The sequence below is a fragment of the Skermanella sp. TT6 genome, assembly GCF_016653635.2.
Classification (GTDB): domain Bacteria; phylum Pseudomonadota; class Alphaproteobacteria; order Azospirillales; family Azospirillaceae; genus Skermanella; species Skermanella cutis.
The window spans coordinates 801,961-913,891 of record NZ_CP067420.1 but is presented as its reverse complement, the minus strand read 5'-3'; the positions used below and the strand labels follow the sequence as shown (position 1 = coordinate 913,891).

The window sequence follows — 111,931 nt, the reverse complement described above, 5'->3', positions numbered from 1 at the left end:
GGCAACGCCCTGTCGGCCAAGGTCGCCGAAATGGCGAAGGCGCAGGGTGCGGCCAGCGTCGTCGTCTCCGCGGCGATCGAGTCGGAGGTCGCCCAGCTCGCCGACGCGGCGGAGAAAGCGGAATTCCTGGAGACCCTGGGACTGGAAGAGCCGGGGCTGAACAGGGTGATTCGCGCCGGGTACGCCCTGCTCGACCTGATCACCTTCTTCACGGTGGGTCCCAAGGAGGCGCGGGCCTGGACGGTGCGGCGGAATTCGAAGGCACCCGAAGCCGCCGGCGCGATCCATAGCGACTTCGAACGCGGATTCATCCGGGCGGAGACGATCGATTATAACAGCTTTGTCACACTGGGCGGCGAGCAGGCCGCAAAAGAAGCGGGAAAGATGCGGCAAGAAGGCAAGGAGTATGTCGTCCAGGACGGCGATATCTTCCATTTCCGCTTCAACGTGTAAGACTGAAAAGCCATTATCACCTTACTCCGAACGATGGAGGCAAAGTTTTTTTACTAAAAATGGGGCAATGATCCGGCCTACTGTGTTACTTGTGACAGGAGCTAGTGCGGCACGAGCCGGATCGATGGGCCGGACCAATGGGTTTAAGTACAGGCATGTATGATGTGATGGCCGCTGGTCTGGAAACGCTGATCGCGCGTCCGCGCAACCCGGCGTCCGAAGGAACCGGTCACGCGATCCTGAAGAGGCCGGCGGCGCCTCCGGCGGAGCCCGAGGTCGTCGCGGTGAACAGCCGCTTCATGCACCTGCTGGGTGCGACCGCGGACGAGATCGTCGGACGCCCGCTGGGCGAGCTGGCCGCCCGGTCGGCCCGCGCGGAGGATGTCGCCCGCCTGGCCGAGGTGCTGGCCGCCGACGAGGTCGCGACGGTCATCCTCAACCTGACGGCCGGCCCGGTCGCGCTGATCGTCCAGCCGATCAGCGCGACCGGGCCGGCCTCGCACATCCTGGTCACCGAGGATACCGGCCCGAGCGACGGCCAGATCAGCCTGGTCATCGACCACCTGCTGGCCGCCGTCTTCATCGTGGACGTCCTGCCGGACGGCCGTTTCCGCTATGCGATGCTGAACCGACGGCACGAGGAGCAGACCGGCCTGGTCGCGGCCGACGTGATCGGCCGCAGCCCGGAGGAGGTCCTGCCGCCCGACGACGCCGCGAGCGTCCTCGCCCATTACCGGACTTGCGTCAAGCGCCGGCTGCCGACCACCTTCCAGGAAGTGCTCCACCTGCCGACCGGCCGCCGCCACTGGGAAACCCGGCTGGTGCCGATCACCGGCGGGATTTCGGGGTCGCAGGTCACCCGCCTGTTCGGGTCGAGCATCGACATCTCGGAACGGGTGGTGGCCGAGCAGGCGCTGCGCGACAGCGAGCAGCGCTTCCGTTCGATCTTCGAGCATGCCGGGGTCGGCATCGGCTACGCGGCCGTGGACGGCAGGATCATCGACGTGAACCGCACCCTGGAGACCATGCTGGGCTACGGGCGCGACGAGTTGATCGACAAGTCCTTCAAGCAGTTCGTCCATATCGACGAGATCTCCCACGTCACCGGCCGTTTCCAGGAACTGCTGAGCGGCCGCCGGGCCACGTTCCAGACCGAGCGCCGGTTCCAGCGCCGCGATGGGACCGCCCTGTGGGCGCGCACCACGGCGTCGCTGGTGCGCGACCCGCTGGGCCGGCCCAAATACATCATCGGCCTGTTCGAGGACGTGACGGAAACCCGCCGCGCCCGCGAGCGCATCCATTACCTCGCCTCCTTCGACCAGGTCACCGGGCTGCCCAACCTGTCGCTGTTCAGCGAGCGGGTCGCCGCGGCACTGGAGCAGTCGGAAGCCGCCGGCCGGGTGGCCGCCCTGCTGGCGATCAGCTTCGACCGGCTCGACCCGATCCGGTTCGCCCACAGCCGCAGCGCCGCGGAACACCTGATGCGGCGCCTGGTGGACCGGCTGCGCCGGGCGCTCGGTCCGGGCGACCTGGTCGGCCGGATCGGCGACGACCTGTTCGCCGTGCTGCTGCCGGACCTGGCCGACCATGACGAGGCGCTGGCGACGGTGAAGAGCATCATCGCCACCTTCGGCACGCCGATCGAGGCCGACGGGCAGGATTTCCTGCTGCCGCCGATGATCGGGGTCAGCCTGTTCCCGGCCGACGCCACCGGACCGGACGAGCTGGTCCGGATGGCGGGGGCCGCCCTGCAGCGCGCCCGCGATCTCGGCACCTCGCGGTACGAGCTGTACTCTCCCGACATGGAGACCCACGCGGCCCGCCAGCTTTCGCTGGAGAGCCGCCTGCGCCGGGCGATCGACGCAGACCAGTTCGAACTGCTGTACCAGCCCAAGATCGAGGTCGAGACGCTGAAGCTGACCGGCTTCGAGGCGCTGGTCCGCTGGCGGGGCGAGGACGGAGCCCTGATCTCCCCCGGGGAGTTCATTCCGGCTGCGGAAGAGACCGGCCTCATCATTCCCCTGGGCGAGCTGGTTCTGCGCGACGCCTGCCGCCAGATGGCGGAGTGGCGGCGCGACGGCGTGGTGGACGTGCCGGTTTCCGTCAACCTGTCGGGCCGCCAGGTCAGCGACCCGCACCTGAGCCGGAAGGCGCTGGCGATCCTGAAGGACTCAGGATTGCCGGCATCGCACCTGAAGCTGGAATTGACGGAAACGGCGCTGTTCCGCAGCACGCCGGGGATCCGGGACGCGCTGCTCGAACTCCACGCATCCGGCGTCCGTTTCATGCTGGATGATTTCGGAACCGGATATTCCTCGCTCAGCTATCTGAAGCGCTTCCCGATCGAGGCGATCAAGATCGACAAGAGCTTCGTCCAGAGCATGGTCGAGGATCCCGACGCCGCCTCCATCGTGAACGCGATCATCAACATGGCCCATGCCCTGAAGATGCGCGTCGTCGCCGAGGGGGTCGAGACCCAGGAGCAGCTGATCTTCCTCCGGGCCTACCGATGCGACCGCATGCAGGGCTTCCTGTTCGCGCCGCCGACACCGGTCGCCGACATCCCGGCGCTGGTGCGCCGGCTGGCGGTCTAGGACTCAGGACAGGGCGAACTCCAGGATGACGCCGTTGGCATGCTCCGGCGGCACGACGATCCGGGCGCCCGGGACCTCCAGCGTGGATATCCCCTGTCCTTGCAGGAAAGCGCCGGTCCCGGCCAGGTCGCGGCAAAGAACCGTCATGACCGGAGCGGGCTCCAGGCCGGGATAGCGGCGGGCGAGGCGGTCCGGGGCGACGAAGCGCAGGTCATGGGCCCCCGCGCGGACGTCGAGGCGGCCCTTGCCTGCCTGGAGCGCCGCCGGGCCGAACAGGGCCTCGTAGGCGGGTGCCAGCACGGCGGGATCCTCCGCCGGAACGGTGACTCCTTCCAGGCCGATGGCGCCGTTGGCGTGGTCGAGCCACTCCGGACGGCGCAGCAGGCCGGGCGTCAGGTGCGTGCAGCAGAAGGCAGACAGGCCGGGCGTCGCCTCCGGCTTGAAATGGACCAGCGAGAAGCGCGGCGTGACGGTGCCCTCGGGCAACTCCAGCAACCGGCCGAGGTCCTTCGGCGGTTCGGTCAGGTCGGGGTGGGCCAAGTGGACGGCATCCGGGTCCGGGGCCGCGAAGGCGAGTCCGAGGAACCCCTCGCCCCGCGTCTCCAGCATTGTGTCCAGGCGGTTGAGGAACTGGCCTGGGTCGACGATGCCGAGCAACTCGACATAATCGCCCGGGAACATGATGCAGTAGTTGCCGGTCCCCCAGCCGATGTGGCGGCCGCGGGGAGTCACGGTGAAGCCGAGGCGGCCCCACGTCGCGCGCGCGGCCTCCAGGTCCCCGACGCCCACCAGGGTATGGTCGATGCCCGAGATCGGGCCGATCACCGGGGCGGCCATCAGAACGACGATCCCGGCTGCTTCAGGAAATCCTCTTCCTCCTCCGTCGACACCCGGCCGAGGATCCGGTTGCGGTGGGGAAAGCGGCCGAACCGCTCGATGATCCGCAGGTGCCGCTCGGCATAGTCGAGATAGCCGGGATCGCCCACCCGGTCGCGGAACAGTTCGACCGAGAGGCGCTGGTCCGCCAGATCCTCGCTGTGCTCCAGCGGGAGGTAGAGGAAGGTACGCTCGTCCCGGTCGAAGCCGCCGTCGTAGCCGCGCTCGACCGCGAGCCTGGTCAGGTCGCGGGCGGCGGCGTCGGTCGCGAAGGCGCGGGCGCTGCCGCGGAACACGTTGCGGGGCACCTGGTCGAGCAGGATCACCAGCGCGAGGCAGCCGCGCGGATCGTCTCGCCACTCGGCCAGGCGGTTCGCCGCGGCCTGTTCGTGGGCGGGCAGCAGGAGCCGCCGGACCTCGGCGTCGAAGGCGTCGCTCCTCTCGAACCAGTTCGGCCGGGCCGCCGGACCGAACCAGAAGCCGTTGATGTCATGGAACGTCATCATTCGTCGATTCCTCCCCTTGGCCTCGCGGGGCCTGAAAACAGAAAAGGGCGCCCGAGGCGCCCTTTTCCAGGTGTCCGATGGATACCGGCGGCACTCAGGGGTGCGCGTCGGCCCAGACCTTGCGCTTCACGGCGTACATCATACCCGTGAAGACCAGGAGGAACAGGATGACCTTCACGCCGGTCTGCTTGCGCGCTTCCAGGTGAGGTTCCGCGGCCCAGGTCAGGAAAGCCGCGACATCGTGCGCCAACTGGGCCTGGGTGGCCGGGGTCTCGTCGGCGTAGGTGACGCTGTCGTCCTGCAGGATCGGCGGCATCCCGATCAGGTGGCCGGGGAAGTACTTGTTGTAGTACTGGCCGTCCGGCACGTTGAAGCCTTCCGGCGGATCCTCGTAGCCGACCAGCAGGGCGTAGAGATAGTCCTCGCCATGCGGACGGGCCTTGGCCATCAGCGACAGGTCGGGCGGATAGGCGCCGCCGTTGGCCGCGCGGGCGGCCTGCTCGTTCGGGAACGGGTTCTTGAAATGGTCCGCCGGGATGGCGGGCCGCTCGAACATCTCGCCGTTGTCGTTCGGCCCCGCGGTGACCTCGTACTGCGCCGCGATCGCCTTGACCTCGTCCTCGCTGAAACCCAGCGCCTCGAGGTTGCGGTACGCGACGAAGTTCATCGCGTGGCAGGTCGAGCAGACCTCCTTGTAGACCTGGAAGCCGCGCTGGAGCGCCGCCCGGTCGAAGGTGCCGAAGATGCCGCTGTGGGACCATTCCTGCTTGGGCGGAACCGGAGCCTCGCCCGCGGCAAGGGCGGTGCCCGTAAGGCCGAGGCCGAAGGCCGCGGCCAGGATGACCGTCTTCAACGCGCGCATGTTAGGCCTTCTCCATCGGCTTGGCGGCTGCCGCGGTCGCGATGCGACCACCGCCCAGTACGGGTTCGCTGATGCTGCTGGGAAGCGGCCTGGGGCGCTCCAGCTTGCCGAGCAGGGGCAGGATGATCAGGAAGTGGGCGAAGTAGTAGATCGACGCGACGCGGGCGAGGGTCAGCCAGATGCCTTCGGCCGGCATCGCGCCGGCATAGCCCAGCACCAGGCAGGCGACGACCAGCACCCAGAAGAACTGGCGGTAGATCGGCCGGTAGTTGGAGCTGCGGACCTTGGAGGTGTCGAGCCAGGGCAGGAAGAACAGGACCGCGATGGCGCCGAACATGGCGAGCACGCCGCCCAGCTTGTCGGGAACCGCGCGCAGGATCGCGTAGAACGGCAGGAAGTACCATTCCGGGACGATGTGCGCCGGGGTGACCAGCGGGTTGGCCGGGATGTAGTTGTCCGGATGGCCCATGAAGTTGGGCGCGAAGAACACGAAGCCCGCGAAGACCAGCAGGAAGATGCTGAGGCCGAAGGTGTCCTTGATCGTGAAGTAGGGGTGGAACGGCAGGCTGTCCTGCGGGCCCTTGATGTCGATGCCGACCGGGTTGTTGGACCCGTGGACATGGACCGCGGCGACGTGCAGGAAGACCACGCCCAGCAGCACGAACGGCAGCAGGTAGTGCAGCGCGAAGAACCGGTTCAGGGTCGGGTTGTCGACCGAGAAGCCGCCCCACAGCCAGGTCACGATGTGGTCGCCGATGATCGGGAAGGCCGAGAACAGGTTGGTGATGACGGTGGCACCCCAGAAGCTCATCTGGCCCCAGGGAAGGACGTAGCCCATGAAGGCGGTGGCCATCATCAGGAGCAGGATGACGACGCCCAGCATCCACAGGATCTCGCGCGGGGCCTTGTAGGACCCGAAATACAGGCCGCGGAAGATGTGGATGAACACGGCGATGAAGAACATCGACGCGCCGTTCATGTGGATGTAGCGGATCAGCCAGCCCGAGTTGACGTCGCGCATGATGCGCTCGACCGACTGGAAGGCGTAGGCCGTGTGCGGCGTGTAGCTCATCGCCAGGGTGATGCCGGAAACGATCATGATGATCAGCGTGACCATCGCGATCGCTCCGAAGGACCACAAATAATTGCAGTTCTTCGGCATCGGGTATTCGTTGTACTCGTGGTGCAGCCCGGTGAAGATCGGCAGGCGGTAATCGATCCACCGGACTATGGGGTTCTTGAACTGCGGGGCAGCCATGTTCAGCTCCAGTTGACCAACTAGCCGAGGCGAATCGAGGTGTCCGTCAGGAAGGCGTATTCCGGAACGGCGAGGTTCAGCGGTGCCGGACCCCGGCGGATGCGGCCCGAGGTGTCGTAGTGCGAACCGTGGCAGGGGCAGAACCACCCGCCGAAATCACCCTTGGGATCGGTCGGTTTCTGGCCGAGCGGGACGCAGCCCAGGTGGGTGCAGACGCCGACCATGACCAGCCATTGCGGCTGCTGGACGCGGGCGCTGTCGGGCGCGGGGTCGGGCAGTTCGGCAAGGTTGACCGCCTGGGCGGCCGCGATCTCCTCCTCCGTGCGGCGGCGGATGAAGACCGGCTTGCCCCGCCACGTGACCGTGATCGCCTGGCCGACCTGGACCGGCGACAGGTCGACGTCGATCTGGGCGAGCGCCAGCGTATCGGCCGCCGGGTTCATGCTGTTGATGAACGGCCAGGCGACCGACGCGACGCCGACCGCGCCGACTGCCGCGGTAGCGAGATAGAGGAAATCGCGACGGGTCGCTCCCTCGCCTTCATGGCCTCCCTGACCGCCAGCACCGGCCGGATGGATGGTATCCGACATTAGCTTTTCTCTCCTTGGCCCTGGCAAGCGCACTGGCGTGCGCTTGCAAACCGGACGGACATTAACAATAGTTTTCGGCCGTGTCTGCTTCGGACCTTGCCCAAAACCTCGAGCCCAAAACCTCGGGACTAGGGGCCGGTTCGCGCCGGCCGCAGTTTCGACAGGGATATACCTCCGGTTCCCGGTCAAGGAAAGTCGGAGTTCCGGGGACATAGTGTCGCGCTTGCCCGACTGGGTCGTTTCGCAGAAAGAATGACTCTTGATTTTTCCGCCGACTGACACTAGCCGCATCAGGCTCGCGCTCTACCAGCCCGACATTCCCCAGAATACCGGCGCGGTGATGCGCCTTGCCGCCTGCCTGGGCGTGCCGCTGGACATCATAGAGCCCTGCGGCTTCATCCTGGACGACCGCAGGCTGCGCCGCGCCGGTATGGATTATATTGATCATCTCGATCTCGCCCGCCATGCCTCCTGGGAAAAATACGTCGCCGCAACGAATCGCGGCCGACTGGTCCTGCTGACGACGCGCGGCTCGGTCCCCTATCTCGACTTCGGTTTCCGGCCCGGCGACACGCTGCTGCTGGGCAGCGAGAGCGCCGGCGTGCCGGACGCGGTGGCGGAAGCCGCGGACGCCCGGGTCAGGATCCCCCTGCGGCCGGGCCTGCGCTCGCTGAACGTGGCCCTCGCCGCGGCCATGGTGCTGGGCGAGGCGTTGCGGCAGACTGCCCCCGGCGGTATGGGAACCGACGGTATCGGAATGGAAACGGGAAGGGACTGAGGGGATGGACGACACGAAGGACCGCACGGTGCCGACCGAGGATCACAAGGCCCGCGCGGCCGCCTGGTTCGCCGAGCTGCGCGACCGGATCTGCGCCGCGTTCGAGACGCTGGAGGACGAGCTGGCCGGCACCCATTCGGACATGCCGGCCGGCCGGTTCGAGCGCAAGGCCTGGGACCGCCCGGACGCCGAGGGCTCGCACGGCGGGGGCGGCGTGATGTCGATCATGCGCGGCCGGGTGTTCGAGAAGGTCGGCGTCAACATCTCGACCGTCCACGGCACCTTCAGCCCCGAGTTCCGCAAGAACATGCCGGGCGCGGCCGAGGACGGACGGTTCTGGGCCGCGGGAATCAGCCTGGTCGCCCACATGCGCTCGCCGCTGGTCCCGGCGGTCCACATGAACACGCGCCATATCGTCACGAGCCTCGGCTGGTTCGGCGGCGGCGCCGACCTGACGCCGATGTTCCCGGCGGAACAGGACGCGGCCGATTTCCACGCCGCGCTGAAGCGGGCCTGCGACGCGCATGGAACGGACTATTACGAGCGCTTCAAGGAATGGTGCGACCGCTACTTCTTCCTGCCGCACCGCAACGAGCCGCGCGGCATCGGCGGCATCTTCTACGACAACCTGGACTCCGGGAACTGGGAGGCCGATTTCGCCTTCACCCGCGACGTCGGGCTCGCCTTCCTGGACGTCTATCCCCGGATCGTGCGTCGCCACATGGACGCCCCCTGGACGCCCGAGCAGCGCGACCACCAGCTTATCCGGCGTGGCCGCTACGTGGAGTTCAACCTGCTCTACGACCGCGGCACGACCTTCGGCCTGAAGACCGGCGGGAACGTGGAAGCGATCCTGATGTCGATGCCGCCGGAGGTGAAGTGGCCGTGAAGTCTTAGGCGCTGGTTTTTATTGTCCGCAGATGAACACAGATGGACACAGATGGGCTTAGATATCTGTGTCCATCTGCGTTCATCTGTGGAAAAGTTAAATTCTCTTGAACGAAACCACTCACAGGATAGCGCTACCGACTTCGGTTTCGCAGCCAGCCGAACAGGATGGGGGCGACCAGTTCCAGCAGCAGGATGAAGGGCCAGGGTTCGCCGCGCCAGAAGGCGTAGTTGGCGAGCAGGTTGGGCCAGCTCACGCCCATCACGGCGCGGGCGATCGTCAGTTCCAGGGCGACCGAGGCGGCGAGCCAGAGCACGCCGGCCAGGACGGCGCGGGGCAGCCAGCCCGGGCCGGCGGTGAGGCGCGCGTGCAGCCAGGCCACCGCCAGGATCAGGACGGCGGTCGAGACGATCCGGTAGGTGAAGGCGTTGACCCCGCCGATGCGGTCGGCCAGCACGGCGATGGAAAAGGCCGCGTTGCCGAAGACCAGGGCTATCAGGACGGCGGCCAAGGCGGCGGTGACGATCAGGGCGCGCATCGCTGGTGTCCTTCTCCCGGACCTCACTGCCGGGCGCGGAGTTCGGCCAGGCATTCCTCGCGGCCGGGGCGATAGTCCCGATCCTCCCACCAGCGCTCCAGGTCGCGCAAGAGCTGTCCGACCAGCTTGCCCCGGGGAATGCCCAGGTCGAGCAGGTCGCGGCCCTGGAGCGGGAAGCGGGGGTCTTCCCAGGCTTCGATGGCCGCCTCCACCTCGGCCATGCGGCCGGGAGCATGCAGCAGGGCGATGTCGCGCAGCTTGTCCGGTCCCAGCCTGTAGAGCGCGGGGCGGAGACCGGCGGAACCCGGGTCGAGCGGGGGTGCGGCCAGCAGCACCAGCCGGTCGGTGTCGGCGTTGGAAAACCGCAGCCGCTCGGCGACCCGGAGGGCGCCCGCGCGGTCCACGTCCAGCAGGGCGGCCAGGCGCAGCAGGGGATCGGACCGGTCCGGCGCCATGCCGAGCAGCCGTCCGAGCCGGTCGAGCGCGGTCGCCTCCGGCAACAGGTGCGCCATGATCCCCAGGTCGGCCATGAGGCGCAGCACGGCCAGCGGGTCGGCGGCCCCCAGCAGCCGGAACAGCTCGCCCTGGACCCGCTCGCCCGACAGGCGGGGCAGCAGCGGCGCCAGGTCGGCGCAGGCGTCCAGCGCCGCCGGTTCCGGCGGGGTGCGGCCGTAATGGGCCTGGAAGCGGAAGAAGCGCAGCAGGCGCAGGACGTCCTCGGTGATGCGGGCGCGCGGATCGCCGACGAAGCGGACATGGCCGGCCAGCGCGTCGCCGACGCCGCCGAACGGGTCGTACAGGGTGCCGTCGATCGCGCAGAACAGCGCGTTCATGGTGAAGTCCCGGCGCGACGCGTCGATCATCCAGTCGTCGGTGAAGGCCACCCGGGCGTGCCGGCCGAACGTTTCGACATCGTGACGAAGTGTCGTGATCTCGTAGTGGGAACCGTCGGCCACCGCGGTGACGGTGCCGTGGGCGAGCCCCGTGGGGATCGCCCGCAGGCCCGCGGATTCCAGCAGCCGCATGACCCGTTCCGGCTCCGCATCGGTCGCGATGTCGATGTCCTTGACCGGGCGGCGGAGCAGGCCGTCGCGGACGCAGCCGCCGACGAAGCGGGCCTCGGCCCCGTCCGCCGCGATGGCTTCGAACACCCGCGCCGTCCCGGGCGCCGCCATCGCGGGAGGCAGATCGATCCTGCCGGCCGGTTGCATGGCTCAGCGGCCCGGGGCGGCCGGCGGGGTCGTATCGCCTTCCACCACCCGGCCGTCGATCAGCCGGGCGGGATGGTAGGTGGCCGTCGTATCGGAACCGCCGGTCAGCGCCACCGTCACCAGCGTCAGTCCGGCCAGCGCTACGCCGCCGACGATCAGCGGGGTCCAGGGCGCGCCCACCCACCAGGGCTGGACCGTGCCGCCCGACGCGCCGGCCCGGCGGCGTTCGACCAGCATGTAGGCCATGTAGACCAGGGTCGGCAGCATCAGCGGCAGCACGACCAGGAGAAGTTTCCTCAGCATCGCCCGTGCAGCACGTCGACCAGGTTCACAAGCATCCCGGCCGTCGCTCCCCAGATGTATCGGTGCTCGTAGGGAAACACGTAGAAGTACCGTTCGGTGCCCTGGAACTGGCGGGTCTCCTTGCGGGCGGCCCCCGGCTTCAGGAAGAAATCCAGCGGCACCTCGAACACCTCCGCCACCTCGAACGGGTCCGGGTTCAGGATGAAGGGCGGGCGGACGAAGCCCACGACCGGCGTGATCTCGAAACCGGTGCGGGTCACGTAGGTGTCCAGACGCCCGGCCACCTCCACCCGCTCGGGCGCCAGCCCGATCTCCTCCGAGGTCTCGCGCAGCGCGCAGGCCAGCGCGTCCTGGTCTGTCGGCTCCATCCCTCCGCCGGGAAAGCTGATCTGCCCGGCATGCGCCGCCAGATGGGCGGTGCGCTGGGTGAAGATGACCGTCATCCCGCCCTGCCGTTCGACCAGCGGGACCAACACCGCCGCGTGGCGAAGCTGCGCCGGGGCGCCGGTGCCGGGGTTGAGGTCGTGATCGCCCCTGATGCCGAGGGTGCGGCCGGGTGCGGCCGCGAAACGCGGGATCAGGCTCCTGATCCGCTCCTTGGTGATGTCGCCGACGGTCAGATCCCCGTTGCCCTGTTCATCGGACGCCCCAGAGGAAAGAATGTGCCCATGCTCCATATTCCGACCTGAACTTCCTCTCCGTCCTCGCGCGTCTCGGCACGCTCCACCAGATCGTAGAAGACCGATCGCGTAATCCTGGCTTCCAGATTGTCACGCACCAGGATATAGGGTCTCGGCTCGCCGGTTCCATCATCCTCCTCAACCCTGATCGGATGATCCGGCCCGGCGGTCACCTCGGCGTCCAGGTTGGTGCGGAAGATCAACCGCTGGTTTGGGCCATCGCCGCTGACCGTCAACCCTACCGCGGTGAACGGTACCTCGTCGACCTGTATCCTGCCCCGTTCCGCCGGAGTAACCAACCAGTAATCGCCGGCCTCGTCGCGCCGGAGAACGGTCGAGAAGAGCTTGGACAGCTCCAGCCGGCGGATCGGCGACCCATGATAGTGCCATGTGCCGTCGCGATCGATGCGAATCGGATAGCCCTCGTCCGGCCTCAGGTCGTCGGGGCGGAACAGGCCGGACGGCAGGCCCGGCGTCGGGATCGAACTGGTCATAGGCTTGCTTTCCCCCTTGTGAAGCCGAATTTCCTGTTAATATCGGTACCCGGGTACGCAATTTCGCCATACTGCTAATCTAGGTCCGATACCCTGATTGAGAACGGGCGTCGCAACGCCTGGTTTCCGGCGGGGGTTCCGGAGCCGGTTGTCTTGAGAGCACAGGAGATCCCTGATTTGACCGCTACCGATGCAATGCGCCACGGGTCTGCCGGGATCGAGAATCCGGCCCAGCTTCTGGCCGAGGTGGAAACCCTGGGCGGCCGCCTGTCCATGGTGCGGGACCGGATCGGCCGCATCATCTTCGGCCAGCAGGACGTGGTGGACCTGACCCTGATCACCCTGCTCGCGGGCGGGCACGTGCTGCTGATCGGCGTTCCCGGCCTTGCCAAGACCCGGCTGGTCGAAACGCTGGGCATCGTCCTGGGGCTCGACGACAAGCGCGTCCAGTGCACCCCCGACCTGATGCCGGCCGATATCCTGGGTTCGGAAGTGCTGGAGGAGGACGAGACCGGCCGCCGGTCGTTCCGCTTCATCCCCGGCCCGGTGTTCTGCCAGCTCCTGATGGCGGACGAGATCAACCGCGCCAGCCCGCGGACCCAGTCGGCCCTGCTCCAGGCGATGCAGGAGCGCCGGGTCTCGGTCGCCGGCCATTACCATCCCCTGCCCCAGCCGTTCCACGTCCTGGCGACCCAGAACCCGCTGGAGCAGGAAGGCACGTATCCCCTGCCGGAAGCGCAGCTCGACCGCTTCCTGATGCAGGTCGACGTGACATATCCCGACTACGACGCCGAGCGGCGCATGCTGATCGCCACCACCGGGACCGAGGACGAGGCCGCGGTCGCCGTGCTGAACCCGGCCGACCTGATGGCGGCCCAAAGGCTGGTCCGCCGCATCCCCGTCGGGGAGAGCGTGGTCGAGGGCATCCTGGGCCTGGTCCGGTCGGGCCGGCCGGAGACCAGCGAGCTGGAGGAGATCCGCAGCCACGTGGCCTGGGGCCCCGGTCCCCGCGCCAGCCAGGCGCTGATGCTGGCGGCCCGCGCCCGGGCGGTGCTCGACGGCAGGCTGTCGCCCTCGCTCGACGACGTGCTGGCCCTGGCCAAGCCGGTGCTGAAGCATCGCATGGCGCTCAATTTCGCGGCCCGCGCCGACGGCATCACGCTCGACGACGTGATCGACCGCCTCTGCGCCCCGCTGCGGTAGCCGGGCATGGCGCGCGACAGGATGGGAAAGCCCGACCTCGCGGCGACCTCGCTGCGGGCGCAGCACCGGTCGGAAGCGCTGGCGTCGCGGCTGCCGCCCCTGCTGGTGGCGGCGGAGCGGGTCGCCTCCACCGTCGCCCAGGGCGTCCACGGCCGCCGCCGCGTCGGGACCGGCGAGACCTTCTGGCAGTACCGACGCTACGAGGTCGGCGACAGCGCCCTGATGATCGACTGGCGCCAGTCGGGCAAATCGCAGCCCGTCTTCGTGCGCGAGAACGAGTGGGAGGCGGCGCAGAGCGTCTGGCTCTGGACCGACGCCTCGTCGTCCATGGACTACCGCTCGTCCCCCGGCCTGCCGACCAAGAAGGAACGCGCCGAGCTGCTGCTGCTGGCGCTCGCCGTCCTGCTGGTGCGCGGCGGCGAACGGGTCGCCCTGCTGGGATCGGGCGTGCCTCCGTCGGGCAACAAGGTGACGCTGAACCGGCTCGCCATGACCCTGGTGGAGGGCCAATTGCCCAGGGACGGGCTGCCCGCGGTGCCGCTCCTGCCGCGCCACGCCCAGGCGGTGCTGATCGGCGACCTGCTGTCGCCCCTGGAGGAGATCCAGCGGACCGTGGCGGCGTTCAGCGGCCGCGGCGTGCACGGCCACCTGGTCCAGGTGCTCGACCCCGCGGAAGAGACCCTGCCCTTCGCCGGGCGGATCGAGTTCGAGGGCCTGGAGGGCGAGGAGGAACTGCTGATCCCGCGGGTCGAGGCGGTCCGCCAGACCTATCTGGAACGGCTGGAAGCCCACCGCGACGGCTTGGCGGCCCTTGCCCGCGCCGCCGGCTGGAGCTTCGCGACGCACCGGACCGACCGGCCGCCGCAGACGGCGCTCCTGGCACTTCACGGGGCGATTGCCCAAGCACCGAAGAGCTGAACATATGCTGGGACTGGGACCGATAGCCTTCGCCGCACCCTGGATCCTCGGTGCCCTGATCGTCCTTCCGGTGCTGTGGTGGCTTCTGCGCCTGACGCCGCCCAGCCCCCGGATCGTCCAGTTCCCGGCGATCCGGCTGCTGCGCGACCTGGTGGCGCGGGAGGAGACCCCGGCCCGGACGCCGCTCTGGCTGCTGATCATGCGGATGTTGCTGGCGGCGCTGGTGATCCTGGCGCTGGCCCAGCCGCTGCTGAACCCGCGCGCCGGGCTGCCGGGCAGCGGCCCGATCATCCTGGTGGTGGACAACGGCTGGGGCGCCGCCCGCGACTGGCAGGCGCGCCAGCGCACCATGGGCGACCTGGTGGACCAGGCGGAGCGGAACGGCCGCGACCTGATCGTGGTGGCGACCGCGCCGTCCGCCTCCGGCGAGAAGCCGCAGCCCAGCACCCTGCTCCGGCCGGCGGACGCCAGGCGGCTGACCCAGTCGCTCGCCCCGCGCCCGTGGCCGACCGACCGGGCCTCCGTGCTGGAGGCGTTGCGCGGCCTCCGGGTCGAAGGCTCCGCCCATACCGTCTGGCTGTCCGACGGGCTGGCCGACGCGGCGGCGATCCCGCTGGCCCAGCGGCTCCAGCAGCTGGGCGGCGCCGAGGTGCTGATGAACGGCGCCGACCGCCTGCCCAACCTGCTGCTGCCGCCCAGCGTCGAGGGCAACGACCTGGTGGCCCGGGTGCGGCGGGCCGACACGACCCTGCCGACCCCCGTCACGGTCCGCGCGACCGCCGCCGACGGCCGGCTGCTGGCGCGCCAGGAAACCGCCTTCGCGCCCGGCTCGGACAGGCTGGAGGTCCCGCTGTCGCTCCCCGTGGAGCTGCGCAACGAGGTCACCCGCCTGTCGATCGAGGGCGAGGCGACCGCCGGGGCCACCGTCCTGCTGGACGAGCGCTGGCGGCGCCGCCCGGTCGGCCTGGTGTCCGGACGGCCCGAGGGCGAGAACCAGCCGCTGCTGAGCGATCTCTACTACCTGGAACGGGCGCTCGCCCCGTTCAGCGAGATCCGGCGGGGCAGCGTGCTGGACCTGATGGGCCGCGACCTGTCGGTGCTGATCCTGGCCGACATCGGCGCCCTGACCGAGACCGAGGCGCAGGCCGTGGAGTCCTGGGTGGAGAGCGGCGGCGTGCTGGTCCGCTTCGCCGGGCCGCGGCTGGCCCAGCATACCGACCAGCTGGTGCCGGTGCGACTGCGCCTGGGCGACAGGACGCTGGGCGGCGCGCTGTCCTGGTCGGAGCCGGCGCGGCTGGCGCCCTTCCCGCCCGACAGCCCCTTCGCCGGCCTGCCCGTTCCGCCCGACGTGGTGGTCGACCGCCAGGTCCTGGCCGAGCCGTCGATCGACCTCGCCGAGAAGACCTGGGCCCGGCTGGCCGACGGCACCCCGCTGGTCACGGCGGAGCAGCGCGAGGAAGGCCGGATCGTGCTGGTCCACACCACGGCCAATTCGGACTGGTCGAACCTGGCGCTGTCCGGCCTGTTCGTGGACATGCTGCGGCGGGTGACCGCGCTCAGCGAGGGCGTGTCCGGCGACGTCCAGGCGGCGACCTTCGCTCCGATAGAGGTGCTCGACGGGCTGGGCCAGCTGGTCCCGCCGCCCGCCACCGTCTTCCCGATCGCCGGCAACGCGTTCCGGCCCGAATCGCTCGGCCCCCGGCATCCGCCCGGCTTCTACGGGACGGAGGAGGCGCGCCGGGCGCTCAACCTGACCTCGCTGGTGACCACGGTCGAGCCCCTGCGCCGGCTGCCCGCCGGCGTCGCCCAGGGGACCTACGCGGCGCGCGGCGAGATCGACCTGAAACCCTGGCTGCTGGGAGCCGCCATGGCGCTGGCGATCATCGACCTGTTCGTGGCGCTGGTGCTGCGCGGGCTGCTCGGCAACATCCGCTTCGGCCGCCGGCGCCGCGCCGCCGCGGCGGCATCCGCGGTCCTGCTCGCGGCGGGGCTGGTCGCCGCCGGGGCCGGCCCTGCGCGGGCCTTGGACGAGTTCGCGATCAAGGCCAGCGGCGAGACCTACCTGGCCTATGTGGTGACCGGCGACCGGACGGTGGACGAAACCACCCGCGCCGGGCTGGAGGGGCTGAGCGAGATCCTGAACCGCCGCACCGCGGTCGAAACCGCCGGCGCCATGGCGGTCGACCTGGAGCAGGACGAGCTGGCCTTCTTCCCGCTGATCTACTGGGCGATCTCGCCGTCGCAGGCCGACCTCAGCGATTCGGCACGGCTCCGGCTGAACGAGTTCCTGCGCAACGGCGGGACGATCCTGTTCGACACCCGCGACCGGCAGTACGGCCCCGGCTCCGCGCTGACCGGCGGCGGGCCGGGCGCCCAGCGGCTGCGCCGGCTGGTGGACGGGCTCGACGTGCCCGCCCTGGCGCCGGTCCCGCCCGAGCACGTGCTGACCAAGGCGTTCTACCTGCTCCAGGATTTCCCCGGCCGGTTCGGCGGCGGCGACGTCTGGGTCGAGGCCGAGGAGGGCCGGCACAATGACGGCGTGTCGTCGGTGATCATCGGCTCCGCCGACTGGGCCGGCGCCTGGGCGGTCGACGAGGCCGGCCGGCCGCTCAACGCCGTCGTCCCGGGCGGCGAGCGCCAGCGCGAGATGGCCTATCGTTTCGGCGTCAACCTGATGATGTACGCCCTGACCGGCAACTACAAGGCCGATCAGGTCCATGTGCCCGCCATACTGGAAAGGCTCGGCCAATGATGGGTGGCGGCACCGCCGTTGACTTCTCCCCGCTGCTGCCCTGGGCGGCGCTGATCCCGCTGTTCGCCCTGGCGGCGGCCGGCATCCTCGTGGCGCTGGTGCGGCGCGCCCGCGGGACCGCGTGGCGGGCCCTGGGACTGGCGGCGCTGGCGCTGGCGCTGCTGAACCCGGCGCTGGTCCAGGAGGACCGCGAACCGATCCGGGACGTCGCCGTCCTGGTGGTGGACGAGTCCCCCAGCCAGAACATCGGCGAGCGCCGCGCCCGCACCGAGCGGGCGCTGGCCGACCTCCAGGAACGGCTGTCGCGCTTCCCCGACCTGGAGGTGCGGATCGTGCGCACCGGCGGCGCCGAGGGCGGCGTCGGCGGCGCGATCGAGGAGACGAGGCTGTTCGAGGTGCTCGACAACGCCATGGCCGACCTGCCCCGCCGGCGCATGGCCGGCGCCGTCTTCATCACCGACGGCCAGGTCCACGACGTTCCGGGCGGCGGCAAGGGGCTGGAGGACCTGGGGCCGATCCATACCCTGCTGACGGGGGAGCACGACGAGGCGGACCGCCGGCTGGCCGTGGTCCGGGCGCCCAGCTTCGGCTTGGTCGGCAGGCCGGTCACCGTGACCGTGCGGGTCGAGGACATGCCGGGCAGCCAGTCGCCCGACGCCGTCGTCAATATTCGCCAGGACGGCGGCGCCCCGCGCCCCTTCCGGGTGCCGGTCGGCCGCGACGTGCCGCTGGAGTTCAACCTGGAGCATGGCGGCCAGAACGTCCTGGAGATGGAGGTGGCCGCCGCCCCCCAGGAACTGACCCTGGCCAACAACCGGGCCGCCGTGGTGATCAGCGGCGTGCGCGACCGGCTGCGGGTGCTGCTGGTGTCGGGCGAGCCCCACGCGGGCGAGCGGACCTGGCGCAACCTGCTGAAGGCCGATCCCGGCGTCGACCTAGTCCATTTCACGATCCTGCGCCCGCCGGAGAAGCAGGACGGAACGCCGATCCGCGAGCTGTCGCTGATCGCCTTCCCGATCCGGGAGCTGTTCGAGATCAAGCTCGACGAGTTCGACCTGATCATCTTCGACCGCTACCGGCGGCGCGGGGTGCTGCCCCAGCTCTATCTCAGCAACATCGCGAGCTACGTGGAAAACGGCGGCGCCCTGCTGGAAGCGGGGGGACCGACCTTCTCGACCGCCATGAGCCTGTTCCGCACGCCGCTGGGCGCCGTGCTGCCCGGCGAGCCCACCGGAGAGGTGATCGAGCGGCCGTTCAAGCCGTCGGTGACCGAGCTGGGCCGCCGCCATCCCGTCACCGCCGGCCTGCCCGGCGACGTGCCGGCCGGCGCTCCCCAGGGGCAGGAGCCGAGCTGGGGTCGCTGGTTCCGCCAGACCGACGTGACGCCGCTCCAGGGCAGCGTCGTGATGGAAGGCGCCGACCAGCGGCCGCTGATGATCCTGAACCGGGTCGGCGAAGGCCGGGTCGCCCAGATCGCCAGCGACCAGATCTGGCTGTGGTCCCGCGGCTACGAGGGCGGCGGCCCGCAGGCCGAGCTGCTCCGGCGGCTCGCCCACTGGCTGATGAAGGAGCCGGAGCTGGAGGAGAACGACCTGCGCGCCAAGGTCGAGGGCAACCGCATCACGATCGAGCGCCGCAGCCTGGAACCCGACCCGCGCTCCGTCGAGCTGACCAGCCCGTCGGACGAGGTGCGCGGGGTCGATCTGGTCGAGGACGGCAACGGCCTCGCGACCGCCGCGGTGCTGGCGACCGAGCCCGGCATCTACCGCGTCAGCGACGGGGAGCGCACGGCCCTGGCCGTGGTCGGCGCGGTCAACCCGCCGGAACTGGCCGACGTGCGCACGACCGGGGAGCCGATGGCGCCCGCGGCGCGGGCCAGCGGCGGCGGCGTCCACTGGCTGGCCGACGGCGACGTGGACGTGCGGCGAACCCGGCCTGACCGCGACCAGACCGGCAGCAACTGGATCGGGCTGCGGGCCAACGGCGACTACGTGGTGACCGGCGTCAGCGAGGCGTCACTGCTTCCCGCCGGGCTGGTCGTCCTGCTGGTCGTCGGCGCCCTGCTGGCCGCCTGGCGGCGCGAGGGGCGATAGGCTGACCTCGATCCCGGACGGCCGGCCGGCAGGGCCTTCGGCGGGGAGCCGGGGCAGGTCCGGTCGGAGGCGATCGGGCCGGTCCGCCTCGTCCCACTCCCGCTGGCCCTCGTCCCGCCAGGCGCCGGCGTACCAGTCGTCGATGGTGATCCCGGCCGGCGTGGGAACCGGACCGGACCGGTCTTCGATCGGCCCGGAAAGGACGACGCAGAGCATGGCTGCCGCCCAGATGGCGAGGCCTGCCAGCCATGCGCCGATGATGTCTTCCGGCTTCATGGTGGTGGTCCAGGTTGCGATAGCGGAGATAGGACCCAGACATTTGCCGCCGGGTTCCCCGCCGCAAGGATCCCTTGGGGGGAACGCCGGAATAGAAGACCCTTGACCGGCGCCGGTCCGCGCCCGATGTCACGCAGCATGATGACCCAGTCCACCATCGCCGCCCCCGGCCGGGCGGGCAGCCGCGGCCGGTCCCTGATCGGGCTCGCGGCCTTCGTGATCCTCGTCGACGTCGCCTCGGCGACGGCATCCTCCGTGACCTTGCCGCAGATCGACGGCTGGTACGCCGGCCTGGAGAAGCCCTGGTTCAATCCGCCGGACTGGCTGTTCGGGCCGGTCTGGACGGTGCTCTACGGCATGATGGCGGTCGCCGGCTGGCTGGTCTGGCGGGACCGCGGCCTGGCCGGCGCGCGCGGCCCGCTGCTGCTGTTCGGGCTCCAGCTCGGGTTGAACATCCTGTGGTCGCTGATCTTCTTCGGCATGCAGCAGCCCGGGCTGGCCTTCGCGGAGATATCGGCACTCTGGATCGCCGTGGCCGCCACGATGGTGGCGTTCTGGCGCGTCCGGCCGCTCGCGGGATGGCTGTTCGTGCCGTACCTGCTCTGGGTCAGCTACGCGGCGGTGCTGAACGCCTCGGTGTGGCTGCTGAACGCCTAGACCTGTACCCGACAGGTCGATCCGCCCCAGGGCAGCCGAACCGATGCGTTGCGCCATGGGCGCAACCTACGATCGTCAGCCCGCATCATCTCCGCCCTGCATCGAGCCGTGCGTTGCGCCCATGGGCGCAATTTACGATCGTCGGACCGCATCATCTCCGCCCTGCATCGAGCCGTAGGTTGCGCCCATGGCGCAACACAGTGCGTCGAGTGGAACGGCCGGCGTCGAGAACCGGTGCGGTTCAACCTGATCGGGGACCGCTCCCGGGGAAAGCCATCGCACCCCGCAGGTCGGCCAAAGCGAAGCGGCAGCCGACCTACGGTTCACGAATCCGCAGCAGGGCATTCGGCGCTTCGGCCGGCAGGGACGAGATCTTGTACATCAGCTGGTCGGCGAGGTCGCGCGGGATGCCGGCGCGGCGCAGGCGGCCGCCGAGCTCGCGGCGGATGTCCTCCGCCGGGACGTGGGCGGGCGCCAGGTCGCGGGCGCTGCGCAGGCGGGAGAAGATGCGGGACAGGCTGCCGAACAGGAAGACGCCCTTCTGGCGCCCCAGCTCGGTCTCCGCGAGGTCCAGCAGGAAACCGATCTGGGCGCCGGGTCCCTTGAGGCTGCCGCAGAGCTGCTGGACCGCCGTTTCGAACGGCAGGTCGGCTTCCCCGAAGCGCAGCGCCGTCTTGGCCCGGCGGAGGAGCGCCTGGCTCATCTCGGGACCGCCGCGGAAGCCGCTGAAGCAGGCGAGGCCGGCGACGATCCGGCGCAGCGCGGCGGCATCGGCGATCGGCCCCTCCTTGGTCAGAGGCTGGCTGCCGTTCAGCCCGGTCGCGACGCGGCGCAGCAGGGCCGCCTCGACCTCCGGCAGGTGCCAGCGCGCCAGGGCGTTGCTCAAGTCCATCAGCACCGGCGTGAAAGGGTGGCGGTCGTCGAGCCGGCCGTTCAGCGTGGCCAGCAGGCTGCCCAGCGCGGAACCGAGGTCGGGCGAATAGCCGATCAGGACCTTGATCGGGTCGCGGCCGTCGATCGTCTCCGCCAGGACCTGATCGACCCAGGCGATGCCGGTGGCGTCGCCGTCGTCCTCCTCCAGCACCCGGATCAGCGCGCGGGTCTTGGTGCCCCAGTCGCGGTGGCCCTCCAGCAGGCGGGCGAAGGCGTAGCTGACGACCCGGTCGCATTCGGCCGGCGCGCAGGTCGAGGCCACCTGTTCCTGCAAGGCGCCCAGCCCCTTCTGGATCAGCAGCTTGCCATAGCCGGCCAGGCTGTCGGAGGTCTGGGCGAGCTGCTTCAGGCGGAGCCACAGGGCGCCGAGTTCCCGTTCGCGCTCGGCGGCGACCGTCGCGTTCTCCCTGGACTGCACCCGGGCGAGCCGCGCGATGCCCGAATTGAGCAGCATGCCCTCCCGCTCGATCAGGCGGAGCGCCAGGTAATCGTGCAGAGTCTCGCACGGGATCGCGATCTGGCGGTCGGCATGGCGGCGGGTCAGGCGCAGCAGGGTCATGCGGCTGGGATGGCCGTAGACGTCCAGCACGTCGGTGCAGAAATGGGCGTCCTCGATCGCCGTGATGCCGACGACCCCGGCCCCGCCGGCCTGGGATGCCCGCTCGAATACGACGGCCTGGGTGTGCTTGGCGACCTGGACGACCTGCACCCGGGTGAATTTGGCGAGGCTGAGCAGGTAGGTCGCGCGCTCGACCGCCTCGCGTTCCGTTTCGAAGATGCCGTCGATGCTCGCATGGCCGGCCTGCTCGGCGACCACCTCGTACCGGGCATGCTTCTTCCAGTGGAACATCGCTGCGAGGGGTCCTTTCCGCTCCCGGTACCTACCCCTTTATCGCATCATATGGCAGGGCGGACAAATATCAAATTGTCTCACATTTTATTCAGAATCTTCGCGGCGGCGGCGGCGGCACCGAAGCCATTGTCGATGTTGACGGCCAGGACGCCCGGGGCACAGGACGCGAGCGCCGTGTGCAAGGCCGCGGTCCCGCCGGCCGCGACGCCGTAGCCGACCGATGTCGGGACGGCGATGACCGGCGCGTCGACCAGCCCGGCCAGCACGCTGAACAGCGCGCCTTCCATGCCGGCCGTCGCGATCACGACGCGCCAAGCGCGGATCTCCTCCAGCCGGCGCATCAGGCGCCACAGGCCGGCGACCCCGACATCGGCGACGACCGGCGCCGAGAACCCCAGGAACTCGAGGGTCCGGGCGGCTTCGCGGGCGACCGGCAAGTCGGAGGTTCCCGCGGCGACGATGCCGATGCCGTCCCGCGCGGCCCCCGCCGGCGGCAGGGACCCGCACCATGCCGTGCGGGAGAGGGAGTCGTAATCGAGCATGGCGCGGCATTCCGGCGCCAGGGCCTCGAAGGCGGCCGGCTCCAGCCGGGTGAACAGCAGCCGGCGGCCGGCCATGGCCGCCTCCTTCAGGATGGCCTCGACCTGCGCCACCGATTTCGACGCGCACAGCACCGCTTCCGGCACGCCGGTGCGCCCTTCCCGCTCCCAGTCCATCACGAAGTCGCTCATGGCGCATCCCGCAGGAAGGCGGAGCCCCGGCGGTAGAGGCGCACGCCGCCGAAGGCGCGGCCGGTGCGGGCGCACAGCTCCGAGACCAGGCGCCCGGCCGTCTCGCCGGCGGCCTCGGGGTCGTCCAGTTCCAGGGCGACGCCGGCATGGGTGATCCGGCACCGCACGCTGGACCCGGCCGGGACCAGGGCCTGGACGGCGGTCTCGACCTGATCGATGAAGCCCAGGTCGTCGGCATCGATCGCGATCCCGGTCTCCACCCGGCTGGACAGGCAGGGCTGGGCCGGCAGCTCCGCGAGATCGTCCAGGCCATGGAGCCGGGCGAGCGCCCGCACCGTCGCCTTGTCGATGCCGGCTTCCACGAAGGGATGCACGACGCCCCGCTGGGACGCCGCCTTCAGCCCGGGCCGGAAATCGCCCAGGTCGTCCAGATTGGTGCCGGAGGCGACGGTCGCCTGCGTGACCGAGCGGATGCGGTCGTACAGGTTGGACTTGCAGAAGAAGCAGCGGTCAACCGGGTTGGCGCGGTAGCGCGGGTCGGCGAACTCCCCCGCGTCGGCGACGGCGAGGTCCCAGCCCTCCCGCCCGGCATGGGCGCGGACGCGCGCCGTGGCGTGGGGCGGAACGGCCGGGGAGACCGCGTGCAGCATGGAGACCCGGCCGCCGGAGAAACGGTGCGCCACGAAGGCCAGCGTCATGCTGTCCACCCCGCCGGACACGGCGATCACCAGGTCGGCATGGCGGTCGAGCGCCGCGACGAGGCGGGCCTGGGCTTCCCGCGCGCTCATGGCCCGCTCTCCGCCTCGATCTCCGCCCGGGCCTTGCGCGCCCGCCGGGCGGCGAGGCCGTCGAGACCCGCGAGGTCGTCGCTCTCCGCCTTGGCGGTGGTCCCGCCGCCGGGCCGCTCCACCCGCTTGACCCGGACCGTCTCGCCGGAGGACACGCGGGGCAGGACCGTCCGCCGCTCCGTCCGCCAGCGCAGGCCGATGGTGGAAGTCTCCAGCAGGCAGCGTTCCTGCACGAAACCCAGCGCGCCGGGACGCACCAGCAGGCGGAACCCGGTGAGCGGGCGGCCCTTCTTGCCGGCCAAGGGGGCCAGCGCCAAGTCGAGCACGCCGTCCAGCGCGCGGAGCCGGTCGGCCGCGACGCCGATCTCCTCCCCCGTCATGTCGTCCACGTCGAAGCTGAGCACCGCCACCTTCTGCCCGGCGTCACGGACCTCCGCGGCGGCCGTGTCGAACACCAGGGCCCGCAGGATGTTGGGCATGCCGGGCAGCTCCCGCGTTCCGGCACCGCTCCCGGTCGCCTCCAGCCTGCCGCCGGGACGGCCGGGGCCCTTTGCGAGATGGCGCAGGATGGCGGCGCCGGTCGGGGTCACCCGCTCGCCCGACACGCCGTCGTCGCGCCAGTCGAACCCTTGCAGGAGGCGGGCCGTCGCCGGGGCGGGCACCGGCAGCATCCCGTGGGCGGTCCGCACCCGCCCGCCGCCCAAAGGCAGGTCGGAAACGCTCCAGGCGGCGTCGAGCGCCGCGGCGACCGAGCCGGCCGCGACCACGTCCATCAGGCTGTCCCAGTCGCCGATCTCGTGGAAATGGACCTGCTCGACCGGAACGCCGTGGATCGCCGCTTCCGCTTCCGCCAGCAGGGTCAGGATCGCGACCGCGTGGCCGGCGGTTCCCTCGGACAGGGGGGCTTCCCGGATCAGGCCGACCATGTGCCGGTAGCTGCCGACACCGTCGTGGTGATGGTCCGAGCCCCCGCCCCGCCCGCCTTCCAGGCCGAAGCGCAGAACGGAAATCCCGGCGCTGGCGCCGGCGGAGAACACGGGCGTTCCGGCGCCCGACGGCAGCACGGCGGCGGCGTCGCCGAGCACCCGGTCCCGGAGCGCCGGCACCGCATCGACCAGGGCCGCCACAAACATGTCGCCGGCGATGCCGCCGACGGCGTCCAGGTGGATGTGGCGGAGGGTCATGCCGCCTCGACGACGGGGACGACGTAGGGGCCTTCCGGGATCACCGCGACGCGGCTGTCGCCGTGGCGCCGGATGCTGTCGGCGACGGCGGCGTCCAGGTCGGCGATCACCTCGACCGCGGTGATCCGCCGCTCCTCCTCGTCGAGGCCGGAGGTGTAGAGCTGGACCCGGCCGATCCGCATCGGCTTCAGCTGCATCTCGGTCTGCCACTCGTCCACCTCGGCCAGCGACTTGGCGGTCAGGGTGGCGAGGAAACGCTCCGGCCCGAGCTCGACCAGCCGCGCCTGGGCGTCGCGGAACTCCTTCGACCCCATGCCTTCGGAGCATTCCGACGCGATGATCAGGGTGCCGCCCGGCTCCAGGATGTCCAGCGGGGTCACCATGCCCTTGACCGTCTGGTAATAGGTCTTGTCCAACGGGTAGCCGGCCGACGAGGTGATGACGGTCTTGAAGCGTTGGGGCAGCCTGATGCGGGTCACGTCCTGGATGAAGCCCACCGCGGCCAGGTGGCTGGCGATGATCTCGCCGAAGGTGACGTGGACGAGGTCGCGGTCCTCGTCGATCACGGTGTTGAGCGCGTAGATCTCGCCGATCATGCGGACGATCTCCAGCTGCTCCTCGTGCAGGGGGTTGCCGACCAAGTTGCACTGGACCGCCAGCGGATCCTCCATGAACCGGGCGGAATGGAACGTCCGGATCGTCTCGTGCCCGGCGACGCCCGGCGCCACCACCTTGCGGCCGCCCGACCAGCCGGCCATGAAGTGCGGCTCGACCAGCCCGGTCGCGATCCGCAGGTCGGCGTCCAGGAAGCGGCGGTCGATGCGGACCGGCGTGTTCCGGGTGGCCGTGCGGCCCAGGTCCGCATGGTCCTCGTCGCGCATGGCGAAATGGTTCTCGACCCGGACATTCTCCAGCACCCAGGGATCGCCGACCAGCTCGGCCAGCTCGGCGCCCTCGTTGGGGCGGTGCAGGCCGGTCGCGACCAGCACGGTGATCCGGTCCTTCGGGATGCCGGCCTCGGCCAGGGTCTGGATCATCGGCCGCAGGAACAGGCGATTGGGCACCGGCCGGGTGATGTCGCAGATCAGGATGCAGGCGCTGCCCCGGCCCTTCGCCAGTTCCGCGAGCGGGGCCGAGTCCACGGGGTTCGCGAAGGCGGCCCGGACCGCGCCGTCCTGGTCGGCCAGCTTCGGCAGGGAGGCCTTCCGGATCACCGTCACCTCGGCCTCTTCGGGCAGCCCCACGGTCAGGTGACCCCGGCCGAAGGCGATATCGACGGTCTTGAACGGCTGCATGGCCATCTCCTCAGCGGAACGTTGGTCGCGGCATTCTGAAGGAGATAACAGGTTCGGGAAACAATCAGTTATGCCGACCACCCCTGCGCCGCGCCGTCACCTCCCCTCGAAGACCGGCTTGACCTTCCGCAGGAACGCCCGGTAGCCGATCCGGTAGTCCTCGGTATCGGCGAAATCGTAGGACTGCGCGCGCTCCTCCGCGGTGACCGGCGAGGCATCGCGCAGCAGGCGGAGGAACTGGGCCTTGGTGCTGCGGTGCGCGTTGGGCGATCCGGCGGCGACCCGGCGGGCGGTCGCCAGCGCCTCCTCCTCCAGCCGCTCCGCCGGGACGACCCGCTCGACCAGCCCCTTGGACAGGGCCTCCTGCGCGTCGTAGATCCGCCCCTCCAGCAGGAGTTCGGCCGCGATGCCCCGGCCGAAGAGCCTGAACAGCAGTTCGGTCTCGCCGAACGCCAGGGGAAAGCCCATGCGGCTGATCGGGATGCCGAGCTTCGCGTCGTCGGCGGCGATCCGGATGTCGCAGCAGGACGCGATCTCCAGCCCGCCGCCCATGCAGGTGCCCCGGATCATGGCGACCGTGGGGATGCCGCACTCCAGCAGGGACGCCAGCCCCGGGCCGACATAGCGCTCGTGGTAACGGGCTACCTGCTCGCGGTCGGACCGCTCGCGCTCGAACTCGCTGATGTCGGCCCCCGAGGCGAAAGCCTCCTCCCCGGCGCCGCGCAGGACCAGGCAGCGGTGCCCACCCTCCCGGTCGATCCCGCGGACCAGCTCGCCCAAGGCCTCCCACATGCCGACGGTCAGCGCGTTGCGGCGCGGCGGGTTGTCGATGACGACGAACCCCACCTCGTCCCGGCTCTCGAAACGGACGCTCCCGCCCATCACGGCCCGAACATCTGGTTGGGCAGCCACAGGGCGATGCCGGGGAAGAAGCAGAGCAGCACCATGAACCCCATCATGATCAGGACGAAGGGGACCGATCCCCACAGCACCGTCATCAGCGGCACCTGGGGCGCCACGTTCCGCAGGATATACAGGTTGAGCCCGACCGGCGGCGTGATCAGGCCGATCTCCAGGTTGATCGTCATCAGCACGCCGAACCAGATCATGTCGAAATCGTTGGCCTCCAGCACCGGCTGGAGGATCGGCATGGTCATCAGGATCAGCGCCACCGGCGGCAGGAAGCAGCCGGCCACCAGCAGGAAGACGTTGACCACCAGCAGCATGACCCAGCGGTTCAGGTTCCAGCCGACCAGCAGGTCGGCCATGGTCTGGGTCACGTAGAGCAGCGACATCATGTAGGAAAAGAGGCCCGACGCCGCGATGATCAGCAGGATCATGCAGCTCTCGCGCACCGCGTTGCCGAAGATCGGCCACAGGTTATCCCGGTTCACGATGCGGTAGACCAGCGCCACGTAGAGGAAGGCCAGCATGGCCGCCAGCGCCGCGATCTCCGACGGGGTCGCATAGCCGCCGTAGAGCGCCAGGATGATCAGCGCGATGATGGCGAACAGGGGCATCACGGTGCCCGACGCGCGTATCTTCTCCTTAAGCGTGTAATGGTCGCGCGGCTGGGTGACGTTCCGCTCGGCGAAGGCGGTGGCGGCCCAAGCATAGGCGCAGAAGATCGCCACCAGCAGGACACCCGGCACGACGCCGGCGACGAACAGCCGTCCGATGGAGGTCTCTGTCGCCACGCCGTACAGGATCATGGTGACCGACGGCGGGATCAGGATGCCCAGCGTCCCGCCCGCCGCGATGGCGCCGGTCGCGAGGCCCGCCGGGCAGCCCCGCTTCAGCATCTCCGGCACCCCGACCTTGCCGATCGCGGCGGCCGTCGCCGGGCTGGAGCCGGACAGGGCGGAGAACAGGCCGCAGGCGCCGATGTTGGCGATCACCAGCCCGCCGGGCACGCGGGCGAGCCATCGGTGAAGCGCCTCGTAGATGTCGGCGCCCGCCCGGGACGATCCGATCAGGGAGCCGAGCAGGACGAACATCGGCACCGCGAGCAATGCGAAGCCGCTGATCTCGTCCAGGAAGGTGCGCGGCACGGCCGACAGGCTGCCGGGCCCGTCGAAGACGTAGAGGAACGCGATAGAGACGACGGTCAGCCCGAACGCGATCGGGACGCCGGAAAACAGCACGAGCGTCGTGCAGACGAGGATGAGGGAGCCGATCTGGAGTTCGGTCATCGCGCGGGCATCCTCCGTTCGGTTTCGCTCCGGCCGGGAGGGTTGCGTCCGGGGACAGGTTCCGGGATCGCCTCCATCCGTGGCAGGGGTGCCTTCGCCGGCGCCTCGTCCGAAGCGCTCCGGAAGATCTCCGCCAGATACTGGAGGGCGGTCAGGCCGAGGCCGATCGGCATCATGACGTACAGCGGCCATTTGACCGGGCGCCACATGCTGGTGCTGCGCTCGTCGCTGGCGATCGCCTCGAGGGTGAGGTGCCAGCCGAGCCAGGCCATGTAGAGGCAGATCACGATCCCGACCGCCGCGATCACCGCCTGGATCGCGCGGGCGCCGCGCCGGCCCATCATCCAGGGGAGGAAATCGACCGACACATGCCCCCTGGTCATCAGCGTATAGGGCGACGCCAGGAAGGTGGCGGCGACGACCATGTAGATCGACGCCTCGATCTCCCAGTAACTTGAGTACCCCAACGTCCTGATCACGACCATGTAACAGACGATCACGACCGCCGATGCCAAGAGCACCGACGCCACGACGGCACATGATATCGACAGGCGGTCGATCAGCGCGATCACTGCACGCATCGACTGTCCTCCCCCGTTTGGCATGCGCGGGCGCCGGCTCGGCGGCACCCGCATCTTTCTTTTCTTGGTTCTTGTCTTACTGGGCGTTCTGGAGCGAGGTCTCGACCAGCCCGATCAGCTCCTTGCCGTTGGGGACTTCGGTTTCGAACTTCTTCCAGGCGGTCTCGCGCGCCAGGTCGACCCAGGCCTCGAATTCCGCGTCGGTCAGCGGCCTCACGTCGGCCCCAGCCTCCTCGAAGGCCTTCCTCATCTCCGCGTCGGCTTCAAGCTGGAGGCCGTTGAAGAACTTCTCGCTGACCGTGGCCGCCTCCTCGAACGCCTTCTGCTGGTCAGGGGTCAAGTTGTCCCAGGCCTGCTTGGACATGATCAGCGGCTGGAGCAGCATGAACAGGATGTTGTCGCCGCCGACCGTCGCGTTGCTGGTCTGCTCGTAGATCCGCATGCTGACGAAGCTTTCCGCCGAGGTCATGACGCCGTCGAGCACCCCGGTTTGAAGGGCGGAGTAGATCTCGGTGGAGGGCATCGACTGGACGGAGGCGCCGGCCGCCTGGAGCACCGTTTCGAAATAGGGGTCGGCCGCGCGCATCTTGAGGCCGCTGACCGTATCGGGTCCCTGGATCTCCCGGTTCTTCGACGCGAAGCCGCCGGGCGTCCACCACCAGGTGACGATATGGACGCCGTTGGCGTGGGCGATCTCCTGAAGCCGCTGGTGATAGGGGGAGTTCTTGAGCTTGACCGCTTCGTCCAGGTTGCTGATCAGGCCGGGCATGATGGTGATGGAGAACTCCGGCACCTTGCCGACGGCGTAGACCAGCGGATAGATCGCCATCTCCAGCGAATTGTTCTGGAGCGAGTCGAACTGGGCGACCGGGTTCTGGATCAGCGAGCGTCCGGGGAAGATGCGGAACTTCAGGTCCGGCGCCTGCTTGCCGACCTCCTCCACGAACACCCGGACGGCGCGGTCGCGGGCATCGGTCTGCGCCTTCCACTGGTGGGAAATCTTGAGGGTCTGGGCACCGGCCGCCGCGGCGGAAAGGGTCAGCGCCGCACCGAGCGCCAGCCCCGTCAGGAGCCTGCCCGTCTTCCACATGCCTGTATGTCCCATGAACGTCTCCTCCTCTTTTGATTGCATTCTCGATCCGGGGATTTTCTCCCTCTTTTCATCCATTTAAGACCATCCGGACAGCGGGAGCCACCCCGGATCGTCATCTTCCGGATTATTTGCCTCCCAGATCATCGGCCAAGCGGCGCAGAATCCGATGGTAGACCGGCTCCAGCGGCCCGTCGAACAGGGCCGGGTCGGACTCCTCGATCAGTTCGGCGGCCCGGCGGGACAGCAGCGCCTGGGCATGGTGCCGGGCGCGCGCGAGGCGGACCGCACCGGCATCGCGGCGTTCCGCCGCCCAGGCGCGATGCCGCTCCACCGCCTCGTCCAGCTCCGTCAGGCCGGCGTCGTCCCCCTGGGCGCACAGGACCACGGGCGGCGTCCAGGCCCCGCCGTCCCCGACGCGCCGCGTCACGGCGCGGATCTCGGCGGCGGTCTTCCGGGCGCCGGGCAGGTCGGCCTTGTTGACCACGTAGATGTCGGCGATCTCCAGGATGCCGGCCTTCATGGCCTGGACGCTGTCCCCCGATTCGGGATGGAGCACCAGCACGACCGAATCGACCAGGGTGCGCACCGCGTGCTCGGCCTGCCCCACGCCCACGGTCTCGACCAGCGCCTCGTCGAAGCCGTACCGATCGAGAGCCAGCAGCAGGTCCGGCAGGTTGTCGGCCAAGCCGTCATGGCTGCCCCGGCTCGGAAGGGAGCGGATATAGAGGCGCGGATCGCCGGCGATGGCGTCCATCCGGACGCGGTCGCCGAGGATCGATCCCTGGGTGATCGGGCTGGTCGGATCGATCGCCAGCACGGCGACCTCGCCCGCGGTCCGTTGCAGCCGCCGCGCGGCGAGGCGGGCGATCAGCGTGCTCTTGCCGGCCCCCGGCGCGCCGGTGATGCCGATGCGATAGGCCGGCCGGGCCGGCGGCGCGGCATCGCCGTGCCCGGCCAGCGTCTGCCGCACGCCGGCCCGGGCGATCCGGCTGAGCGCCCGGCCGAGTTCCCGGCGGCGGGACGGGCTTCCCGTCATGGTCGTTCCCCCGCCGCCAGAAGCGCCGACGTGTGCTCGCCGAGCAGCGGCGGCGGCTCGTACCGGGTCGGTTCGCCGGGAAAGCGGATCGGATTGCCCACGACGGCCAGGTCGCCGTCGCCGGTCGGGATCGACACCACCATGTCGTGGCTGCGCGCAAGGTCGCCGGACAGCGCGTCCTCCAGCCGCTCGACGCCGGCGACGACGATGCCCAGGGGCGCCAGCCGTCCGACCCACTCCGCCGTTCCGCCGGTCCGCAGCAGAGACTCGACCGCCCGGATCACCAGGTCGCGGTTCGCGGTGCGCCCCGACATGGTGCTGAAGCGCTCGTCCGACAGCCATTCCGGCCGGCCGGCCTCGCGGGCGAAGCGCCGCCAGAAGTCGTCGTGGGTGATGAACAGGGCGAGGTGGCCGTCGGCGGTCTCGAAGATCTGGGCCGGGACGATGTAGGGATGCCCGCCGCTCTCGTACCGGCTCGGGGGCTCGCCGGCGTTGAGCCAGGCGCCGGCCACATAGTTCAGCTGCGAGAGCATGGTGTCGAACAGCGAGACGTCGACCTGCCCGCCCCTGCCCTCCAGGATCTTCGCGACCAGCCCGAGCGCCCCCATGATGCCGGCGGAATTGTCCACCGCCGAGTAGCCGCATTTCACCGGCGGCGCGCCGGGATCGCCGGTCAGCGCCATGATGCCGACCAGCGCCTGGATCACGTAGTCGTAGGCGGGCCGGTCGGCGTAGGGACCGTCCAGGCCGTAGCCGGTCAGCGCCAGGCAGGCGATCCGGGGATTGTATGCGGACAGGCGGTCGTAGGTCAGGCCGAGCTTGCGGATCACCGCCGGCCGCATGTTGGTCAGGAGCCCCTGGCTGGTCGCGGCCAGCCGGCCCAGGGCGGCCTGCCCCTCCGCCGAGCCGAGATCCAGGACGACGCTCCGCTTGTTGCGGTTGAGGGAGGCGAAATAGGCGTTGTGCGGACCGACGCGGTGGGGGCTGAGCCTTCGGGCGATGTCGCCTTCGGGCGATTCGATCTTGATCACGTCGGCGCCCAGGTCGGCGAGCAGCATGCCGCAATAGGGGCCCGCCAGCATGTGGCCGGCTTCGAGGATGCGGATGCCGGAGAGCGGCCCGCTCATGCGGCCAGTTCCCGGTCTATGGCCGCCACCACGTCCTCCAGCTTCTGGTCCGAGGTGAACACGCCCCGGACGCCGATCCGCAGCAGTTCCGGCTGGTCCTCGGCCGGGATGGTGCCGCCGACGAAGATCTTGATGTCCCCGCCGTCGAGGTCGCGCAGGCAGCGCAGGGTCTCGGCCACCAGCTCGTTGTGGCTGCCCGACAGCAGGCTGAGGCCGACCGCGTCCACGTCCTCCTCGACCGCGACGCGGGCGATGTAGTCGGGGCTCTTGCGCAGGCCGGTATAGATCACGTCGGCCCCCGCGTCGCGCAGCGCCAGGGCGATCACCTTCGCGCCGACGTCGTGCCCGTCCAGGCCGGGCTTGGCGATCAGGATGCGTTTGCCCTTCAGGCTCATCGTCGTTTCCTCCCCCTGTCGTTTCTTGGCCCGTCGTTTCCTTGCCGCGTTGCGCGGGAAATCACAGCCGGATCGGCTCCTGGAACTCGCCCCAGTGCTTCTTCAGCGTGGCCACCATCTCGCCGACGGTGGCGTAGGCGTGGCAGCACTCGATCAGGTGCGGCATGACGTTCTCGCCGTCGTCGGCCGCGGCAAGGCCCAGCGCCTCCAAGCTCCTGGCCACGCGGGATTCGTCGCGGCGCCCCATGACGCCGTCGTACTTCTCGCGCACCCGGCGGGCCGCCTGGGGGTCCAGGCGGAAGACCTCGCCGAAATCGTCGGTCTGGTCGTCGCGCCGGAAATGGTTCTGGCCGACGACGACGGTCTCGCCGCTGTCGATGCCCTGCTTGCGGAGCTTGGCCCGCTCCGCGATCCGCATCTGCAGATAGCCGTCCTCGACGGCCTTGATCACGCCGCCGTAGTCGTCGATCTCCGCGATGACGGCCCGGGTCTCCTGCTCCATGCGCTCGGTCAGCCACTCCACGAAGTAGCTGCCGCCGAGCGGGTCCACCGTCTTCGAGATGCCGCTCTCGTGGGCCACGATCTGCTGGGTCCGCATGGCGATCTCGGCGCTGAACTCCGTCGGGATCTGGAACACCTCGTCATAGGCGCAGGTGAAGATCGACTGGGCGCCGCCCATCACGGCCGCCATGGTCTCGATGCCGACCCGCACGATGTTGTTGTAGGGCTGGGCCGAGGTCAGCGAGGATCCGCCGCACACCACGCCGAACCGGAACCGCTGCGCCTTGGGATCGGTGATGCCGAACCGCTCCTCCAGCAAGCTGGCCCACAGGCGCCGGGCCGCCCGGAACTTGCAGACCTCCTCGAAGAAATCCATGTGGACATAGAAGAAGAAACTGAGCCGCTGGGCGAACTTGGTGGCATCCCCGCCCCGCCGCAGCAGTTCCTCGACATAGGCGAGTCCGTTGGCGAGGGTGTAGCCCAGTTCCTCCACCGCCGTGGCCCCGGCGTCGCGCACATGGGCGCCGGCGATGCTGATCGGGTTGAAGCGCGGCGTCTCCTCGTTGGAGAACAGGATGGTGTCGGCGATCAGGCGCATGCTCGGGCGCACCGGGAAGATCCAGGTGCCGCGCGCCACGTATTCCTTCAGGATATCGTTCTGGATCGTGCCGGTCAGCTTGGAGCGCGGCACGCCCTGCTTGTCGGCGACCGCGCAGTACATGGCGTAGATGATCGCCGCCGTGCCGTTGATGGTGAAGGAGGTGGAGATCTTCGACAGGTCGATGCCGTCGAACAGGATCTCTGCCTCGGCGAGGTTGGACAGCGACACGCCGACCTTGCCGACCTCGGGCTTCGCGATAGGATCGGTCGGGTCGAGCCCGCACTGGGTCGGCAGGTCCAGCGCCACGGAAAGCCCGGTCTGGCCGCCGTCGAGCAGGAAACGGTAGCGCTGGTTCGACTCTTCCGCCGTGCCGAAGCCGGAATACTGGCGGATCGTCCAGAGCCGCCCGCGATAGCCGTCGGCGAAGATCCCGCGCGTGAACGGCGCCTCCCCCGGCATTCCGGGGTCCGGCCGCGTCAGCATGTCGGGCGTGACCACCGCCGGTATCTCGATCCCCGAGGGGGTCACCGGCTTCGGCGCGCCGGGACCCGGCCTCGCGGCTTCCAGTTCGGCCGCGACGGCCGTCCTGGTGCTTTCTGCCTTGGTGGATTGCGCGGCGGTCATTCTACCTCCGTCCCAGGTTGAGCCGTTCGACGGCGGACCAGTGGTCGTCATGGACCCAGGTTCCGGCGAACAGCCTCGTTTCCAGTCGTTCCATGTCGGAGCGGGATGCTCCCGTGCGATGCGCCACCGCCAGCGCCTTGAAGGCCCTGAGCACCTGCGGAGCCTGGCGCAGCATCGGCTGAACGAAAGAGGCGACCGCATCGTCCAGCGGCTGGTCGGCTTCGGCCACCGCGTCGACCAGCCCGACGGCTCGCGCCGACTCCATGTCCAGGAGATCCGATCGGGCGAGAAGCCGCAGACCCGCGGCGGGCCCGAGCAGGTCGAGAAGGTCGATGCCGCCGCCCCAGGCGGTGGCGATGTTCAGCCTGCCCTGGACGAAGCCGATCCGGGCATGTCTTGCGCCGACGCGGAAGTCGCAGGCGACGGCCAGTTCCGCCCCGCCGCCCAGCGCGTCGCCGTTGAGGGCGGCGACCACGGGGACGGGGAACCGGCGGACCGCGTCCAGCGCGGCCTTGGCATGGTCCGCCATCTCGCCGGCCTCCTCGGCCGATCGGAGCTGGCCCAGATCCTTCAGGTCGCCGCCGGCCGCGAAGCTCTTCTCGCCCGCCCCGCGCAACACGGCGACGCGCAGGGTTGGATCGTCCGCGTGCGCCTCGAAGCATCGGCGGAGCGCCTCCAGCAGGGTGCGGCTCAGGGGATTGCGTTTCTCCGGCCGGTTCAGGGTGACGTGAAGGATGTCGTCGCGGCGTTCGGCCAGCAGCTCGTCGCTCATGGATGTTCCTCGCCGGCCTCGACGGCCGATTTCATCGCCAGCAGTCTTTCCGTGTGTGCGGCGAGGCCGGTCTTCATACGCTCCAGCGGTCCCGCGACGGCGACGCCGAGCGGTTCGCCGTTGAGGTGGATGGCGGTCGCCACGGCCATGACGTCGGCAACGTTCTCGCCCCGCGTGATGTGGTAGCCGCGCTCCCGCCCGGCCGCGAGATCGCCGCCGAGGCTTTCCGGCGTCACCAGCGTGTTTTCGGTGACGGCATCCAGGGGGTGCCCGGCCAACCATGCCGCGAGGTCGGCCGGCGGAATCTCCCCCAGCATAGCCTTGCCGATCGCGCTGGAATGCAGCGGCTTCAGCTCGCCCGGCTTGGCGGAATAGCGGATCGTCCGCAGCCCCTCGACCACGTGCAGGTAAATCACCGCATCGTCCTGGCGCTTGCCCAGGATCACGGTTTCCCCCGTGTCGTCGCGCAGCCGCTCCAGGAAACCGGCCAGCCGCTCCAGCATCGGATCCTTGGCGACGATGCGGCGCGCCATCTCCAGGATCCGGCGCGTCGGATAGAGGGTGCGCCGGTTGACGGCGTACAGGTAACCCCGGGCCTTGAGCGTGCCGACCAGCCCGTGGCAACTGCTGACCGGCATCTCCAGCCGGCGCGCCAGGTCGGACAGGGTCAGGGGCTTGCCGACATCCTCGAAGGCTTCGAACACGTCGAGGGTTCGTCCGGCAGTTTTCACGTTGCCATTCACATTCATGAAAGCATCTTCACCTGCTTGAAATGTCGAGTCAAGCAGAAGCCGACTTTCTCGAGAATGGGCGGCAATGGGGAGGAGAGGTGAGACCGGACGCGGGACGGGCCGGCGGCTATTCCGCGGGCGGGTCTTGGCGCTTCGGGCCGGCCTGGAGGCCGGACCCGTCGGCCCCCTGCCGATCCGCCCCATCCTTCGCCTCGATGCGTTCGAGGATGCGCTCGAGGATGCGGAGCGCTATCTCCCGCTCGCCCATGACCGCCAAGCTGGCGCCCAGGTCGGTCAGGTGCGAAACCGCCGCGTCGGTGTGGGCGCGGGCGACGATCTCCAGGCCGGGGTTGGCAGCCCTGGCCTGCTCGACCACCTGGCCCGCCTCGAAGGCTTCGGGAACGGTGACGATCAGCCGGCGGGCGGCCGACAGGTTGGCGGTCGCCAGGATCTCGGGATCGGCGGCGTTGCCGATCACCACCTCGGCGCCGTCGCGGCGCGCCGCCTCGATCTCGTCAGCCCGCTCCTCGACCACGAGGACCGGGCGGCCGGCGGCGCGCAGGCCGGAACCGACCAGGGAGCCGACCCTGCCATAGCCGATCAGGACGTCGTGGCCGGTCAGGCTGGTCGGCGTCAGGTCGGGTATCGCGTCGGGCACGGCCGTCCCGCCGGACGGGACCGCGACCGGCCCCCCGGCCGGGGCCGGGAGCATCTGGTCCGGCGCCTTGCGGGACCGCGGCCGGTCCACGGCGGCGAAGATCAGCGGGTTCAGCATGATCGAGATGATGGCACCGGCCAGGATCAGGTCGCGACCCTCCGCCGGCAGCACGCCCATGCCGACGCCCAGGCCGGCCAGGATGAAGGAGAATTCGCCGATCTGCGCGAGACTGGCGGAAATGGTCAGGGCCGTTCCGTTGGCGCGTCCGAACGCCCGCACGATCGCGTAGGCGGCGAGCGACTTGCCGATCACGATGATGGCGACGGTGGCCAGCACCGACCAGGGGGAGCGGACCAGGACGCCGGGGTCGAACAGCATGCCGACCGACACGAAGAACAGCACGGCGAAGGCGTCGCGCAGCGGCAGCGCCTCCTCGGTCGCCCGCTGGCTCAAGGGGCTTCCGGCCAGCACCATCCCGGCGAAGAAGGCTCCCAGGGCGAAGGACACGCCGAACAGGGCGGCGGCTCCATAGGCGACCCCCAGGGCCACCGCGTAGACCGACAGCCGGAACAGCTCGCGCGATCCCGTGTGGGCGGCGTAATGCATGATCCAGGGCACGACCCGGCGCCCGGCCACCAGCATGATCGCGACGAAGGTGGCCACCTTCACCACGGTCAGCCCGGCCGAAATGGCGATGACGCGCCAGTCCGGCGTTTCCCCGGCGCCGCCCAGCGCGCCGGCGAGCGCCGGCAGCATGACGAGGGCAAGGACCATCGCCAAGTCCTCGACGATCAGCCAGCCTACCGCGATGCGGCCCCGGTCGGTGTCGATGATGCGGCGTTCCTGCAAGGCGCGGATCAGGACGACCGTGCTGGCGACCGACAGTGCCAGGCCGAAGACGATCCCCGCGCCGACGGACCAGCCCAGCACCCAGGCCAGGGCCATGCCGAGGAGGGTCGCGACGGTGATCTGCGCGACCGCCCCGGGAAGCGCCACCGCCCTGACCGACAGCAGGTCCTTCAGCGAGAAATGCAGGCCGACCGCGAACATCAGCAGGATCACGCCGATTTCCGCCAGTTCGTTCGCCAGCGCCTGGTTGGCGACGAAGCCCGGGGTGAAGGGGCCGACGGTGATCCCTGCCAGCAGGTATCCGACCAGGGGAGAGACCCGCAGGCGATGCGCGACCAGACCCAGGAGAAAGGCGAGAACGAGGCCGATGGCGATCATCGAGACGAGCGGTGCGTGATGCGCCAGCACTGTTCTTTTCCTCCGGATCCGGATCTGCCGAAACTGCTACATGATTGTTCGATGATGATTTTCAACCAAAATGGCGCATCTTGACCTTTCAAGTCACATCCCCATCTTCGCCTGATGTCACTGACCCCCGAGCAATGCCGCGCCGCCCGCGCGCTTCTGGACTGGACCCAGGACGAGCTTGCCACCGCCGCGGAGGTGAGCCGAAGCACCGTGCGGGGTTTCGAGGCCGGCCAGCGGGACATGCAGCGGGCGACCATGGCGGCGATCCGACGCACGCTGGAGGGTGCCGGCGTGAGCTTCCTGGATGCCGACGGGATCAGCGGGCCGGGCGTCAGGCTGTCGGGAACCGCAGCGCCGCCGGGCAGCGGCTGGGCGCCGTGAGGAGCACCGGGGGCGCGGCGACTCCGGAACCGACAAAGGCTTCGACTGGCGGGGCGGCGGCATGCAGTTCGGGGCCGACGCCGAGCGGGCGCCGGGCATCGTGGTCGGCGTGTCGGCCGGGTTCTCCCGCACGGTCGTCCTGCATGAGCGGGCGGGCACCGACGGCGACGTCAGCAGCTACCTGCTCGGCCTCTACGGCAGGCGGACCTTGGGGACGGACCGACCTGAGCCTCCAGGTCGGGGTCGCGCCGGATCGACTTCGTGGCCAGCCCTGGGTTCGCCACGTCGGATTTCGGCGGGACCGAGCTGTCCGCCGCCGTCGAGGGAGGCCGCACCTCCGATGTCCACGGGTTCGACGTCAGGCCCGCCGCCGAGCTGTCCTGGACCCGCTTCGTCCAGGACAGCTATACCGAGAACGGCGCCACCGGGGCGGAGCTGGCCGTCTCCGGCAAGGCCGAGAACGCCCTGACCGCCACCCTCGGCGTCGCGGCGTCCGCCCCGTTCCGGACCGAGACGCTGGGCACGGTCACGCCATCGCTCGAGGTCCGCTGGGGCTATGACTTGGTGCAGCCGGATGCCACCATCACCTCGCGCTTCGCGGGGGCGACCGGCGGCAGCTTCACGGTCGAGGGCAACGAGCCGTCGCGCAACGCCGTGATCCTCGCCGCCGGCGTCTCGGCCGAGCTGCCCATGGGGCTGGCCCTGAACCTGGGTGCCGCCGCCGAGCTGCGCGACGGCCAGCAGGCCTACGCCTTGCTCGGCCGCATCCGGTACCAGTGGTAGGAGTTACGTCAGTCGGCGAATGGGGCGGACCCGGCCGGGCCCGCCCCGCGGTTCCTCAGAACGGGCTGTCGGGGAAATAGAAGTCCTTCGCGTTGTCCTTGGTGATCAGCACCGACGGGACGATCGTGGTTTCGGGCAGCGACTCGCCCTTCAGGCGGGCCTCGGCCGTCATCTTGATCGCCTCGTAGATGAATTTCGGCGAGTAGGAGACGTTGGCCTGGATGCGCGGGTCGGCGCCGTCGATCAGCGTCTTGATCATGCCCTTGGCGCCGGCGCCGCCGAAGACGATCTTGATGTCCTCGCGCTTGGCCTGCTCGATCGCCTTCAGCACGCCGACCGCCATGTCGTCGTCGGCGGCCCACACCGCGTCGATCTGCTTGAAGCGGGTCAGGTAGTCCTGCATCACCTTGAAGGCGTCGTCGCGGTTCCAGTTGGCGTACCGGGCGTCCAGCAGCTTGATGTCGGGATAGTCCTTCATCACCGAGTTGAAGGCGTCCATCCGCTCGTTGTCGAGCGTGGTGGCGATGCCGCGCAGGGCCACGATATTGCCCTTCCCGTCCAGCGCCTTGGCGATGTACTCCGCCGGCACCTTGCCGAAGGCGGTGTTGTCGCCGGACACGTACGCGTCCTGGGCGCTGGTGTCGGTCAGGCCGCGGTCGACCACGGTCACGTACACGCCCTGCTTCTTGACCTGCGCCACCGGCCGGGTCAGCGCCGCCGACTCGAACGGGAAGATCACCAGCGCGTTGATCCTGTTGGCGGTCGTCAGGTCCTGGAGCTGGTTGGCCTGCTCGCCGGCGTTGGCCGCCGTCTTGATCGTGACCTTCAGGTCGGGATGCGCGGCCTCCAGCTCCTTCTTGGCCTCGTTGGCCCACCAGACGATGCCGGCGGTGAAGCTGTGGGTCGCCGCCGGGATCGCGACGCCCAGGTTGACCTTGTTCTGGGCGAACGCCGCCGCGGGCGCTCCGAACGCGACCGCGGCCGCGGCCATCGCGAATATGCAGGACTTCAACGTCATGGTCTCTTCCTCCCCTTGCTTATGCCGGCCATGCCGGCGTGGTCATTTCCGCCTTTGCAGGAACGCCACGATGATGATCACGAAGCCCTGGACCGCCGCGTTCAGGTAGACGCTGATGACGCTGGTCAGGTTCAGGATGTTGCTGATGACCGACAGCAGGATGGCGCCGACGACGGTCCCGACGATGCTGCCCGACCCGCCCTTCAGCGCGGTGCCGCCGACGATCACCGCGGCGATCGCCTCCAGTTCCCACAGCAGGCCGGTGGTCGGCGAGGACGAGCCCAGCCGCGGCACGTAGAGCAGCGTCGCGATACCGACGCAGGCGCCCAGCAGCGCGTAGGTCAGCACCTTGATCCGGTCCACGTTGACCGCGGCGTAGCGCGCCACCTGCTCGTTGGAGCCGATCGCCTGGACATAGCGCCCGTAGGCGGTGCGGTTCAGGATCAGGCCGCCCGCGACCGCCACCAGCAGGAACACCCAGACGGGGACCGGCACGCCGGCCAGGGTGGCGTAATAGACGGGGCCGTAGACGTCCGACAGCTCGTAGTCGAGCGTGATCGCGCCCCCGTTGGAGAAATAGGTCAGGTAGGCCCGGAAGATGCCGAGCGTGCCCAGCGTGACGATGAAGGGCTCGATCCGGCCGCGGGTGATCAGCAGCCCGTGGATCGTGCCGAACGCGGCGCCCAGCAGGACCGAGCAGACCATGCCGGCGGCCACCACCAGCACCGGCTGGGCGATCCAGCCGGCCAGCGTGTTCATCAGCAGGATGACCAGCCCGGCGATCAACGCCGCCATGGAGCCTACCGACAGGTCGATGCCGCCGGAAATGATGACGAAGCACATGCCGACCGCGATGATGCCGATGAAGGCGGTGCGGGTCAGCACGTTCGTCGCGTTGTCGAGCGAGGCGAAGTCGCCGTTCAGCAGGGTGCCGACGACGCAGAGCAGCACCAGCCCCGCGATCGGCCCGACGCCGTGCAGCCACGCGCCCACGGACCGCGCCCGCTGGAACCGGGATGCCGCCGGGACTTCAGCTTGCCGCTCTACCACGCCGCCCCCTCATTGCTTCGTTCCCGTCGCATGGGAGATCAGCTCCTCTTCGGTCAGATGTTGCGCGTCGACGACGGCCTGGATGCGGCCCGCGCGCATCACGGCGACGCGGTGGCACAGGCCGACCAGTTCCATCAGCTCCGACGAGACCACGACGACGGCGCGCCCCTCGCGCGCCAGCCGCTGGATCAGGAAATAGATGTCCCGCTTGGCGCCGACATCGACGCCGCGGGTCGGCTCGTCCAGGACGACCACCTTGGGCCGGGGGTGGAGAACTTTGGCGAGCGCCAGCTTCTGCTGGTTGCCGCCCGACAGGGAGGCGGCGCGGACATCCAGCGAGCCGGTGCGGATGCCGAACTCCCTCACGGCGCCCTCCAGCGCCCGGCGCTCCTCGCGGGGGCGCAGCCAGGGCTTTGCGTAGTGCTCCAGCGCCATCATGGTCAGGTTCTCGCTCAGGCCGAAGCCGACATGGAGGCCCTTTCCCTTGCGGTCCTCGCTCAGGTAGGTCAGGCCCTGGTTCACCGCGTCGCGCGGGGTGCGGATGCGGATCTCCCGGCCGTCCAGCTCGATGCGCTCGACACTGTGCGGGCGCAGCCCCAGCAGCCCCTCGAACAGCTCGGTCCGGCCGGCGCCGACCAGACCGGCGAACCCCAGGATCTCGCCGGGCTGCACCTCGAAGCCGATATCCGACGCCCAGCCGGGCACGTTCAGCCCCCGCACCCGGAGAAGCGGCGGCTTGCCGGCGGGCGCCGGGTCCTTGGGCGGGTAGAGGTCGGAAAGCTCCCGCCCGACCATCAGGTTGGCCATCTGGCGGCGGGTCACGTCGCGGGTGGCCCGCCGGGTGACGAAGCGGCCGTCGCGCATCACGATCACCTCGTCCGTGGTGCGCTCCACCTCGTCCAGCTTGTGGGAGATATAGACGATGGTGACGCCTTCGGCGTGGAGCCGCGCCATCAGGGCGAACAGGGCCTCGGTCTCCCCCGGGGTCAGGGAGGCGGTCGGCTCGTCCATGATCAGCAGGCGGGCGTTGCGGGCGAGCGCCTTGGCGATCTCGACCAGCTGCTTCTCCGCCACGATCAGCTGCCGGACCGGCGTGTCGGGGTCGCGGTCGAGGCCGACCTGGGCCAGCACCCGGACGGTGTCGGCCCGCATCGCCGCCTCGTCCAGCCACCAGCCGCGCTTCTTCTCGTGGCCGAGGAAGATGTTCTGCTGGATGGTCAGGTCCTCGGCCAGGTTGAATTCCTGGTGGATCAGGACGATCCCGGCGGCCTCGGCGTCGCGGGAGCTGCGGAAGCTCCGGGGTTGCCCGTCCACATGGACGGTGCCGCCGGTCGGCTGCTCGTAGCCGCTGAGGATCTTCATCAGCGTGGACTTGCCGGCGCCGTTCTCGCCCAGAAGGCCGTAGACCCGGCCGGGCGCCAGCTCGAAGCCGACGCCGTGCAGCACCCGCACGGGGCCGAACTCCTTCACGATATCCTCGAACCGGACGCCTATGCTCATCGGTCCACACTCTCCAGCCGGCCCGGCTCCGGCAGCCGGCCCCGCGCCTTGTCCCTGTCGGTTCCCCGGCTCCTCATGGCCTCCTGCATCGCCAGGACGCCGGCGCCGATCAGCCCGGCCTGCTCGCCGAGAGGCGTGTACTGGATCTGGAGGTTCCGGGTGGAGAGCGGCAGGGAGCGCTGGTAGACGCTCTGCCGCACGGAGGCGAGGAACAGCGGCCCGATTCGGGCCCCCTCGCCGCCGATGAAGACGTGGGACGGGTTGAAGAAATTGACCACCGAGGCCAGCATCTGCCCGATCAGCGCCCCGGCGCGCTGGATGATCATGTTGGACGCGGCGTCGCCCGCCCGGCTGGCCTGGGCCACGTCGCCCAGGTCGATCGCCCCCCTGGCCGCGAGGATGTCGGCCAGCACCGGGCTTTCGCCGGCCTCCGCCGCCTCCACCCCCATGCGGGCGATGGCGGGTCCGGCGGCCATGGCCTCGACGCAGCCGATATTGCCGCAGTGGCAGCGCGGGCCGTGGGTGTCCACGCAGATATGCCCGACGTCGCCGGCGGAGCCGTTGGCCCCGCGATAGACCTGCCCGTGGCAGACGATCCCGCAGCCGATTCCGGTGCTGACCTTGATGACCAGGAAGTCCTGGGGCTCCCGCCGCAGGTGCCACAGCTCGCCCAGCGCCATCAGGTTCACGTCGTTGTCCACGAAGATGGGCGCCGCGTAGTCGGCCCGCAGGTCGGCCCGGATCGAGAAGCTGTCCCATTCCGGCATCAGCGGCGGCGCGACCAGCTCCGCAGTGTCGAAATTGACCGGGCCGGGAACGCCGATGCCGATGCCGAGCACCTGGTCGGCCGTGGCGCCGCAGCGCGCCAGCAGGCCGCGCATCCGCGCCCGGACATGGGACAGCACCAGCCCGGGGCCCCGGCGCACGTCGATCTCCTCCCCGTCGCGGGCCAGCAGGTGGAGGTCGGGGGTGAAGACGGCGACGTCGAACCGGGTGGCGTCGAGATCGACGCCCAGCAGCACGCCCAGCCCGCGGTTGATGCGGATCGTCTCGGCGCGCCTGCCGCCGGTCGATTCCTGAAGGCCGATCTCCTCGACCAGCCCCTGCTCGATCAGTCCGGCCACGAGGGCGTTGGTGCGCGTCTTGGAGAAGGCGGCGCGCGTCGAGATCAGGTCGCGGGAAAGGCCCGGGGACCAGAACAGCAGGTCCAGCACGGCCCTTTCGCTGGCCGACAGGCCGGACCATGGAGTCGAGGACCCTGGTATCAAGACAGCCACACCGGAACGCTCCCCACGACAGCCGTCTGATCGCGGCTTGCGGGGAACGCTACGGCGGGATCTTCAGACCGTCAAGCCCGAAGATCGGCCCAACCCGTTTGGACTTCGACCCCTTTCAGGCGTAAGTCGGCAGATTTCCGCCCAACTCGTCCTCGACATGGACCCGGATGATCTCGTCGAACGACCGTTCCGCGGTGAATCCCAGGGACTCCGCCCGGCTGGTGTCGAAATCCCGCGCCCAGCCGGACACGATCCCCATGATGAAGGGATCGGGCTCGTGCCGGATCAGCTTCACGGCTTTCTCGCCGGCGACCCGGCGCAGCGCCTCGATCTGCTCCCCCACGGTGGCGGACAGGCCGGGCATCGACAGGTTGCGGCGCCAGCCCAGCCGCTCCAGGTCCATGGTCGCGGCGTGCAGCAGGAACCCGACCGCGGAACGCGGGCTGGCGTGCCAGTGGCGCACGTCCTCGCCGACCGGCAGCACGGCCTCCTGCCCGGCCAAGGGTTCGCGCAGGATGTTGGAGAAGAAGCCCGACGCCGCCTTGTTCGGCTTGCCGGGGCGGATGCAGATGGTCGGCAGCCGGATGCCGATGCCGTCGAAGAAGCCCCGCCGCGAATAGTCCGACAGCAGCAGCTCCCCCATGGCCTTCTGGGTGCCGTAGCTGGTCAGCGGGGTGGTGAAGAACTCGTCGCCGATCTTCTCCGGGAAGGGCGCCCCGAACACCGCGATGGAGGAGGAGAAGACGACGCGCGGCTTGTACGGCTCCCGGGCGGCCTCCCGGGTGGATTGGAGCCGGATCGCCTCGAACAGGAAGCGGGTCCCGTCGAGATTGATGGCGTAGCCCTTCTCGAAATCCGCTTCCGCCTCGCCGGAGACGATGGCCGCGAGGTGGAAGATCACGTCCGGCCGCGCCGCGACCAGCTTCTCCACCTCGCCCGGTTTGGAGATGTCGAGGGCGGCGGTCCGCACCTCGCCCGTGAAGCCGGCGGGCGCGTCCGCCTCGACCATGTCGGCCAGGGTCAGGACGTCCACGCCCTGCCCGCCGAGTTGGCCGTCAACCGCCAAACGCCCGGCCAGTTTGCGGCCGACCATGCCGGCCGCGCCGATGATGAGAATATGCATGCTCTTTCCCCCTTCGCCGCCTTCTCGTCGCGGCTTGTCCGACGACGCTATGGCGCGAGCCGGGGACCGTCAACCCTGGGATGAGGCCGGTCCCGGCGGACCCGGCGGCGCCGTCGATACCGGAGCCTTGGATGTGAACCCCTTCATAGCGGGGCCGCCGGTTCGGCCCTACTCGTTCCGACCTACTCCAGGAGCAACTCCGGAACGCGAGGCACGGGATGGCGACGGCGCGGACGACATCGGTTGGGGTGCGGTCCCCGGGCATCGCCGACGGCGGCGCCGAAGAGATCCGGAACGCCGTCTTCCTCTCCGCCATGGCGGGACGCAGGGCCATGGCCGTCACCGCGGACCGGGAGGACGACGCCGCCCTCCTGGCCATGGCCGTCGCGTCGCGCATGGAGGCGGCGGGTGCCGTGATCATGACCGCCGTCGCCCAGCCCGGCACGACTCTGGACGACCTGCTCGACCAGGCGACCCCGCCGCGGAACCGCCCGGCGGGACGCGGGTCCGACGGCAGCCCCGCGGCGCTGGCCTCGCGCCTGCTCCAGGGGGAGGATGCCGGGCTTCTCGTCGTCCTCCAGGCCCATGCCCTGGACGCGGGCCTGCTCGGCCGGCTTCTGGCGCTGTCCCGGGCCGAACCGGGCGAGGGCCGCCTGCTCCAGGTGCTGCTGGCCGGGACCGCCGGGCTCGGCCTGGACCAGGACGGCGCGGTGTCCCGGTGGCACCTCGCGCTGCCGCAGGAGGCGGGTCTGCCGCAGGCCGTTCCCGGCGGACGGCCGACCCCGGGTCCGCACCGGCTCCGCATACCGGCCCTGGCGTGCGTCGCGGCCATCGCCGCGGCGGGGTGGCTGGCCGCCGCCGGGCGGGAGCCGGCTCCTGTCCGCCAGGAGGCGGCGGAGGCACCGGCGTCGGCGGAGAGGCCGGTGACGGCGGGCGCCCTGCTGGTTTCCAGCGATCATGGACCAGCCCCGAGCATACCCGCCGGGGAGACGGTGGTGGTGCGGGTGGAGACCGCCTCGGACAGCTTCGTCTATTGCTACTACACGGACGGGCTCGGCCAAGTGGCGCGGCTCTTCCCCAACCGGTTCCAGCCCGACGCCCTGGTTCCGGCCGGCAGGGTCGTGGAGGTGCCGCCCGGACCGGACCGGCCGTTCCACATCCGCCTGGACACGCCGGGACGACCGGAGGTGGTCACCTGCCTGGCATCGCCGGCCGAGGTGGACGGCGCCACGCTCGACGGGATCGACGGCGTCCGCACCGACGACTTGCTCCCGATCCCCGGGCTGGAGTTGCAGGACATCCTGGGCGCCTTCGCGAGGCTGTCGGGGCCGGGAGTGGACAGCGCCACCATGCCCATCACCGTCACGGCGGCGGCACGTCTTTCCCCCTATCTTCAGAACGCCGGCCTGTCGGCGGGCAGCGAGTAGCCGGGCGGCGGGGTGCCCGCCAATCCGCTCACCCCCCGGGAGCATGTCAACAAACGTGGTCATCCGTTCGCCTTGGTGTGACTGTCAGGAGTTGCCGACGCGTTCCGGGGATGGGGTGCCGGAGTTGATCTCCCCCCGGGGGGATGTCAGCAAAAGTCGTCATGCGTACTCCTTGGCGCGATGCCCGGCGTTGCCTGGAACGGCGCAGGCGACCGTATCGGCGATGGCTACACCCCCTGGGGATGTCAACAAACGTGATCATTCATATCTGGAGACCTTATGTTGCCCAGTCGATCCGGGCGGGGCAGCTGGACCGATGCGTTGGGCCACGGGCCCAACCTACGATCGACGGTCCGCATCACTTCTGCCCTGCATCAAACCGTAGGTTGGCCTTGGCCCAACGCTTCGCGGCGAGTGGGGCGGCAAGTCGCATGAACGGGAGCTGGTCAACTTGGTCGGCAACCGCTCCAATGAGCTTGCGCCGGTGGATGAAGATAAGGCTGGCGGAGTTTTCAGGGCTTTTTATCCTATTATTTTCAGGATTACAATCCTGAAGCCTGACGTGGAGCCGGAATTCGGGATCGCTTCATCAATACCGGAAATGGATCTCAACGCGTCGCACTGCCTGAAGGCAGCCGTGGCCTCAGCCGAAATGCGCACCCAACCGACCAGCGCACCCTACCCCAACCCATCGGGCAGGCCGCCGCGAATCCTGCCCCGCGGTCACAAGACCAGCCAATCGACGGATGTGTCCAAGGCCTCGGCGAGCGCCTTGTAAGCCTCCACCGACCCAGGCTTCTTGCCCGCCTCGATCTCGGACAGATAACCCGCGCTCACTCCCGACTTGGCGGCGAGCGCCCGCAACGACAGCCCCCGGAATTCGCGCCAAACGCGGACGGCGCTCTGCCCATTGATGATTCGCCCGGCCTACTCCAGCGGCATCGGCTGACCGCCGCGCGCGTTCATCGCGGCTAGGATGACTTCCAGGTCCTCGACCCGCTCGGTGAGCGCGTCGTACTCGGCGCGGGAGATGGTGAGCGTCTCAGTCATAGGCTGCTCTCCGATGTCGAACGCGGTGGACCAGCAGGACAGACATGGTACCGGCCCGACGACACTTCCGCTGCACATGGTAGTAATAGCGCCGAGACCCATCAGGAAACCCGACCACAGGCTGCGACCAGCCTGTGCAGCGGCTTGGGCGCGATACCAGATCGGCTTAGTCTTCGCTGCTTTGTTGGCGTGTGCCACGGTGCTGTCGCTGGTATGCTCTTCCGGCGTCGCGCGACATTAGCTAGAGCGGTACCCGATCATGTTGAACCGCTCCGGTCCTCGCAACCGGCCGTTCCACTCGCCGCATTGTGTTGCGCCATAGGCGCAACCTACGGCTTGATGCAGGGCGGAGGTGATGCGGTCTGACGATCGTAGGTTGCGCCCATGGCGCAACGCATCGGATCAGCTGTCTCGGGCGGATCGACCTGATCGGGTACAGCTCTAACGTTGTTTTGCATTGTTTGATGCTAACCGAGATTCTCAGACACCATCCAGCATATCAGCCTGTGTTGCCCGGGATACTTGCGACGACTGGAAGATGGCGGAAATCGGCGGCTCTGCGTTTGAACGCGTTGCGACACGTTCCGGGAGACAGAGCCCCCTGAAAGCCTGATCCCTGGAAGGGGTTGGCTGGTTGGGGCGGCAGGATTCGAACCTGCGTATGGCGGTACCAAAAACCGCTGCCTTACCGCTTGGCGACGCCCCAGCCTTGAGGTGGGGCGGACCATAGCCACAAAAGCGTGCTTCCGCAAGCGGCTGCTTGGCACCATCTCCAGGTGCGGAAGGCCCGTCCGCTGGAGCTGGCGTCTGCACAAACCACATGGGAGATGCGTCGGAAATTCCATTTGACGCAACGCAGCATGTAATTATATAGCAATTCACAGCGCCGATTTGAGCACCAGCTTGCGGGCGCTTTATAAATGCAGCTAAAGAGCGTGGGGATCCGCCCGGCGTAGCTGCTGTGGGCGGATTTTTGTTTTTGCGGGGTATGGGGATGATCGAGTTTCACGGTGTCGAGAAGGTATTTCCCGGGCGCGGCGGCGGTCCCGAGGTTCGCGCGCTCGACGGGATCGACCTTTCCGTCGGCCGCGGCGAGATCTTCGGGATCATCGGCCGCAGCGGGGCGGGCAAGAGCACGCTGATCCGCGTGGTCAACATGTTGGAGCGGCCGACCGCCGGGCGGGTCACGGTCGATGGCGTCGACATGGCGGCGCTGGACGGTTCCGGCCTGCGCGCCGCCCGGCGCGGCATCGGCATGATCTTCCAGCATTTCAACCTGCTGTCGTCGCGCACCGTGTACGACAATGTGGCGCTGCCGCTGGAACTGGCCGGCCTGCGCAAGGCGGAGATCAAGGCGAAGGTGGAGCCGCTGCTCGACCTGGTCGGCCTCGCCGACAAGCGGGACCGCTATCCCGCCGAGCTGAGCGGCGGCCAGAAGCAGCGGGTCGGCATCGCCCGCGCCCTGTCCAGCGAGCCCAAGGTGCTGCTGTGCGACGAGGCGACCTCGGCGCTCGACCCGGAAACAACCACGTCGATCCTGCGCCTGCTGGCCGACATCAACGATAAGCTCGGCCTGACCATCGTCCTGATCACCCACGAGATGGCCGTGATCAAGGAGATCTGCCACCGCGTCGCCGTCATGGAGGCCGGCCGCATCATCGAGCGCGGCGACGTGTTCGACGTGTTCACGGCGCCTCGGCACCCGACGACCCGCAGCTTCGTCTCGGCCGTGGCCGGGGCCGAGTTGCCGGAGACCCTGGCTGCCCGGCTGGTGGCGGAGCCGCTGCCCGGCGGCAACCCGGTGCTGCGCATCACCTTCAAGGGCGCCATGGCCAACACGCCGATCATCAGCCAGATAACCCGGCGCTTCGGGCTCGACGTGAACATCCTGCATGGGCGGATCGATCATATCCAGGGCGCCCCGTTCGGCATCCTGGTGGTCGAGGCGGTCGGCGGCGCCGAGGCGGTGCAGTCCGCCATCTCGTTCATCCAAGTCAACAACCTGTCGGTAGAGGTCCTCGGACATGTCCCCGCAAGTCTACGCGCTGCTGGTTAACGCCACCGTCGAAACGCTCTACATGGTGGGTCTGGCAGCGCTGCTGGGTACCCTGCTGGGGCTGCCGCTGGGCATTCTGCTGGCGACCACCGGGCGGGGCGAACTGCTCCAGAACGTGGCGTTCAACCGGATCGCCGGCGTGGTGGTCAACGCCACCCGCTCCACCCCGTTCATCATCCTGGTCGTCGCGATCATCCCCTTCACCCGGCTGGTCGCCGGCACCTCGATCGGGACCTCGGCGGCGATCGTGCCGCTGACCGTGGCGGCGATCCCGTTCATCGCGCGCCTGATCGAGGGCGCCATCCGGGAGGTGGACCGCGGCCTGATCGAGGCGGCCGAGGCGATGGGCGCGACGCCGCTCCAGATCATCGCCAAGTTCCTGCTGCCCGAGGCGCTGCCCGGCATCGTGCTGGGCCTGACGCTCGCGGTGGTCAGCCTGATCGGCTACTCGGCCATGGTCGGCGCGGTCGGCGGCGGGGGCCTGGGCGACCTGGGCATCCGGTACGGCTACCAGCGCTTCCTGCCGGAAGTGATGGCCGCCGTCGTCCTGGTGCTGATCGTGCTGGTCCAGATCGTCCAGAGCCTGGGCGACCGGCTCGCCCGCAAGCTCAACAAGCGGGCCATCGGAACCCGCTGATCAAGACGAACAATCAATTCGACAGCCTGAAGAAAGTGGGACCCTCATGAACATCCCCTCCGCCAAGATCCTGTCCCGGCGCCTCGGCGCCGCCCTGGTCGGCGCCGCCGCCATCGCCCTCGCGGGCGCGGCCTCCGCCGAGACCGTCCGGGTCGGCGTTTCGGCCGGCCCGCACGCCCAGATCCTGGACGCGGTCAAGCCGATCGCCGCCAAGCAGGGGCTGGAGATCAAGATCGTCGAGTTCACCGACTACGTCATCCCCAACGCGGCCCTGGCCGCCGGCGAGATCGAGGCGAACTCCTTCCAGCACCAGCCCTACCTTGACAACCAGGTCCAGGACCGGGGACTGGACCTGGTCTCGGTCGGCAAGACCGTCGTGTTCCCCATGGGGATCTACTCCAACAAGGTGAAGAGCCTGGCCGAGCTGCCCGAGGGCGCCACCGTGGCCGTGCCGAACGACCCGACCAACGGCGGCCGGGCGCTGCTGCTGCTGGAGGCCGAGGGCGTGATCAAGCTGACCGAGGGCGCCGGGCTGAAGGCCACCCCGATCGACGTCGTCGAGAACCCGAAGAACATCCGCATCGTCGAGCTCGACGCGGCGCAGCTCCCCCGCTCGCTCGGCGACGTGACGGCGGCGGCGGTCAACACCAACTACGCGCTGGAATCCGGCCTGAACCCGCTGACCGACGCGATCGCCCGCGAGAGCGCGGACTCCCCCTACACCAACATCATCGCGGTGCGCGAGCAGGACAAGGACAAGCCCTGGGTCAAGCAGCTGGTCGAGGCTTACCACTCGCCGGAGGTCAAGCAGTTCGTCCAGGACAAGTTCAAGGGCTCGGTGGTCGCCGGCTGGTGATCCGCGGCGGTTCGGCGGGGTTGTTGCCAATCAACCATTGGGAACATTTCTAGCGACCGTTTTCTCCTTCGGTTCGTCGTCCGCGGGCTTGACCCGCGGATCTCAAGGCACGGAGGCTCCAATGCTTCCCGTGAACGATGGCCGGATCAAGTCCGGCCATGACGAAAATAGAGTAATCTTACCTGAGACTAACCCTTTCGCAACGTTAGCAATCGCCGTGCCGGACAGCCGTGGACTTGATCCGGCCATCGTCTCGCGGGTCTCACCGGGGCTCCGTGGCTGGAGATGCCCGGATCAAGTCCGGGCATGACGATAAAGGGAAGATGAAGTATCCTGAGCATCAGCTTGGGGTTGATCGGCAATCGCCGTGCCGGACAGTCGTGCCGATGACGGGGCGGGTGATCCGGCGGGCGGTTCAGCTGCGCCGGGTCATCGCTTTGACGATGTAGACGGCCTTCACCGCGTCGGCCCCGACCACCTCGCGCAGCAGGGACAGGATACGGCTCTTCATGTCGGTCAGCGTCTCCGCCGACACGTTGCTGCTGCCGGGGATCGGCGCCGGCGTGACGCGGGTCAGCAGCAGGTCCCGGATGCGGGGAAGCTGTTCCTCGATCCGCGTCACGGCGGCGGCATCGGTCGCCTGGACGTCCAGGACGAGGTCGAGGCGGCCGACCATGCTGCGGTCCTCCAGCAGCAGGGGCAGCGTCAGGTTGGTGATCGGCACGCTGAGCGAGACCGGGCCTTCCTTCTTCTCGGACGCCTGCGCCTCGGATGTCGGGGCGGCGCAAGCCAGGACGCCCGCGAGCAGGATGCCTGCCCGCAGGAACTTCACGAAATCGCTCATGGACGCACCGTCGTCGGAAGGATCGGGTAACCGGCCCAATCCATACACCGGCACGGGCTTACCATTCGTGAAGAACCGGAAAAGAAAAACCTTTCAGGCCAGCAGCCCGCCCGCCCGGATCCACCATCCGGGGTGACGGCTCTCCAGGCCGGCGGCTGCGGCGGCGGCTTCCTCCCGGTCGGCATAGAGCGCGAAGCAGGTGGCGCCGCTGCCCGACAGGCGAGCGAGCAGACACCCCGGCGTCCGGCCCAGCGCTTCCAGCACTTCGCCGATGGCGGGGACCAGGGTCCGCGCCGGGGCGGTCAGGTCGTTGCCCCGAGCGGCCAGCAGCGTCGCCAGGGCGGCGGCATCGGCCGGCGGCTCCCCGTCGAAGCGGGCCGGGAGGGAGAATGCGCCGCTCCGGGCCTTGAACACCGCCGGGGTGGCCAGCGGCGTTCCGGGGTTGACCAGCACCACCGCGCAGGGCGGCAGCGGCGGCGCCGGATCCACGATGTCGCCGATCCCGCCGAAATAGGCGGGCCTGCCGCTGAGGCAGACGGGCACGTCGGCCCCCAGGCGGGTAGCGATCGGTGCCAGCCGGGAGTCGTCCCCGCCGATGTCCCACAGCCGGGCCAGCGCCCGCAGGCAGGCGGCGGCGTCGGCCGATCCGCCGCCGATGCCGGACGCCACCGGCAGGCGCTTGGTCAGCGTGATCGCGACGCCGGGCTCCTCCCGTCCGGTCGCGCGCCCGAGCAGGACGGCGGCCCGGGTCACCAGGTTGTCGCCGGCGGCCTCCCCGGCCAGGGCGGGCGCGAAGGGGCCGTCGATCTCCAGCGTCAGGCGGTCGGCCGGGCGGACCGCCACGGTGTCGTGGACGTCGGCGAAGACGACGAGGCTGTCCAGCTCGTGATATCCGTCCGGACGGCGGCCGAGAACATGCAGGTAGAGGTTGAGCTTCGCCGGAGCGTGCTCGACCATCACGGACCGGTCGGGAGTCATCGGGCGGGGGACTGGCCTTGCGCGGGACCCTGGGAAGCCGGGGACTGCGGAGGGGGCGCGGTCAGGTCGGCGGCGGTCTGGTGCCGGGGCAGCCCATTGTCGAGCTTGGCCTGGATCGTCTTGGCCAGTTCCGGCTCCTCGGCGTTCTGAAGCGCGCGGCGCCACTGGAACCGCGCCTCCGCCCGGCGGCCGACCTGCCAGTAGGCGTCGCCCAGGTGGTCGTTGATGGTCGGGTCGAGCGGCTTCAGCTCCACCGCGCGCTCCAGGTGGGTGACGGCGCCGCCGAAATCGCCCAGGCGGTAGAGCGCCCAGCCCAGGCTGTCGATGATGTAGCCGTCGGACGGCTTCAGCTGGACCGCCCGCTCGATCATGGACCGGCCGCGGTCCAGGTTCACGCCGCGGTCGATCCAGGAATATCCCAGGTAGTTGAGCAGCAGCGGCTGGTCGGGGGACAGTTCCAGCGCCCGCTGGAGGTCCCTCTCGGCCTCGGTCCAGCGCTTGGTCTTGTCGTAGGAGATCGCCCGCGTGTAGTAGAGCAGCCAATGGCGCGCCTGCGGCTCGCCCAGCCGTTCCAGCGCCGCATCGTAGGCGGCGATCGCCTGGTCGAACCGCTCGGCCCCGCGCTGCACGTCGCCCAGCTCGATCAGCGCGTCGGCCCGGTCGGGCCGTTCGGCCGCCATGGCGTCCAGCAGGGCCACGGCCTCGTCGGTCCGGCCCAGCTTCTCCAGCAGGCCGGCGCTGCGCAGCCGGGCGGTCCAGCGCAGCCCGTCGCCACCGCCGACCGCGGAATATTCCGCCAGCGCCGCCTCGTAGCGGGTGCGCTGGGACAGGATGTCGCCGATCATCAGGCGGGCCAGCGGCAGGTCGGCGCGCAAATGGACCGCGATGCGGCCGTACATCAGCGCCAGTTCGCCGGCCCCTTCCTGGTTCAGGGCGCTCGCGATGTCGAACAGCGCCTCAGCGATGCCCTGGCGGGGGTCGGCGACGGTCGGCGCCGGCTTCTCGCCGCGTGCCAGCCGGTCCAGGTCGGCCTGGAGCAGCAGGGTGCCGGGATTGTCGGCGATGAATTTCTCATAGAGGGCGCGGGCCTCCTCCGGCCGTCCGGCCCGCTCGAAGAAGCCTCCGACCGTCTGGACGATCCGCAGCGGCGCCCCGGCGCCGATCGCCTTCAGGAACCAGCTTTCGGCCGCGGCCGCGTCGCCGGCATGCTCCGCGATCAGGCCGGCGTGGAAGTTGTAGAGCACCGCGAAGCCCTGGGCCTTGGACATGGACTCCAGCGCGGACCAGGCGGCCGGCAGGTCGCCCCGGCCGACGGCGATCCAGGCCAGCATGATCGGCTCGACATAGCGGGCCAGCGCGTCGTCGGTGCCGCCGGCGAGCCGAGCCTGAGCCTCCGCGAAGCGGCCGGCGATCACGTCGTCCGCCGCCAGCAGGGTGGCCGCCAGATGGTTGCCGGGTTCGGCCTCGGTCAGCCGGCGGGCCAGGCCGGCGGCGTCGCCGATCCGGCCGTCGCCCAGCTGCAGCAGGTAGGTCCGCCGCAGCAGCGCCAGGTTGCCCGGATCGCTGGCGAGCGCCCGCCCCATGAATTCGGCCGCGGCGGCCCAGTCGTCGGTCTGCTGCGCGTGCCGGCCGGCGAGATAGCTGCCGGTGACCGTCGTCACCGCCGCCAGGGTCTCGGCGGACAGGCGGGTCTCGGCCCCCGCCTGCGCCGTCATCGCCCCGGCCGGAGCGCCGCCCCCGGCAAGCGCCCCCACGATGGTACCGGCGATAAAGCCGCGCTTCAGAGCGACGAAGAGAGTGTCCATGCCGTCCTCATCCTGCCCCGGCCGAGCCGGTCCATCCATTCCTGATGGACTATACCGTAGAGGTCAACTCCTTAAGCCATCAATAACCACGTTGCCGCCCGAGGCCATCGCCTCGATCGGATCGGGGACCGGCTGCACCGCCGTGGCGAAGCTCGACCGGAACTCGGCCAGGGTGGCGCCCTCGAACAAGGCGGCGCCCTCGGCGAAGACGGCATCGATATCGGCATAGAGCCGCTCGATCGCCGCGGCATCGCGGAACGTCGGGCTGCCCCCCGGCATGAACTCGGACGAGTGCAGCATGAACTCCACATGGGCGGCGCCGGCCGCCGCCTCGGACCGCACCAGGTCGACCATGTCGGCGCCGTTCCTGCCGTTCGGGCGCAGCCAATGGTTCTTCAGCATCCGGTTCAGCAGGCGGACCGGAAGGCCGCCCTGCTGCAGGTAGCCGTCGAAGACGTCGCGCAATGCCAGGGGCAGGCGCTTGGAAACGGACATCGGGACTTCCAGGAGCGGCGACTGGCCCGGCCGGCCCAGGTCGGCGGGATCGACGAAATAGGGAGCGCCGGGGTAGCCCTGGTAATTGGTACCGCCGTCGCCGGCTGGATTGCCCGGGGTTCCGCGCCAGTCGACATGGGGCGTCACCGAGCAGTCGACCAGATAGCCCTGCTCGATCAGGATGCCGGCATAGGTCTCGTTCATCGCCCAACGGCCGGCACGGTGGCTGGTGATCGGCGTGTCGAAGACGTCCTGCAGCAGCTTGGTCATGTAGTCGATCTTGGCCCTCATGACCTCGACCGGATACTCGACGAGGTACGGCTTGTACTTGTGGTCGTCCTCGGTGAGCGGCACCGACGGCGGGGAGTCCCACGCGTGCAGGTGCATGCCGATCTCGCCCTGGCCCCGTGCCAGGACGTCCCGGCCGAATTCGACGAAGGCCGGGGAAACGGCCATCTCGTGGTTCACCAGGTATGTCGGCTTCAGCCCGTGCCGCTCGCAAAGGTCCTGGAATCGCGGAAGGTACGTCGCGTTGCGCGTCGTGGTCTCACGCGGGCCGCTCCATATGTTGTCGCCCTCTGTATCTATTGTGATGATGAAACTACCCAACGAATGTTCCCCTGGGCTGAAAATGCCTGCCTAGACAACCACAAAAACAGCTTTCTGTCCCCCCTCCCTGATGCAATACATTGCTCTGGTAGGAGGAAATGACCAAGTGCCCCAGGATTTCACTTAAAGCGCCAACGCAACCCTACCAGGGCCAACAGTCGGAAGAAATTCGGTTACCCCAATCGCCGATAACGTTTGCTCCCGCTGCTCATGCTTTTTATTTTGAGGGAGCAAGCCACAAAGTTTACTTCAGCCGGAACATAATTTTGATACAAAATATTCTAATGAGCTACCGTTCTTTGAGTATTTGGCGGAAATCACCAAGCAGCATTAGACTTCGGCGGGACGCGTTCCCCTGGCGCGCGGAGCGCGGGCACGGTCCTGCGCGATTGACAGGAAGCATCCGCCCGCGATTCATCTATCGATAGAACGAGTGGAGGCAGTCAAACACTTGGCTTGATGATGAAAAAAGCAGCAGAACTACTTCGGGCCCGCCGCGACTGCCGTCGTCACCAGGAGCGGACCGGCCCGACATCCATATGGACGAAGTCGCTTTGGGGATAGAAGCCGACGCCCCCGGCCCGCAGGCGCAGCGCCGCCCGCCTGACCATCCGGGTGTCGGTCCCCGGAACCCGGATGTCGATCGCCATGCCGCGCATATGGAAGCTGCTGCGGGCGACCCCGCCGCCGCCGGTTTCCCGCAGCATCTCGTTGGTCTCGGGCGAGCGGTAGCCGGAGATGACATGGAGCGGCGCGCGGGCGCCGAGCCGGGCATGCAGCGCGTGGATTGTGTCCAGCAGCCCGGGATCGATCGGGTGAACCGCATCGGTGCGGTGGTCCCGCAGGATCCTGTCGATGGCCCGCAGCGCGTCGCGCTGGTAGCGCCCCCGGTTCCAGTATTCCGCGGTGAGCCGCTCGCCGGTATGGGTGTTCAGGAGCGATACCCGCCGGGGCGGGGCGACCCGGCCGGCGGCCAGGGCCTGGGCGGGATCCAGGATGACGGAAGTGGCGGCGGCGACACCGAAGCAAAGGAATGAACGACGCCCGACCATGCTTGCCCGGCCCTGCTCCGCGCGCTCATCCCGCATCATCCCGCCCCCAGCGAAAACACCTGCAATTCCTGATCAAACCCGGCGACCGCATCAATATGTCGTCGCGCCGGCCCCAGCATTGCCGGGGCGGGTTAAGCAAAGGTTTACATACACGGGACAAGCCGCTGATACCGCTATATTCCGGCGGCCGCGGAGTGACCATTTCGAGACATGGCGGCGGATATGGCAGCGGATATGGCGGCGGTGCCGCATCTTCCGGCGCGGGCGGGACGCGCCGGGGCGGCCGGCGCGAGGCGGATCAGTTCACCGCCTGCGCCACCGTCTGCTGGACCGGCAGCCGCTTCGCCAGGGCGTTCATGAAGGCGCCGTCGCGGTCATAGATATCCTCCCGGAACTGGGTCCGGCCGGCCTCGTCGACGAAGACGGTCTGGTAGGTCAGGTGGACCGGGACCGATTGCCGCAGCCAGACGGTCTTCGTCTCCCCGGCGTCGAGAACCTGCCGGCGGCGCTCCGCCGTCCAGTCCGCCATGCCCTCCATCAGGAACCGGGCCAGGGCGTCGGGATCGCCGACGCGGACGCAGCCCGACGACAGGCCGCGGGCGTTGCGGCTGAACTTGTCGCGCGCCGGGGTGTCGTGCAGGTAGACGTCGAATTCGTTGGGGAACATGAACTTGACCTGGCCCAGCGAGTTCTTCGGCCCCGGATCCTGGCGCATCCGGTAACGGGTGATCCTGGACCCGACGCTCCGCCAGTCGATCCCCCGGGCGTCGAGCTTCCGCGCGCCGGCCGCCCAGCTCTCGTACAGGGTTATGCCGTTCTCCTTCAGGTAGCCGGGATTGCGGATCAGCTTCGGCAGGATGTCGTTGCGGGCGACCGTGGGCGGGATCGTCCAGGTCGGATTGAACACCAGATGGTTGATGCGGTGGCTGAACACCGGCGTCGGTCGCTCCACGGTGCCGACGATCACCGGCATGCGCAGCGGCTCGACCCCCGGCGCCACGCCCTTGAGGGTGTAGCCGGGTATGTTCACCATGACGTGCCGCTCGCCCAGGTCATCCTCCAGCCAGCGCCAGCGCTCCATGTTGGCGATGATCTGGCCGACCCGCCGGGCCGCCGGGATGTTGAGAGCCGCCCGCGTCGAGACGCCGACCACGCCGTCCTGGCCAAGGCCGTTGTAGGACTGGAACCGCTTCACCGCCGCCTCCAGGGGAGCGTCGTACAGCGGGGAGGCGAGGTCCTTGCCGGCATAGTCGCCGGTCGCGGCGAGGCGCCGCCGCAGCGCCGGCACGCCGGCGTCCTGCATGCCCGGCTTCAGCACCGGCCCTTCGCCCGCCGCGGGCCAGCCGCCCGCCGCCGCGACCGCGCGGTACCGCTTCAGCACGTCGCGCAGGGCCGCGTACTGCGGATGGGGCGGCGTGAAGCCGGTCAGGAAGGCGGCGAGGTCCGGCGCCGCCAGGGCGGCCCGGGCGATCTCCTGCGGGTCGAGGCGGGGCGGCGCCGCGGCAAGCTCCGGCGCGATCTGGCGGGGAGCCAGGCGTCCGGCGCGCAGGTCGACGGCGTATTCCATGACCGCGTCGGTGATCAGCAGGTCCAGTTCGGCCAGCGTCGCCACGTCGGCCATGCCCTGCCGCCGCTCGATCGCGTCGGGATGGTAGTGCTGCGGCTCCAGCCCTTCCCGTTCCGCCTGCCGGACCAGCGCCACCAGCCCGGGCGCCGCGGGGGCCAGGCCGGAAGCGTCGGTCCAGGCCGGGTCGAAGCCCCTCTCGGCATAGAAGCGGCGAAGCGCGGCGAGATTGCGCAGCCGCTGGCCGTCCACCTCGAGCGGGCCGTCCTTGCCGAGCCGGCGCGCGATCGCGACGTCGGCCTCCGTCGCCTCCGCCAGCGCCGGAAGGAACGGCTCGACCGCCTGGGCCGACGCGGGCGCCGCGCCGGGCCAGCCGCCGAGGGCGCAAAGGACCAGGACTCTACGGAGAAGGACTCTCATCGACTTTCCACCACAACTCTTTCGGTGCGACTATACACCTAAATGAAGTGGTAGGCAGCTTGGTTCCAATTTTGTCCCGCATCGTGGCCCGGCGACCACGATGCGGGCACCCGGGCAATCCCGGAGACATAAGGGTTTATTGTTCTGTAATGAATTGCGGCCATCCTGCACGCGAGGCATGAGCGGCCACCAGAATGCTCGCCTGGTGCCACGATCCGCCGACGGAACATGATGACGCCCGAATTCTTGCAGGATGTGTTGGACAGGCACTCGCGATGGGTCAGGGGTCTGGCGGGCGGGGCTCGCGCCGATCTTTCCCTGTCGAACCTGGAGGGACTGGATCTCTGCTACGTCGACCTGCGCGGCGCCCTGCTGCGCGGCGCCAAGCTTGCCAGGGCCAACCTGGCGTGCGCAAGGCTGTCCGGCTCCGACCTGTTCTGCGTCGACCTGCGCCACTGCGACCTGCGCGGCGCCGATCTTTCCGGTGCCGACCTGCGCGGCGCCCGGCTGCATTCGGCGGACTGCACCGGGGCCAATTTCCGGGACGCCGACCTGCGCGAGGGGAACCCGATGGCTCCCATCGGCGGTCCCCCGGACCCGCAGGCCAGCCCCCGCGCGCCCGGGCACGGCCTGCCGGTGCCCGCCGGACTGTGCTCGCGGACGGACCTGACCGCCGCGTCGCTGCGCCGGGCCGACCTCACCGGGGCGGACCTGACCGGCTGCAACCTGCAGAATGCGGATCTCAGCGAAGCCGACCTGACCGGCACGAACCTGTCGGAATGCCGCCTGTGCGGCGCGAACCTGGACGGCGCGGCGCTGGCCGGCACCCGGTTCCACAACGCCGACCTGGTCGGCACCCGCCTGTCCGGCTGCGACCTGACCCATGCCGACCTGGCCGGCGCGCATTTCACCAAGATGCTGGACACCCTGGGGCTGGAGATCCAGCGAGTGATCAACAACCACGAGCGCTGGATCGAGAGCGGCGGCGCGCGGGGCGCCCGGGCCGAACTGGACGGCGCCGACCTCAACCGCGTCGACCTGCGCAACGTCAACCTGAGCGGCGCCACCCTGCGCGGAGCGTCGCTGGTCAAGGCCCTACTGGCGGGCGCCAGGATGATCATGGCCGACCTGTCCGGCGCCGACCTGTCCGGCGCCAACCTCAGCGGCGCCGACCTGTCGGGCGCCAACCTCAGCTACGCCCGGCTGAACGGCGCGGACCTGCACGACGCGCTGCTGTGCCCCGCGCAGATCCTGGACGGCAACGGCAAGCCGAGCGGCCGGATCTGGGCGACCTCCCTGCTGGGGGCCGACCTGCGCCGGGCGCATCTCGTCGGCACGCAGCTGGCCTCCGCCAACCTCAGCGAGGCGAACCTCGACCTCGCCGACCTCGCCGGCGCCGACCTGACCGGCGCCAAGCTGCCCGGGGCGCCGTATTTTCGCTGACCGAGCCGCTGCGGCATCCCGGCGGTTGCAATCGTATTCCAACGGCGTCTAAATGGGAGCAGGTTCCAGGTTCGTCTTCGGTCGGGACGCGCGTCGGCAATGGCTCCATCCACCATGTCATGCGGGCACGCCCTCGCCGGCGTCGCGGCGCTCCTGGCCGTCGGCCTGTCATTCCCCGCCGGCGCCGGTTCGTCGTTGACCGACTCCGGCGGGACCGGGCTGCTGCAGGTCCCCAGCGCCCGCATGCTGCCGCCCGAGACGCTGGCGGCGGGCGCGTCCTGGACGCCGCTGTACCGGCACGGCTTCGTCACGCTGCAGGCCCTGCCGGACCTGGAGGTGACGCTCCGGCAGACCACCGGGATCGCGACCCCTGAGCGTCCCGGCGGGCAGTCGGGCGGATTGGACCTTAAGTTCAGGCTGCTTCGCGAGGACGCCGTCCGGCCCGAGGTCTCGATCGGTGCCCGCAGCCTGCTGCAGACCGGCGGACAGGCGGCCCGCTACCTCGTGATGAGCCGGCGGTGGTTCGACACCGACTGGACCCTGGGCGTCGGCTGGGGCCGGTTCGCGCAGGGGAGCCCGTTCGGCACCCGTTTCTCGCCGATCGGCGGGGTCGAGGTCCGGACCCCGGTCGACGGGCTGTCGCTGAAGCTCGACTATACCGGCGACCTGCTGCGGGCCGAGCGGGCGGCCCATCCCGGCCTGTCCCGTCCGTTCCCGGTGAATGTCGGCCTGGCGTGGCGCCCGCTGCCCTGGATCGAAGTCGGCGCCGGGCTCGAGCAGGGCCATTCCGCCATGCTGCTGGGCGCCCTCGTCCTCGACCCCGCCGGGCTGGACCGCCTTTCCTCCGCGGCCCCGCCGGCGAAGGAAGCGCGCCCCGCGCCGGGTGCCCGCCCGGCGAGGACGACGCCGCGCACCGCCGAACGGCGCATCCTGGCGGCGCTCCGGTCCGCCGGGATGGCCGCCCGGGCGGCCAGGATCGACGAAGAGGAAGCGACGGTCTGGCTGGACGAAATTCCCGACGGGCCGCCCGCGCGCACGGCCGGCCGGGCGGCCCGGATCATGGCGGCACGCGCGCCGGCGGAGGTCGAGATGCTGACCGTGGTGCTCGGCCCGGCGGAACTGAACGGGACCGCGGTGTCCATCCTGCGCGCCGACCTGGAGCGCGCCGAGCGCCATGCCGGTTCGCCGGCCGAGATCCGGCGCACGGCGGAACTGGGCCGCGCCGGGAGCATCGACGCCCCGCCGCGGCCGCCGGGCGAACGCTGGGACTTCACGCTGACCCCGCGGCTGGACCTGTCGCCGGCCTTCCGATCCGGGCCGCCGGCCTACCGCGCGACCCTCGACGCCGCGGTGGCGAGCGGGCTGGCGGGCGGGTTCGTCACCGGCGCCGGTCTGCGCTTCAACCTGGGCAGCGACCTGGGCAGCGACCCGGATAGCCGGTCGGCCGGCGGGCGGGACGAGCGGGAGGCCGGCCTGCCGACGGTGCGCGGCGACCTCGCCCGGTACGCCGACGGCGTCGCGGTCACGGCCGACCACCTGTACACCGCGTGGCTGTGGAACCCGGTCTCCGACTGGCACACCCGCCTGTCCGCGGGCCATCTGGACGAGATGTTCGGCGGCTGGGAGGCCGAGGTGCTGTACCGGCCGTTCGGCGCCCGCTGGGCCGCCGGGGCCGACGCCGACCTGGTGGCGAAGCGGGTTCCCGGCAACCTGCTCTATGTCGAGGCCCAGGGCTACGCCTCGGTCCATGCCAGCGTCTATTACGAGAGCCGCGACGGCCTGACCCACGGCGTGCTCAGGGCCGGCCGCTACCTGGCGGGCGACCTCGGGGCGACGCTGGAGCTGAGCCGCGCGTACGAGGGCGGCGTACGCATCGCCGCCTATGCCACGGTCACCGACGCGGGTGCCGGGGCGATGGACCAGGGAATCAGCATCCGCATCCCGCTCGGGCTGCTGCCGGGCCCCCTGTCCGGCTCCGGCCGCGGGCTGGCATCGGAAGTCGCCGTCAGGTCCTTGGGCCGGGACGCCGGCCAGCGGGTCGACCAGCCCCTGCGCCTGTACGACCTGACCGGGCGCTCCGGCGTCGGCCGGATCATGGGGACCTGGAACCGCCTGCTGGATTGAGCCGGCCGGACGGCGGCGCTCCCCGGAGAACCCGCCTATTGCTGGACGGTGACCGCGCCGGTCGCGGGATCGATCACGACGTTGATCCAGACGCCCTCGACGGTCCGCACCTCGGCCGCGTAGTTCTCGCCGATCTTGCGGAAGTTGCGCATCTCCGCGAAGCCCATGCCGCCGAAGCGGTTCAGAAGGCTGGTCTGCACCAGTTCCATCTCGCGCTGGTCCTCGCCCATGCGGTCGGCGACGGACGGACGCCCCTGCTCCAGGCTGAGCTGGGTCCCGGACGAGGCGCCGGAAGAGGGAGCCATCGGAGCCGCCGGCGGAGCCTGGTTGCGGTCGGTGGCGGTCGGCTGCATCTGGCGGTTGGGAGTCGCCGTGACGGCGGGCGCGGACTGCTGGGCCGCCAGCGGTCCGGCGGCGCCGACGATGACGGCGCCGAGCATGACGGCACCGAGCATGACGGGGATCGCCACGACCGGAGCGCGGTTCGTCTTCATGATGGATTCCTCCTCGTTTCTCTTCGACAGGTTCCATGCACCGGGGCGGAGGGCCGGGAAAGGCCCCGGACGCCGCCGGAAATCCCGCTCCCGGATCCCGGCGCGCTAGCCGCCGAGCAGCACCTTGCCGGGACGGCCGGAAGACTCCGCGGCGACGACCGCGTCGCGGATATCGGCCAGATCATAGACGGCGGACACGGGAAGATCGATCTCCCCTTGGGCCAGCAGGCCGAACACCTCGGAGATCACGGCGCGGCGCACATCCTCCGGCGCCGTCCGGGCCCAGTCGGCCAGCCAGAAGCCCCTGATCCGCAAGCTCTTGAAGATCATGTCGGACACCGGGACCGGAATCGGCTCGCCCGACATCAGGCCATAGACCAGCATCGTGCCCCCCGGTGCCAGCGCGCTTGCCGCCGCGGCCCCGACAGCGCCGCCGACCGCCTCGATCGCGCCGTCGGCGCCCCGGCCGCCGGTCAGTTCCAGCACGCGCCCGCGCAGGTCCTCGTCGGCGGTCGAGACGACGGCGTGGGCGCCGAGCGCCATCAGCTCGTCGGCCTGGGCCGCCCGGCGCACGGTGCCGATCACCTTGAAGCCGAGACGCCGGGAAAGCTGGATCACGATGCGCCCCAGGGCCGAGCCGGCCGCCGTCACCAGCACCGTGCCGCCCTGCTTGAGCTTCAGCTCCTCCACCGTCATGAGCCAGGCGGTGACCGGGTTGACGAAGGCCTGCGCCGCGACCCGGTCGGGCATGGCGTCCGGGATCGGGAGGAGCGCCGCCGCCTTGACGCAGGCATATTCCTGCCAGGCCGGGCTCCCCAGCGGCATGACCCGGCTGCCGACCGCCGGGCCGGTCCCTTCCCCGACGCCTTCGCCCAGTTCCTCGACCACCCCGACGCCTTCCATCCCGGCGGTCGCCGGGAGTTGCGGCAACTGGCCGTAGAGGCCGCGGACCTGGAGAAGGTCGGCCGGATTGATCGAGCGCAGCCGGAGGCGCACCAGCGCCTCGCCGGGTCCGGGCCGGGGCTTTTCCCGCTCCTCCAGGAACAGGACGTCGGATGGCTCGCCGAAGCGCTCGTATCGAATACTTCGCATGGCCTGGCTTTCTCTGCTCGAGTGATTTCCAATACGTTAACGACGACGGGCGGAAGCGGTTGCGGGCAGATCCGGAGTACCGCCGCCGTTTCCGCAATTTCGGCGAGTCCTTGCGGGAACACAGCGGCATGGCCGGCGTTAATCAGCCGAATGGGCAGGATTGCCCTGTCCGGGCGGACACTGAGGAGCCCCCACCGATGAGCATCAGCGAGCGTGCAGACATCCACCGGATGGCCACGAAGATCGCCTTGTCGTATGCCCGATCCCACAACGAGACTTTCGACGCCTTCCCGCAGCTTTTCCGCACCGCTTACCACGGGCTGCTTTCCTGCGCAGAACCGCCGCAGGAGGCTGCCGTCCCGGCGCGGAGAGCCTCCGTTCCCAAGGCGGCACCCGTGCGGGCGCCGGTGCCGGCCCGGATGACGCCTCCGGCCAAGCCCAAGGCGGCGGCCAAACCCGCGCCGCAGCGCACCGGCATCAACGGGACCGGCCGCGGTCGGCCGACATGGACGCCGGCCAATGCGCTCGGAAAGGCCGGCACGAGGCGCTGAAAGGAAAATTTTGGACGGCCAAGGGAACGCGCCACCCGCGGTAAATGTTAACCTGGTATAACTTCGGCATTCGGTGGATCAGGGTCGGACGCCCAATAGTTCTCCGACCGGCGAGGATTACAGCGGAAGGTTTCGACCGCGGATCCTCCGGCCTTGATCGGCATGATTGCCGTCGTACCCGGGATGACGGTCTGGATCGGCGCCGCCGGACCGTCGTTACTGCAGTACCCGGCGCCGGGTCCGGACGAAGTGGGGTTCGGACCGTTTCTCTATCCCAATGCCTCTCGATGTTTAGCCTCGCACTGGCAAGGGCGGTGTTCCCCGAAGGGGACGCCGCCCTCTTTCTTGGGCGCGTTCGTCCGAGCCATGGACGCACCCCGTTGTCGCGCGGCATAGTGGCCGCTGGACGGATTGGCGGACCGGGCCGGCGCGCAGGCCGGCCGATCCGCGGGTTTCAGCGATCAGTCAGGTGATGATGAGCGAAAATCAGCCGAACCTCGCCCTGGAAGGCGTGGCGCCGGAGAGAGTCGATTGCGTGGTGATCGGCGCCGGAGTGATCGGGCTGGCGGTGGCCCGCCAGCTGGCCCTGGCCGGCCGGGACGTCGTCCTGCTGGAAGGGTCGGACTGCATCGGCAGCGGCACCAGTTCCCGCAACAGCGAGGTCATCCATGCCGGCCTCTATTACCCCAAGGGCAGCCTGAAGGCGCGGCTCTGCGTCCGGGGCCGCGACGCGCTCTACGCCTATTGCGCCGACCGGGGCGTTCCCCATCGCCGCTGCGGCAAGCTGCTGGTCGCGACCGACGAGGGCCAGCGCGGCAAGCTGGCCGAGATCGACGCCAAGGCCCGGGCCAACGGCGTGACCGACCTGGAATGGCTGGGCGCCGCCGACGTCGCGGCGCTGGAGCCGGCGCTGCGCACCGTCGGCGCCCTGCATTCCCCGTCGAGCGGCATCGTGGACACCCACGGGCTGATGCTGGCCTACCAGGGCGAGCTGGAGGACCATGGTGGCATGGTGGCCTTCAACAGCCCGGTCGCCGGCGGGCGGGTCACCGACGACGGCATCATCATCGAGACGGGCGGACCGGAGCCGTTCCGCCTGATCGCCAACCTGGTGGTCAATTCGGGCGGGCTGTTCGCCCAGGAGATCGCGCGCTCGATCCAGGGCATCCCGGCGGACTCAATCCCGCCGATCCACCTGGCGAAGGGCAACTATTTCTCGCTCGCCCGGCGGGCGCCGTTCAGCCGGCTGATCTATCCCGTGCCGGAGCCCGGCGGCCTGGGCGTCCACCTGACGCTCGACCTGGCCGGACAGGCCCGGTTCGGACCGGACGTCGAGTGGATCGACCGGATCAACTACGACGTGGACATCCGCCGCGCCGACAAGTTCTACGGAGCGATCCGCCGCTACTGGCCGGACTTGCCGGACGACGCGCTCCAGCCCGGCTACGCGGGCATCCGGCCGAAGCTGGTCGCGGCCGGCGTGGCCGACGCCGATTTCATGATCCAGGGACCGCGCCAGCACGGCGTGCCGGGGCTGCTCAACCTCTACGGCATAGAATCGCCCGGCATCACCGCGTCGCTCGCCATCGCGGCGGAGGCGGAAGCGGTCCTGCTGGAGCGCGAGACGGCTCCCCTCCAGGCCTGACCCGACCCGGTCCGCCGGCAGGGCCGCCGTCAGGGCCGCCCCGCTTCGCAAGGTATCGACCGGAGAAGCGGGGCGGCCATCGGCGGGCATCGGGGTGAACCGGATGGGCTCCCCGATAGCCGAAAGTTGCTCTTGGGCGACGAGACGCCCTGTGTTACTTCGAACAGGTCAGTCTTGATCAAATGAAAGTCGCTCGGCAATGCAGGCAATCCGACGAACGTTGATTATTATCGGCCTTTGCTTCAGCTCTATTCCCGCATATGCCGCAACGCCGGATCGTACTGTACTTGCCCTTGAGACCTTGGCCAATTCCGGAAGCACGCGGGCCCAGTTCGAACTGGGCCGGCGGTTCGAGAACGGCATCGGCGTCGCCCTGGATCATGGCCGGGCATTCAGCCTGTACTGCCAGGCGGCGGCGAAGGGGCATCCGATCGCCGCGTACCGGCTCGGCCAGCTCTACCTCGCCGGCAGGGGCGCGCCGCGCGACCAGGCCATGGCGGCCGCCTGGATCCGCCGGGCGATCGAACTCGGCCATATGGAAGCCCGCGAGCTGACCCCGCAGGTCGCGGGCGTCAAGCAGGTCCAGGCGCCGGGCTGCTACGTTCCCGGCGTCCGCGGCGCCGGCCACCTGCCCGCCCCGGCGAAGATCGAGAAGATGGTCCGGTCCATGGCGCCGGGCTACGGCCTCGATCCCGACTTCGTGCTGGCGATCATGCAGATCGAGTCCGGCTACCGCGCCGACGCGGTGTCGCCGCGCAACGCCCAGGGGCTGATGCAGCTGATCCCGGACACGGCCGAGCGCTTCGGGGTCAAGGACCCCTTCGACCCGAAGGAGAATATCCAGGGCGGGATGCGTTACCTGCGCTGGCTGATGGCCTATTTCCGGGGCGACGTGGCGCTGGTCGCCGCCGCCTACAACGCCGGCGAGGGTGCCGTGGAGCGGTACCGCGGCATTCCCCCCTACCGCGAGACCGAGGCCTACGTGAAGCGGCTGAGCGGCGTCTACCCGCGCAAGCGCCATCCCTACGAGCCGAGCATCGCCAAGGCGTCCGGCGTCTTCGCCACCAGCGAGGTGGCGGAACTGGACTGACCCGGTCCGGCCGCGAACGCGGGATTGGGGCGAAACCAAGGTATTTCCCATGCCGGGCGGACAATCCGCGCCGCGGCCCTATGTATCCGATCGTGCCTTCCCGAACCTGGAGCAGATCCGATGCGTGATGGAGCGTCGCCGTGGATGTCCGCCGCGCGCCATGCCGTCCTGGCCGGCGCCCTGTGCCTCGCCGCCGTTCCCGCAGCCGCCGATCCCGCAGCCGAATTCGAGGCCAGCGCGGCACTCCGGGAGGCGGTGACGGAAGAGGGCCTGCTGGGCCATCTCCGCTCGTTCCAGAGGATCGCCGAGGAGAACGGCGGCAACCGGGCCGCCGGAAGGCCCGGACACGAACTCTCCGCCGACCATGTCGCGGCCCTGCTGGAGCAGGCGGGATACACGGTCCGGTTCGAACGGTTCGAGTTCCCCTTCTTCGAGGAGACCGTGCCGCCCGTGCTGGCCGCGCCGGGCTTCGCGGTGGAACGGGACCAGATCCGGACCCTCGCCAATTCCGCCAGCGGCGACGTGACCGCTCCCGTGGTCCCGCCGTCGGGCTCGCCGCTCGCCTGCGAAGCGTCGGACTTCCAGGGCTTCACCCGCGGCGCCGTCGCCCTGGTCCAGCGCGGCACCTGCACCTTCCAGACCAAGGTCGGCCATGCCGCGGCGGCCGGAGCCAAGGGCGTCGTGATCTATAACGAGGGCACGGAAGGGCGCACGGGACCCTTCCGCGGCCAATTGGGCGATCCGGCGCCGGTCCCGGTCGTCGGCGTCCCGGCGGACCTCGGCGCGCGGCTGCGCGAGGTCCGGCCGGAAGTGCGGCTGGCGGTCGAGGCCCGCACCGGCACGCGGTCGAGCCGCAACGTCCTGGCCGACGGGCCGGAGGGGACCACCGGGAACACCGTGCTGGTCGGCGCCCATCTGGACAGCGTGCCGGAAGGGCCGGGCATCAACGATAACGGCAGCGGCTCCGCGGTCGTGCTGGAGACCGCGCTCCGCATGGCCGAACTGGGCGGCGGCGAGCGGCCGGCCAACCGGGTCCGGTTCGCCTTCTGGGGCGCCGAGGAGGTCGGGCTGGTCGGCTCCCGCCACCATCTGCAATCCCTGCCGGAGGAGGAACGCGGCAGGCTGGCCGCCGTGCTCAATTTCGACATGGTGGGCTCGCCCAACTCCGCCCGCCTGGTCTATGACGGCCCGGCGGCGATCGGGCGGGTCTTCCGGGACTATTTCGACTCCGCCGGGCTGGAAGCCGGGTCCACCCCCATGCGCGGCGGATCGGACCATGCGCCCTTCGCCCGGGCGGGCATCCCGACCGGCGGGCTCTATACCGGCGCGGGGGAGATCAAGTCGGAGGAGTCGGCCGCCCGGTTCGGCGGAACCGCCGGGCAGCCGTACGACCCCTGCTACCACCAAGCCTGCGACGACCTGACCAACATAGACGCCGCCATGCTCCACCAGATGGCGGACGCCGCGGCCCATGCCGTGCTCACGCTGGCCCGCGATCCCGAGGCCGGGAAGGACCGCGAGCCCTCGTGAGCGGCACGGTTTCCTTGATCGGTTCATCGCAGGTCGGCGTCGGCGCAGGGTGTCGGCGTTCGCCCTTGCGGGCGAAGGCCGACCTGCGACACTCCGGCGTGCGGGCCGGTCAGGACACCCGGCGCGGCATCAGCACGGTGTAGTCCAGGTCGAGCACGACGGACGGGTCCGTCTTCCCGTCCGCCCCGGTGCCGGGGAAGTCGGCGCAGGACCGGTCCTTGACGGCGACGGTGCGCAGGCGAAGCACCCCGATGTCGTGGCGGCCCGGCAGCTCGTGCTTCTCCAGCACCTCGCTCCAGGCATAGATGGTGTCGCCGGCGAAGGTCGGGGCGACGTGGCGCCCGCCGTTGATCGCGGCGACGCGCACCGCGTTGGCCAGCCCGTTGAAGCTGAGGGCGCGGGCGATGCTGATGACGTGGCCGCCATAGATCAGCCGCCGGCCGAACCGCCCGTCCTTCTCGGTGTGCTGGTTGAAATGGACGCGCGCGGTGTTCTGGTAGAGGCGGGTCGCCATGGCATGCTCCGCCTCCTCGATCGTCATGCCGTCCACATGGTCGATCCGCTCGCCCTCCTCGTAGTCGTCCCACAGGTGGGGAGAGCCCGCCGCGACCGTGTCGTAGACCGCGAAGCCGGCGCCGGTCGGCACGATCAGGTCGTGGACCGCGACGGCGTCCGGCAGCTCGGGCACCACCGGGTCGGGCGCCGGGGCGGAGTCGTCGCGCTTGCGGACCATCACCCAGCGGCAATAGTCCAGCACCATCTCGTCCCGCTGGTTGACGCCGACCGAGCGGACATAGACCGTGCCGGTCTTGCCGTTGGAGTTCTCCTTCAGGCCGATCACCTGGGAGACCGAGGACAGGGTGTCGCCGGGATAGACCGGCTCGCCGAAGCGGCAGGCGGCGTAGCCCAGGTTGGCGACCGCGTTCAGCGAGACGTCGGGCACGGTCTTGCCGAAGACCACGTGGAAGGCCAGCACGTCGTCGATGGTCGCCCCCTCGAACCCGAGGTCCTGGGCGAAGGTGTCGGCCGAATGCAGGGCGAAGCGGGAACCGGTGAGCGCCACGTAGAGCGCCATGTCGCCTTCGGTCACCGTGCGCGGCGTGGCGTGGACGATCTCCTGGCCCAGGCGGAAATCTTCGAAATAATTGCCGGGATTGGTCTTGGTCATGGCCTTGGCTCTCTCCTGACGCGGAAATCGGGATGGGGGTGTCAGGCGGCGTCGCCGTCCATGGCCTCGATCGCCTCGGCCAGCGCCACGAGGCGGCGGGCGTTCTCGACGTGCAGGTTCTCCACCAGCTTGCCGTCCACCAGCACCACGCCCTTCCCCTCGGCCACGGCGGCCTGGAAGGCGTCGATGATGCGGCGGGACCAAGCCACCTCCCCGGCGGACGGGCCGAACACCGCGTTGGCGGCGGCCAGGGTCTTGGGGTGGATCAGGGTCTTGCCGTCGAAGCCCAGCTCCAGCCCCTGGCGGCAGCTCGCCTCGAACCCCTCGTCGTCGTTCAGGTCGAGATAGACGCCGTCCAGGATGGCGAGGTTGTAGGCCCGCGCCGCCAGCAGGCACAGGCCCAGGCTGGTGATCATCGGCAGGCGGTCGCGCGTGTGGGCGGCGTGCAGGTCCTTGGCGAGGTCGGAGGTGCCCATGACCAGCCCGCCCAGCCGGGGGGAGGCGCCGGCGATCTCCTTGACGTTCAGCATCGCCAGCGGCGTCTCCATCATGCACCAGATCCGCTGGTCGGCGGGAGCGCCGGAGGCCGCCAGCACCTGTTCCGCCTGGCGGACCATGTCGGCCGATTCCACCTTCGGCAGCAGCACCGCGTCGGCGCCCGAGGTGGCGGCGAACACCAGGTCCTCGTAGCCCCAGGGCGTGTTGAGCCCGTTGGTCCGGACGATCAGTTCGCGCCTTCCGTAGCCGCCGCCCCGGATCGCGTCGCCGATCTGGGTCCGGGCCTGCGCCTTGGCATCGGGAGCGACCGCGTCCTCCAGGTCGAGGATCAGCCCGTCGGCCTGCAGGGTCTTGCCCTTCTCCATGGCGCGCGGGTTGGACCCCGGCATGTAGAGGACGCTGCGACGGGGGCGGACAGTCATTGCCATGGGTGGTCTCCCGAAGAATCCTGCTTGCTTCGGCCGGGACCTTACAGCGCGGGTGCGGCAAAGGGCAATCGGCGACATGGGCGCAGGTGCAGCACAATGACGCGCCGCGCTTAGGTGGTGGAATTTTTAGCCTAATGCCTCCAAAATTTGATATCATATCGTAACTTCCATCGTTCAATCGCCGGAGGCCCGGAAGGTGGCGCCTCTTCCGGACCCCCGGCGGACCGTCCAAGAATGTCCACTCCCGCAGGCCATACCGTCGAGACCATCAGCGTCCTGCTCGTCGAGGACCAGCCGGGCGACGCCGATCTGGTGACCCGGGCGCTCGGCGGCCGGCGCGGCCAGTTCGCCGTGACCTGGGTCGAAACGCTGGCGCACGCGCTGACGCTGCTCGCGGAGACGCGCTACGACGTCGTGCTGCTCGACCTGTCGCTGCCGGACAGCCAGGGCTTCCCGACCATCGGCGCCGTGCGCCACGCCGCCCCCACCCTGCCCCTGATCGTCCTGACCGGGCTGAGCGACAACGCCATGGCGCTGGCCGCCGTCGAGGCCGGCGCCCAGGACTTCCTGGTCAAGGGCGAGTTCGAGGACGCCATGATCGAGCGCGCGGTGCGGCACGCGATCGCGCGCGGCCAGTTGGAGGAGCGGCTGCGCCGGTCGGAGGCCCGGCTGAAGAACATCCTGGACCTCGCCCACGACGCCGTGGTGTCGGTCGATGCCGGCCAGCGCATCGTCCTGTTCAATCCGGCGGCGGAGCGGATGTTCGGCTACCGGAGCGACGAGATCCTGGGCGAGCCGCTGTCGCGGCTGGTTCCCGAACAGTCGCGCGACCGGCATTCCGCCCATTTCGCGGATTTCCTGCGCAACGCCGTGACCGCGCAGGTGATGGCCGACCGGCCGGAGGTGAGCGGTCGGCGCCGCGACGGCACCGGCTTTCCGGTCGAGATCTCGCTGTCCCGGTCCGAGGGGCCGGAAGGGCCGATCTTCACCGCCATGATCCGGGACATCACCGGGCGCAAGCGCACCGAGGCGGAGCTGACGCTGCTGGCCACCACCGACCCGCTGACCGGCATCGCCAACCGGCGCCACCTGCTGGACTGCGCCGAGCGCGAGCTGGCGCGGCTGCGCCGGTCCGGCGCCCCGTTCAGCCTGATCATGCTGGACGTGGACCATTTCAAGCGGATCAACGACACCCACGGGCACGCGGTCGGCGACCAGGCGCTGATCCTGCTGGCCTCCGCCCTCCGGCAGGCGATCCGCGGGAACGACCTGGCCGGCCGCATGGGCGGCGAGGAGTTCGCCATCCTGCTGCCCGAGGCAAGCGAGGACGAGGCCCTGGCGGTGGCGGAGCGGGTCCGCCGCCACGTCGCCGGGCTGCGCCTGCCGGTCCGGTCCGCCGCCGGCGCTTCCGAAGCGGAGATCCGCTTCACCGCCAGCCTGGGCGTGGCGGAATGCCGGCGCGACGACGCCCGGATCGAGCAGCCGCTCGCGCGGGCCGACCAGGCGCTGTACCGGGCCAAGGAAGCGGGGCGGAACCGCGTCATGCGGGCTGGTGCGGCACGCGGGCTTGTGGCACCGTTGGCGGTATCGTGAAATCGACGGTGCCATGAAACAGATCCTCAGCATCCAATCCCACGTCGCCTTCGGCTATGTCGGCAACCGGGCGGCCGTGTTCCCGCTCCAGCGCCTCGGGTTCGACGCGATGGCGGTCAATACGGTCCAGTTCTCCAACCACACCGGCTACGGATCCTGGACCGGCCAGGTCTTCACGCCCGGGCACATCGCGGACGTGATCGACGGCATCGGCCAGCGCGGCGGCCTGGACCGCTGCGGCGCCGTGCTGTCCGGCTACATGGGCGGGGCGGCCCTGGGCCAGGTGATCGTCGAGACGGTCCGCCGCGTCCGGGCCGGCAATCCCCGGGCGGTCTATTGCTGCGACCCGGTGATGGGCGACGTCGGGCGCGGCTTCTTCGTCGGCGAGGACATCCGGACCTTCATGCAGGCCCATGCCGTGCCGGCCGCCGACATCATCACCCCCAACCAGTTCGAGCTGGAGTTCCTGACCGGGCGGGAGGTCCGCTCGATGGAGGACGCCCTGGCCGCGGCGGCCGCGGCCCGCGCGCTGGGGCCGAAGCTGGTGCTGCTGACCAGCCTGACCCGGTCCGAGGCGGCCCATGACACCATCGAGATGCTGCTGGACACGCCGGACGGCGCCTATGTGGTGGCGACGCCCCGCCTGCCGCTGGACCCGCCGCCCAACGGGGCGGGCGACTGCGTGGCCGCGGTGTTCCTGGCGAAATACCTGGAGACCGGCGACCCGGCGGCGGCGCTGGGGCATGCGGCGGCGGCGATCTACGGCGTTTTCGCCGCGACCCTGAAGGCCGGGACGCGGGAGCTTCAGCTGATCGCCGCCCAGGACGAGCTGGTGCGTCCGGGGCGGCTCTTCGACGTCGCGAAGGTGCGGTAGGGGAAGGGAGTTCTTGCCACAGATCACGGCGATGGACAGGGATGATCGATGGGCGGAGCTCTCCAGGCAAGCCTTTCTTCGTCGTGCCATCTTCCGCGGGCTTGACCCGCGGATGACGAACCGGAAGAGAAAACGATCGTTAGTAACGTTCCCAATGGTTGATCAGCAATCGCCGTGCCGGACAGCCGTGGATCAAGTCCGGCCATGACGAATTGGGAACGATTCCGCCGGGCTGCCGCCTCTTCCCGGAGATGATCGGCCGTCATCCGTGGCGAAAATTCTTCCGTTACTTCCGCAGATAGTTGCCTGCCAGGAGTTCCGCGATCTGCACCGCGTTGAGGGCGGCGCCCTTGCGCAGGTTGTCGGCGACGATCCAGAGGTTCAGGCCGTTCTCGACCGAGAAGTCTTCCCGGATGCGCGAGACGAAGACGGGGTCGTCGCCGGCGCATTCCACCGGCGTGACGAAGCCCTCGTCGGCGCGGTGGTCGATCACGGTGATGCCGGGGGCTTCGCGCAGCGCCTCGGTCGCCTCCTCCGCCGTGATCGGCCGTTCGAACTCGACGTTGACGGACTCGGCGTGGCCGATGAAGACCGGCACCCGCACGCAGGTGGCGGTGACGGTGATGCGGGGGTCGAGGATCTTCTTGGTCTCGACCATCATCTTCCACTCCTCCCGGGTGGTGCCGTCCTCCATGAAGCTGTCGATGTGGGGAATGACGTTGAAGGCGATCTGCTTGTCGAACTTGCGCTTCTCGACCGGGTCGTTGACGTAGATGGCGCGGGTCTGGTTGAACAGCTCGTCCATGCCGTCCCGGCCCGCCCCCGAGACCGACTGGTAGGTCGAGACCACGATGCGCTTGATGCGGGCGAGGTCGTGCAGCGGCTTCAACGCCACCACCATCTGGATGGTCGAGCAGTTGGGATTGGCGACGATGTTGCGCTTGGTATAGCCGGCCAGGGCCTCGGGATTGACCTCCGGCACGACCAGGGGCACGTCCGGCTCCATCCGGAAATGGGACGTGTTGTCGATCACGACGCAGCCGGCGGCGGCGGCCTTGGGCGCGTACTGGGCGGACACCTTGCCGCCGGGCGACGAGAGCGCGATGTCCCAGCCCCGGAAGTCGAACCGGGCGAGGTCCTGGACGTCCAGGATATCCTTCTCGCCGAAGGAGACCTGGGTGCCGATGGAGTTTTCCGACGCGAGGGCGGCGACGGCGTCCACCGGGAAATTGCGCTCCGCCAGGGTGGTCAACATCTCGCGCCCGACATTGCCGGTGGCGCCGATGACCGCGACCTTGTAGCCCATGATGCGTTCCTGTTTCTTTTCTGGGTATCGGGCCGGGCGCGCCTTCGGGGACGGCGCCCGTGACTATCCGTCAAGGGTACTTGACTTATGCCCCGCGCCGCCCGTTTGCAAGGACGGGGGTGATTCGACATGATGGGTCCCCGGAGGACGCTGCCCCTGGAGGACGGACATGGCGCGCGACTATTCGACATATCGCGAGTTCTGGCCCCATTATCTGGCCGAGCACAGCCGGCCGGGCACCCGGGCCTTCCACTTCGCCGGCACCGCGCTGGCGCTGGTCCTGCTGGGGGCCGCCGCCGCGACCGGCAACGGCTGGCTGGTCCTGGCGGCCGTCGTCTCCGGCTACGCCTTCGCCTGGATCAGCCACATGGCGATCGAGCGGAACCGGCCGGCGACGTTCACCTATCCGCTCTGGTCTTTGGCGAGCGATTTCCGCATGTTCTACCTGTTCGTGACGGGACGGCTGGATGCCGAGCTGCGCCGTCATGCGGATCAGCACTCCAGACGGGAGCCGGCGTGAGCACCAATCTCTTGCGCGACACGATCGCCCTGGCGATCAAGGACGCGGACAAGTCGTTCTTCAACGAGGACTACGTGAAGCAGGCGACGGCGGTGATCATCGCGCTGCGCAAGGCCGGGTTCGAGATCGTGCCGACCAAGGCCTCGGACGGGCTGGTGGATTTCGCCTGCGACAACCTGCCCTTCGGCCGGCTGAAGCAGCAGGACTTCATCAAGGAACTGTATGTGCTGCTGGTGGAGAACAGCCGGAAATTCCCGTGAGGGAGATGGGGGAGCCCCCGGTTTTGGCCGCGTGTGTCAGCCCAGAACCGCCTTCCCACCGCCCAGATGCTCGACAACCTCGCATGCCAGACCTTCCCATGTCAGGAACCGTCGTTCTGGCGACGGAGGTTTGCTTTTTCGACGATCGCCTGCCGGAGCCCGGGAACCGGGGTTGCCCCCGGTTCCCTCGCCTGCACCGGCGCAGGACGCCCCGATCAGTTCTTGGTCTTGTCCACCAGCTTGTTGGCGGAGATCCAGGGCATCATGGCGCGCAGCTTCTCGCCGACTTCCTCGATCTGGTGCTCGGCGTTGCGGCGGCGCATGGCCTTGAAGCTGGGCTGGCCGACCTTGCACTCCTGGATCCAGTCGCGGGTGAAGCGGCCGGACTGGATGTCGTCCAGGATGCGCTTCATCTCGGCCTTGGTCTCCGGCGTCACGACGCGCGGGCCGCGGGTGTAGTCGCCGTACTCGGCCGTGTTGCTGATCGAGTAGCGCATGTTGGCCATGCCGCCCTCGTAGATCAGGTCGACGATCAGCTTGACCTCGTGCAGGCACTCGAAATAGGCCATCTCGGGCGCGTAGCCGGCTTCCACCAGCGTCTCGAAGCCGGCCTGGATCAGCGCGGTCAGGCCGCCGCACAGCACGGCCTGCTCGCCGAACAGGTCGGTCTCGCACTCTTCCTTGAAGGTCGTCTCGATCACGCCGGCGCGGCCGCCGCCGTTGGCCGAGGCGTAGGACAGCGCCAGTTCCAGCGCGTTGCCCGAGGCGTTCTGGTGGACCGCCACCAGCGAGGGCACGCCGCCGCCGCGCACATATTCGCTGCGGACGGTGTGCCCGGGACCCTTCGGCGCGATCATGAACACGTCGATGTCGGCGCGCGGCTCGATCAGGTTGAAGTGGATGTTCAGGCCGTGGGCGAAGGCCAGGGCGGCGCCTTCCTTCATGTTCGGCGCGAGATGGTCGCGGTACAGGTCGGCCTGGAGTTCGTCGGGGGTCAGCACCATGATCACGTCGGCGACCTTGGCGGCCTCGGCCGGGGTCATGACGGTGAAGCCGGCGGCCTCGGCCTTGGCGCCGCTGGGGCTGCCCGGGCGGGCGCCGACGATCACGTCCTTTACGCCGCTGTCGCGCAGATTGTTGGCATGGGCGTGGCCCTGGCTGCCGTAGCCGACGATGCAGACCTTCTTGCCCTTGATCAGGTTGACGTCGGCATCACGATCGTAATAGACGCGCATGGTGGATGTTCCTCGGTTTTCGCTACAGTCGGTTAATTCCGGGCACAATAGGCCGGGTTTGGGGCTGGGGGAAGTTCCGCGCTTTCGTAGTTACAGGCTGGCGGCGCCTTTGGAGATGGCGGCGGCGCCGGTCCGGCTGACATCGACCAGCCCGAGCTGACGCATCAGACCGATGAAGTCGTCCAGTTCGGCCGCCGTGCCCGTCATTTCGAACACGAAGGAGTTGAGCGTGGCATCGACCACGCGGGCCTTGAAGATGTCGGCGATGCGCAGGCTCTCGATGCGCCGATCGCCGGTGCCCGCCACCTTGATCAGCGCCAGCTCGCGCTCGATGAAGGGGCCTTCGTCGGTCAGGTCGCGCACCCGGTGGACCGGAACCAGCCGGTCGAGCTGGTTCTTGATCTGCTCGATGATCATGCGGGTGCCGCTGGTCACGATGGTGATGCGAGAGACCTGCTGCTCGGCATCCACCTCGGCGACGGTCAGGCTTTCGATATTGTAGCCCCGGCCGGAGAACAGGCCGATGACGCGGGCGAGCACACCCGGCTCGTTATCGACCAGGACGGAGATGGTGTGCTTTTCGATGTTGGGTTCCACGGGACGGGCTCCAGGAGGAATGGCATGGGGACGGCTTGGCATCGGCGCATGGCGACCGGCCCCGCGCCGTCGCGGGACCGGTCTTTCGACCGCGGAAAGCGGCGCCTTATACCAGGACCATGCCTTCCTCGGGAGTGCTGTCCCGCTGCATGCTCTCGCCCTGCTGGTCCGCCGGACCCAGCAGGATCTCGTTGTGGGCGCGGCCGCCGGGGATCATGGGGAAGCAGTTTTCCTTCTGGTCCACGCACATGTCGACGATCACCGGGCGGCGGATGTCGATCATCTCCTGAAGCACGGAATCGACCTCCGACACCTTGGTGGCGCGCAGTCCGACGCCGCCGAAGGCTTCAGCCAGCTTGACGAAGTCGGGCAGGGCCTCGCTGTAGCTCTCGGAATAGCGGCTGCCGTGCAGCAGCTCCTGCCACTGGCGGACCATGCCCATGTACTGGTTGTTCAGGATCAGCACCTTGATCGGCAGCCGGTACTGCACGGCGGTCGCCATCTCCTGCATGTTCATCATGAAGGACGCCTCGCCGGAGACGTCCACCACCAGCGCGTCGGGGTGGGCGATCTGGGTGCCGATGGCGGCCGGCAGGCCGTAGCCCATGGTGCCCAGCCCGCCCGAGGTCATCCAGCGGTTCGGCTCCTCGAAGGGGATGAACTGGGCGGCCCACATCTGGTGCTGGCCGACCTCGGTCGTGATGTAGGTGTCGCGGTTCCGGGTCAGCTCGCGCAGCCGCTCAAGGGCGTATTGCGGCTTGATCACCGGGTCGGTGTGGATGTAGCGCAGGCAGTCGCGGCCCCGCCACTCGGCGATCTGGGCCCACCACTGCTTCAGCGCCTCCTTGTCCGGACGCTTCTGCCGCGCCTTCCAGATGCGGATCATGTCTTCCAGCACATGGGCGCAGTCGCCGACGATCGGCACGTCCACCCGGACGTTCTTGTTGATCGAGCTGGGATCGATGTCGACGTGGATCTTCTTGCTGCCGGGCGAGAACTCCGACAGCTTGCCGGTCACGCGGTCGTCGAACCGCGCGCCGATATTGATCATCACGTCGCACCCGTGCATCGCCAGGTTGGCCTCGTAGGTGCCGTGCATGCCCAGCATGCCCAGGAACTGCGGGTCAGACGCCGGATAGGCGCCCAGACCCATCAGGGTGTTGGTGCAGGGATAGCCCGTCATGCGGACGAACTGGGTCAGCAGCTTGGACGCCAGCGGGCCGGAATTGATCACGCCGCCGCCGGTGTAGAAGATCGGCCGCTTGGCGTTGGCGATCAGCTCGACCGCCTCCTCGACGCGGGCGATCTCCGGCTTGACCTGCGGGCGGTAGGTCTTGTGCCTGACCTCGTTCGGCGGCACGTACGGGCCGTCGGCGAACTGCACGTCCTTGGGGATGTCGATCACGACCGGGCCGGGCCGGCCGCTCTTCGCGACCCAGAAGGCCTCGTGCATGGTCCGCGCCAGGTTGGCGACGTCCTTGACCAGGTAATTGTGCTTGGTGCAGGGCCGGGTGATGCCGGTCGTGTCGGCTTCCTGGAAGGCGTCGTTGCCGATCAGGTGGGTCGGCACCTGGCCGCTCAGGCACACGATCGGAATGCTGTCCATCAGCGCGTCGGTCAGGCCGGTGACCGCGTTGGTGGCGCCGGGGCCGGACGTTACGAGAACGACGCCGACCTTGCCGGTCGAGCGCGCATAACCTTCCGCCGCATGGACAGCCGCCTGTTCGTGACGCACCAGGATGTGGCGCAGGTCGTTCTGCTTGAACAGGGCGTCATAGATCGGAAGTACCGCGCCGCCGGGATAGCCGAAAATGACGTCTACGCCCTGGTCCTTCAGGGACTTGATGACGATCTCCGCACCGGTCAGCTTGTTCTCGGACATCTTTGACTACCTTCGTATGTAGCGCACCCGCGCGCACCGCGGATGCCTCGTCTCCGTCTATGAAAATCCCGTTGTTTCTCAGGAAATTCAGCAAGTTGGCACTTCGGCCCGGGGCAGTGCCGAGGGCCGGGAAGCCGCAACCTAATCAAAACATTTTCCAGGGTCAACCCATTTTGCGAATTATGTTGCGAACCGTTTGTTGCATGCTTTCCGAATCTTGCGCATTAATCACATGGCTGCCATGCGCCGGGCCGAGCTGGTGGCGGAACCAGGTGCCCTGCCGTTTGGCATAGCGCCGCGTCGAGGTCTTGGCGGCGGCGACCGCCTCCTCCAGCCCGGCCTCGCCGCGCAGATAGGCCGAAAGCTCGGGCACGCCCAGCGCCTTCAGGGCCGGCAGGCCGGGGGCGAGGTCCAGCTCCAGCAGCGCGCGGACCTCGTCCAGCGCGCCGTGCTCCATCATGACGTCGAAGCGCCGGTCGCAGGCGGCGTACAGCGCATCGCGCGGCGGATCGACCACGAACGGCACGAAGCGCAGGCCGGGCGGCGGGCCGGCCGCCGGGTCGGACTGCCAGTCGGTGATCGACCGGCCGGTCGCCTCCAGCACCTCCAGCGCGCGGCCCAGGCGCTGGCCGTCGCCCGGTTTCAGGCGGGCCGCCGTGGCGGGGTCGCGTTCGGCCAGCAGCGCGTGCAGGCCGGCGGCGCCCAGCGCCTCCCGCCGCTCCCGCACGGAGGCGCGGACCGCCTCGGGGATCGGCGGGATGTCGGCCAGCCCGTCCATCAGGGCCCGGATATAGAGGCCGGTGCCGCCGACCACGATCGGCAACCGGCCGGAGCCGCGGGCCTCGGCGATCTCCGCCAGGGCCAGCGCCCGCCAGCGCGCCGCCGAGCAGCGCTCCGACGCCGGCAGCGCGCCGTAGAGCCGGTGCGGCGCCCGCGCCTCGTCCTCCGCGGTCGGCCGGGCGGTCAGGACCGGCAGCTCGGCGTAGATCTGCATGCTGTCGGCATTGACGACGGTACCGCCGAATTCCTCGGCCAGATCGAGCGCCAGCGCGGATTTGCCGCTGGCGGTAGGTCCGCCGACGACGATTACGGGTTTATCGGGCATGGACAACGCTTGGTGAGACATTTCATAAAGGCGGCCGACCCTCGCCCGCGGATGCTTCCATGAACAATGTCCTGACCCTGATCGCCGATCCCGCCGCCGCCGACCTGGACGATAGCACGGTCGGCGCCGCGCGCGCCGCCCTGAAGGACCTGGGGGCCGAAACCGGCGCCCCGGACTGGCTCGCTCCCGGCGTCGCCTGCGACATCCCGTTCGACGGGCTCAACTGCGACCAGGCCGACGCGGCGCTCCACACCGCCTTGCCCGGGCGCCCGGTGGACCTGATCACCCAGCCGGCCGAGGGCCGCCGCAAGCGGCTGCTGGTCGCCGACATGGAGTCCACCATCATCCGGCAGGAGATGCTGGACGAGCTGGCCGAGCTGGTCGGGCTCAAGGACCTGATCGCCGGGATCACCTGGCGCGCGATGAACGGCGAGATCGACTTCAAGGACGCGCTGCGCGAGCGGGTGGCGCTCCTCAAGGACCTGCCGGTGGAGGCGCTGGAGCAGGTCTACGGCCGGGTCGAGCTGATGCCGGGCGCGCTGGCGCTGGTCGCGACCATGAAGGCGAACGGCGCCTACTGTACCCTGGTGTCCGGCGGCTTCAAGTTCTTCACCGAGCGGGTGCGCGCCGAGGTCGGGTTCGACGAGGACCAGGCCAACGATTTCGAGATCGCGGACGGACGGCTGAGCGGCCGGGCGGTCGAGCCGATCCTGGACAAGGACGCCAAGGTGGCCGCCCTGATCCGGGTCGCCGGCGCCCACCGGATCCCGCTCCGGGAATCCATCGCGGTGGGCGACGGCGCCAACGACCTGCCGATGCTCCAGGCCGCCGGGCTGGGCGTCGCGTTCCACGCCAAGCCGGCGGTGGCGGCCCAGGCGCGGGCGCGGGTGGAGCGCTCCGACCTGACCGCGCTGCTCTACGCCCAGGGCTATCGCGCCGAGGAGATCCAGGCGCCCCGCCGGACCTCCTGAGACCCGGCGCTTTCCGTCACGCCGACTTCCGCTCCGCGTCCGCGGCATCCGGAGCGGCGGACGGCTCGGCCGGCTGCGGGGGCTGAGCGTCCGCCGTTTGGGCGTCCGCCGTTTGGGCGTCCGCCGGAGAAGCCGCCTCTGGCTCCGCCGCGGCGGGCATCATGGCGGCGGCCGCGGCGGTCGTCGCGGCGGCGACCGCCGCCACCGCGGCGGCGCTGGTCGCCAGGTTGCCCGGGGCGCCGTCCGCCGCCGGAGCCGGGGCAGGCGCCGCCGGGGCGATGTCCGAACCCGCCGGTGCCGTGCCGCGGACGGGAGCCGTCGCCGCGTCGGCCTTCTGCCTGAACAGGGACTCGACGGTGTCCACCAGCCGCTGCAGGATCGTGTAGACCAGCGTCGCCGAGAAGCCGCCGAGCAGGGCCAGCAGCGGCTTGCTGAAAGTGGCAGCCGCCGAGCCCGAGGTGATCGCTCCGGTCGTCTGGTCGACCTCCGGCCCGATCGGGATCATCTGGGACAGGACGAGCCCGGCGATCACGCCGAGCCCGATGCGGATCCAGTAGGACGACTCGAAGTGCGGGTCATAGGTGCCGGCCCCGATATAGGAATGGGCGGTGAACAGGGCATGGAAGCAGCCGCCCATGGCCGCGGCGCTCATCAGGAAGGCCAGGACCAGAAGGCTGTCCAATCCGCTCATCGAGTAGATGTCGGAGGCGAGGTTCTTGACGCTGACCGCGTCGGACAGGCTGGTCAGCACGAACATCAGGGTGAACAGCGCGGTGCCGGCCACCAGCCGCCGGATCGCCGGCAGGGGACCGAGGCACGACATGAAGCTGTTCCGTGCCCGGTCGATTTGGAGCAGGTAGATCGTCCGCGGCGACGCCGGCGCCACCACCTTGGCCAGTTGGGCGTGCAGGGCGGCGAGCGTCGCGGCCGGGACGCCGCCCACGGTCGCTGCGGTCTCGATCGTGTCCAGCCGCTGCATCAGCGGCTCCGGGATGGCCAGCCCGGTGCTCAGCGCATGCCGGGCCATGGCGTCGCATTCCAGGGCGATCCGCTGTGTCAGGGTGACCTCGCTCCACTCCGCTTCGGGCGAGCCGTTGGCGGCCGCCAGTTGGGCTAATCTGTTGACCGATATGTCCGTCACGGAGTATCTCCCAGGAAATGGCAACCGAAAGAATATGCGATACCAGTCGAAATATAAATAAATGTGTTAATCCATTCTGAAGCGCCATCATGACGTGTAGCAGGACCGCGGCGGGTCGCAACCGCCCGCCGATGTTCTTGCTTTGTTTGCTCGCACGCCCTATTATCGCCCCGTCATCACAGCCCGGCGTGCTTTCCCATGGCGACCGTCATCATCACGGAAAAATCCAGTCAGGCCAAAGACCTGCGCGCCGCGCTGGGCGACCGGTTCGGCCGCATCCTGCCGGCGGAGGGGCACCTGCTGCGGCTGGCCGAGCCGGACGAGGTCAATCCCGCCTGGAAGCGCTGGTCCTCGGCCCTGCTCAAGCCCGACGGGCTGTACCCGACTCGGCCGGACCCGAACGGCAACAAGCCGGCCAAGTTCCAGGCCATCGCGTCGGCCCTCAAGGCGTGCGACCGGGTGATCCTGGCGACCGACTGCGACCGCGAGGGCCAGCTGATCGGGCAGGAGATCCTGGAGCATGTCGGGTTCCGCGGGCCGGTGCTGCGCGCCATCTTCACCGCGCAGGACCCAAAGACGATCCGCGACGCCTTCGACCGGCTGAAGCCCAACGCGGAGCTGCGGCCCGTCTACGAGGCGGCGGTCGCGCGCCAGCAGGCCGACCAGATCTTCAACCTGTCCCTGACGCGCACCGCAACCACGACCCTGCTGGCCCCGGGCGTCAAGGGCGTCATCGGGATCGGCCGGGTCAAGACGCCGACCCTGGCGATCGTCTGCCTGCGCGAGCTGGAGATCCTGGACTTCAAGCCGGAGGATTATTTCGAGGTCACGGCCACCGCGACGGTGGAGGCCGGCACCTTCCTGATGCGCCACGCCCCGCCGCCCAAGGACCGGATCAAGGACCGCGCCCGGGCGGAGGCGATCGCCGCCGCCGCCGAAGGCTGCCGGGGCCCCCTGGCGGTGACGGTGGAGGAGAAGCGGCAGGGTCCCCCCCGCCTGTTCGACCTGCCCGCGCTCCAGAAGACCTGCGGCCAGCGCTGGGGCTGGAACGCCGACAAGACCCTGGCGGTCGCCCAGGAGCTTTACGACGGCGACGGCAAGAAGCTGATCACCTACCCCCGCGCCGAGGCCCGCTACCTGTCGGAGAACCAGATCGCCGACGTTCCGGCGATCGTCGGCGCGCTGACCGCGCTGCGGGGCTTCGCCCACCTGGACATCTCGCGCCCGGTGATCCGCAAGGGCAAGTCCGGCCATTTCCACGACAAGTCGCTGGAAGGCGTGTCGCACCACGCGATCGTCCCCAACGTCAACGTCCTGAACGACCTGGAGCCCCGGCTGGCCCGGCTGAGCGACGACGAGAAGCGCCTGTTCGCGCTGATCTGCCGCTCCTACCTGGCGATCGTGATGCCGGACTACGAGTACCGCCAGACCACCATCACGATGCCGGTGCCGATGCCGCCGGGCAAGCCGGTGGAGTTCCGCACCATCGGCCGCGTGCCGATCCGGCTGGGCTGGAAGCAGGTCTTCGGCGGCACCGAGCCGGGCGCCCCCGCCGAGCCCGAGAACGAACAGACCCTTCCCTCCGTCAATGACGGCGACCCCGCCACCCTGTCCGACGCCAAGGTGGAGGCCAAGCGGACCCAGCCGCCGCCCCGCTACAACGAGGGCACCCTGATCGACGCCATGCAGAACGCCTGGCGCTTCGTCGAGGACCCGGCGCTGCGCGACCGGCTGAAGGAAGCCAAGGGCATCGGCACGCCGGCGACCCGCGCCGAGGTGATCAAGGGGCTGAAGCGGCAGAACATGCTGGCGACCGACGGCAAGCTGGTGGTGCCGACGCCGGCCGGCCTCCACCTGTTCGAGCTGCTGCGGACCTCCGCGCCCGTGCTGGTCGATCCCGGCACCACCGCCGTCTGGGAGATGCGGCTGGACGAGATCGTGACCGGCCGGGCCGAGTTCCGCCACGTCATCGACGGCATCGCGACCGAGGCCGAACGCCTGATCGGCGCCCTCCGGTCCCGCCGGGGCACCGCCCTGGACCTGGGCGCCCCGGCCCCTCCCGTCCGCAAGGCCCCGTCCAGGCGCCGCGCCGCCGCACCCGGAACCGCACGCAAGCGAAAGTCCGCGGCGGCGCCTGCCGATGGCGAGGCTCCTGCGGCGCCGAAACGCCGCCGGGCCGCCACGCCGCGCAAGGTCGCGCCCAAGCCGTCCGGCAATCCGCCGACCGAGAAGATGCTGGCCTTCGCCAACAGCCTCGCCACCCGCAAGGGCGTCCCGCTGCCGCCGGAGGTGAGCACCGACTTCGACGCCTGCCGCAAGTTCCTGGACGCGCACGCCAAGGCCTCACCCTGACGCCCGGAGGGTGCGCGTCCCGCGCACCATGGGCGGCGTGACGCCGCCCCTCCCCGGAAACGACGGCGGCGGACGCCTCAGATCGTCAGCGTTCCCGCCTTGGCGGCGGCGTAGCGCTCGCCGACCTTGGCCCAGTTCACCGTGTTCCACCACGCCTTCAGGTAGTCGGCCCGGCGGTTCTGATAGGTCAGGTAATAGGCGTGCTCCCACACGTCGTTGCCCATCAGCACCCGCTTGCCGTCCATCAGGGGCGTGTCCTGGTTCGGCCGGCTGTCCAGCGCCAGCTTGCCCTGGCGGTCCACCGTCACGAACACCCAGCCGGACCCGAACACCCGCGCCCCGGCGCCGTTGAACAGCTCCTTCATGGACTCCAGGCCGCCCAGGTCGCGGTCGATCGCCGCCTTCAGCTCGCCCTCCGGAGCTTCGCCGCCCGGCCCCATGATCTGCCAGAACATGGTGTGGTTGGCGTGCCCGCCGCCATTGTTCCGGATCGCCGTCCGCACCGCCTCGGGCATCTCGCCCAGCTTCGCCAGGATGTTCTGGAGCGGCATCTCCGCGACCCTGGAATGGTCCTTCACCGCCGTGTTCAGGTTGTTGACATAGGCCGCGTGATGGCGCCCATGGTGGATCTCCATGGTCTTCGCATCGATGTGCGGCTCCAGCGCCGACGGCGCATAGCCCAGCGGATCCAGCTTGAACGGCCCCGTCGGCGCCTGGGCCCACGCCCGGCCCACCGCTCCGCCCGCCAGCGTGACCATCGAGACGGCCCCCGCAGCCGCAAGAAATCCGCGGCGCCCCATCATCAGCATCGCTCGTGCCCTCCCTGAAGAAACCATCGGCCGACGGCGCACGCCGTTGCCACCCTCAGCCTAGATGGGCGCCGGGCATTTTCTCTTCGAGGCTGATCGGAGCGCACTTTCGATCAGTCTCCAACAGATCGCCGGGTCAGGTCACCGCCTCGAACGTCGCATAAAGCTTCCGCGCCCGCTCCACCACCTCCCACGTCCCCACGAACCCCGCCGGCATCACGAAGGCGTCCCCCGCCTTGAAGGTCCGCTCGCCGCCCGCCTCGTCGCGCACCACGACCACGCCGGACAGCAGGTGGCAGAATTCGTTCTCGGTGAAGTTCACCCGCCACACGCCGGGGGCGCCCTCCCAGACGCCGGCCGAGAACTGGCCGGTCGCATCGGTGAAATGGTTCCACGCCACCTGGTCGGGAGATCCTGCAAGGATGCGCTCCTCGTCCGGGCGGATGACATATTCCTCGGACGGGGTCTCCCCGATCACGGCGAGGTCGGAGACGCGTTTCGACATGAAATTTCCTTTTTCCGGGGGCGCCGCGCATCGGATGCTCCGAAATGCGCGGGCTGTATTGCATTAAAGTCTAGTCCCTTGAGACGCTAAGGGGCAGGGGCTATGTTGACGGCCAGAGGTGAGTCCGGCCCCGGGGCCGGGCAGTTCGGGTCCCCCGATGGAACGTGAATCAGAGAATTAAAGAAATGGCCAAGCCGCGCACTCTCTTCGACAAGATCTGGGACAGCCACGTCGTCCACCGCCAGGAGGACGGCACCTGCGTCCTCTATATCGACCGTCATCTGGTGCACGAAGTGACCAGCCCGCAGGCTTTCGAGGGACTGCGACTTGCCGGGCGCAAGGTGCGCCGGCCGGAGGCGACGCTGGCCGTCGCCGACCATAACGTGCCGACCAGCGATCGCAGCCAGGGCATCGCCGACGAGGAGAGCCGCATCCAGGTCGAGACGCTGGAGATGAACGCCCGCGACTTCGGCGTGCCCTATTACGCCATGGACGACATCCGCCAGGGCATCGTCCACATCATCGGGCCGGAGCAGGGCCTGACCCAGCCGGGCATGACCATCGTGTGCGGCGACAGCCACACCGCGACCCACGGCGCCTTCGGCGCGCTGGCCTTCGGCATCGGCACGTCCGAGGTCGAGCACGTGCTGGCGACCCAGACGCTCCAGCAGCGCCCGGCCAAGAACATGCGCATCACGGTGGACGGCGATCTGCCTGTGGGCGTCACCGCCAAGGACCTGATCCTGGCCGTGATCGGCGTGATCGGCACCGCCGGCGGCACCGGCCACGTCATCGAATACGCCGGCAAGGCGATCCGCGACCTGTCCATGGAAGGCCGCATGACCGTCTGCAACATGTCGATCGAGGCGGGCGCCCGCGCCGGCCTGATCGCCCCGGACGACACCACCTTCGACTACCTGAAGGGCCGCCCCTACGCTCCCAAGGCCGGCGCGTGGGAGCAGGCCGTGGCCTACTGGCGCACGCTGCCCAGCGACGAGGGCGCGGTCTACGACAAGGAGATCGTGCTCAAGGCGGAGGACATCGTGCCGCAGGTCACCTGGGGCACCAGCCCGCAGGACGTGCTGCCGATCACCGGTTCCGTGCCCGACCCGGCCGACATCGCCGACAAGGCGAAGCGCGCCGCCATCGAGCGGGCGCTGGACTATATGGGCCTGACCCCCGGCACGCCGCTCAACCAGGTCAAGGTGGACAAGGTCTTCATCGGCTCCTGCACCAACGGCCGGATCGAGGACCTGCGCGCCGCGGCCACCGTCGCCAAGGGCCGCAAGGTCGCCGACGGCGTCTACGCCATGATCGTCCCCGGCTCCGGCCTCGTGAAGGAGCAGGCGGAGGAAGAGGGCCTGGACGTGATCTTCAAGGAGGCCGGCTTCGACTGGCGCGAGCCCGGCTGCTCCATGTGCCTCGCCATGAACGCCGACAAGCTCAACCCCGGCGAGCGCTGCGCCTCCACCTCGAACCGCAACTTCGAGGGCCGGCAGGGCCGCGGCGGCCGTACCCACTTGGTCAGCCCGGCCATGGCCGTGGCGGCGGCGGTGACCGGCCACCTGACCGACATCCGCGAACTCGCCTGAGGAGCGTCCCGCATCATGGAAAAATTCACCACGCTGACCGGGGTCGCGGCCCCCCTGCCGATCATCAACGTCGATACCGACATGCTGATCCCCAAGCAGTTCCTCAAGACGATCAAGCGGACCGGCCTGGGCAAGCACCTGTTCGACGAGATGCGCTACACCCCGGAAGGGGAGGAGAAGCCCGACTTCGTCCTCAACAAGCCGGCCTACCGCCAGGCGAAGATCCTGGTCGCCGGCGACAATTTCGGCTGCGGCTCCTCGCGCGAGCACGCCCCCTGGGCGCTGGCCGATTTCGGCATCCGCTGCGTCATCGCCCCCAGCTTCGCGGACATCTTCTACAACAACTGCTTCAAGAACGGCATCCTGCCGATCGTCCTGCCGCAGGAGCAGGTGGACCTGCTGATGGACGACGCCGAGCGCGGCTCCAACGCCGTCGTCACGGTGGACCTGGAGAAGCAGGAGATCACCGGCCCCGACGGCGGCAAGGTCCGGTTCGACGTCGATCCCTTCCGGAAGCACTGCCTGCTCAACGGCCTGGACGACATCGGCCTGACGCTGGAGCACGCGGGCTCGATCGACACTTACGAGACATCGCAGCGCGGCACGCAACCCTGGTTGTGGGCATAGCGCATCAGGGGAGCTTTTCAGGAGCGCCGCGGCGCACTACAAAGCTTCCCGACAGATAATCCATGGAGTGAACACGCGATGTCCGCCAACAAGAAGCTGCTGATACTGCCCGGTGATGGTATCGGCCCGGAAGTGATGCGCCAGGTGCGGCGTGTGATCGACTGGATGGACCGTCGCAGGCGAGTGACGTTCGACGTGCAGGAAGGCCTGGTCGGCGGCATCGCCATCGACCATTACGGCGTTCCCATTTCCGACGAGACCATGGCCGATGCCATGGGCGTGGATGCCGTGCTGCTGGGCGCCGTCGGCGGCCCCAAGTGGGACAATATCGGCTTCGACAAGCGCCCCGAGGCCGGGCTGCTGCGCCTGCGCAAGGAGCTGGGCCTGTTCGCCAACCTGCGCCCGGCGATCGTGTTCGACGCTCTGGTGGACGCCTCGACCCTCAAGGCGGACATCGTCCGCGGCCTCGACCTGATGATCGTCCGGGAGCTGACCGGCGGCGTCTATTTCGGCGAGCCCCGCGGGATCGAGGACCTGCCCGACGGCCAGCGCCGCGGCGTCAACACCCAGGTCTACACCACGTCCGAGATCCACCGCGTCGCCCGCGTCGCCTTCGAGCTGGCGCGCAAGCGGCAGAACAAGGTCTGCTCGGTCGAAAAGGCCAACGTGATGGAATCCGGCCTGCTGTGGCGCCAGGAGGTGACCGCCCTGCACAAGGCCGAATATTCCGACGTCGAGCTGTCGCACATGTACGCCGACAACTGCGCCATGCAGCTGATCAAGAACCCCAAGCAGTTCGACGTCATCGTCACGGACAACCTGTTCGGCGACATGCTGTCGGACGAGGCGGCGATGATGACCGGCTCGCTCGGCATGCTTCCCTCGGCCTCGCTGGGCGCCCCCGACGACACCGGCCGCCGCCGCGCCCTGTACGAGCCGGTCCACGGCTCCGCCCCGGACATCGCCGGCCGCGACCTCGCCAACCCGATCGCCACGCTGCTCAGCTTCGCCATGATGCTGCGCTACTCGTTCGACATGAACGAGGATGCCGACCTGATCGAGCAGGCGGTCCAGACCGTGCTGAACGGCGGCACCCGCACCTCCGACATCATGGCGCCGGGCATGGCCCGCTGCTCCACGTCGGTGATGGGTGACTCGATCGTCCGCGTCCTGGAGCGGATCGCCGCCTGACCCAAGCCGAAGCGCGGGCCGACCCCGGCCCGTGCTTCCCGGTATCCCGAAACGCCTCGCGTCACCGCGCCGCATCGACCGTCGCGTGATGGCTCGTGGGCCACGTTGCGATGCGACTATCAAGGCGCTGGTCTGGACCGGCACCCCGGCCCTGCCGCGCATCCTGACCGGCACCGGCGTCGAGCGCTTCGTTTCGACCGAGTTCGCCAGCATCCGCCTGCGCCACCCCGACATGGTGGCCGAGCTGGCCGGCGGCGTCCTTCACCTGGAACTGGAATCAGGCTCCTCCCCGGACATCGTCTGGCGGATGTACGAGCATGACGGCCTGATCTCCGAACGCTACGGCAACGCGCCGGTCACCCAGCTCGTGCTGCGCCTCGGCGAGCGCCGGTCCGACGAGCCCGCCGGCATCTTCCATCCCAGCCTGAACTTCCGCTTCGAGGTCCGCTACATCGCCGACTTCGACGCCGGCCCGCTGCCCGACAGCCCGTCGCCCAACGGCGCGGTACTGCTAATCCTGTGCAAATGCGACGATATTCGAGAGCGCGTGCGCGCGATCCTGGCACGACTCGCGACGCTCGGCAGGCGGGACCGGAGCGGTTCGACATGGTCGGAAACCGCTCAGCCACCTTCAACGCCGCCGCCAAGCATCGCTTCGAGGCCCTGCCGCCCTGCTTACGAGGCTTGAAGCCGGGGGTGCTGTCGTGGTGACCACCTTGTCGTCCGGCGCCGGCGGGGCGTCAAATCGCCGAACCGTCGTCCTGAACCTGCAATCCTGCCTGCCGACAGAGCCAGAAAGAAAAGGCCGCCGTCCCTTGCGGGACGGCGGCCTTTCCGGTCTTCGTCCGATACGGGATCAGGTCCCGGTGCGGCGTTCCTCGAATTCCATGCCCGAATGCACGGTCCGCGCGGCGGCGGCGGCCGAGCGCTGGAAGGCCAGGACGACGGCGGCCATCTCGCGGCTGGTGGCGGGGGTCAGCGGGCGGCCGGGCAACCGGGTCACGCCGTCCTCGCCCACTTCGCCGTCCATCAGGCGGCGGAGCGCCTCGCGGCCGCGGCAGAGGCGCGACTTGACGGTGCCGACCTTGGCGCCCAGCACGTCGGCCGCTTCCTCGTAGCTCATGCCCTCGAGGCCGATGAGGAGAAGCACTTCACGCATTTCCGGGGTCAGCCGGGCCAGGGCCCGCTCCAGGTCGCGGACGGCGAGGCCGTGCTCCTGGGCGGCCGGCGCCGGCGGGCTCAGCGCCTCCAGCGTCTCGTCCGGCGTCGCGGTGGTGCGGGCGCGGCGCAGCTCGTTGATATGGGCGTTGCGGAGAATGGTGAACAGCCAGGCGCGCATGTTGGTGCCCGGCGTGTAGCTGTCCAGGCGGGTCAGCGCCCGCTCGAGGGTGTCCTGGACAAGATCGTCGGCCCGCTCGGGGTGGCCGACCAGAGCCCGCGCGAAACGGCGCAGAGCGGGAATTTCCTGTTCCAACCGGTCAAGCGTGTTTTCAGACATGGGTGACAGCCTCCCCGGACATTTCCGACTTCGCGCTGTTGAGCAAGGATGGGATGGTTGAGCGCAACACCATTATTCCACTTCCTGACCAGCCGGCCGCCGTCCCGAGACGGCAGCGCCGGCCTGTTTGGGTGAACCACCGCCCGGTCCCGCGGCTGGACGCCTGCGGCGCGCCAAACACACGAACTCCTAGGCAGTAAAACCTTTGGACGCCACTTTGTTCCCGCGACCCGCAAAAAATTCCGGCTTCGAAAGATCGCGGCGTAGACCGCGTGATTTCCTTCGTCATCATCGGTTTACATCCTGCAGGACCTGCCGGAACCGGATCACCGGGGCGTCGACGTTACCTCTAGGATATAAGCCCCCTGGCCCGCAACACGACCTATCTTTAAGAAACAAAACGCTACCCCCAACGTCATATTCTGACGCTTTGTAGCCATTTTAATATCACGATCCAGCCCTTGGCCTGTCCTCGACCTGTCCCCGATGCCGGGACCCCTGTCCGGAATGTCCCGTGGCATCCAGCAAATCAGGCGGAAAACGGTTGCGGGACACCCGCCCCTTGCTTTAGACATACCGGGCCTGGGGCCTTGGTCGGACACGATAGCCGGCCAGACGCCTTAACGCAAATTTAACCATACCGGCGCCACCTTGGCACCAGCAGCCGGTCCCGGCACCCCGGCGGTGCGGACCGATTGACCGAAGGTAGAAACTGGTGATTACGCAGGCTCGCACGTCCGACATCATGAAGGCCCCCCGCGGGGACCGGATCGGTGCGCGTGCTCCGGCCATCGCCAGCACGGGCGGTTCCCTGCCCCTGCCGGAAGCGCTGCTGTCTGCCCGTGGGCTGCATGGGGCTCTCCTTCTGCGACTTATGCGCCCCTGAGCGCCGCCGTCGTCATTGACAGGTGTTCAGGGGGATCATGGCGCTCGCGCCATCCATCACCGTCGCATCATTGATATCGGTCCTGCCCGCAGTCCGGTCCCGTCAAGGGGGCCGCGGGCACCGGTAAGCACAGAAGGATCCAGTTCCATGACCGCCGCCACCGACCAGACCCCCGTCAACGCCGCCCCCTCCCCTTCCGACGCCGGCCGCGTCATCATCTTCGACACCACCCTGCGCGACGGCGAGCAGTCGCCCGGCGCCTCCATGAACCTGGAGGAGAAGCTGCGCATCGCCCGCGTGCTGGAGGAGATGGGCGTGGACGTGATCGAGGCCGGATTCCCGATCGCCTCCAACGGCGACTTCGAGGCCGTGCGCGAGATCGGCAAGGTCGTCCGCAACTCGGTCATCGCCGGACTGTCGCGCGCCAACCGCCGCGACATCGACCGCGCCGCCGAGGCCCTGCAGTTCGCCGAGCGCAAGCGCATCCACACCTTCATCTCCACCAGCCCGCTGCACATGAAGTACAAGCTGCAGATGGAGCCGGAGAAGGTGCTGCAGGCCGTCTGGGACAGCGTCACCCACGCCCGCAACCATGTGGAGGACGTGGAATGGAGCGCCGAGGACGGCTCGCGCACCGAGCACGACTTCCTGTGCCGCTGCGTCGAGACCGCGATCAAGGCGGGCGCCACCACGATCAACATCCCCGACACCGTCGGCTACGGCGTGCCGGAGGAATACGGCGCCCTGTTCACGATGCTGATCAACCGGGTGCCCAATGCCGACAAGGCGATCTTCTCGGTCCATTGCCACAACGACTTAGGGTTGGCGGTCGCCAACTCGCTGGCCGGCGTCACCGCCGGCGCCCGGCAGATCGAATGCACGATCAATGGCCTGGGCGAGCGCGCCGGCAACGCCGCGCTGGAGGAGATCGTCATGGCGCTGCGCACCCGCGCCGACGCCCTGCCCTACACCACAGGCATCCAGACCGAGCAGATCATGACGGCGTCCCGCCTGGTATCGGCGGTGACCGGCTTCGTGGTCCAGCCGAACAAGGCGATCGTCGGCAAGAACGCCTTCGCCCATGAGTCCGGCATCCACCAGGACGGGATGCTGAAGAACGCCCAGACCTACGAGATCATGACCCCGGAATCGGTTGGCCTGAACCGCTCGACCCTGGTCATGGGCAAGCATTCCGGCCGCGCCGCCTTCCGGGCCAAGCTGAAGGACCTGGGCTACGCGCTGGGCGACAACGCCATCGAGGAGACCTTCGTCCGCTTCAAGGACTTGGCGGACAAGAAGAAGGACGTCTTCGACGAGGACATCATAGCGCTGGTCGACGACAGCATCGGCAGCACCAACGAGCGGATCCGCTTCGTCTCGCTGATGGTGGTCGCCGGCTCCAAGGGTCCCCAGCGGGCCGAGCTGGAGCTGGAGATCGACGGCGAGGCCGTGAGCACGGTCGCGACCGGGTCCGGCCCGGTGGATGCCACCTTCAACGCGATCTCGGCGCTGTTCCCCCACGAGGCCAGGCTGCAGCTGTACCAGGTCCACGCCGTGACCGAGGGCACCGACGCGCAGGCGGAAGTGACCGTCCGGCTGGAGGAGAACGGCAAGACGGTCAACGGCCAGGGCGCCGACACCGACACCCTGGTGGCGAGCTGCCGCGCCTATGTCCACGCCCTGAACAAGTTGCTGACCAAGCGTCAGAAAACGGCGCCCGAGGCACTCTCCGCTTGAGTGGTTTGCGGCGTTGCTCTATTCAAACGGATGGTGGTTCGTGCCCTCGAGCCTCCATCCAGATTACCTCCGACGGCGGCTCGCCAATGAGCCGCCGTTGTCTCGGATGGGCCGCGTCAACCGGATGAAGAGTTAATCAACTCCATGTTTTCCAAATTGCTCGGCGTCCTGTCGGCCGACATGGCGATCGACCTGGGTACGGCCAACACCCTCGTGTACGTCAAGGGGCGGGGAATCGTCCTGAACGAGCCGTCGGTCGTCGCCATCGCCACCATCCGCGGCAAGAAGCAGGTGCTCGCGGTCGGCGACGAGGCCAAGATGATGCTGGGCCGCACGCCCGGCAACATCCAGGCGATCCGGCCGCTGCGGGACGGCGTCATCGCCGACTTCGAAGTCGCCGAGGAGATGATCAAGCACTTCATCCGCAAGGTGCACAACCGCCGCAGCTTCGCGAGCCCGCAGGTGATCATCTGCGTGCCGTCGGGCTCCACCGCGGTCGAGCGGCGCGCGATCCAGGAGTCGGCCGAGTCGGCCGGCGCCCGCCGGGTCTTCCTGATCGAGGAGCCGATGGCAGCCGCGATCGGCGCGGGCCTGCCGGTGACCGAACCGACCGGCAGCATGGTCGTCGATATCGGCGGCGGTACGACCGAGGTCGCCGTGCTGTCGCTGGGCGGCATCGTCTATTCCCGCTCGGTCCGCGTCGGCGGCGACAAGATGGACGAGGCGATCATCGGCTATATCCGCCGCAACCACAACCTGCTGGTCGGCGAGAGCTCGGCCGAGCGGATCAAGAAGGAGATCGGCTCCGCCTGCCCGCCCGAGGACGGCGAGGGCCGGATCATGGAGATCAAGGGCCGCGACCTGATGAACGGCGTGCCCAAGGAACTGATCATCAGCGAGCGCCAGATCGCGGAATCCCTGTCCGAGCCGGTCAGCGCCATCATCGAGGCGGTGAAGGTGGCCCTGGAGCACACGGCGCCGGAACTGGCCGCCGACATCGTGGACAAGGGCATCGTGCTGACCGGCGGCGGCGCCCTGCTCAGCAACCTGGATTATGTGCTGCGCCACGCGACGGGCCTTCCGGTCTCCATCGCCGACGATCCGCTGTCCTGCGTGGCGCTCGGCACGGGCCGGGCTCTCGAAGAGATGAAGACGCTTAAGCACGTTCTCATCCAGATGTACTCCTGATATTCATAATCGGCGCGGCACACTCCCTCCAGGAGGGCTGCCGCCCGTGCAACCTCCTGACATCCGGCTTTCAGCCCCGCAGAGCACAGGAAAGGCCCCGTGAAGACACGTGCCACCGGATCCGTGGTTCGTCTCGCCGCACCCCTGCGCGCGCTGGCCCAGCGATTCTCCTTCCTTCTCCTGGTGTTCGCCGCCATAGCCCTGATGATGGTCGGCAAGGTCGACACCGTGCTGGTGGACGGGCTGCGGGTCCGGGTGACCGATGCCTTCGCCCCGATCCTGGACGCGATCTCCCGCCCCGCGGCGACGGCGGCCCATTTCGTCGAGAGCCTGCACGAGATCGTCAACCTGCGCGGTGAGAACGAGCGGCTCCGGCAGGAGAACGCGGCGCTGCTGCAGTGGCAGCAGGCGGCCCAGCGGCTCGACGCCGAGAACCGCAGCCTGCGCAGCCTGCTGAACTACAAGCCCGAACTGGCCGCCTCCTACATCACGGCCCGGGTCGTCGCCGATCCCGGCGGCGCCTTCGTCCGCACCGTCGTCGTCACCGCCGGCCGGCGCGACGGCGTCAGGCCCGGCCAGGCCGCCGTGTCCGGCCGGGGATTGATGGGCCGCGTGGTCCAGGCGGGGGAATGGTCGTCGCGCGTCCTGCTGATCACGGACCTCAACTCGCGCATCCCGGTGGTGATCGAGCCGTCGCGCCAGCGCGCCGTGATGGGCGGCGACAATTCCGGGACGCCGCGCCTGCTCTATCTGCCGGGCGACACCGCGCCGGCGGTCGGCGACAGGGTGGTGACCTCGGGGCATGGCGGCATGTTCCCGCCGGGGCTGCCGGTCGGGCTGGTCGCGGAGGTGGGCGAGAGCGCGATCCGGGTGCAGCCCTTCGTCGATCCCGGGCGGGTCGAGCATGTCCAGCTGGTCAATTTCGGGCTGTCCGGCGGCCTTGGCGCCAATGCCCCGGCGGACGCCGCCGGCGGCCTGAACTGACGCCGGCGGGACCCTTGCCCATGACCGGCGGCTTCTGGAGCAGGATCGACCAGACGGGGCGCAACATGGCGCCCCTGTCGATCACGGCGGCCCTGATGCTGGTCGGGATGGTGCCCCTGCACCTGCCCAACTATGCCCCGGTGGCCCCCATGCTGCCGCTGATGGCGGTCTATTACTGGGTGATCCACCGGCCCGACCTGCTGCGCCCCAGCATGGCGTTCGGCCTGGGCCTGCTCCAGGACCTGCTGAGCGGAACCCCGCTGGGGATGACGCCGCTGATCCATGTGCTGGTCTACTGGGTGGTGCTGACCCAGCGGCGTTTCTTCCTGGGGACGTCCTTCGCGATGCTGTGGTTCGGGTTCGCGCTGGTGGCCTTCGGCGCCGGCCTGGTCGGCTGGCTCGCCTGGTCGATCCTGAACCTGCGGCTGCTGTCGCCCAACTCTGCCCTGATGCAGTCGACCATGACGGTGGCGGTGTTCCCGCTGTTCGGCTGGCTGTTCATCCGCATCCACCGCGCCTTTCTCCAGGCCTGACGAGGTCCTTGCCGCCATGGAGCGCGATACCGATAGATACCGCAGCCTGACCCGGCGGGCCCTGATGCTGGGCGGCATGCAGGCCGGCCTGCTGTCGACGCTGGTCGCCCGGATGTATTACCTGCAGGTGCTGGAGTCCGACCGATACACGGTGCTGGCGGAAGAGAACCGGATCAACATGCGCCTGCTCGCCCCGTCGCGCGGCCAGGTGCTGGACCGGTTCGGCGTGCCGCTGGCGGTGAACCAGCAGAATTTCCGCGTGGTCATGGTGTCGGAGCAGGCGCGCAAGATCGACCGCATGCTGACGCTGATCTCGGAGATCGTGCCGCTGACCGAGGCGGACTGGCGCCGCATCACCCGCGAGATCCAGCGCAAGCGCGCCTTCGTGCCGGTCACGGTGAAGGAGAACCTGACCTGGGATCAGGTCACCATGATCGAGGTGAACGCCCCCGACCTGCCCGGCGTCTCGATCGAGGTCGGCGAACTGCGCAGCTATCCCTACGAAGCCGCGACCGCCCATTTCCTGGGCTATGTCGGCGCCGTGTCGGAATCCGAGCTGAACGGCGATCCGGTCCTGGCGCTGCCCGGCTTCCGCATCGGCAAGTCGGGCATGGAGAAGTTCCACGACGCCAGCCTGCGCGGCGTCGCGGGCACCAGCCAGTTGGAGGTCAACGCGGTCGGCCGGGTGATCCGCGAGCTGTCGCGCCAGGAGGGCCAGCCCGGCCGCGACCTCACGCTGACCATCGACATCGGCCTGCAGCAATACGCCCAGGATCGGCTGAAGGAGGAGAAGAGCGCCGCGGCCGTCGTGATGGACGTGCATACCGGCGGCATCTACTCCATGGCGTCGAATCCCAGCTACGACCCCAACCTGTTCACGACGGGCATCAACGCGGAGGCCTGGGAGGACCTGCTGTCCGACCCGACGACCCCGCTGACCAACAAGGTGGTCGCCGGTCAGTACGCGCCCGGCTCCACCTTCAAGATGCTGGTGGCGCTGGCGGCGCTGGACAGCGGCATCGTCGGGCCGCGCCATACGGTGTTCTGCCCCGGCCACATGGACCTGGGCGACCACCGCTTCCATTGCTGGAAGAAGGGCGGGCACGGCACGCTGGACCTGGTCGGCGCGCTCAAGCATTCCTGCGATACCTTCTTCTACGACCTGGCGCGCCGGATCGGCATCGACCGCATCCACGACATGGCGAAGCGCTTCGGCATGGGCCAGCGGACCCAGCTCGACCTGCCCAGCGAGCGGCCGGGACTGATCCCCAGCCGGGAGTGGAAGCAGGCCAACCTGGGCAAGTCCTGGACCCAGGGGGAGTCGCTGATCGCCGCAATCGGCCAGGGCTATGTGCTGGCGACCCCGCTGCAGCTCGCGGTGATGCTGTCCCGGCTGGTCAACGGCGGCTTCGCGGTCAAGCCGCACCTGACCAAGCAGATCGAGCGCGGACCGGCGGAACAGACCGCCTGGCCTTCCCTGGGTGTCAACAAGGGCCACCTGGACCTGGTGCTCCAGGGCATGAACGCCGTGATGAACCAGCCGGGCGGCACCGCCTACAAGATGCGCATAGCCGAGGCCGGCTTCGAGATGGGCGGCAAGACGGGGACCAGCCAGGTCCGCCGCATCACCATGGCGGAACGCAGCACCGGCGTCCTGAAGAACGAGCAGCTGCCGTGGCGCCAGCGCGACCACGCGCTGTTCGTCGGCTTCGCGCCGCTGCACGCGCCGCGCTACGCCTGCGCCGTCATCGTCGAGCATGGCGGCGGCGGCTCGGCGGTGGCGGCGCCGATCGCCCGCGACATCCTGCTGGAGGTCCAGCGCCGCGACAGCGCGCGGGGCGTGCCCCAGGTCTCCAGCGCGGTCCCGGCGGCGGAGCCGGCCCAGCCGGCTCCGGGGGACAAGCCGGGGAGGATCGGCGGATGAACGGCGACTTCCTGGGCCACCAGCCGGAACTGACGCTGGGCGAAAAGCTGTGGCAGATCAATTGGAAGCTGATCCTGCTGCTGACGGCCATCGCCTCGGTCGGCTGGGCCATGCTCTATTCGGCGGCCAACGGCAGCGTCGATCCCTGGGCCTCCCGCCAGGCGGTCCGGTTCGGCGCGGGCATCTGCGTGATGGTGGCGGTTGGGCTGATCGACCTGCGGCTGTGGCTCCGCCTGTCCTATCCGATCTACGGCGTGGCCCTGGTGCTGCTGATCGCGGTCGAGATCGTCGGCGAGATCGGCATGGGGGCGCAGCGCTGGATCGACCTGGGCATCATCCAGATCCAGCCGTCGGAGATCATGAAGATCGCGATCGTGCTGGCGCTCGCCCGCTACTTCCATGCCGCCTCGCTGGAGGAGGTCGGTCGGCCCACCTTCCTGATCGTGCCGCTGCTGATGGTGCTGGCCCCGGTCGGGCTGGTGATGAAGCAGCCGGACCTGGGTACCGCGCTGATGGTCATGATGGTCGGCGGCGCGATCTTCTTCCTGGTCGGCGTCCGGCTGTGGAAGTTCGCCGTGATCATCGCGGGCGGCGCCGCCTCGATCCCGGTCGCGTGGCAGTTCCTGCACGACTACCAGAAGAACCGGGTGCTTATCTTCCTGAACCCGGAGAACGATCCGCTGGGCGCCGGCTACCACATCACCCAGTCCAAGATCGCGCTGGGGTCAGGCGGCGTGGTCGGCAAGGGCTACATGATGGGCAGCCAGAGCCACCTGAACTTCCTGCCGGAGAAGCAGACCGACTTCATCTTCACGATGCTGGCGGAGGAACTGGGCATGATCGGCGGCACCGGGCTGCTGCTGCTCTACAGTCTTCTGATCGCCTACGGCGTCATCATCGCGCTCCGCTGCCGCAACCAGTTCGGCCGGCTGGTGGGCCTGGGCGTTTCCACCAACCTGTTCCTCTACGTCTTCATCAACATCGCCATGGTGATGGGCCTGATCCCCGTGGTCGGCATCCCCCTGCCCCTGATCTCCTACGGCGGCACGGCCATGCTGACGGTGCTGTTCGGCTTCGGGCTGGTGATGTCGGTCTATATCCACCGCGACGTCCGGATCACCCGCCGGACGCTGGCCGGAGAGCTTTGACGGGTCTGGTAAAAAACTGTCATGGAAGCGGTTTTTTGGCATCGACAAGGGGGGTCCGCTTTGCTATCTACCCCTCGTCGCCGAACACCGGACGGAAACGGACGGAACGCTGCGGCGGACATTGCGGGTGCATAGCTCAGTTGGTAGAGCAGCTGACTCTTAATCAGCGGGCCCAAGGTTCGAGTCCTTGTGCACCCACCAAATTTTGAAGGCCCTGGAAAGCGACGCTTTCCGGGGCTTTCGCTTTTTCGAGTCACCGTCGGCGTGGTCGCTGCTTCCGGTTCGGCATCCGCTGCATGTTCCACAGGGGATCTCGCTTGTGTAGACTGCGGCCGTGAGCAGGGAAGATGTCGGTCATGCGGGAAGATGCGAGACTTGCGTTTCCGGTAGACAGGTTGCCGCCAGAGCTGTCCGCCGCGCTGGACGGTGGAGAGGCAGGGGCGATCTACGCCGTCCATATCCGGAAACTGTCCGCAGAGGACGCGGCCGAGTTCCTTGAAATCCGCGCCAAGGTACGGGAGGGACTGGCGGACCTCGAAGCAGGGAAGGTTCTGGACGAGGCCGAAGCCTTCGCCGAGATCCAGCGGATAATCGACGATAGAGCCGAGTAAGGATGCCATCCGTTCGCGTCGCGCGATCGAGGACGTGGCAGGTGGCGGTGCTTACATCGCCAAGGACAGCCCGCGCATGGCAGAACAGTTCGTTTCGGGTGTGCGCGAAACATTCAAAACATTGGCGAAAAGCCCACTGCTGGGCCGAGAGCGGGACGATTTAGGCAGGGAAATCCGCATGTTCCCGTTCGGTAAATACCTGATTTTCTACCGCTCTCGGGACGACGGCGTCCTTATCGTCCGTGTCCTGCATGGCGCCCGGAGTCTTCCGGACCTGTTCAAATCGTGAAGGCCCCGCTGGAAGCGACCGGCCAGCGCCACCTCGACTTCCAGCCATCACGCCCTCCGGCAATGCCTCGCTTTGCCGCCCCCATGGGAGGGTGCGCGTCCCGCGCACCTTGGGCGGCGGGACGCCGCCCCTCCCCGTGAAGAGGGCGTTGGGCGTCAGCTCACGTTGAGCGCCACGAAGCGCAGGTCGCCGCGGCGGTCGATCAGGAGCAGCACGGTCTTGCGGTTCGCGTCCTTGGCGGCCTTGACCTTGGCGGCGACGTCCTGGGGCGTGGAGACCTCCTCCTGGCCGACCTCGACGATCACGTCGCCGGGACGCAGGTCCTTCTCCGCGGCGCTGCTGTTGCCGGCGACCTCGGTGACCAGGACGCCGCGAAGCTGCTCGTTGATGTCGAACTGCTGGCGCAGCTCGGGCGTGATGCCGGTCAGCTTCAGGCCCAGCGCCTCGACGGACTCCGGAGCGGTCGGCGCCGGTTCGTCGGGGACCGCGGCCAGTATGCCGGACTCCTCCGCGGCCTCGAGTTCGCCGACCTTGACCCGGACCGTCTGTTCCTGGCCGCGGCGCCACAGCTTGACCGGCACCTGTTCCTCCACGCCGGTCTCGGCGACGACCCGCGGCAGGCGGCGCATCTCGTTCACTTCCTTGCCGTCGAAGGTCAGGATGACGTCGCCGGCCTGGATGCCGGCCTCGGCGGCCGGGCCGTTCGGGGTCACGCTGGCGACCAGCGCGCCGGTGGCGGAGCGGAGCCCCAGGCTTTCGGCGATCTCGGGCGTGACGCCCTGGATGCGGACGCCGAGCCAGCCGCGCCGGGTGCGGCCGAAATCCTTGAGCTGGGCGACGACGCTGCGGGCCAGCGTCGAGGGGATCGCGAAGCCGATGCCGACCGAGCCGCCGGACGGCGAGAAGATGGCCGTGTTGATGCCGATCACCTCGCCCCTCATGTTGAACATGGGACCGCCGGAGTTGCCGCGGTTGATCGAGGCGTCGGTCTGGAGGAAATCGTCATAGGGGCCGGCGTTGATGTCGCGGGCGCGGGCCGAGATGATGCCGGCGGTCACGCTGCCGCCCAGGCCGAACGGGTTGCCGATCGCCAGCACCCAGTCGCCGACCCGCATCGCGTCGCTGTCGCCGAAGGTGACCGCCGTCAGCTTGCGGTCGGTCTTGACGCGCAGCAGCGCCAGGTCGGTCTTCGGATCCCGGCCGACCAGCTCGGCCTTCAGGTTGGTGTCGTCCTGAAGGATGACGTTGATCTCGTCGGCGTCCTGGATCACGTGGTTGTTGGTCACCACCAGGCCCTCGGCGTCGATCACGAAGCCCGAGCCGAGCGAGGTGGCACGGCGCGGCGGCGCGTTCTGCTCGCGCCCCTGGCGGTCGAAGAAGTCGCGGAAGAACTCCTCGAAGGGGGAGCCGGGCGGGAACTGCGGCATCTCGGGGCCGGGGCGCGGGCCGGCGCCGCGGCGTTCCGGAATATTCTGCGTGGTCGAGATGTTCACGACTGCGGGAAGCAGCTTCTGCGCCAGGTCGGCGAAACTCTCCGGAGCGTTCGCGCGGCCCTGGGCGTGGGCCATGTCGGGGAAGGCGAATAGCAGAGCCGCGATCACCGGCAGTCCGGCGGCGAACCTGATCAAGGCGGGCCTGAACCAGGCCGGGCGCCGCCGCCCGCTGTCTGTCGCCATGGCGTCTCCTCCGGCATTCGCTGCGGCATTCCTTCGAGCACTGTTCGTCACGGAAGCTCTCTCCTTGCTTCGATTATGCCACCGCCCGCGCCGCCGCGCGCCCGTCCAGGGGCACCGCAGCCGATCGCCGGTGTCAGCCGATATGTACGCGCGGACCGGCAACGGCCAGTCCGGGTCATGCCGTCAGCGCGGATAATAAACGCTCTTGCGGTGGGAAAGTAAGGCATTGCATGGGCATCGGCCGAAGGATCTGCGCTCCGGCGGGGACGCCGGCTCCGGTCATCCCCGCAACAGCCAGACCAGCCCCACCCCGCTGATCGCCGCGATCAGGCCGGCGATGCGCAACTGGCCCACGGGGGTCATCAGGGCGATCGCCAGCATGCGGCGCATCAGGTCGGGAAAGAGGGCATAGGCGATGCCCTCGAGCACGAGCACGAGAGCCAGCGCCGTCAGCAGTTCAGTGGTCAACGCGATGCCTTGAAGGAGAGGGCGCCGCGGCACGCCGATCCGGCGCCGCGACGGAAGTCCATGGAAGGAACGGGCCGGCACCCGTCAGGTGGGTGCCGGCCCGGGTCGTGCGGGGTTGTCAGTTCGCCGCGCCGCCCGGCTGGACGTTCTCGGCGCCCTGGGTGGCAGACGGAGGCGGCGGGCTGATCTGTGCCGCCGGCGGACCGCCCGCAGCGCCGGGGGTGCCGTTGGGAGCGCCGCCGGGAGCACCCGGCGCACCGGCCGGCGCACCGGCCAGGTTGCCGAAATACTTGAAGAAATCGCCCGACGGCGAGAGCACCATGGTGGTGTCCTCGTTGCGCAGGCTGTCGCGGTAGGCCTGGAGCGTCCGGTAGAACGAGTAGAACTCGGCGTCGCGGCCGGTCGCTTCCGCGATGATTCGGAACGCCTGGTTGTCGCCCTCGCCTCGGAGCACCTGCGCGTCGCGTTGCGCCTCGGCGAGGATGACGGTCCGCTCGCGTTCCGCCCGGGAGCGGATCTGCTGGGCCTGCTCCTGGCCCTGCGCGCGGAACTCGGCGGCTTCGCGCTCACGTTCCGACCGCATGCGGGCGAAGATCGACTGGCTGGTCTCCTCCGGCAGGTCGGCGCGGCGGATGCGGACGTCCACCACCTCGATGCCGAAGCGCTGGGCCTCGCCGTTGACCTGGTCGCGGATGTCGGTCATCACGCGGGCACGCTCGTCCGACAGGATCGACAGCACGGTGACATTGCCGAGCACGCGGCGGAGCGCCGAGACGACCACGGTGCTCAGCCGCTGCTCCAGCACCTGCTCGGACCCGACGGACTGGAAGAAGCGCAGGGGATCGGTGATCCGGTAGCGGGCGAAGGCGTCCACGTCGAGGCGCTTCTGGTCGGCCAGGATGACCTGCTCGACCGGCGGATCGACGTCGAGCACGCGCCGGTCGTACAGGACCACGTTCTGGATGAACGGGACCTTGGCCTTCAGGCCCGGCTCCTGGATGACCCGGCGCGGTTCGCCGAACTGGAGCACCAGCGCCTGCTGGGTCTCGTTGACGGTGAACAGGCTGGCCGACGCGAGGATGCCGAGGACCACGACGACGATGCCGACGATCGCGAGATTCTTGTTCATGTCTCAGCTCCTCACTGCGCCGTACGGGTGGGGCCGGGAGCGGAATTGGGAGCCGGCGCCGCCGCGGGCCGCTGCATGCGCTGCAGCTCGGTCAGGGGCAGGTAGGGCACGACGCCATTGGCGCCGCCGTTCTCGCCGTTGCCGTTTCCGTCGATGATCACCTTGTTGGTGCCGCGCAGGACCTGCTCCATTGTCTCCAGGTACATCCGGCGGGCCGTGACTTCGCGGGCGCCCGAATAGGCGTCGTAGACCGACAGGAAGCGCTGGGCGTCACCCTGGGCCAGGCTGACGGTCTGCTCGCGGTACGCGGAGGCCTCCTGGATCAGCCGCTCGGCCTCGCCTCGGGCGCGCGGGATGATGTCGTTTCGGTACGCCTCGGCCTCGTTCCGCAACCGCTCGCGGTCGGCGCGGGCGCGCTGCACGTCGTTGAAGGCGTCGACCACGGGGGCCGGCGGGTCGACTTTCTGCAGCTGGATCTGGGTGATCTCGATGCCCGCCTCGTAGTCGTCGAGCATGGTCTGGAGCAGCTGGCGGGTGCTGTTCTCGATCTCCTGCCGGGCCTCGGTCAGGGCCGGCTGGATGTCGGTGCGCCCGATCACCTCGCGCATGGCGCTCTCCGCGGCCTTCTTCACGGTGGTCTCGGGATCGCGGATCTTGAACAGGTACTGGCCGGCGTCCTTGATCACCCACAGGACGGTGAAGTCGATGTCGATGATGTTCTCGTCACCGGTGAGCATCAGGCTCTCGTCGGCCACGTCGCGATCGCCGCCCGCCCGCCGGCCGTCGCCGACACCGGACCGGAAGCCGATCTCGATGCGGTTGACGCGGGTGACCTTGGGCGTCAGGGCGGTCTCGATCGGGGCCGGGATGTGGTAGCGCAGGCCGGGCTGTTCCGTCCGGACCCATTCGCCGAACCGCATGACGACGCCCTGCTCGTCGGCCTCGACCCGATAGACGCCGCTGAACAGCCAGATCAGCACGACGACCGCGGCCGCGATGGCGATCCCCTTGCCGCTGCCGAACCCACCCGGCATCACCCGGCGGAACCGGTCCTGTCCCTTGCGGAGCAGATCCTCGAGATCGGGCGGTTGGGGACCGCCGCCGCCGGACCCGCCGGGCCTGCCCCACGGGTTGTTTCCGCCCCCGGTGCCGGGCGGCGGACCCCAGGGGCCACCACCGCCCCCTCCCTGATTGCTCCAAGGCATGCCTCTCGGTCCCTTTCTCTCTTATTCTCTCGCGTTTACGTCGGACTCCGGGCTCTTTCCAAGCCGCGGGTCCGGTCTTATAACGGCCGGTAGGCGCGGCGCCGTCCGGGCTGACAGTTATCCGCCAATATTGGGAAAAGATCGGAGTTTTCAACCATGGCGCAGGTTACCGAGACGCAGGTACTAGACGCACTGCGGACCGTGATCGATCCCGACAGGCAGGCGGACATCGTGAGTCTGAACATGATTTCCGGGCTGGTCGTCAAGGATTCCAACATCGGCTTTTCGATAGAAGTGGACCCGAAGCGCGGGCCGCAGCTGGAGCCGCTGCGCCAGGCGGCCGAAAAGGCGGTGCAGGCGATCCCCGGAATCACCTCGGTGACGGCGGTCCTGACCGCCCACCGCGAGGCTCCCGCGGCCCCCTCCAGGCCGGCGGCGGCCCCCGCCGCGGGCGGCAAGGCGCTGGTCCCCGGCGTGCGCGCCATTGTCGCGGTCGCGTCGGGCAAGGGCGGCGTCGGCAAATCCACCACGTCGGTCAACCTCGCCCTCGGGCTGAAGGCGAACGGCCTTCGAGTCGGGTTGCTCGACGCCGACATCTACGGCCCCAGCATGCCGCGCATGATGGCGATCACCGGCAAGCCCAACTCGGCCGACGGCAAGACGCTCCAGCCGATGGAGAACTACGGCATCAAGGTGATGTCCATGGGCTTCCTGGTCGCCGAGGACACGCCGATGATCTGGCGCGGGCCGATGGTGCAGAGCGCGCTGCAGCAGATGCTGCGCGACGTCGCCTGGGGCGAGCTGGACATCCTGGTGGTGGACATGCCCCCCGGCACCGGCGACGCCCAGCTGACCATGGCGCAGCAGGTCCCGCTGGCGGGGGCGGTGATCGTCTCCACCCCGCAGGACATAGCGTTGCTCGACGCCCGCAAGGGGCTGAACATGTTCCGCCGGGTCGACGTGCCGGTGCTCGGCATCGTCGAGAACATGAGCTATTTCTGCTGCCCCAACTGCGGCCACCGCACGGACATCTTCAGCCACGGCGGCGCCCGGCGCGAGGCCGAGGCGCTGGGCATGGACTTCCTGGGCGAGGTCCCGCTGGACATCGCGATCCGCGAGACCAGCGACGACGGCCAGCCGATCGTCATGTCCCGCCCCGACAGCGAGCACGCCAAGGTCTACCGCGAGATCGCGGCCAGGGTCTGGTCCAAGGTCGCGGGGCCGCAGCGGGGCACGCCGAAGATCGTGATCGAGTGAACACGATCCACGGACAACCCCGCCGGAAGGCGGGGTTGTCCGTGGATCGCCCGGCCGGAATCACCCGATCAACAGGCTGTCGTCCGCCAGCTGCTGCCCCCGGACGCGGCTGAACATCGCCAGCAGGTCGGGCACGTCGAGGCCGGCGCGCTCGGTGCCGCCGACGTCCAGCACCACCCTGCCCTCGTGCAGCATGATCGTGCGGTCGCCGTGGTCCAGGGCGTGGCGCATGGAGTGGGTGACCATCAGGGTGGTCAAGCCGTGGCCGGCGACGATCCGGCGGGTCAGGTCGAGCACGAAGTCCGCCGTCGAGGGGTCGAGGGCGGCGGTGTGCTCGTCCAGCAGCAGGATGCGCGATCCCGCCAGCGTCGCCATCAGCAGGCTGACCGCCTGGCGCTGACCGCCGGACAGCAGGCCCATCTGGTCCTTCAGGCGGTTCTCCAGCCCCAGGCCAAGCTCCGCGATGCGGTCTCGGAAGCCCGCGCGCTGGCCCTGCCCGACGGCGGGACCCAGCCCGCGACGCCGGCCGCGGGCGGCGGCGAGGGCCATGTTCTCCTCGATCGAGAGGGTGGCGCAGGTGCCCGCCATGGGGTCCTGGAAGACCCGGGCGACCAGCCCGGCCCGGCGGGGCGTGGGCCAGCGGGTCACGTCGGTGCCGTCGATCGCGACGGTGCCGCGCTCGGCGATGACGTCGCCGGCCAGCGCGCCCAGGACGGTGGATTTGCCCGCCCCGTTGGAGCCGATGACGGTGACGAACTGGCCGCCCGGGATCGTCAGGTCGATGCCGCGCAGCGCGTGCTTCTCCAGCGGCGTGCCCCGGCCGAAGGTGACGTGCAGGTCCCTGACCTCGATCATCCCGCCGCTCCTTGTTTTCCCGCCCGCAGGGGATTGCGCAGGCGCGGCAGGATCAGCGCGCCGGCCACCAGCAGGGCGGTCACCAGGTTCAGGTCGGACGCCTGGAGCCCGATGAAGTCGGCGTTCAGCGCCAGCTGGATCGCGATGCGGTACAGGATCGAGCCGACGACGCAGCCGGCCAGCGCCCACAGGATCACCCGGCTGCGCACCACCGTCTCGCCGACGATGACGGCCGCCAGACCGATCACGATGGTGCCGATGCCGCTGGTCACGTCGGCGAAGCCGTTGGTCTGGGCGAACAGGGCGCCGGCCAGCGCCACCAGCGCGTTGCTCAGCGCCATCCCGGCATAGATGTGCAGGTCGGTCGAGACGCCCTGGGCCCGCGCCATCCGGGCGTTGACGCCGGTGGCCCGCATGGCGAGGCCGAACTCGCTGTTGAGGAACCGGGCGAGCAGCGCCACGACGGCCGCGACCACGACCAGCACGAACAGCGGCCGGAGCACCGCGTCGGACAGGCCGAGCCCGTAGAACGGCGTCAGCACCGTGTCCTGGGTGATGATCGCGACGTTCGGCCGGCCCATGATCCGCAGGTTGACCGAGAAGAGGGCGATCATGGTCAGGATGCTGGCCAGCAGATGCAGGATCCTGAAGCGTACGTTCAGGGTGGCGGTGACGATCCCGGCCAGCGCCCCCGCCGCCATGGCGGTCCCGGTGGCGAGCCACGGGTTCCAGCCCGCCACGATCAGGGTCGCGGCGACGGCGGCTCCCAGCGGGAAGCTGCCGTCCACGGTCAGGTCGGGAAAGTCGAGGACGCGGAACGACAGGAAGACGCCGAGGGCGACCAGGGCGAAGACCAGCCCCAGCTCCGCGGCGCCCATCAGGGCTACGGTGCTCATGCCCGGGTCATCGATTCGAAATCCTCACTGGCCGACGACCTTGCTGGCCCGGGCGAGCACGCCCTCGGGGATGGTGATGCCCATCGCCGCCGCGGCCTTGGGATTGACGTAGAGGTCCGTCCCTTCCGCCGACTTCACGGGGATGTCGCCGGGGTTCTCCCCCTTCAGGACGCGGGCGACGATCTGCCCGGTCTGGCGGCCGACCTGGTAGTAGTTGAAGCCCACGGTCGCGACGGCGCCGCGCTGGACGCTGTCGGTGTCGGCCGTGAAGACCGGCAGCTTGTTCTGCGCGCCCACGATCAGCAGGGCTTCCAGGGCGGAGACGACGGTGTTGTCGGTCGGCATGTAGACGGCGTCGACCCGGCCGACCAGCCCGCGCGCGGCTCCCTGCACGTCGGCCGAGCGGGTGGCCGGCGCCTCGACGATGGAGAACCCGTGGTCCGGCGCCAGCTTCTTCACGAGCTCCAGCAGGGTCACCGAGTTCGGCTCCCCCGGATTGTACGGGAAGCCCAGCCGCTTGGCGTCCGGCATGATCTCGCGGATCAGCGCCAGGTGGTCGGCCACCGGCGACAGGTCCGACAGCCCGGTCACGTTGCGGCCCGGCTTCGAAAGGTCGCGGACGAGCTGGGCGCCGAGCGGATCGGTCACCGCGGTGAACACGACCGGGATGTCCCGCGCCGCCGACACCACGGCCTGGGCCGACGGGGTCGAGATCGGCACGATCACGTCGGGCGCCTGCCCGACGAACTGCCGCGCGATCTGGACCGCCGTGCCGGGGTTGCCCTGGGCGCTCTGGTAATCGAACCGCAGGGTGTCGCCGGGCTTCCAGCCCTGCTCCGCCAACTCGTCGCGCACGCCGTCGCGGACGGCGTCCAGCGCCGGATGCTCGACGATCGCGGTGACCGCGACGCTCTTGCTCTGGACTTGCGCCTGGGCCGGGGCCACGGCCCAGGCGCCGAGGCATGCCAGCGCCAAGGCCGCCCCGGCGATGCGGGTGATCTTCATCTTGCTTCCTCCTGGGGGACCTTCTATCCCCTCAAAGCTCCGGGGAACGGCCGAGTTGCTCCATCAGTTCACGCCATTCCCGCTTGCTCAGGCCGCTGTCCGCCTGGGCGACGGTCTCGCCAGCGAGCATCCGCCGGACGATGGCGAGGCCGGTCGCGGACAGGTTCGCCCCGCCCAGCCGATATTCCCGGAAGGCGTCCGCGGTCAGCGGGACCCATCGCTCCAGGATGTCGATCATGATGTCGGCGTAGGCCCGGATCTCGTACTGGGCATGGCTGTCGGCGCGCAGCCGCAGGAAATGCATCAGGTTGTGCAGATCCACCTTCCAGTACCATTGCGTATAGTAGTTCAGGGACAGGTTCATCCGCGCCAATTCGCGCGCCAGCCCCGACCGCGACGGATCGAGCGGAGCCCCGTCCTCGTCCTGGTTCAGCATCTCGGCATAGCCGCGGTAGGCGCGCTCGCTGTCCTCGCGCAGCAGGTCCATCACGCGGGCCGCCTCGCCGCCCTGAAGCACCTCGCCGCGGCCCTGGCGGTTGACGGTGCTCTGCGCCGACAGGTGCTCGGGCGCCGGGACGTAGAACTCCTTGTCCAGGATCGAGTAGCGCGCGCTGTACTCGTTGACGTTGGCCGTGCGGTGGCGGATCCACTGCCGCGCCACGAAGATCGGCAGCTTGACGTGATACTTGATCTCGCACATCTCGAACGGGGTCGAATGCCAGTGCCGCATCAGGTAGCGGATCAGGCCGGCATCCTCGCTGACTTTCCGGGTGCCGCGGCCGTAGGATACCCGGGCTGCCTGGACCACCGCCGAATCGTCGCCCATGTAGTCGATCACGCGCACGAAACCGTGGTCGAGCACGGGGAATGCCTCGTAGAGGATATCCTCCAGCGCGGCCACGGTGGCGCGCCGGGTCGGCACGGCCTCGCTGCGCAGGTGGGCGATCTCGTCGCGCTGTTCCGGGGTAAGCGGCATGGTTTCTCCGGCGTTCGTTGACGGCCGCACTCTAGCGCCTGGACCCGTCCGAGACCATAGCGAGCGGGTATGCCGCGGACGCCGGGGCGGCTGCCCGAAACATCGCCCCTTTATTCTCCCGATCGCAGAGCCTATATTCGAGTTGCCGGGCAACACCCGGCTATGGCGATAAACGTCATGTGGAATAAGCGTTGCGGACCCGGGGGCGGCACCCGGCGCCTCCACCAGTTCCAACTGTCCGCCGGTACCGGACGGGCAGACCTACGGGGGCGAATCAGGATCGACGCGCGTGGTAAAGACATGATTTTCGCCCGGCATGGTACCGCCGTTATCGGGCTGATTTTACAAGTGCCAACGACAACCGTATGGCTCTCGCTGCCTGACCATGGGTAAGCGCGGTCCGGGGGGCGCCGGGCAACAGAAGCCCCCCACTTCATTTGATGCTGTGTCCGGCAGCGATTTGATTAAGGTTGAGGCGGCGCCCGTAATGGCAACCGAGTATCTGCGATACGACAAGATGGTCGAGAACGCCCTGCGCGGTGTCGTTCGGGAAGCCCTGTGCCAGGCGGCCGAACGCGGTCTGCCGGGCAGCCATCATTTCTACCTGACCTTCCGCACCAATGATCCGGGCGTCCAGATCCCCGATTACCTGCGCGGCCAGTATCCTTCCGAGATGACCATCGTGCTCCAGTACCAGTTCTACGGGCTGGAGGTCGAGGACGACAAATTCGGCGTGACGCTGAGCTTCAACAACGCGCATGAGCGGCTGATCATCCCGTTCGCGGCGATCACCACCTTCGCCGACCCTTCCGTCACCTTCGCGCTCCAGTTCCAGCCGCTGAGCAGCCAGGAGGGCCCGACGAGCATGGAGGAGATCGAGGAGGAAGTGACCGAGGAAGCCGAGCGCCAGGCGGCCAAGGCCGGAGGCGCCAAGCAGGCCGACGACGGCAAGATGGGCCAAGTCGTGGCTTTGGACTCCTTTCGCAAGAAGTAAGGCCGCGCCGTGGCTGGGCGTCGAGGCCCGGACTGCGAAGACATGATCGCGAGGACAAGAAGGGGCACCGCAGCAGCGGTGCCCCTTTCGCGTTTTCATCGCCCGGCACGGCGAAGATCCGTCCTGTTCCCCAAATATCGCGATGCAAGCGCCGGTACTACCCCTTGAGAATTCCGGGAAGTGACTTTCCCTGAAGCGAAGCAGAGGGTACCCATAGACCGGCAGTCCTCGCGAGGACTGCCGAATACTATGAAGATCGTATGAAGCACCCTTTTCCGCCCCCGTGCGGAAATCAAACGCGAAAGCCGCCATGCCGCGCTTCGAGACCCCCAGCCCGCTGACCCGTATCCTGCACCTGGATGCCGCGCTGGCGCGCAGCCCCTGGGCACGGGTGGCGGTCGCCGTCCTCGCCCTGGCGCTGACCCTGGCCATGGCCTACCTGCTGGCCGGCAAGCGCGAGGTGATCGCCGCGGACACCCGCGACTACCTCGCCTTCTCCCCGCTCCGGGTGTTCGGCTACCCGACGTTCCTGGTGATGATGCAGGCGATCGGCGACGTCAGGATCACGTCGGTCGTCGTGCAGACCGCCCTCTACTTCGCGTCCAGCGTCTTCCTGGCGCTGACCGTGCTCCGCGCGTCGCGCTCGCTGGCGCTGACCCTGGTGCTGACGGTCCTGCTCTACGGCAACATCGTCACCACCACCTACAACTTCATCGCCGTCACCGAATCGCTGATCACCTCCTCGGCCATGGTGGCGCTGGGCGCCCTGCTCCGGTTCTACCGGACGCGCAAGCTGTCCTGGTTCGCCGTGATCTGCGCGGTCGCCGTCTTCAACATCGTGATCCGGCCGGCCGGGCAGGTATACCTGCCCTTCCTGGCGGTGGTGGCGGTCTATGCCTGGCTGGCCATGAGGGTCGGCCCGATCCGCATGGCAGCCTCCATCGCGGTCGCCGCGCTGGTCAGCTACGGCTCCATCAACGCCGTCAACCATGCGGTCCACGGCTTCACCGGGACCAACAGCAACCACGGCACCGGCCTGCTGGGCAAGGCCATGCTGCTGGCGCCCAAGCATGCCGGCGACTTCGCCGGGACGCCGCTCCAGGACGAAGTGGCCGAGCTGGCGGCCATCATGGAGCCGGTCGTCACCCGGCTGGACCGCATGGAGGATCCCCGCGCCCGGACGCTGGTGTCGCAGACCTACGTGAACTATCTGCGCTTCGGCGTCCTGTTCCCGACCTACCGGGAACGCCACGGCCATGCCGACGGCTGGGACCGCGAACTCCATGTCCGCGACATCGCCGGCGCGATCGTGGAGAAGGACCCGCTGGGCTACCTGGAACTCTCGTTCCGGGAATTCATGGCGCTGGTGACCCTCGCGCCGATCATGACCGCCTCGGAGGCGGAAGCGGCCCGAGCCGACGTCGAACGTCAGGCCCCGTGGCCCTATGACGGCGACGAGAGCTGGGAATACGAGGCGGGGCCGCGGCTGCTGAAGATGGAGGTCGGCATCGGCACGGAGCAGCGCGGCACCGCGACGGTGATCGCGTTCCGGGCGGTCTATTACGGCTTCTACGTCATCGGCATCGGCGCGGCGCTGGTCATGGCGGCGACCATGGTCCGGCGCCGGCCGGTCGGCTGGGAAATCCAGATGATCGGCTCCTGCGCGATCCTGTATGGCGGGACCATCACCATGACCGCCCTGGGCGATGTCGGCGGCGTCCGGTACCTGGTGCCGATCTGGCCCTGCATCGCCGTGTCGTGGATCTGCGCCGCCGGCTGGCTCAAGGAGATGGCGCTGGCCGGCGGGCGGAACCATGCCGAAGGCTATGCTCCCGCCGGGC

The 111,931-nt window shown here is 69.2% G+C and carries 103 protein-coding genes, 2 tRNA genes, 1 other RNA gene, 2 pseudogenes and 1 riboswitch (2 of these 109 running past the window's edge); of the genes and pseudogenes, 46 read left to right on the top strand and 62 right to left on the bottom strand.

The genetic code is table 11. The features are described from left to right. Both ychF and IGS68_RS04255 read left to right on the top strand, forming a co-directional pair. On the top strand, window positions 1-453 hold the 3' portion of the coding sequence (gene ychF / locus IGS68_RS04260) for a redox-regulated ATPase YchF (protein WP_201077585.1). 648 nt of this gene lie to the left of the window's left edge; the window shows 453 of its 1,101 coding nt (coding positions 649-1,101); its start codon lies beyond the left edge, outside the window; the stop codon is at window positions 451-453. A gap of 167 nt (window positions 454-620) precedes the next feature. Continuing rightward, entirely contained in the window at window positions 621-3,047 is a 2,427-nt protein-coding gene (locus tag IGS68_RS04255) for a putative bifunctional diguanylate cyclase/phosphodiesterase (RefSeq protein WP_201077583.1), read from the top strand. A gap of 3 nt (window positions 3,048-3,050) precedes the next feature. Here the strand turns inward: IGS68_RS04255 and IGS68_RS04250 are convergent, their stop codons facing one another. The 5 genes from IGS68_RS04250 to petA all read right to left on the bottom strand — a co-directional run bounded on the left by IGS68_RS04250 (window position 3,051) and on the right by petA (window position 7,139). Further along, window positions 3,051-3,884, bottom strand: coding sequence for a VOC family protein (locus IGS68_RS04250; protein ID WP_201077581.1), 834 nt, complete (start codon window positions 3,882-3,884; stop codon window positions 3,051-3,053). After that, window positions 3,884-4,429 (bottom strand): DUF924 family protein, encoded by a 546-nt coding sequence (locus IGS68_RS04245; protein ID WP_371821883.1) that lies wholly within the window; start codon window positions 4,427-4,429, stop codon window positions 3,884-3,886. Before IGS68_RS04245 ends, IGS68_RS04250 begins: the two co-directional genes overlap by 1 nt. Window positions 4,430-4,523: 94 nt before the next feature. Continuing rightward, window positions 4,524-5,291, bottom strand: a complete 768-nt coding sequence (locus IGS68_RS04240) for a cytochrome c1 (RefSeq protein WP_201077579.1) — start codon at window positions 5,289-5,291, stop codon at window positions 4,524-4,526. A 1-nt stretch (window position 5,292) separates the two neighbouring features. Then, complete coding sequence (locus tag IGS68_RS04235) at window positions 5,293-6,549, bottom strand: cytochrome b (RefSeq protein ID WP_201077577.1); 1,257 nt, start codon at window positions 6,547-6,549, stop codon at window positions 5,293-5,295. Between the two features lie 20 nt (window positions 6,550-6,569). Next, window positions 6,570-7,139, bottom strand: coding sequence for a ubiquinol-cytochrome c reductase iron-sulfur subunit (gene petA, locus IGS68_RS04230; RefSeq protein ID WP_201077575.1), 570 nt, complete (start codon window positions 7,137-7,139; stop codon window positions 6,570-6,572). A gap of 289 nt (window positions 7,140-7,428) precedes the next feature. Between petA and IGS68_RS04225 the strand changes: the two genes are divergently transcribed. Together IGS68_RS04225 and hemF are read left to right on the top strand one after the other, a co-directional pair. Then, window positions 7,429-7,917 (top strand): tRNA (cytidine(34)-2'-O)-methyltransferase, encoded by a 489-nt coding sequence (locus tag IGS68_RS04225; RefSeq protein ID WP_201081068.1) that lies wholly within the window; start codon window positions 7,429-7,431, stop codon window positions 7,915-7,917. Window positions 7,918-7,921: 4 nt separating this feature from the next. Further along, window positions 7,922-8,806 (top strand): oxygen-dependent coproporphyrinogen oxidase, encoded by an 885-nt coding sequence (hemF, locus tag IGS68_RS04220; RefSeq protein WP_201077573.1) that lies wholly within the window; start codon window positions 7,922-7,924, stop codon window positions 8,804-8,806. Window positions 8,807-8,939: 133 nt separating this feature from the next. Here the strand turns inward: hemF and IGS68_RS04215 are convergent, their stop codons facing one another. Genes IGS68_RS04215 through IGS68_RS04195 form a run of 5 tightly spaced genes read right to left on the bottom strand, consistent with a single transcriptional unit; the run spans window position 8,940 to window position 12,032 of the window. After that, window positions 8,940-9,344, bottom strand: a complete 405-nt coding sequence (locus IGS68_RS04215; RefSeq protein ID WP_201077571.1) for a hypothetical protein — start codon at window positions 9,342-9,344, stop codon at window positions 8,940-8,942. A gap of 23 nt (window positions 9,345-9,367) precedes the next feature. Next, window positions 9,368-10,555 (bottom strand): CCA tRNA nucleotidyltransferase, encoded by a 1,188-nt coding sequence (locus tag IGS68_RS04210; protein WP_201077569.1) that lies wholly within the window; start codon window positions 10,553-10,555, stop codon window positions 9,368-9,370. Between the two features lie 3 nt (window positions 10,556-10,558). Next, a complete protein-coding gene (locus IGS68_RS04205; RefSeq protein WP_201077567.1) occupies window positions 10,559-10,858 on the bottom strand; it encodes a DUF6111 family protein in 300 nt (99 codons plus the stop codon). Continuing rightward, a complete protein-coding gene (locus IGS68_RS04200; protein WP_201077565.1) occupies window positions 10,852-11,535 on the bottom strand; it encodes a CoA pyrophosphatase in 684 nt (227 codons plus the stop codon). The genes IGS68_RS04205 and IGS68_RS04200 overlap by 7 nt, the downstream gene beginning before the upstream one ends. Next, window positions 11,475-12,032, bottom strand: coding sequence for a DUF1285 domain-containing protein (locus IGS68_RS04195; RefSeq protein ID WP_201077562.1), 558 nt, complete (start codon window positions 12,030-12,032; stop codon window positions 11,475-11,477). Before IGS68_RS04195 ends, IGS68_RS04200 begins: the two co-directional genes overlap by 61 nt. A 195-nt stretch (window positions 12,033-12,227) precedes the next feature. On the opposite strand from IGS68_RS04195, the gene IGS68_RS04190 reads away from it, so the two are divergent. From IGS68_RS04190 to IGS68_RS04175, 4 genes are read left to right on the top strand one after another with little or no spacing between them, the layout of a single operon-like run. Next, on the top strand, window positions 12,228-13,235 hold the full coding sequence (locus IGS68_RS04190; protein ID WP_201081066.1) for an AAA family ATPase: 1,008 nt from the start codon (window positions 12,228-12,230) through the stop codon (window positions 13,233-13,235). Window positions 13,236-13,241: 6 nt separating this feature from the next. After that, window positions 13,242-14,153, top strand: coding sequence for a DUF58 domain-containing protein (locus IGS68_RS04185; protein WP_247881168.1), 912 nt, complete (start codon window positions 13,242-13,244; stop codon window positions 14,151-14,153). A gap of 4 nt (window positions 14,154-14,157) precedes the next feature. Next, window positions 14,158-16,905 carry a DUF4159 domain-containing protein gene (locus IGS68_RS04180; RefSeq protein ID WP_201077560.1) on the top strand — a complete coding sequence of 916 codons (2,748 nt, stop codon included), beginning with the start codon at window positions 14,158-14,160 and terminating at the stop codon, window positions 16,903-16,905. Continuing rightward, window positions 16,902-18,998 (top strand): hypothetical protein, encoded by a 2,097-nt coding sequence (locus IGS68_RS04175; protein WP_201077558.1) that lies wholly within the window; start codon window positions 16,902-16,904, stop codon window positions 18,996-18,998. The genes IGS68_RS04180 and IGS68_RS04175 overlap by 4 nt, the downstream gene beginning before the upstream one ends. Here the strand turns inward: IGS68_RS04175 and IGS68_RS04170 are convergent. Beyond that, window positions 18,921-19,274 carry a hypothetical protein gene (locus tag IGS68_RS04170; RefSeq protein WP_201077556.1) on the bottom strand — a complete coding sequence of 118 codons (354 nt, stop codon included), beginning with the start codon at window positions 19,272-19,274 and terminating at the stop codon, window positions 18,921-18,923. The genes IGS68_RS04175 and IGS68_RS04170 overlap by 78 nt on opposite strands. Window positions 19,275-19,400: 126 nt before the next feature. On the opposite strand from IGS68_RS04170, the gene IGS68_RS04165 reads away from it, so the two are divergent. Beyond that, window positions 19,401-19,931: a TspO/MBR family protein gene (locus IGS68_RS04165; protein WP_247881167.1), complete on the top strand. Its 531-nt coding sequence runs from the start codon at window positions 19,401-19,403 to the stop codon at window positions 19,929-19,931. Between the two features lie 316 nt (window positions 19,932-20,247). Here IGS68_RS04165 and IGS68_RS04160 read toward each other — a convergent pair whose 3' ends face one another. The 16 genes from IGS68_RS04160 to IGS68_RS04085 all read right to left on the bottom strand — a co-directional run bounded on the left by IGS68_RS04160 (window position 20,248) and on the right by IGS68_RS04085 (window position 37,283). Continuing rightward, window positions 20,248-21,714 (bottom strand): FHA domain-containing protein, encoded by a 1,467-nt coding sequence (locus IGS68_RS04160; RefSeq protein WP_201077554.1) that lies wholly within the window; start codon window positions 21,712-21,714, stop codon window positions 20,248-20,250. 80 nt (window positions 21,715-21,794) lie between these two features. Further along, on the bottom strand, window positions 21,795-22,448 hold the full coding sequence (larB, locus tag IGS68_RS04155; RefSeq protein ID WP_201077553.1) for a nickel pincer cofactor biosynthesis protein LarB: 654 nt from the start codon (window positions 22,446-22,448) through the stop codon (window positions 21,795-21,797). Beyond that, complete coding sequence (gene larE / locus IGS68_RS04150; protein WP_201077552.1) at window positions 22,445-23,236, bottom strand: ATP-dependent sacrificial sulfur transferase LarE; 792 nt, start codon at window positions 23,234-23,236, stop codon at window positions 22,445-22,447. Before larE ends, larB begins: the two co-directional genes overlap by 4 nt. Then, window positions 23,233-24,420, bottom strand: coding sequence for a nickel pincer cofactor biosynthesis protein LarC (larC, locus tag IGS68_RS04145; protein WP_201077551.1), 1,188 nt, complete (start codon window positions 24,418-24,420; stop codon window positions 23,233-23,235). The genes larE and larC overlap by 4 nt, the downstream gene beginning before the upstream one ends. After that, entirely contained in the window at window positions 24,417-25,715 is a 1,299-nt protein-coding gene (locus IGS68_RS04140; RefSeq protein WP_201077550.1) for a nickel-dependent lactate racemase family protein, read from the bottom strand. Before IGS68_RS04140 ends, larC begins: the two co-directional genes overlap by 4 nt. A 96-nt stretch (window positions 25,716-25,811) precedes the next feature. Continuing rightward, the gene (locus IGS68_RS04135; protein WP_201077549.1) at window positions 25,812-26,597 is read right to left on the bottom strand and encodes an enoyl-CoA hydratase-related protein; all 786 of its coding nucleotides are present in this window, start codon (window positions 26,595-26,597) and stop codon (window positions 25,812-25,814) included. After that, the gene (locus IGS68_RS04130) at window positions 26,597-27,907 is read right to left on the bottom strand and encodes a TRAP transporter large permease (protein ID WP_201077547.1); all 1,311 of its coding nucleotides are present in this window, start codon (window positions 27,905-27,907) and stop codon (window positions 26,597-26,599) included. The genes IGS68_RS04135 and IGS68_RS04130 overlap by 1 nt, the downstream gene beginning before the upstream one ends. Continuing rightward, a complete protein-coding gene (locus IGS68_RS04125) occupies window positions 27,904-28,488 on the bottom strand; it encodes a TRAP transporter small permease subunit (protein WP_201077545.1) in 585 nt (194 codons plus the stop codon). The genes IGS68_RS04130 and IGS68_RS04125 overlap by 4 nt, the downstream gene beginning before the upstream one ends. A 76-nt stretch (window positions 28,489-28,564) precedes the next feature. Then, window positions 28,565-29,593: a TRAP transporter substrate-binding protein DctP gene (gene dctP / locus IGS68_RS04120; RefSeq protein WP_201077543.1), complete on the bottom strand. Its 1,029-nt coding sequence runs from the start codon at window positions 29,591-29,593 to the stop codon at window positions 28,565-28,567. 112 nt (window positions 29,594-29,705) lie between these two features. Beyond that, window positions 29,706-30,617, bottom strand: coding sequence for an ArgK/MeaB family GTPase (locus tag IGS68_RS04115; protein ID WP_201077541.1), 912 nt, complete (start codon window positions 30,615-30,617; stop codon window positions 29,706-29,708). Next, entirely contained in the window at window positions 30,614-31,744 is a 1,131-nt protein-coding gene (locus IGS68_RS04110) for a CaiB/BaiF CoA transferase family protein (protein ID WP_201077539.1), read from the bottom strand. Before IGS68_RS04110 ends, IGS68_RS04115 begins: the two co-directional genes overlap by 4 nt. Then, on the bottom strand, window positions 31,741-32,139 hold the full coding sequence (locus IGS68_RS04105) for a cobalamin B12-binding domain-containing protein (protein ID WP_201077537.1): 399 nt from the start codon (window positions 32,137-32,139) through the stop codon (window positions 31,741-31,743). Before IGS68_RS04105 ends, IGS68_RS04110 begins: the two co-directional genes overlap by 4 nt. 61 nt (window positions 32,140-32,200) lie before the next feature. Next, complete coding sequence (locus IGS68_RS04100; RefSeq protein WP_201077535.1) at window positions 32,201-33,865, bottom strand: acyl-CoA mutase large subunit family protein; 1,665 nt, start codon at window positions 33,863-33,865, stop codon at window positions 32,201-32,203. A gap of 1 nt (window position 33,866) precedes the next feature. Continuing rightward, window positions 33,867-34,637, bottom strand: a complete 771-nt coding sequence (locus tag IGS68_RS04095; RefSeq protein ID WP_201077533.1) for an enoyl-CoA hydratase/isomerase family protein — start codon at window positions 34,635-34,637, stop codon at window positions 33,867-33,869. Further along, window positions 34,634-35,368, bottom strand: a complete 735-nt coding sequence (locus tag IGS68_RS04090) for an IclR family transcriptional regulator (protein WP_201077531.1) — start codon at window positions 35,366-35,368, stop codon at window positions 34,634-34,636. The genes IGS68_RS04095 and IGS68_RS04090 overlap by 4 nt, the downstream gene beginning before the upstream one ends. Window positions 35,369-35,495: 127 nt before the next feature. Continuing rightward, window positions 35,496-37,283, bottom strand: a complete 1,788-nt coding sequence (locus tag IGS68_RS04085) for a cation:proton antiporter domain-containing protein (RefSeq protein ID WP_371821882.1) — start codon at window positions 37,281-37,283, stop codon at window positions 35,496-35,498. A gap of 114 nt (window positions 37,284-37,397) precedes the next feature. On the opposite strand from IGS68_RS04085, the gene IGS68_RS04080 reads away from it, so the two are divergent. The 3 genes and pseudogenes from IGS68_RS04080 (at window position 37,398) to IGS68_RS35355 (ending at window position 38,447) form a co-directional block, all read left to right on the top strand. Next, entirely contained in the window at window positions 37,398-37,664 is a 267-nt protein-coding gene (locus IGS68_RS04080; RefSeq protein ID WP_201077529.1) for a helix-turn-helix transcriptional regulator, read from the top strand. Beyond that, window positions 37,588-37,812: pseudogene (locus tag IGS68_RS36260) on the top strand (hypothetical protein); the annotation flags it as partial. The gene IGS68_RS04080 and the pseudogene IGS68_RS36260, both read left to right, overlap by 77 nt. 113 nt (window positions 37,813-37,925) lie before the next feature. Continuing rightward, on the top strand, window positions 37,926-38,447 hold the full coding sequence (locus IGS68_RS35355; RefSeq protein ID WP_371821881.1) for an autotransporter outer membrane beta-barrel domain-containing protein: 522 nt from the start codon (window positions 37,926-37,928) through the stop codon (window positions 38,445-38,447). 55 nt (window positions 38,448-38,502) lie between these two features. Here IGS68_RS35355 and IGS68_RS04070 read toward each other — a convergent pair whose 3' ends face one another. From IGS68_RS04070 to denD, 5 genes are all read right to left on the bottom strand, one after another. Beyond that, complete coding sequence (locus tag IGS68_RS04070; RefSeq protein ID WP_201077525.1) at window positions 38,503-39,465, bottom strand: substrate-binding domain-containing protein; 963 nt, start codon at window positions 39,463-39,465, stop codon at window positions 38,503-38,505. Between the two features lie 42 nt (window positions 39,466-39,507). Next, window positions 39,508-40,515, bottom strand: a complete 1,008-nt coding sequence (locus tag IGS68_RS04065) for an ABC transporter permease (RefSeq protein ID WP_201077523.1) — start codon at window positions 40,513-40,515, stop codon at window positions 39,508-39,510. Between the two features lie 9 nt (window positions 40,516-40,524). Further along, window positions 40,525-42,015, bottom strand: a complete 1,491-nt coding sequence (locus IGS68_RS04060; protein WP_201077521.1) for a sugar ABC transporter ATP-binding protein — start codon at window positions 42,013-42,015, stop codon at window positions 40,525-40,527. Next, window positions 42,012-43,292, bottom strand: a complete 1,281-nt coding sequence (locus tag IGS68_RS04055) for an ROK family transcriptional regulator (RefSeq protein ID WP_247881166.1) — start codon at window positions 43,290-43,292, stop codon at window positions 42,012-42,014. The genes IGS68_RS04060 and IGS68_RS04055 overlap by 4 nt, the downstream gene beginning before the upstream one ends. Before the next feature lie 115 nt (window positions 43,293-43,407). Further along, window positions 43,408-44,415: a D-erythronate dehydrogenase gene (gene denD, locus IGS68_RS04050; protein ID WP_201077520.1), complete on the bottom strand. Its 1,008-nt coding sequence runs from the start codon at window positions 44,413-44,415 to the stop codon at window positions 43,408-43,410. Between the two features lie 218 nt (window positions 44,416-44,633). Between denD and IGS68_RS04045 the strand changes: the two genes are divergently transcribed. Both IGS68_RS04045 and IGS68_RS04040 read left to right on the top strand, forming a co-directional pair. Beyond that, window positions 44,634-45,842, top strand: a complete 1,209-nt coding sequence (locus IGS68_RS04045) for a DUF4384 domain-containing protein (RefSeq protein ID WP_201077519.1) — start codon at window positions 44,634-44,636, stop codon at window positions 45,840-45,842. A gap of 451 nt (window positions 45,843-46,293) precedes the next feature. After that, window positions 46,294-46,620 (top strand): hypothetical protein, encoded by a 327-nt coding sequence (locus tag IGS68_RS04040; protein WP_201081737.1) that lies wholly within the window; start codon window positions 46,294-46,296, stop codon window positions 46,618-46,620. A gap of 14 nt (window positions 46,621-46,634) precedes the next feature. On the opposite strand, the pseudogene IGS68_RS36255 reads toward IGS68_RS04040, so the two are convergent. From IGS68_RS36255 to IGS68_RS04030, 3 genes and pseudogenes are all read right to left on the bottom strand, one after another. Continuing rightward, window positions 46,635-46,679 (bottom strand): annotated as a pseudogene (locus tag IGS68_RS36255) (hypothetical protein); the annotation flags it as partial. A gap of 90 nt (window positions 46,680-46,769) precedes the next feature. Next, window positions 46,770-46,892 (bottom strand): hypothetical protein, encoded by a 123-nt coding sequence (locus IGS68_RS35890; RefSeq protein WP_256445751.1) that lies wholly within the window; start codon window positions 46,890-46,892, stop codon window positions 46,770-46,772. Between the two features lie 631 nt (window positions 46,893-47,523). Then, a tRNA-Gln gene (locus IGS68_RS04030) sits at window positions 47,524-47,598 on the bottom strand. Between the two features lie 167 nt (window positions 47,599-47,765). Next, a riboswitch (SAM riboswitch) is annotated at window positions 47,766-47,843 on the top strand. A 43-nt stretch (window positions 47,844-47,886) separates the two neighbouring features. Here IGS68_RS04030 and IGS68_RS04025 point away from each other — a divergent pair. From IGS68_RS04025 to IGS68_RS04015, 3 genes are read left to right on the top strand one after another with little or no spacing between them, the layout of a single operon-like run. Next, entirely contained in the window at window positions 47,887-48,948 is a 1,062-nt protein-coding gene (locus tag IGS68_RS04025; RefSeq protein ID WP_201077517.1) for a methionine ABC transporter ATP-binding protein, read from the top strand. After that, a complete protein-coding gene (locus tag IGS68_RS04020; protein WP_201077516.1) occupies window positions 48,917-49,585 on the top strand; it encodes a methionine ABC transporter permease in 669 nt (222 codons plus the stop codon). Before IGS68_RS04025 ends, IGS68_RS04020 begins: the two co-directional genes overlap by 32 nt. 46 nt (window positions 49,586-49,631) lie before the next feature. Beyond that, window positions 49,632-50,441, top strand: coding sequence for a MetQ/NlpA family ABC transporter substrate-binding protein (locus IGS68_RS04015; RefSeq protein ID WP_201077515.1), 810 nt, complete (start codon window positions 49,632-49,634; stop codon window positions 50,439-50,441). Between the two features lie 415 nt (window positions 50,442-50,856). Here the strand turns inward: IGS68_RS04015 and IGS68_RS04010 are convergent, their stop codons facing one another. From IGS68_RS04010 to IGS68_RS03985, 6 genes are all read right to left on the bottom strand, one after another. Continuing rightward, window positions 50,857-51,285 (bottom strand): flagellar basal body-associated FliL family protein, encoded by a 429-nt coding sequence (locus tag IGS68_RS04010; protein ID WP_201077513.1) that lies wholly within the window; start codon window positions 51,283-51,285, stop codon window positions 50,857-50,859. Window positions 51,286-51,378: 93 nt separating this feature from the next. Next, complete coding sequence (locus IGS68_RS04005; protein WP_201077511.1) at window positions 51,379-52,263, bottom strand: 4-(cytidine 5'-diphospho)-2-C-methyl-D-erythritol kinase; 885 nt, start codon at window positions 52,261-52,263, stop codon at window positions 51,379-51,381. Next, window positions 52,260-54,068, bottom strand: a complete 1,809-nt coding sequence (locus tag IGS68_RS04000; protein ID WP_201077510.1) for a tetratricopeptide repeat protein — start codon at window positions 54,066-54,068, stop codon at window positions 52,260-52,262. Before IGS68_RS04000 ends, IGS68_RS04005 begins: the two co-directional genes overlap by 4 nt. Window positions 54,069-54,131: 63 nt before the next feature. Then, on the bottom strand, window positions 54,132-55,172 hold the full coding sequence (locus tag IGS68_RS03995) for a polysaccharide deacetylase family protein (protein ID WP_201077509.1): 1,041 nt from the start codon (window positions 55,170-55,172) through the stop codon (window positions 54,132-54,134). Window positions 55,173-55,681: 509 nt separating this feature from the next. Further along, window positions 55,682-56,263, bottom strand: a complete 582-nt coding sequence (locus IGS68_RS03990) for a DUF882 domain-containing protein (protein WP_201077508.1) — start codon at window positions 56,261-56,263, stop codon at window positions 55,682-55,684. A gap of 259 nt (window positions 56,264-56,522) precedes the next feature. Further along, the gene (locus IGS68_RS03985; protein WP_201077507.1) at window positions 56,523-58,208 is read right to left on the bottom strand and encodes a L,D-transpeptidase family protein; all 1,686 of its coding nucleotides are present in this window, start codon (window positions 58,206-58,208) and stop codon (window positions 56,523-56,525) included. 255 nt (window positions 58,209-58,463) lie between these two features. Here IGS68_RS03985 and IGS68_RS03980 point away from each other — a divergent pair, with 255 nt between their 5' ends. Both IGS68_RS03980 and IGS68_RS03975 read left to right on the top strand, forming a co-directional pair. Then, window positions 58,464-59,651: a pentapeptide repeat-containing protein gene (locus IGS68_RS03980; RefSeq protein ID WP_247881347.1), complete on the top strand. Its 1,188-nt coding sequence runs from the start codon at window positions 58,464-58,466 to the stop codon at window positions 59,649-59,651. 99 nt (window positions 59,652-59,750) lie between these two features. Further along, entirely contained in the window at window positions 59,751-61,775 is a 2,025-nt protein-coding gene (locus tag IGS68_RS03975) for a YjbH domain-containing protein (RefSeq protein WP_201077505.1), read from the top strand. A 35-nt stretch (window positions 61,776-61,810) separates the two neighbouring features. Here IGS68_RS03975 and IGS68_RS03970 read toward each other — a convergent pair whose 3' ends face one another. Both IGS68_RS03970 and IGS68_RS03965 read right to left on the bottom strand, forming a co-directional pair. Then, a complete protein-coding gene (locus tag IGS68_RS03970) occupies window positions 61,811-62,269 on the bottom strand; it encodes a hypothetical protein (RefSeq protein ID WP_201077504.1) in 459 nt (152 codons plus the stop codon). Between the two features lie 105 nt (window positions 62,270-62,374). Next, complete coding sequence (locus IGS68_RS03965; RefSeq protein ID WP_201077502.1) at window positions 62,375-63,361, bottom strand: zinc-dependent alcohol dehydrogenase family protein; 987 nt, start codon at window positions 63,359-63,361, stop codon at window positions 62,375-62,377. Between the two features lie 197 nt (window positions 63,362-63,558). Here IGS68_RS03965 and IGS68_RS03960 point away from each other — a divergent pair, with 197 nt between their 5' ends. From IGS68_RS03960 to IGS68_RS03945, 4 genes are all read left to right on the top strand, one after another. Next, window positions 63,559-63,912, top strand: coding sequence for a hypothetical protein (locus tag IGS68_RS03960; protein WP_201077500.1), 354 nt, complete (start codon window positions 63,559-63,561; stop codon window positions 63,910-63,912). A 472-nt stretch (window positions 63,913-64,384) separates the two neighbouring features. Next, a complete protein-coding gene (locus IGS68_RS03955; RefSeq protein WP_247881165.1) occupies window positions 64,385-65,557 on the top strand; it encodes an NAD(P)/FAD-dependent oxidoreductase in 1,173 nt (390 codons plus the stop codon). Between the two features lie 301 nt (window positions 65,558-65,858). After that, entirely contained in the window at window positions 65,859-66,647 is a 789-nt protein-coding gene (locus IGS68_RS03950) for a transglycosylase SLT domain-containing protein (RefSeq protein ID WP_247881164.1), read from the top strand. Window positions 66,648-66,791: 144 nt separating this feature from the next. Continuing rightward, entirely contained in the window at window positions 66,792-68,177 is a 1,386-nt protein-coding gene (locus IGS68_RS03945; protein WP_201077496.1) for a M28 family peptidase, read from the top strand. Between the two features lie 109 nt (window positions 68,178-68,286). Here IGS68_RS03945 and IGS68_RS03940 read toward each other — a convergent pair whose 3' ends face one another. Both IGS68_RS03940 and IGS68_RS03935 read right to left on the bottom strand, forming a co-directional pair. Beyond that, window positions 68,287-69,345 carry a MaoC family dehydratase gene (locus IGS68_RS03940; protein WP_201077495.1) on the bottom strand — a complete coding sequence of 353 codons (1,059 nt, stop codon included), beginning with the start codon at window positions 69,343-69,345 and terminating at the stop codon, window positions 68,287-68,289. A 41-nt stretch (window positions 69,346-69,386) separates the two neighbouring features. Continuing rightward, window positions 69,387-70,271, bottom strand: a complete 885-nt coding sequence (locus IGS68_RS03935; RefSeq protein WP_201077493.1) for an HpcH/HpaI aldolase/citrate lyase family protein — start codon at window positions 70,269-70,271, stop codon at window positions 69,387-69,389. Between the two features lie 234 nt (window positions 70,272-70,505). Between IGS68_RS03935 and IGS68_RS03930 the strand changes: the two genes are divergently transcribed. Further along, a complete protein-coding gene (locus IGS68_RS03930) occupies window positions 70,506-71,864 on the top strand; it encodes a GGDEF domain-containing protein (protein ID WP_201077491.1) in 1,359 nt (452 codons plus the stop codon). A 13-nt stretch (window positions 71,865-71,877) separates the two neighbouring features. Further along, window positions 71,878-72,738, top strand: coding sequence for a pyridoxal kinase PdxY (pdxY, locus tag IGS68_RS03925; protein ID WP_201077489.1), 861 nt, complete (start codon window positions 71,878-71,880; stop codon window positions 72,736-72,738). Window positions 72,739-73,024: 286 nt separating this feature from the next. Here the strand turns inward: pdxY and IGS68_RS03920 are convergent, their stop codons facing one another. Further along, entirely contained in the window at window positions 73,025-74,044 is a 1,020-nt protein-coding gene (locus tag IGS68_RS03920; RefSeq protein WP_201077487.1) for an aspartate-semialdehyde dehydrogenase, read from the bottom strand. Window positions 74,045-74,213: 169 nt separating this feature from the next. On the opposite strand from IGS68_RS03920, the gene IGS68_RS03915 reads away from it, so the two are divergent. Next, window positions 74,214-74,564 carry an Mpo1-like protein gene (locus IGS68_RS03915; protein WP_201077484.1) on the top strand — a complete coding sequence of 117 codons (351 nt, stop codon included), beginning with the start codon at window positions 74,214-74,216 and terminating at the stop codon, window positions 74,562-74,564. Next, window positions 74,561-74,824, top strand: coding sequence for a hypothetical protein (locus IGS68_RS03910; protein ID WP_201077482.1), 264 nt, complete (start codon window positions 74,561-74,563; stop codon window positions 74,822-74,824). Before IGS68_RS03915 ends, IGS68_RS03910 begins: the two co-directional genes overlap by 4 nt. Window positions 74,825-75,039: 215 nt before the next feature. Here the strand turns inward: IGS68_RS03910 and ilvC are convergent, their stop codons facing one another. The 4 genes from ilvC to miaA all read right to left on the bottom strand — a co-directional run bounded on the left by ilvC (window position 75,040) and on the right by miaA (window position 79,643). Beyond that, the gene (gene ilvC / locus IGS68_RS03905) at window positions 75,040-76,059 is read right to left on the bottom strand and encodes a ketol-acid reductoisomerase (RefSeq protein ID WP_201077480.1); all 1,020 of its coding nucleotides are present in this window, start codon (window positions 76,057-76,059) and stop codon (window positions 75,040-75,042) included. A 90-nt stretch (window positions 76,060-76,149) separates the two neighbouring features. Beyond that, entirely contained in the window at window positions 76,150-76,698 is a 549-nt protein-coding gene (gene ilvN, locus IGS68_RS03900; protein WP_201077478.1) for an acetolactate synthase small subunit, read from the bottom strand. Window positions 76,699-76,762: 64 nt separating this feature from the next. After that, entirely contained in the window at window positions 76,763-78,538 is a 1,776-nt protein-coding gene (locus IGS68_RS03895) for an acetolactate synthase 3 large subunit (RefSeq protein WP_201077471.1), read from the bottom strand. 163 nt (window positions 78,539-78,701) lie between these two features. Continuing rightward, window positions 78,702-79,643 (bottom strand): tRNA (adenosine(37)-N6)-dimethylallyltransferase MiaA, encoded by a 942-nt coding sequence (gene miaA, locus IGS68_RS03890; RefSeq protein ID WP_201077469.1) that lies wholly within the window; start codon window positions 79,641-79,643, stop codon window positions 78,702-78,704. Window positions 79,644-79,702: 59 nt separating this feature from the next. Between miaA and serB the strand changes: the two genes are divergently transcribed. Next, a complete protein-coding gene (gene serB / locus IGS68_RS03885) occupies window positions 79,703-80,614 on the top strand; it encodes a phosphoserine phosphatase SerB (protein ID WP_201077467.1) in 912 nt (303 codons plus the stop codon). 16 nt (window positions 80,615-80,630) lie between these two features. On the opposite strand, the gene IGS68_RS03880 is transcribed toward serB, so the two are convergent. Continuing rightward, the gene (locus IGS68_RS03880; protein ID WP_201077465.1) at window positions 80,631-81,755 is read right to left on the bottom strand and encodes a hypothetical protein; all 1,125 of its coding nucleotides are present in this window, start codon (window positions 81,753-81,755) and stop codon (window positions 80,631-80,633) included. A gap of 198 nt (window positions 81,756-81,953) precedes the next feature. Here IGS68_RS03880 and IGS68_RS03875 point away from each other — a divergent pair, with 198 nt between their 5' ends. Next, the gene (locus IGS68_RS03875) at window positions 81,954-84,107 is read left to right on the top strand and encodes a DNA topoisomerase (RefSeq protein WP_201077463.1); all 2,154 of its coding nucleotides are present in this window, start codon (window positions 81,954-81,956) and stop codon (window positions 84,105-84,107) included. Between the two features lie 77 nt (window positions 84,108-84,184). On the opposite strand, the gene IGS68_RS03870 is transcribed toward IGS68_RS03875, so the two are convergent. Next, a complete protein-coding gene (locus tag IGS68_RS03870) occupies window positions 84,185-84,916 on the bottom strand; it encodes a superoxide dismutase (protein ID WP_305800083.1) in 732 nt (243 codons plus the stop codon). Between the two features lie 136 nt (window positions 84,917-85,052). Next, on the bottom strand, window positions 85,053-85,421 hold the full coding sequence (locus IGS68_RS03865; protein ID WP_201077459.1) for a cupin domain-containing protein: 369 nt from the start codon (window positions 85,419-85,421) through the stop codon (window positions 85,053-85,055). Window positions 85,422-85,606: 185 nt separating this feature from the next. Between IGS68_RS03865 and leuC the strand changes: the two genes are divergently transcribed. From leuC to IGS68_RS03845, 4 genes are all read left to right on the top strand, one after another. Continuing rightward, a complete protein-coding gene (gene leuC, locus IGS68_RS03860; protein ID WP_201077457.1) occupies window positions 85,607-87,013 on the top strand; it encodes a 3-isopropylmalate dehydratase large subunit in 1,407 nt (468 codons plus the stop codon). 15 nt (window positions 87,014-87,028) lie between these two features. Then, complete coding sequence (gene leuD, locus IGS68_RS03855) at window positions 87,029-87,640, top strand: 3-isopropylmalate dehydratase small subunit (protein WP_201077455.1); 612 nt, start codon at window positions 87,029-87,031, stop codon at window positions 87,638-87,640. A gap of 78 nt (window positions 87,641-87,718) precedes the next feature. Next, a complete protein-coding gene (gene leuB, locus IGS68_RS03850; RefSeq protein WP_201077453.1) occupies window positions 87,719-88,831 on the top strand; it encodes a 3-isopropylmalate dehydrogenase in 1,113 nt (370 codons plus the stop codon). A gap of 88 nt (window positions 88,832-88,919) precedes the next feature. Continuing rightward, the gene (locus IGS68_RS03845; RefSeq protein ID WP_201077451.1) at window positions 88,920-89,519 is read left to right on the top strand and encodes a hypothetical protein; all 600 of its coding nucleotides are present in this window, start codon (window positions 88,920-88,922) and stop codon (window positions 89,517-89,519) included. Between the two features lie 168 nt (window positions 89,520-89,687). On the opposite strand, the gene IGS68_RS03840 is transcribed toward IGS68_RS03845, so the two are convergent. Further along, a complete protein-coding gene (locus IGS68_RS03840; protein WP_201077449.1) occupies window positions 89,688-90,329 on the bottom strand; it encodes a sigma-70 family RNA polymerase sigma factor in 642 nt (213 codons plus the stop codon). A 1,033-nt stretch (window positions 90,330-91,362) separates the two neighbouring features. Here IGS68_RS03840 and IGS68_RS03835 point away from each other — a divergent pair. The 9 genes from IGS68_RS03835 (at window position 91,363) to IGS68_RS03795 (ending at window position 99,629) form a co-directional block, all read left to right on the top strand. Beyond that, entirely contained in the window at window positions 91,363-92,952 is a 1,590-nt protein-coding gene (locus tag IGS68_RS03835) for a 2-isopropylmalate synthase (protein ID WP_201077447.1), read from the top strand. A gap of 144 nt (window positions 92,953-93,096) precedes the next feature. Continuing rightward, entirely contained in the window at window positions 93,097-94,140 is a 1,044-nt protein-coding gene (locus tag IGS68_RS03830; protein ID WP_158043941.1) for a rod shape-determining protein, read from the top strand. Window positions 94,141-94,239: 99 nt separating this feature from the next. Continuing rightward, window positions 94,240-95,124 carry a rod shape-determining protein MreC gene (gene mreC / locus IGS68_RS03825; protein WP_201077445.1) on the top strand — a complete coding sequence of 295 codons (885 nt, stop codon included), beginning with the start codon at window positions 94,240-94,242 and terminating at the stop codon, window positions 95,122-95,124. A gap of 20 nt (window positions 95,125-95,144) precedes the next feature. After that, window positions 95,145-95,657, top strand: a complete 513-nt coding sequence (gene mreD, locus IGS68_RS03820) for a rod shape-determining protein MreD (RefSeq protein WP_201077443.1) — start codon at window positions 95,145-95,147, stop codon at window positions 95,655-95,657. Window positions 95,658-95,673: 16 nt separating this feature from the next. Next, complete coding sequence (gene mrdA / locus IGS68_RS03815; protein WP_201077441.1) at window positions 95,674-97,581, top strand: penicillin-binding protein 2; 1,908 nt, start codon at window positions 95,674-95,676, stop codon at window positions 97,579-97,581. Beyond that, window positions 97,578-98,729, top strand: coding sequence for a rod shape-determining protein RodA (rodA, locus tag IGS68_RS03810; RefSeq protein WP_201077439.1), 1,152 nt, complete (start codon window positions 97,578-97,580; stop codon window positions 98,727-98,729). Before mrdA ends, rodA begins: the two co-directional genes overlap by 4 nt. Before the next feature lie 125 nt (window positions 98,730-98,854). After that, a tRNA-Lys gene (locus IGS68_RS03805) sits at window positions 98,855-98,930 on the top strand. A 155-nt stretch (window positions 98,931-99,085) separates the two neighbouring features. Further along, window positions 99,086-99,340 carry a hypothetical protein gene (locus IGS68_RS03800; protein WP_201077437.1) on the top strand — a complete coding sequence of 85 codons (255 nt, stop codon included), beginning with the start codon at window positions 99,086-99,088 and terminating at the stop codon, window positions 99,338-99,340. A 34-nt stretch (window positions 99,341-99,374) separates the two neighbouring features. After that, on the top strand, window positions 99,375-99,629 hold the full coding sequence (locus tag IGS68_RS03795) for a type II toxin-antitoxin system RelE/ParE family toxin (RefSeq protein ID WP_201077435.1): 255 nt from the start codon (window positions 99,375-99,377) through the stop codon (window positions 99,627-99,629). A 155-nt stretch (window positions 99,630-99,784) separates the two neighbouring features. On the opposite strand, the gene IGS68_RS03790 is transcribed toward IGS68_RS03795, so the two are convergent. From IGS68_RS03790 to hflK, 4 genes are all read right to left on the bottom strand, one after another. Next, window positions 99,785-101,305, bottom strand: coding sequence for a DegQ family serine endoprotease (locus tag IGS68_RS03790; RefSeq protein WP_201077433.1), 1,521 nt, complete (start codon window positions 101,303-101,305; stop codon window positions 99,785-99,787). 279 nt (window positions 101,306-101,584) lie between these two features. Beyond that, entirely contained in the window at window positions 101,585-101,773 is a 189-nt protein-coding gene (locus IGS68_RS03785) for a DUF2065 domain-containing protein (RefSeq protein ID WP_201077431.1), read from the bottom strand. 118 nt (window positions 101,774-101,891) lie between these two features. Next, window positions 101,892-102,902, bottom strand: coding sequence for a protease modulator HflC (gene hflC, locus IGS68_RS03780; protein WP_201077429.1), 1,011 nt, complete (start codon window positions 102,900-102,902; stop codon window positions 101,892-101,894). 11 nt (window positions 102,903-102,913) lie between these two features. Next, a complete protein-coding gene (hflK, locus tag IGS68_RS03775) occupies window positions 102,914-104,107 on the bottom strand; it encodes an FtsH protease activity modulator HflK (protein ID WP_201077427.1) in 1,194 nt (397 codons plus the stop codon). A 156-nt stretch (window positions 104,108-104,263) separates the two neighbouring features. Between hflK and apbC the strand changes: the two genes are divergently transcribed. Then, window positions 104,264-105,364, top strand: coding sequence for an iron-sulfur cluster carrier protein ApbC (gene apbC / locus IGS68_RS03770; RefSeq protein WP_201077426.1), 1,101 nt, complete (start codon window positions 104,264-104,266; stop codon window positions 105,362-105,364). A gap of 60 nt (window positions 105,365-105,424) precedes the next feature. Here apbC and IGS68_RS03765 read toward each other — a convergent pair whose 3' ends face one another. From IGS68_RS03765 to thyX, 4 genes are read right to left on the bottom strand one after another with little or no spacing between them, the layout of a single operon-like run. Continuing rightward, a complete protein-coding gene (locus IGS68_RS03765; protein ID WP_201077424.1) occupies window positions 105,425-106,219 on the bottom strand; it encodes an ABC transporter ATP-binding protein in 795 nt (264 codons plus the stop codon). Next, on the bottom strand, window positions 106,216-107,115 hold the full coding sequence (locus IGS68_RS03760) for an ABC transporter permease (protein WP_201077422.1): 900 nt from the start codon (window positions 107,113-107,115) through the stop codon (window positions 106,216-106,218). The genes IGS68_RS03765 and IGS68_RS03760 overlap by 4 nt, the downstream gene beginning before the upstream one ends. A gap of 24 nt (window positions 107,116-107,139) precedes the next feature. Beyond that, window positions 107,140-108,120, bottom strand: coding sequence for an ABC transporter substrate-binding protein (locus IGS68_RS03755; protein WP_201077420.1), 981 nt, complete (start codon window positions 108,118-108,120; stop codon window positions 107,140-107,142). A 31-nt stretch (window positions 108,121-108,151) separates the two neighbouring features. Then, window positions 108,152-109,096: an FAD-dependent thymidylate synthase gene (gene thyX / locus IGS68_RS03750; protein WP_201077419.1), complete on the bottom strand. Its 945-nt coding sequence runs from the start codon at window positions 109,094-109,096 to the stop codon at window positions 108,152-108,154. A 105-nt stretch (window positions 109,097-109,201) separates the two neighbouring features. On the opposite strand from thyX, the gene ssrA reads away from it, so the two are divergent. The 3 genes from ssrA to IGS68_RS03735 all read left to right on the top strand — a co-directional run. Then, window positions 109,202-109,529, top strand: a transfer-messenger RNA (tmRNA) gene (gene ssrA, locus IGS68_RS03745). A gap of 54 nt (window positions 109,530-109,583) precedes the next feature. After that, on the top strand, window positions 109,584-110,090 hold the full coding sequence (locus IGS68_RS03740) for an SspB family protein (RefSeq protein ID WP_201077418.1): 507 nt from the start codon (window positions 109,584-109,586) through the stop codon (window positions 110,088-110,090). A gap of 310 nt (window positions 110,091-110,400) precedes the next feature. Beyond that, a protein-coding gene (locus tag IGS68_RS03735; RefSeq protein ID WP_201077417.1) for a hypothetical protein crosses the window boundary here: on the top strand, window positions 110,401-111,931 show its 5' portion. 26 nt of this gene lie beyond the right edge of the window; only the first 1,531 of its 1,557 coding nucleotides appear in the window; it begins with the start codon at window positions 110,401-110,403; the stop codon falls past the right edge of the window.

Bases quoted from the DNA above. Each gene is read 5' to 3' on its own strand.
- IGS68_RS04255 (WP_201077583.1), top strand. From the start codon at position 621: ATGGCCGCTGGTCTGGAAACGCTGATCGCGCGTCCGCGCAACCCGGCG.
- IGS68_RS04250 (WP_201077581.1), bottom strand. From the start codon at position 3,884: ATGGCCGCCCCGGTGATCGGCCCGATCTCGGGCATCGACCATACCCTG.
- IGS68_RS04245 (WP_371821883.1), bottom strand. From the start codon at position 4,429: ATGATGACGTTCCATGACATCAACGGCTTCTGGTTCGGTCCGGCGGCC.
- IGS68_RS04240 (WP_201077579.1), bottom strand. From the start codon at position 5,291: ATGCGCGCGTTGAAGACGGTCATCCTGGCCGCGGCCTTCGGCCTCGGC.
- IGS68_RS04235 (WP_201077577.1), bottom strand. From the start codon at position 6,549: ATGGCTGCCCCGCAGTTCAAGAACCCCATAGTCCGGTGGATCGATTAC.
- petA (WP_201077575.1), bottom strand. From the start codon at position 7,139: ATGTCGGATACCATCCATCCGGCCGGTGCTGGCGGTCAGGGAGGCCAT.
- hemF (WP_201077573.1), top strand. From the start codon at position 7,922: ATGGACGACACGAAGGACCGCACGGTGCCGACCGAGGATCACAAGGCC.
- IGS68_RS04215 (WP_201077571.1), bottom strand. From the start codon at position 9,344: ATGCGCGCCCTGATCGTCACCGCCGCCTTGGCCGCCGTCCTGATAGCC.
- IGS68_RS04210 (WP_201077569.1), bottom strand. From the start codon at position 10,555: ATGCAACCGGCCGGCAGGATCGATCTGCCTCCCGCGATGGCGGCGCCC.
- IGS68_RS04205 (WP_201077567.1), bottom strand. From the start codon at position 10,858: ATGCTGAGGAAACTTCTCCTGGTCGTGCTGCCGCTGATGCTGCCGACC.
- IGS68_RS04200 (WP_201077565.1), bottom strand. From the start codon at position 11,535: ATGGAGCATGGGCACATTCTTTCCTCTGGGGCGTCCGATGAACAGGGC.
- IGS68_RS04195 (WP_201077562.1), bottom strand. From the start codon at position 12,032: ATGACCAGTTCGATCCCGACGCCGGGCCTGCCGTCCGGCCTGTTCCGC.
- IGS68_RS04190 (WP_201081066.1), top strand. From the start codon at position 12,228: ATGCGCCACGGGTCTGCCGGGATCGAGAATCCGGCCCAGCTTCTGGCC.
- IGS68_RS04185 (WP_247881168.1), top strand. From the start codon at position 13,242: ATGGCGCGCGACAGGATGGGAAAGCCCGACCTCGCGGCGACCTCGCTG.
- IGS68_RS04180 (WP_201077560.1), top strand. From the start codon at position 14,158: ATGCTGGGACTGGGACCGATAGCCTTCGCCGCACCCTGGATCCTCGGT.
- IGS68_RS04175 (WP_201077558.1), top strand. From the start codon at position 16,902: ATGATGGGTGGCGGCACCGCCGTTGACTTCTCCCCGCTGCTGCCCTGG.
- IGS68_RS04170 (WP_201077556.1), bottom strand. From the start codon at position 19,274: ATGAAGCCGGAAGACATCATCGGCGCATGGCTGGCAGGCCTCGCCATC.
- IGS68_RS04165 (WP_247881167.1), top strand. From the start codon at position 19,401: ATGTCACGCAGCATGATGACCCAGTCCACCATCGCCGCCCCCGGCCGG.
- IGS68_RS04160 (WP_201077554.1), bottom strand. From the start codon at position 21,714: ATGTTCCACTGGAAGAAGCATGCCCGGTACGAGGTGGTCGCCGAGCAG.
- larB (WP_201077553.1), bottom strand. From the start codon at position 22,448: ATGAGCGACTTCGTGATGGACTGGGAGCGGGAAGGGCGCACCGGCGTG.
- larE (WP_201077552.1), bottom strand. From the start codon at position 23,236: ATGAGCGCGCGGGAAGCCCAGGCCCGCCTCGTCGCGGCGCTCGACCGC.
- larC (WP_201077551.1), bottom strand. From the start codon at position 24,420: ATGACCCTCCGCCACATCCACCTGGACGCCGTCGGCGGCATCGCCGGC.
- IGS68_RS04140 (WP_201077550.1), bottom strand. From the start codon at position 25,715: ATGCAGCCGTTCAAGACCGTCGATATCGCCTTCGGCCGGGGTCACCTG.
- IGS68_RS04135 (WP_201077549.1), bottom strand. From the start codon at position 26,597: ATGGGCGGGAGCGTCCGTTTCGAGAGCCGGGACGAGGTGGGGTTCGTC.
- IGS68_RS04130 (WP_201077547.1), bottom strand. From the start codon at position 27,907: ATGACCGAACTCCAGATCGGCTCCCTCATCCTCGTCTGCACGACGCTC.
- IGS68_RS04125 (WP_201077545.1), bottom strand. From the start codon at position 28,488: ATGCGTGCAGTGATCGCGCTGATCGACCGCCTGTCGATATCATGTGCC.
- dctP (WP_201077543.1), bottom strand. From the start codon at position 29,593: ATGGGACATACAGGCATGTGGAAGACGGGCAGGCTCCTGACGGGGCTG.
- IGS68_RS04115 (WP_201077541.1), bottom strand. From the start codon at position 30,617: ATGACGGGAAGCCCGTCCCGCCGCCGGGAACTCGGCCGGGCGCTCAGC.
- IGS68_RS04110 (WP_201077539.1), bottom strand. From the start codon at position 31,744: ATGAGCGGGCCGCTCTCCGGCATCCGCATCCTCGAAGCCGGCCACATG.
- IGS68_RS04105 (WP_201077537.1), bottom strand. From the start codon at position 32,139: ATGAGCCTGAAGGGCAAACGCATCCTGATCGCCAAGCCCGGCCTGGAC.
- IGS68_RS04100 (WP_201077535.1), bottom strand. From the start codon at position 33,865: ATGACCGCCGCGCAATCCACCAAGGCAGAAAGCACCAGGACGGCCGTC.
- IGS68_RS04095 (WP_201077533.1), bottom strand. From the start codon at position 34,637: ATGAGCGACGAGCTGCTGGCCGAACGCCGCGACGACATCCTTCACGTC.
- IGS68_RS04080 (WP_201077529.1), top strand. From the start codon at position 37,398: ATGTCACTGACCCCCGAGCAATGCCGCGCCGCCCGCGCGCTTCTGGAC.
- IGS68_RS04070 (WP_201077525.1), bottom strand. From the start codon at position 39,465: ATGACGTTGAAGTCCTGCATATTCGCGATGGCCGCGGCCGCGGTCGCG.
- IGS68_RS04060 (WP_201077521.1), bottom strand. From the start codon at position 42,015: ATGAGCATAGGCGTCCGGTTCGAGGATATCGTGAAGGAGTTCGGCCCC.
- denD (WP_201077520.1), bottom strand. From the start codon at position 44,415: ATGCATATTCTCATCATCGGCGCGGCCGGCATGGTCGGCCGCAAACTG.
- IGS68_RS04045 (WP_201077519.1), top strand. From the start codon at position 44,634: ATGGCGACGGCGCGGACGACATCGGTTGGGGTGCGGTCCCCGGGCATC.
- IGS68_RS35890 (WP_256445751.1), bottom strand. From the start codon at position 46,892: ATGACTGAGACGCTCACCATCTCCCGCGCCGAGTACGACGCGCTCACC.
- IGS68_RS04025 (WP_201077517.1), top strand. From the start codon at position 47,887: ATGATCGAGTTTCACGGTGTCGAGAAGGTATTTCCCGGGCGCGGCGGC.
- IGS68_RS04020 (WP_201077516.1), top strand. From the start codon at position 48,917: ATGTCCCCGCAAGTCTACGCGCTGCTGGTTAACGCCACCGTCGAAACG.
- IGS68_RS04015 (WP_201077515.1), top strand. From the start codon at position 49,632: ATGAACATCCCCTCCGCCAAGATCCTGTCCCGGCGCCTCGGCGCCGCC.
- IGS68_RS04010 (WP_201077513.1), bottom strand. From the start codon at position 51,285: ATGAGCGATTTCGTGAAGTTCCTGCGGGCAGGCATCCTGCTCGCGGGC.
- IGS68_RS04005 (WP_201077511.1), bottom strand. From the start codon at position 52,263: ATGACTCCCGACCGGTCCGTGATGGTCGAGCACGCTCCGGCGAAGCTC.
- IGS68_RS04000 (WP_201077510.1), bottom strand. From the start codon at position 54,068: ATGGACACTCTCTTCGTCGCTCTGAAGCGCGGCTTTATCGCCGGTACC.
- IGS68_RS03990 (WP_201077508.1), bottom strand. From the start codon at position 56,263: ATGATGCGGGATGAGCGCGCGGAGCAGGGCCGGGCAAGCATGGTCGGG.
- IGS68_RS03985 (WP_201077507.1), bottom strand. From the start codon at position 58,208: ATGAGAGTCCTTCTCCGTAGAGTCCTGGTCCTTTGCGCCCTCGGCGGC.
- IGS68_RS03975 (WP_201077505.1), top strand. From the start codon at position 59,751: ATGGCTCCATCCACCATGTCATGCGGGCACGCCCTCGCCGGCGTCGCG.
- IGS68_RS03970 (WP_201077504.1), bottom strand. From the start codon at position 62,269: ATGAAGACGAACCGCGCTCCGGTCGTGGCGATCCCCGTCATGCTCGGT.
- IGS68_RS03965 (WP_201077502.1), bottom strand. From the start codon at position 63,361: ATGCGAAGTATTCGATACGAGCGCTTCGGCGAGCCATCCGACGTCCTG.
- IGS68_RS03960 (WP_201077500.1), top strand. From the start codon at position 63,559: ATGAGCATCAGCGAGCGTGCAGACATCCACCGGATGGCCACGAAGATC.
- IGS68_RS03955 (WP_247881165.1), top strand. From the start codon at position 64,385: ATGATGAGCGAAAATCAGCCGAACCTCGCCCTGGAAGGCGTGGCGCCG.
- IGS68_RS03945 (WP_201077496.1), top strand. From the start codon at position 66,792: ATGTCCGCCGCGCGCCATGCCGTCCTGGCCGGCGCCCTGTGCCTCGCC.
- IGS68_RS03940 (WP_201077495.1), bottom strand. From the start codon at position 69,345: ATGACCAAGACCAATCCCGGCAATTATTTCGAAGATTTCCGCCTGGGC.
- IGS68_RS03935 (WP_201077493.1), bottom strand. From the start codon at position 70,271: ATGGCAATGACTGTCCGCCCCCGTCGCAGCGTCCTCTACATGCCGGGG.
- IGS68_RS03930 (WP_201077491.1), top strand. From the start codon at position 70,506: ATGTCCACTCCCGCAGGCCATACCGTCGAGACCATCAGCGTCCTGCTC.
- pdxY (WP_201077489.1), top strand. From the start codon at position 71,878: ATGAAACAGATCCTCAGCATCCAATCCCACGTCGCCTTCGGCTATGTC.
- IGS68_RS03920 (WP_201077487.1), bottom strand. From the start codon at position 74,044: ATGGGCTACAAGGTCGCGGTCATCGGCGCCACCGGCAATGTCGGGCGC.
- IGS68_RS03915 (WP_201077484.1), top strand. From the start codon at position 74,214: ATGGCGCGCGACTATTCGACATATCGCGAGTTCTGGCCCCATTATCTG.
- ilvC (WP_201077480.1), bottom strand. From the start codon at position 76,059: ATGCGCGTCTATTACGATCGTGATGCCGACGTCAACCTGATCAAGGGC.
- ilvN (WP_201077478.1), bottom strand. From the start codon at position 76,698: ATGCCAAGCCGTCCCCATGCCATTCCTCCTGGAGCCCGTCCCGTGGAA.
- IGS68_RS03895 (WP_201077471.1), bottom strand. From the start codon at position 78,538: ATGTCCGAGAACAAGCTGACCGGTGCGGAGATCGTCATCAAGTCCCTG.
- miaA (WP_201077469.1), bottom strand. From the start codon at position 79,643: ATGCCCGATAAACCCGTAATCGTCGTCGGCGGACCTACCGCCAGCGGC.
- serB (WP_201077467.1), top strand. From the start codon at position 79,703: ATGAACAATGTCCTGACCCTGATCGCCGATCCCGCCGCCGCCGACCTG.
- IGS68_RS03875 (WP_201077463.1), top strand. From the start codon at position 81,954: ATGGCGACCGTCATCATCACGGAAAAATCCAGTCAGGCCAAAGACCTG.
- IGS68_RS03870 (WP_305800083.1), bottom strand. From the start codon at position 84,916: ATGCTGATGATGGGGCGCCGCGGATTTCTTGCGGCTGCGGGGGCCGTC.
- IGS68_RS03865 (WP_201077459.1), bottom strand. From the start codon at position 85,421: ATGTCGAAACGCGTCTCCGACCTCGCCGTGATCGGGGAGACCCCGTCC.
- leuC (WP_201077457.1), top strand. From the start codon at position 85,607: ATGGCCAAGCCGCGCACTCTCTTCGACAAGATCTGGGACAGCCACGTC.
- leuD (WP_201077455.1), top strand. From the start codon at position 87,029: ATGGAAAAATTCACCACGCTGACCGGGGTCGCGGCCCCCCTGCCGATC.
- leuB (WP_201077453.1), top strand. From the start codon at position 87,719: ATGTCCGCCAACAAGAAGCTGCTGATACTGCCCGGTGATGGTATCGGC.
- IGS68_RS03845 (WP_201077451.1), top strand. From the start codon at position 88,920: ATGGCTCGTGGGCCACGTTGCGATGCGACTATCAAGGCGCTGGTCTGG.
- IGS68_RS03840 (WP_201077449.1), bottom strand. From the start codon at position 90,329: ATGTCTGAAAACACGCTTGACCGGTTGGAACAGGAAATTCCCGCTCTG.
- IGS68_RS03835 (WP_201077447.1), top strand. From the start codon at position 91,363: ATGACCGCCGCCACCGACCAGACCCCCGTCAACGCCGCCCCCTCCCCT.
- IGS68_RS03830 (WP_158043941.1), top strand. From the start codon at position 93,097: ATGTTTTCCAAATTGCTCGGCGTCCTGTCGGCCGACATGGCGATCGAC.
- mreD (WP_201077443.1), top strand. From the start codon at position 95,145: ATGACCGGCGGCTTCTGGAGCAGGATCGACCAGACGGGGCGCAACATG.
- mrdA (WP_201077441.1), top strand. From the start codon at position 95,674: ATGGAGCGCGATACCGATAGATACCGCAGCCTGACCCGGCGGGCCCTG.
- rodA (WP_201077439.1), top strand. From the start codon at position 97,578: ATGAACGGCGACTTCCTGGGCCACCAGCCGGAACTGACGCTGGGCGAA.
- IGS68_RS03800 (WP_201077437.1), top strand. From the start codon at position 99,086: ATGCGGGAAGATGCGAGACTTGCGTTTCCGGTAGACAGGTTGCCGCCA.
- IGS68_RS03790 (WP_201077433.1), bottom strand. From the start codon at position 101,305: ATGGCGACAGACAGCGGGCGGCGGCGCCCGGCCTGGTTCAGGCCCGCC.
- hflC (WP_201077429.1), bottom strand. From the start codon at position 102,902: ATGAACAAGAATCTCGCGATCGTCGGCATCGTCGTCGTGGTCCTCGGC.
- hflK (WP_201077427.1), bottom strand. From the start codon at position 104,107: ATGCCTTGGAGCAATCAGGGAGGGGGCGGTGGTGGCCCCTGGGGTCCG.
- apbC (WP_201077426.1), top strand. From the start codon at position 104,264: ATGGCGCAGGTTACCGAGACGCAGGTACTAGACGCACTGCGGACCGTG.
- IGS68_RS03765 (WP_201077424.1), bottom strand. From the start codon at position 106,219: ATGATCGAGGTCAGGGACCTGCACGTCACCTTCGGCCGGGGCACGCCG.
- IGS68_RS03760 (WP_201077422.1), bottom strand. From the start codon at position 107,115: ATGAGCACCGTAGCCCTGATGGGCGCCGCGGAGCTGGGGCTGGTCTTC.
- IGS68_RS03755 (WP_201077420.1), bottom strand. From the start codon at position 108,120: ATGAAGATCACCCGCATCGCCGGGGCGGCCTTGGCGCTGGCATGCCTC.
- thyX (WP_201077419.1), bottom strand. From the start codon at position 109,096: ATGCCGCTTACCCCGGAACAGCGCGACGAGATCGCCCACCTGCGCAGC.
- IGS68_RS03740 (WP_201077418.1), top strand. From the start codon at position 109,584: ATGGCAACCGAGTATCTGCGATACGACAAGATGGTCGAGAACGCCCTG.